The organism is Bordetella muralis (genome assembly GCF_054781015.1).
The window spans coordinates 113252-228594 of sequence record NZ_BAAGVF010000001.1 but is presented as its reverse complement, the minus strand read 5'-3'; the positions used below and the strand labels follow the sequence as shown (position 1 = coordinate 228594).

General features: G+C 60.0%; 106 protein-coding genes and 1 riboswitch (1 of these 107 cut by a window edge). Of the genes, 57 read left to right on the top strand and 49 right to left on the bottom strand.

Translation table 11 applies throughout. The features are described 5' to 3' along the window. Together ACYVIT_RS01110 and ACYVIT_RS01105 are read right to left on the bottom strand one after the other, a co-directional pair. Nucleotides 1-465: the 5' portion of a tRNA (cytidine(34)-2'-O)-methyltransferase gene (locus ACYVIT_RS01110; protein WP_415808126.1), read on the bottom strand. 6 nt of this gene lie to the left of the window's left edge; only the first 465 of its 471 coding nucleotides appear in the window; it begins with the start codon at nt 463-465; its stop codon lies off the left edge, out of view. A 105-nt stretch (nt 466-570) separates the two neighbouring features. Next, nucleotides 571-1164 carry a ComF family protein gene (locus tag ACYVIT_RS01105; RefSeq protein ID WP_415808127.1) on the bottom strand — a complete coding sequence of 198 codons (594 nt, stop codon included), beginning with the start codon at nt 1162-1164 and terminating at the stop codon, nt 571-573. A 312-nt stretch (nt 1165-1476) separates the two neighbouring features. On the opposite strand from ACYVIT_RS01105, the gene ACYVIT_RS01100 reads away from it, so the two are divergent. Then, entirely contained in the window at nt 1477-2409 is a 933-nt protein-coding gene (locus ACYVIT_RS01100) for a methyltransferase domain-containing protein (protein ID WP_415808128.1), read from the top strand. 113 nt (nt 2410-2522) lie between these two features. On the opposite strand, the gene ACYVIT_RS01095 is transcribed toward ACYVIT_RS01100, so the two are convergent. The 7 genes from ACYVIT_RS01095 to rsmB all read right to left on the bottom strand — a co-directional run bounded on the left by ACYVIT_RS01095 (nt 2523) and on the right by rsmB (nt 12063). Continuing rightward, on the bottom strand, nt 2523-3773 hold the full coding sequence (locus ACYVIT_RS01095; RefSeq protein ID WP_415808129.1) for a YbdK family carboxylate-amine ligase: 1251 nt from the start codon (nt 3771-3773) through the stop codon (nt 2523-2525). A 363-nt stretch (nt 3774-4136) separates the two neighbouring features. Beyond that, nucleotides 4137-5606 (bottom strand): TrkH family potassium uptake protein, encoded by a 1470-nt coding sequence (locus ACYVIT_RS01090; protein ID WP_415808130.1) that lies wholly within the window; start codon nt 5604-5606, stop codon nt 4137-4139. Nucleotides 5607-5665: 59 nt separating this feature from the next. After that, a complete protein-coding gene (gene trkA, locus ACYVIT_RS01085; RefSeq protein ID WP_415808131.1) occupies nt 5666-7045 on the bottom strand; it encodes a Trk system potassium transporter TrkA in 1380 nt (459 codons plus the stop codon). Further along, a complete protein-coding gene (locus tag ACYVIT_RS01080; protein ID WP_415808132.1) occupies nt 7042-7749 on the bottom strand; it encodes a response regulator in 708 nt (235 codons plus the stop codon). The genes trkA and ACYVIT_RS01080 overlap by 4 nt, the downstream gene beginning before the upstream one ends. Before the next feature lie 11 nt (nt 7750-7760). After that, a complete protein-coding gene (locus tag ACYVIT_RS01075; protein WP_415808133.1) occupies nt 7761-10082 on the bottom strand; it encodes a sensor histidine kinase in 2322 nt (773 codons plus the stop codon). Continuing rightward, complete coding sequence (locus ACYVIT_RS01070; RefSeq protein ID WP_415808134.1) at nt 10079-10663, bottom strand: DUF4390 domain-containing protein; 585 nt, start codon at nt 10661-10663, stop codon at nt 10079-10081. The genes ACYVIT_RS01075 and ACYVIT_RS01070 overlap by 4 nt, the downstream gene beginning before the upstream one ends. Nucleotides 10664-10701: 38 nt before the next feature. Next, nucleotides 10702-12063 carry a 16S rRNA (cytosine(967)-C(5))-methyltransferase RsmB gene (gene rsmB / locus ACYVIT_RS01065; RefSeq protein WP_415808135.1) on the bottom strand — a complete coding sequence of 454 codons (1362 nt, stop codon included), beginning with the start codon at nt 12061-12063 and terminating at the stop codon, nt 10702-10704. A gap of 359 nt (nt 12064-12422) precedes the next feature. On the opposite strand from rsmB, the gene ACYVIT_RS01060 reads away from it, so the two are divergent. Next, the gene (locus tag ACYVIT_RS01060) at nt 12423-13820 is read left to right on the top strand and encodes an ATP-binding cassette domain-containing protein (protein WP_415808136.1); all 1398 of its coding nucleotides are present in this window, start codon (nt 12423-12425) and stop codon (nt 13818-13820) included. Nucleotides 13821-13866: 46 nt separating this feature from the next. Further along, nucleotides 13867-15192: a 30S ribosomal protein S12 methylthiotransferase RimO gene (rimO, locus tag ACYVIT_RS01055; protein WP_415808137.1), complete on the top strand. Its 1326-nt coding sequence runs from the start codon at nt 13867-13869 to the stop codon at nt 15190-15192. A gap of 89 nt (nt 15193-15281) precedes the next feature. Here rimO and ACYVIT_RS01050 read toward each other — a convergent pair whose 3' ends face one another. Beyond that, complete coding sequence (locus ACYVIT_RS01050) at nt 15282-16643, bottom strand: hypothetical protein (RefSeq protein WP_415808138.1); 1362 nt, start codon at nt 16641-16643, stop codon at nt 15282-15284. A gap of 10 nt (nt 16644-16653) precedes the next feature. Beyond that, nucleotides 16654-17547, bottom strand: a complete 894-nt coding sequence (locus ACYVIT_RS01045; RefSeq protein ID WP_415808139.1) for an aKG-HExxH-type peptide beta-hydroxylase — start codon at nt 17545-17547, stop codon at nt 16654-16656. A gap of 570 nt (nt 17548-18117) precedes the next feature. On the opposite strand from ACYVIT_RS01045, the gene ACYVIT_RS01040 reads away from it, so the two are divergent. Genes ACYVIT_RS01040 through ACYVIT_RS01025 form a run of 4 tightly spaced genes read left to right on the top strand, consistent with a single transcriptional unit; the run spans nt 18118 to nt 20581 of the window. Continuing rightward, nucleotides 18118-18705 (top strand): LOG family protein, encoded by a 588-nt coding sequence (locus ACYVIT_RS01040; RefSeq protein ID WP_415808140.1) that lies wholly within the window; start codon nt 18118-18120, stop codon nt 18703-18705. Nucleotides 18706-18735: 30 nt separating this feature from the next. Next, complete coding sequence (locus ACYVIT_RS01035) at nt 18736-19323, top strand: hypothetical protein (RefSeq protein WP_415808141.1); 588 nt, start codon at nt 18736-18738, stop codon at nt 19321-19323. After that, nucleotides 19320-19952: an HAD-IA family hydrolase gene (locus tag ACYVIT_RS01030; RefSeq protein WP_415808142.1), complete on the top strand. Its 633-nt coding sequence runs from the start codon at nt 19320-19322 to the stop codon at nt 19950-19952. The genes ACYVIT_RS01035 and ACYVIT_RS01030 overlap by 4 nt, the downstream gene beginning before the upstream one ends. 2 nt (nt 19953-19954) lie before the next feature. Next, on the top strand, nt 19955-20581 hold the full coding sequence (locus tag ACYVIT_RS01025; protein ID WP_415808143.1) for a pyridoxamine 5'-phosphate oxidase family protein: 627 nt from the start codon (nt 19955-19957) through the stop codon (nt 20579-20581). A gap of 33 nt (nt 20582-20614) precedes the next feature. Here ACYVIT_RS01025 and fmt read toward each other — a convergent pair whose 3' ends face one another. Beyond that, a complete protein-coding gene (fmt, locus tag ACYVIT_RS01020; protein WP_415808144.1) occupies nt 20615-21559 on the bottom strand; it encodes a methionyl-tRNA formyltransferase in 945 nt (314 codons plus the stop codon). A 149-nt stretch (nt 21560-21708) separates the two neighbouring features. Then, nucleotides 21709-22221, bottom strand: coding sequence for a peptide deformylase (gene def, locus ACYVIT_RS01015; RefSeq protein ID WP_094824211.1), 513 nt, complete (start codon nt 22219-22221; stop codon nt 21709-21711). 211 nt (nt 22222-22432) lie between these two features. On the opposite strand from def, the gene dprA reads away from it, so the two are divergent. The 3 genes from dprA (at nt 22433) to ACYVIT_RS01000 (ending at nt 25250) form a co-directional block, all read left to right on the top strand. Further along, the gene (gene dprA / locus ACYVIT_RS01010; RefSeq protein WP_415808145.1) at nt 22433-23656 is read left to right on the top strand and encodes a DNA-processing protein DprA; all 1224 of its coding nucleotides are present in this window, start codon (nt 22433-22435) and stop codon (nt 23654-23656) included. A 198-nt stretch (nt 23657-23854) separates the two neighbouring features. Continuing rightward, nucleotides 23855-24763: a hydroxymethylglutaryl-CoA lyase gene (locus ACYVIT_RS01005; RefSeq protein ID WP_415808146.1), complete on the top strand. Its 909-nt coding sequence runs from the start codon at nt 23855-23857 to the stop codon at nt 24761-24763. Nucleotides 24764-24773: 10 nt separating this feature from the next. After that, a complete protein-coding gene (locus tag ACYVIT_RS01000; RefSeq protein WP_415808147.1) occupies nt 24774-25250 on the top strand; it encodes a hypothetical protein in 477 nt (158 codons plus the stop codon). An 86-nt stretch (nt 25251-25336) separates the two neighbouring features. Here ACYVIT_RS01000 and ACYVIT_RS00995 read toward each other — a convergent pair whose 3' ends face one another. Beyond that, entirely contained in the window at nt 25337-26578 is a 1242-nt protein-coding gene (locus ACYVIT_RS00995) for an aminotransferase-like domain-containing protein (RefSeq protein ID WP_415808148.1), read from the bottom strand. A 315-nt stretch (nt 26579-26893) separates the two neighbouring features. Here ACYVIT_RS00995 and ACYVIT_RS00990 point away from each other — a divergent pair, with 315 nt between their 5' ends. Continuing rightward, the gene (locus ACYVIT_RS00990; protein ID WP_415808149.1) at nt 26894-27604 is read left to right on the top strand and encodes a YggS family pyridoxal phosphate-dependent enzyme; all 711 of its coding nucleotides are present in this window, start codon (nt 26894-26896) and stop codon (nt 27602-27604) included. Between the two features lie 4 nt (nt 27605-27608). Here the strand turns inward: ACYVIT_RS00990 and ACYVIT_RS00985 are convergent, their stop codons facing one another. Together ACYVIT_RS00985 and ACYVIT_RS00980 are read right to left on the bottom strand one after the other, a co-directional pair. Beyond that, entirely contained in the window at nt 27609-28103 is a 495-nt protein-coding gene (locus tag ACYVIT_RS00985) for a copper chaperone PCu(A)C (RefSeq protein WP_415808150.1), read from the bottom strand. 40 nt (nt 28104-28143) lie between these two features. After that, nucleotides 28144-29049 (bottom strand): LysR family transcriptional regulator ArgP, encoded by a 906-nt coding sequence (locus ACYVIT_RS00980; protein WP_415808151.1) that lies wholly within the window; start codon nt 29047-29049, stop codon nt 28144-28146. 154 nt (nt 29050-29203) lie between these two features. Between ACYVIT_RS00980 and ACYVIT_RS00975 the strand changes: the two genes are divergently transcribed. After that, entirely contained in the window at nt 29204-29839 is a 636-nt protein-coding gene (locus ACYVIT_RS00975; RefSeq protein WP_415808152.1) for a LysE/ArgO family amino acid transporter, read from the top strand. A gap of 128 nt (nt 29840-29967) precedes the next feature. On the opposite strand, the gene ACYVIT_RS00970 is transcribed toward ACYVIT_RS00975, so the two are convergent. After that, nucleotides 29968-30669 (bottom strand): Crp/Fnr family transcriptional regulator, encoded by a 702-nt coding sequence (locus ACYVIT_RS00970; RefSeq protein ID WP_415808153.1) that lies wholly within the window; start codon nt 30667-30669, stop codon nt 29968-29970. Between the two features lie 174 nt (nt 30670-30843). Here ACYVIT_RS00970 and ACYVIT_RS00965 point away from each other — a divergent pair, with 174 nt between their 5' ends. The 7 genes from ACYVIT_RS00965 (at nt 30844) to ACYVIT_RS00935 (ending at nt 39371) form a co-directional block, all read left to right on the top strand. Next, entirely contained in the window at nt 30844-32820 is a 1977-nt protein-coding gene (locus tag ACYVIT_RS00965; protein ID WP_415808177.1) for an AMP-dependent synthetase/ligase, read from the top strand. Between the two features lie 3 nt (nt 32821-32823). Further along, entirely contained in the window at nt 32824-33621 is a 798-nt protein-coding gene (locus ACYVIT_RS00960) for an ABC transporter ATP-binding protein (RefSeq protein ID WP_415808154.1), read from the top strand. A 21-nt stretch (nt 33622-33642) separates the two neighbouring features. Continuing rightward, nucleotides 33643-34572, top strand: coding sequence for a branched-chain amino acid ABC transporter permease (locus ACYVIT_RS00955; RefSeq protein WP_415808155.1), 930 nt, complete (start codon nt 33643-33645; stop codon nt 34570-34572). 10 nt (nt 34573-34582) lie between these two features. Next, nucleotides 34583-35647 (top strand): branched-chain amino acid ABC transporter permease, encoded by a 1065-nt coding sequence (locus ACYVIT_RS00950; protein WP_415808156.1) that lies wholly within the window; start codon nt 34583-34585, stop codon nt 35645-35647. A 111-nt stretch (nt 35648-35758) separates the two neighbouring features. Further along, entirely contained in the window at nt 35759-37093 is a 1335-nt protein-coding gene (locus tag ACYVIT_RS00945) for an ABC transporter substrate-binding protein (RefSeq protein ID WP_415808157.1), read from the top strand. 54 nt (nt 37094-37147) lie between these two features. Beyond that, the gene (locus ACYVIT_RS00940) at nt 37148-38041 is read left to right on the top strand and encodes an ABC transporter ATP-binding protein (RefSeq protein WP_415808158.1); all 894 of its coding nucleotides are present in this window, start codon (nt 37148-37150) and stop codon (nt 38039-38041) included. 64 nt (nt 38042-38105) lie between these two features. Next, nucleotides 38106-39371, top strand: a complete 1266-nt coding sequence (locus tag ACYVIT_RS00935) for a phenylacetate--CoA ligase family protein (protein ID WP_415808159.1) — start codon at nt 38106-38108, stop codon at nt 39369-39371. A gap of 62 nt (nt 39372-39433) precedes the next feature. Here ACYVIT_RS00935 and ACYVIT_RS00930 read toward each other — a convergent pair whose 3' ends face one another. Next, entirely contained in the window at nt 39434-40228 is a 795-nt protein-coding gene (locus ACYVIT_RS00930; RefSeq protein ID WP_415808160.1) for a hypothetical protein, read from the bottom strand. A gap of 235 nt (nt 40229-40463) precedes the next feature. On the opposite strand from ACYVIT_RS00930, the gene pap reads away from it, so the two are divergent. The 4 genes from pap (at nt 40464) to ACYVIT_RS00910 (ending at nt 44045) form a co-directional block, all read left to right on the top strand. Next, on the top strand, nt 40464-41933 hold the full coding sequence (gene pap, locus ACYVIT_RS00925) for a polyphosphate:AMP phosphotransferase (protein ID WP_415808161.1): 1470 nt from the start codon (nt 40464-40466) through the stop codon (nt 41931-41933). A 22-nt stretch (nt 41934-41955) separates the two neighbouring features. Next, nucleotides 41956-42405, top strand: a complete 450-nt coding sequence (locus ACYVIT_RS00920) for a GNAT family N-acetyltransferase (RefSeq protein WP_415808162.1) — start codon at nt 41956-41958, stop codon at nt 42403-42405. Next, the gene (locus ACYVIT_RS00915) at nt 42402-42866 is read left to right on the top strand and encodes an HIT family protein (RefSeq protein ID WP_415808163.1); all 465 of its coding nucleotides are present in this window, start codon (nt 42402-42404) and stop codon (nt 42864-42866) included. The genes ACYVIT_RS00920 and ACYVIT_RS00915 overlap by 4 nt, the downstream gene beginning before the upstream one ends. 162 nt (nt 42867-43028) lie before the next feature. Further along, complete coding sequence (locus ACYVIT_RS00910; RefSeq protein ID WP_415808164.1) at nt 43029-44045, top strand: amino acid ABC transporter substrate-binding protein; 1017 nt, start codon at nt 43029-43031, stop codon at nt 44043-44045. 27 nt (nt 44046-44072) lie between these two features. Here ACYVIT_RS00910 and ACYVIT_RS00905 read toward each other — a convergent pair whose 3' ends face one another. Continuing rightward, nucleotides 44073-44597: a hypothetical protein gene (locus ACYVIT_RS00905; RefSeq protein ID WP_415808165.1), complete on the bottom strand. Its 525-nt coding sequence runs from the start codon at nt 44595-44597 to the stop codon at nt 44073-44075. A 286-nt stretch (nt 44598-44883) separates the two neighbouring features. Between ACYVIT_RS00905 and ACYVIT_RS00900 the strand changes: the two genes are divergently transcribed. From ACYVIT_RS00900 to ACYVIT_RS00890, 3 genes are all read left to right on the top strand, one after another. Further along, on the top strand, nt 44884-45648 hold the full coding sequence (locus tag ACYVIT_RS00900) for a uracil-DNA glycosylase (RefSeq protein WP_415808178.1): 765 nt from the start codon (nt 44884-44886) through the stop codon (nt 45646-45648). A gap of 275 nt (nt 45649-45923) precedes the next feature. Further along, entirely contained in the window at nt 45924-47774 is a 1851-nt protein-coding gene (locus tag ACYVIT_RS00895) for a DEAD/DEAH box helicase (RefSeq protein WP_415808166.1), read from the top strand. A 267-nt stretch (nt 47775-48041) separates the two neighbouring features. Next, nucleotides 48042-49238: a class I SAM-dependent methyltransferase gene (locus ACYVIT_RS00890; RefSeq protein WP_415808167.1), complete on the top strand. Its 1197-nt coding sequence runs from the start codon at nt 48042-48044 to the stop codon at nt 49236-49238. A gap of 110 nt (nt 49239-49348) precedes the next feature. Here ACYVIT_RS00890 and ACYVIT_RS00885 read toward each other — a convergent pair whose 3' ends face one another. Together ACYVIT_RS00885 and ACYVIT_RS00880 are read right to left on the bottom strand one after the other, a co-directional pair. Continuing rightward, nucleotides 49349-50491 carry a CCA tRNA nucleotidyltransferase gene (locus tag ACYVIT_RS00885; RefSeq protein WP_415808168.1) on the bottom strand — a complete coding sequence of 381 codons (1143 nt, stop codon included), beginning with the start codon at nt 50489-50491 and terminating at the stop codon, nt 49349-49351. Next, nucleotides 50491-52617 (bottom strand): lytic transglycosylase domain-containing protein, encoded by a 2127-nt coding sequence (locus ACYVIT_RS00880; RefSeq protein ID WP_415808169.1) that lies wholly within the window; start codon nt 52615-52617, stop codon nt 50491-50493. Before ACYVIT_RS00880 ends, ACYVIT_RS00885 begins: the two co-directional genes overlap by 1 nt. An 11-nt stretch (nt 52618-52628) precedes the next feature. On the opposite strand from ACYVIT_RS00880, the gene ACYVIT_RS00875 reads away from it, so the two are divergent. From ACYVIT_RS00875 to ACYVIT_RS00855, 5 genes are all read left to right on the top strand, one after another. Next, nucleotides 52629-53309, top strand: coding sequence for a 5-formyltetrahydrofolate cyclo-ligase (locus ACYVIT_RS00875; protein WP_415808170.1), 681 nt, complete (start codon nt 52629-52631; stop codon nt 53307-53309). Between the two features lie 235 nt (nt 53310-53544). After that, entirely contained in the window at nt 53545-54978 is a 1434-nt protein-coding gene (locus ACYVIT_RS00870) for a circularly permuted type 2 ATP-grasp protein (RefSeq protein ID WP_415808171.1), read from the top strand. A gap of 2 nt (nt 54979-54980) precedes the next feature. Further along, on the top strand, nt 54981-55922 hold the full coding sequence (locus ACYVIT_RS00865) for an alpha-E domain-containing protein (RefSeq protein ID WP_415808172.1): 942 nt from the start codon (nt 54981-54983) through the stop codon (nt 55920-55922). A gap of 14 nt (nt 55923-55936) precedes the next feature. Next, complete coding sequence (locus ACYVIT_RS00860) at nt 55937-56746, top strand: transglutaminase family protein (RefSeq protein ID WP_415808173.1); 810 nt, start codon at nt 55937-55939, stop codon at nt 56744-56746. 141 nt (nt 56747-56887) lie between these two features. Beyond that, entirely contained in the window at nt 56888-57751 is an 864-nt protein-coding gene (locus ACYVIT_RS00855; protein WP_415808174.1) for a peptidase, read from the top strand. A 370-nt stretch (nt 57752-58121) separates the two neighbouring features. Here the strand turns inward: ACYVIT_RS00855 and metF are convergent, their stop codons facing one another. From metF to ACYVIT_RS00830, 5 genes are all read right to left on the bottom strand, one after another. Next, nucleotides 58122-58976, bottom strand: a complete 855-nt coding sequence (gene metF / locus ACYVIT_RS00850) for a methylenetetrahydrofolate reductase [NAD(P)H] (protein WP_415808927.1) — start codon at nt 58974-58976, stop codon at nt 58122-58124. A gap of 27 nt (nt 58977-59003) precedes the next feature. Beyond that, complete coding sequence (locus tag ACYVIT_RS00845) at nt 59004-59339, bottom strand: phage holin family protein (protein ID WP_094824185.1); 336 nt, start codon at nt 59337-59339, stop codon at nt 59004-59006. A 165-nt stretch (nt 59340-59504) separates the two neighbouring features. Continuing rightward, the gene (gene ahcY / locus ACYVIT_RS00840) at nt 59505-60908 is read right to left on the bottom strand and encodes an adenosylhomocysteinase (RefSeq protein ID WP_415808929.1); all 1404 of its coding nucleotides are present in this window, start codon (nt 60906-60908) and stop codon (nt 59505-59507) included. Nucleotides 60909-61005: 97 nt separating this feature from the next. Beyond that, a riboswitch (S-adenosyl-L-homocysteine riboswitch) is annotated at nt 61006-61128 on the bottom strand. A 64-nt stretch (nt 61129-61192) separates the two neighbouring features. Beyond that, entirely contained in the window at nt 61193-62263 is a 1071-nt protein-coding gene (locus ACYVIT_RS00835) for a glycosyltransferase family 4 protein (protein WP_094824183.1), read from the bottom strand. A gap of 94 nt (nt 62264-62357) precedes the next feature. Further along, the gene (locus ACYVIT_RS00830; protein WP_415808930.1) at nt 62358-63281 is read right to left on the bottom strand and encodes a LysR family transcriptional regulator; all 924 of its coding nucleotides are present in this window, start codon (nt 63279-63281) and stop codon (nt 62358-62360) included. Nucleotides 63282-63424: 143 nt separating this feature from the next. On the opposite strand from ACYVIT_RS00830, the gene ACYVIT_RS00825 reads away from it, so the two are divergent. The 5 genes from ACYVIT_RS00825 to ACYVIT_RS00805 all read left to right on the top strand — a co-directional run bounded on the left by ACYVIT_RS00825 (nt 63425) and on the right by ACYVIT_RS00805 (nt 67032). After that, complete coding sequence (locus ACYVIT_RS00825) at nt 63425-64408, top strand: Bug family tripartite tricarboxylate transporter substrate binding protein (RefSeq protein WP_415808931.1); 984 nt, start codon at nt 63425-63427, stop codon at nt 64406-64408. Nucleotides 64409-64474: 66 nt separating this feature from the next. Then, nucleotides 64475-65359: an alpha/beta fold hydrolase gene (locus tag ACYVIT_RS00820; RefSeq protein ID WP_415808932.1), complete on the top strand. Its 885-nt coding sequence runs from the start codon at nt 64475-64477 to the stop codon at nt 65357-65359. Nucleotides 65360-65470: 111 nt separating this feature from the next. Next, a complete protein-coding gene (locus ACYVIT_RS00815; RefSeq protein ID WP_415808933.1) occupies nt 65471-65719 on the top strand; it encodes a DUF1289 domain-containing protein in 249 nt (82 codons plus the stop codon). A gap of 20 nt (nt 65720-65739) precedes the next feature. Next, nucleotides 65740-66555: an AraC family transcriptional regulator gene (locus ACYVIT_RS00810; protein ID WP_415808934.1), complete on the top strand. Its 816-nt coding sequence runs from the start codon at nt 65740-65742 to the stop codon at nt 66553-66555. 90 nt (nt 66556-66645) lie between these two features. After that, nucleotides 66646-67032, top strand: a complete 387-nt coding sequence (locus ACYVIT_RS00805; RefSeq protein ID WP_415808935.1) for a cupin domain-containing protein — start codon at nt 66646-66648, stop codon at nt 67030-67032. Between the two features lie 117 nt (nt 67033-67149). Here ACYVIT_RS00805 and metK read toward each other — a convergent pair whose 3' ends face one another. Next, nucleotides 67150-68313, bottom strand: coding sequence for a methionine adenosyltransferase (gene metK / locus ACYVIT_RS00800; RefSeq protein ID WP_415808936.1), 1164 nt, complete (start codon nt 68311-68313; stop codon nt 67150-67152). 284 nt (nt 68314-68597) lie between these two features. Here metK and ACYVIT_RS00795 point away from each other — a divergent pair, with 284 nt between their 5' ends. The 5 genes from ACYVIT_RS00795 to xerC all read left to right on the top strand — a co-directional run bounded on the left by ACYVIT_RS00795 (nt 68598) and on the right by xerC (nt 73243). Then, complete coding sequence (locus ACYVIT_RS00795; RefSeq protein WP_415808937.1) at nt 68598-69512, top strand: lysophospholipid acyltransferase family protein; 915 nt, start codon at nt 68598-68600, stop codon at nt 69510-69512. Beyond that, on the top strand, nt 69505-70395 hold the full coding sequence (locus ACYVIT_RS00790; protein ID WP_415808938.1) for a lysophospholipid acyltransferase family protein: 891 nt from the start codon (nt 69505-69507) through the stop codon (nt 70393-70395). Before ACYVIT_RS00795 ends, ACYVIT_RS00790 begins: the two co-directional genes overlap by 8 nt. Before the next feature lie 112 nt (nt 70396-70507). After that, a complete protein-coding gene (gene dapF / locus ACYVIT_RS00785; RefSeq protein ID WP_415808939.1) occupies nt 70508-71422 on the top strand; it encodes a diaminopimelate epimerase in 915 nt (304 codons plus the stop codon). A gap of 14 nt (nt 71423-71436) precedes the next feature. Continuing rightward, the gene (locus tag ACYVIT_RS00780) at nt 71437-72120 is read left to right on the top strand and encodes a DUF484 family protein (protein ID WP_415808941.1); all 684 of its coding nucleotides are present in this window, start codon (nt 71437-71439) and stop codon (nt 72118-72120) included. Nucleotides 72121-72259: 139 nt separating this feature from the next. Next, on the top strand, nt 72260-73243 hold the full coding sequence (gene xerC / locus ACYVIT_RS00775; protein WP_415808942.1) for a tyrosine recombinase XerC: 984 nt from the start codon (nt 72260-72262) through the stop codon (nt 73241-73243). Nucleotides 73244-73256: 13 nt separating this feature from the next. Here xerC and ACYVIT_RS00770 read toward each other — a convergent pair whose 3' ends face one another. From ACYVIT_RS00770 to ACYVIT_RS00745, 6 genes are all read right to left on the bottom strand, one after another. Further along, entirely contained in the window at nt 73257-75332 is a 2076-nt protein-coding gene (locus ACYVIT_RS00770) for a TonB-dependent receptor domain-containing protein (RefSeq protein WP_415808943.1), read from the bottom strand. A 673-nt stretch (nt 75333-76005) separates the two neighbouring features. After that, on the bottom strand, nt 76006-77130 hold the full coding sequence (locus tag ACYVIT_RS00765; RefSeq protein ID WP_460478139.1) for a nickel/cobalt transporter: 1125 nt from the start codon (nt 77128-77130) through the stop codon (nt 76006-76008). Next, a complete protein-coding gene (locus ACYVIT_RS00760) occupies nt 77127-77756 on the bottom strand; it encodes a DUF1007 family protein (RefSeq protein WP_415807035.1) in 630 nt (209 codons plus the stop codon). Before ACYVIT_RS00760 ends, ACYVIT_RS00765 begins: the two co-directional genes overlap by 4 nt. A gap of 5 nt (nt 77757-77761) precedes the next feature. Beyond that, on the bottom strand, nt 77762-78871 hold the full coding sequence (locus ACYVIT_RS00755; RefSeq protein ID WP_415807029.1) for a metal ABC transporter solute-binding protein, Zn/Mn family: 1110 nt from the start codon (nt 78869-78871) through the stop codon (nt 77762-77764). Nucleotides 78872-78881: 10 nt separating this feature from the next. Continuing rightward, complete coding sequence (locus tag ACYVIT_RS00750; RefSeq protein WP_415807028.1) at nt 78882-79757, bottom strand: metal ABC transporter permease; 876 nt, start codon at nt 79755-79757, stop codon at nt 78882-78884. A 25-nt stretch (nt 79758-79782) separates the two neighbouring features. Next, nucleotides 79783-80541 (bottom strand): metal ABC transporter ATP-binding protein, encoded by a 759-nt coding sequence (locus ACYVIT_RS00745; RefSeq protein WP_415807027.1) that lies wholly within the window; start codon nt 80539-80541, stop codon nt 79783-79785. Nucleotides 80542-80863: 322 nt separating this feature from the next. Between ACYVIT_RS00745 and ACYVIT_RS00740 the strand changes: the two genes are divergently transcribed. The 3 genes from ACYVIT_RS00740 (at nt 80864) to dksA (ending at nt 83415) form a co-directional block, all read left to right on the top strand. Further along, the gene (locus ACYVIT_RS00740; RefSeq protein WP_094824167.1) at nt 80864-81376 is read left to right on the top strand and encodes a Fur family transcriptional regulator; all 513 of its coding nucleotides are present in this window, start codon (nt 80864-80866) and stop codon (nt 81374-81376) included. A 407-nt stretch (nt 81377-81783) separates the two neighbouring features. Continuing rightward, nucleotides 81784-82893 carry a CobW family GTP-binding protein gene (locus ACYVIT_RS00735; protein WP_415807024.1) on the top strand — a complete coding sequence of 370 codons (1110 nt, stop codon included), beginning with the start codon at nt 81784-81786 and terminating at the stop codon, nt 82891-82893. A gap of 57 nt (nt 82894-82950) precedes the next feature. Continuing rightward, a complete protein-coding gene (gene dksA / locus ACYVIT_RS00730; RefSeq protein ID WP_415807023.1) occupies nt 82951-83415 on the top strand; it encodes an RNA polymerase-binding protein DksA in 465 nt (154 codons plus the stop codon). Nucleotides 83416-83585: 170 nt separating this feature from the next. Here the strand turns inward: dksA and ACYVIT_RS00725 are convergent, their stop codons facing one another. Further along, nucleotides 83586-84032, bottom strand: a complete 447-nt coding sequence (locus tag ACYVIT_RS00725; protein WP_415807022.1) for a winged helix-turn-helix transcriptional regulator — start codon at nt 84030-84032, stop codon at nt 83586-83588. A gap of 177 nt (nt 84033-84209) precedes the next feature. Between ACYVIT_RS00725 and ACYVIT_RS00720 the strand changes: the two genes are divergently transcribed. The 4 genes from ACYVIT_RS00720 to ACYVIT_RS00705 all read left to right on the top strand — a co-directional run bounded on the left by ACYVIT_RS00720 (nt 84210) and on the right by ACYVIT_RS00705 (nt 88633). Beyond that, entirely contained in the window at nt 84210-85370 is a 1161-nt protein-coding gene (locus ACYVIT_RS00720) for an MFS transporter (RefSeq protein ID WP_415807021.1), read from the top strand. Nucleotides 85371-85491: 121 nt separating this feature from the next. Next, on the top strand, nt 85492-86031 hold the full coding sequence (gene hslV, locus ACYVIT_RS00715; protein ID WP_415807020.1) for an ATP-dependent protease subunit HslV: 540 nt from the start codon (nt 85492-85494) through the stop codon (nt 86029-86031). 37 nt (nt 86032-86068) lie between these two features. Then, a complete protein-coding gene (gene hslU, locus ACYVIT_RS00710) occupies nt 86069-87403 on the top strand; it encodes an ATP-dependent protease ATPase subunit HslU (RefSeq protein WP_415807019.1) in 1335 nt (444 codons plus the stop codon). Nucleotides 87404-87628: 225 nt separating this feature from the next. Then, nucleotides 87629-88633 carry an alpha/beta fold hydrolase gene (locus ACYVIT_RS00705; protein ID WP_415807018.1) on the top strand — a complete coding sequence of 335 codons (1005 nt, stop codon included), beginning with the start codon at nt 87629-87631 and terminating at the stop codon, nt 88631-88633. Nucleotides 88634-88657: 24 nt separating this feature from the next. Here ACYVIT_RS00705 and ACYVIT_RS00700 read toward each other — a convergent pair whose 3' ends face one another. Continuing rightward, complete coding sequence (locus tag ACYVIT_RS00700; protein WP_415807034.1) at nt 88658-88990, bottom strand: copper-binding protein; 333 nt, start codon at nt 88988-88990, stop codon at nt 88658-88660. A gap of 160 nt (nt 88991-89150) precedes the next feature. Here ACYVIT_RS00700 and ACYVIT_RS00695 point away from each other — a divergent pair, with 160 nt between their 5' ends. Next, nucleotides 89151-89714 (top strand): cob(I)yrinic acid a,c-diamide adenosyltransferase, encoded by a 564-nt coding sequence (locus ACYVIT_RS00695; RefSeq protein ID WP_415807017.1) that lies wholly within the window; start codon nt 89151-89153, stop codon nt 89712-89714. A gap of 5 nt (nt 89715-89719) precedes the next feature. Here ACYVIT_RS00695 and lipA read toward each other — a convergent pair whose 3' ends face one another. From lipA to ACYVIT_RS00665, 6 genes are all read right to left on the bottom strand, one after another. Continuing rightward, on the bottom strand, nt 89720-90724 hold the full coding sequence (gene lipA, locus ACYVIT_RS00690) for a lipoyl synthase (RefSeq protein WP_415807016.1): 1005 nt from the start codon (nt 90722-90724) through the stop codon (nt 89720-89722). Nucleotides 90725-90800: 76 nt separating this feature from the next. Further along, nucleotides 90801-91448, bottom strand: a complete 648-nt coding sequence (gene lipB / locus ACYVIT_RS00685) for a lipoyl(octanoyl) transferase LipB (protein WP_415807015.1) — start codon at nt 91446-91448, stop codon at nt 90801-90803. Nucleotides 91449-91469: 21 nt separating this feature from the next. Then, a complete protein-coding gene (locus tag ACYVIT_RS00680) occupies nt 91470-91745 on the bottom strand; it encodes a YbeD family protein (RefSeq protein WP_094824157.1) in 276 nt (91 codons plus the stop codon). Between the two features lie 36 nt (nt 91746-91781). Continuing rightward, nucleotides 91782-92648, bottom strand: coding sequence for a D-amino acid aminotransferase (locus ACYVIT_RS00675; protein WP_415807014.1), 867 nt, complete (start codon nt 92646-92648; stop codon nt 91782-91784). Nucleotides 92649-92872: 224 nt separating this feature from the next. Continuing rightward, the gene (locus tag ACYVIT_RS00670; protein ID WP_415807013.1) at nt 92873-94126 is read right to left on the bottom strand and encodes a D-alanyl-D-alanine carboxypeptidase family protein; all 1254 of its coding nucleotides are present in this window, start codon (nt 94124-94126) and stop codon (nt 92873-92875) included. 240 nt (nt 94127-94366) lie between these two features. Continuing rightward, the gene (locus ACYVIT_RS00665) at nt 94367-95020 is read right to left on the bottom strand and encodes an alpha/beta hydrolase (RefSeq protein WP_415807012.1); all 654 of its coding nucleotides are present in this window, start codon (nt 95018-95020) and stop codon (nt 94367-94369) included. Nucleotides 95021-95213: 193 nt separating this feature from the next. Here ACYVIT_RS00665 and ACYVIT_RS00660 point away from each other — a divergent pair, with 193 nt between their 5' ends. The 8 genes from ACYVIT_RS00660 (at nt 95214) to ACYVIT_RS00625 (ending at nt 103095) form a co-directional block, all read left to right on the top strand. Next, entirely contained in the window at nt 95214-96071 is an 858-nt protein-coding gene (locus ACYVIT_RS00660; protein WP_415807011.1) for a biotin--[acetyl-CoA-carboxylase] ligase, read from the top strand. After that, on the top strand, nt 96068-96967 hold the full coding sequence (locus ACYVIT_RS00655; protein WP_415807010.1) for a type III pantothenate kinase: 900 nt from the start codon (nt 96068-96070) through the stop codon (nt 96965-96967). Before ACYVIT_RS00660 ends, ACYVIT_RS00655 begins: the two co-directional genes overlap by 4 nt. Before the next feature lie 10 nt (nt 96968-96977). Continuing rightward, nucleotides 96978-97130, top strand: a complete 153-nt coding sequence (locus tag ACYVIT_RS00650; RefSeq protein WP_415807009.1) for a hypothetical protein — start codon at nt 96978-96980, stop codon at nt 97128-97130. A gap of 258 nt (nt 97131-97388) precedes the next feature. Next, nucleotides 97389-98375, top strand: a complete 987-nt coding sequence (locus ACYVIT_RS00645; protein ID WP_415807008.1) for a tripartite tricarboxylate transporter substrate binding protein — start codon at nt 97389-97391, stop codon at nt 98373-98375. Nucleotides 98376-98402: 27 nt separating this feature from the next. Then, on the top strand, nt 98403-98852 hold the full coding sequence (locus ACYVIT_RS00640) for a carboxymuconolactone decarboxylase family protein (RefSeq protein WP_415807007.1): 450 nt from the start codon (nt 98403-98405) through the stop codon (nt 98850-98852). Between the two features lie 305 nt (nt 98853-99157). Further along, nucleotides 99158-100648: a UbiA family prenyltransferase gene (locus ACYVIT_RS00635; RefSeq protein WP_415807006.1), complete on the top strand. Its 1491-nt coding sequence runs from the start codon at nt 99158-99160 to the stop codon at nt 100646-100648. Nucleotides 100649-100734: 86 nt separating this feature from the next. Next, the gene (locus ACYVIT_RS00630) at nt 100735-101082 is read left to right on the top strand and encodes a DMT family transporter (protein ID WP_415807005.1); all 348 of its coding nucleotides are present in this window, start codon (nt 100735-100737) and stop codon (nt 101080-101082) included. A gap of 165 nt (nt 101083-101247) precedes the next feature. Further along, a complete protein-coding gene (locus tag ACYVIT_RS00625) occupies nt 101248-103095 on the top strand; it encodes a hypothetical protein (RefSeq protein ID WP_415807004.1) in 1848 nt (615 codons plus the stop codon). Here ACYVIT_RS00625 and ACYVIT_RS00620 read toward each other — a convergent pair. The 8 genes from ACYVIT_RS00620 to ACYVIT_RS00585 all read right to left on the bottom strand — a co-directional run bounded on the left by ACYVIT_RS00620 (nt 103088) and on the right by ACYVIT_RS00585 (nt 115050). After that, nucleotides 103088-104218 carry a glycosyltransferase gene (locus tag ACYVIT_RS00620; protein ID WP_415807003.1) on the bottom strand — a complete coding sequence of 377 codons (1131 nt, stop codon included), beginning with the start codon at nt 104216-104218 and terminating at the stop codon, nt 103088-103090. The two genes, ACYVIT_RS00625 and ACYVIT_RS00620, sit on opposite strands and share 8 nt — an antisense overlap. Nucleotides 104219-104220: 2 nt before the next feature. Further along, entirely contained in the window at nt 104221-105351 is a 1131-nt protein-coding gene (locus tag ACYVIT_RS00615) for a glycosyltransferase family 4 protein (RefSeq protein ID WP_415807002.1), read from the bottom strand. A 106-nt stretch (nt 105352-105457) separates the two neighbouring features. After that, nucleotides 105458-109129 (bottom strand): glycosyltransferase family 4 protein, encoded by a 3672-nt coding sequence (locus ACYVIT_RS00610; RefSeq protein WP_415807001.1) that lies wholly within the window; start codon nt 109127-109129, stop codon nt 105458-105460. Then, nucleotides 109129-110355, bottom strand: coding sequence for an FkbM family methyltransferase (locus ACYVIT_RS00605; protein ID WP_415807000.1), 1227 nt, complete (start codon nt 110353-110355; stop codon nt 109129-109131). The genes ACYVIT_RS00610 and ACYVIT_RS00605 overlap by 1 nt, the downstream gene beginning before the upstream one ends. Beyond that, nucleotides 110352-111575: an ABC transporter ATP-binding protein gene (locus ACYVIT_RS00600; protein ID WP_415806999.1), complete on the bottom strand. Its 1224-nt coding sequence runs from the start codon at nt 111573-111575 to the stop codon at nt 110352-110354. Before ACYVIT_RS00600 ends, ACYVIT_RS00605 begins: the two co-directional genes overlap by 4 nt. Next, nucleotides 111575-112369, bottom strand: a complete 795-nt coding sequence (locus ACYVIT_RS00595; RefSeq protein WP_415806998.1) for an ABC transporter permease — start codon at nt 112367-112369, stop codon at nt 111575-111577. The genes ACYVIT_RS00600 and ACYVIT_RS00595 overlap by 1 nt, the downstream gene beginning before the upstream one ends. Beyond that, nucleotides 112369-113790 (bottom strand): mannose-1-phosphate guanylyltransferase/mannose-6-phosphate isomerase, encoded by a 1422-nt coding sequence (locus ACYVIT_RS00590; RefSeq protein ID WP_415806997.1) that lies wholly within the window; start codon nt 113788-113790, stop codon nt 112369-112371. The genes ACYVIT_RS00595 and ACYVIT_RS00590 overlap by 1 nt, the downstream gene beginning before the upstream one ends. A 153-nt stretch (nt 113791-113943) precedes the next feature. Further along, a complete protein-coding gene (locus ACYVIT_RS00585) occupies nt 113944-115050 on the bottom strand; it encodes an MraY family glycosyltransferase (RefSeq protein ID WP_415806996.1) in 1107 nt (368 codons plus the stop codon). Nucleotides 115051-115343 lie beyond the last annotated feature (293 nt).

Here is a 115343-nt window from a genome sequence, read left to right as displayed (position 1 = left end):
TCCGCCTGCGTAGCCGTTCTGCCGCCATGCCTCGTACACCGTAATCGCCACCGCGTTGGACAGGTTCAGACTACGCTGCCCCTCGCGCATAGGCAAACGGATCTGTTGCGACGACGCAAACATGGCCATGTGCTCGGCAGACAGCCCAGCCGTCTCGCGGCCAAACACAAAGACATCGCCCGGCACGAATGCCACCTCTGACACGTTATGCGTTGCGCGCGTGGTCATGGCATAGCAGTGATCGGGCTGCGCACCCGTGGCGGCCAGCGCCTGCGCCAGCGTGTCATGGACCTGCACAGGCTGCCACTCGTGATAATCCAGCCCCGCGCGCCGCAGGCGCGTGTCGTCCAGCTCAAATCCCAGCGGCCGCACCAAGTGCAGTTGCGCCCCGGTATTGGCGCACAACCGAATGACGTTACCGGTATTGGGGGGAATCTCAGGGCAAACGAGTACGACGTGAAACATGAATATCATCCTGGCGCACCAGCACACGCGGCACGCGAAGACGCTATTTTGCCAGGGAGCTCGTCTACGCTGCGAAAATTGCGGAAAACCAGCCGCCACAACGCACTAGGCATGGCGATCCCGCACCGGCGTGCGTGCCGCCACCAGCACCGCGACGTCCGCGGCCCCGGCGTGGAGCAGCGCATGTGCCGCAGCATTGACCGTACTGCCCGTCGTCATCACGTCATCGACCAGCCCGATAGACAAGCCCTGAACAGGCGCGATGCAGGCGAATAACCCTTGAGCCCCTCGCTGGCGCGCCAGACGGCCGCTGAATGCCTGACGCGGGCCCTCGCGCAGACGGCGCAAGACCCCGCGCCGAACAGGTAATTGCAGACAAGCCCCCAAGCTCGCGGCCAACTCGGCGGCGGGATTGAAGCCTCGCCGACGCAGTGAGGCGCCGCTGGAGGGAATCGGGATCAAGACCGTATTCGCCTTTAATGCGTACGACCCGCTTCCCTGCCCCTGCTCTGCAAGGCAAAGCGCCGATCCCGGCCCAGTCCGGGCTATCCCGCCGGCGCGTGCCACAGCCTGGGCCAGCAGTTGCGCCAGGGCCGTACTCAGCCCGAACCGATGCTCCGCCTTGTAACGGCCGATCAAGCTGTCGAACGGCGGCTCATAATCGAACGCAGCGATGGCTTGCGTAAAAACCGGGCGCATATCGGTGCAGCCCTGGCAGGCCTGCCCGCCGAACATCATGCGCTGCGCACAGCGCGTGCATCGGTATCCCCCCATTCGCATCGTGTGCGTAATATCATCGCGACAACCGGCACATAGCCCGCCCCCAGCCGCCCGACCCTCACATAGAGGACAATTCGTCGCCACCTGCGACAACATCTGCCGGGTAACACCCCTCAGGCGGAAGAGAAAATGCGAATCGGCCATAATGGATAGCATTCGGGCTCATGCAAGTCGCAAGGGCTGCTATCACACCATGCTTTTCCTGCGCTGCCACGCAGCAGCGCGACATTCATGTCACACCCCACACCTGCCACCCCTCCGACCTTGCCGCTGGACCCCGTGCACGTCGCACGACAGTTTTCACGCCGCGGCGACTTGGCCGACGCACAATTTCTCTATGGCGAAGTCGCCCGCCGCATGCTGGGCCGCCTGCAATACATTCGCCTGCAACCCGAGGCCCTGCTCGATGCCGGCTGCGGGGCCGGGGACAATGTGCCTCTGCTGCGGGAACGTTATCCCGATGCCGCCTACCAGGGCCTGGACATCAGCGAAACGCTGCTCGCCCATGCGCGTGAGCGCTATGCCGCAGCAGGCGTGGGCCATTGGCTCGGGAAACTGATCGGCCGTGGCCAGAACGGCCCGCGTTTCCTGTGCGCCGATCTCGCCGACACAGGCCTGCCACCGGAATCACTGGATTTAGTCTGGTCCAATCTGGCCATGCATTGGCACCCGGCGCCGCATGCCGTGCTCGCCGAGTGGCGCCGCATACTGAAGGTGGGCGGACTGGCGATGTTTTCCTGTCTCGGCCCTGCGACCCTGCGCGAGCTGCGTCAAGCGCTGGACGATGCCGGCCTGCGCACCGCAACGCCCTCGTTTGTGGACATGCATGACTTCGGAGACCTATTGGTCGAGAACGGTTTTTCCGACCCCGTGATGGATCAGGAAACCCTGACGCTCACTTATCGCACCCCCGAACGCCTGCTGCAAGACGTGCGCGCGCTGGGCGGCAACCCTGCGAACGGCCGCCGCAAAGGGCTGGTGGGACGCGATTGGCTGGCTCGCCTGCGCGCGGCATTGGAAACCCAGCGCAACGCCGAAGGCGTCATCCCTTTGACGATTGAAGTGTCCTATGGCCACGCCTGGCGCGCAGCCGCGCGCCGCAGTGCGCCGGGCGAAACCCACCTGTCGATCAGCGCCATCGGCGGCCGCCGCGCGGGCAGCTGACGCACACCCGGGGGCATCTCGGATGGCCCCTCATCGTCGGACTTTCGCCGCAGCAGGGCTTACACAGCCCCGCTGCTGAATGGCTCAGTTCCGGAACAGCTCTGCCGGCTCACTCAATGCAGGCGATCCGAACCCCAGCCGGAGGTCCGCCCGGCCTCAGGAGTCGCCAGCGCCTGAACGCCGCCGTGCATGGGCTCTGACGTGGCACGGATGCGGCGTCGAGGGGTCGCCTCGGCCACCACAGCCGTATCACGCTCGCCGCGCCACACCCGAGTCATCGACTCGACCACGGCCGGCAAATCGCGCACGCGGTGGAACTGCCCGCGCAGCCAGCGCGCGTCATTGCCGTTGCGGACCGCTTCCTCTTGCAGCATGGCCAGCATGTCGCGCGTCCCCAACTCGTCCGCAATAGGCATCAGACGGTGGAATAACGCGCGCAAGTGGTCAATCAAGCGCAGCCGCTGTCCGTCCGGCGTCACATAACTGCCCTGCAGGCCAAAACGGCAGGCTTGGAAATGGTTGCTGCGATAGGCCAGCCAGGCCGTAGAGGCCGGCTGCGGTTCGCGCGAGACCAATACCGCCAGCGCTTGAGCAAAAGCCGCCAGCTGGCAAGCGCGTTCGACCGTCAGCGGCGTATCGCACACGCGGATTTCGACGGTACCGAACTCCGGCTTGGGCCGGATATCCCAGTACAGATCCTTGATGCTCTCGGCCAGGCCGCTCTGACGCAGCTGCGCCATGTGCGCCTCGAATTGATACCAGTCCATGACTTCCGCCGGTAAATGACCGGCCAGCGGGAAGCTGTTGACCGCATTGAGGCGGCAGCACGAAAACAGCGTATCCACCCCTTCGTAATAGGGCGAGGAGGCCGACAGCGCGATGAAATGCGGAATATAGGGCGACAGACTGTGCACCATCCGCACCGCCGCATCGCCAGAGGGCACGCCCAGATGAATATGCTGGCCAAAGACCGTGAATTGGCGGGCCAGGTACCCATACATTTCCGCCAGATACTGAAACCGTGGCGAATCAGAGATAGCGCGCTCTTGCCAGCGCATAAAGGGATGAGCTCCCCCACCTGCTACCGAAACACCCACGGCATCGGCTGCCTCGCAAAGGACGTCGCGCATTTCGCGCATCTCGGCCAACAGGCCCATGGGGTGTTCATGCACCGAAGAATTCAACTCAATCATCGAGCGGGTGATTTCGGGTTTGACCCGGTCCGCAATAGGATGATTGGCCATCTGAACCAACAACTCGTCAGCCGCTGCAGCCAGATCAAAACTACGTGGATTGATCAGTTGCAACTCCAACTCAATGCCGAGCGTGTTTGGGGCGGACGAGACGAACGGGATCTGTTCCATCTCCGACTCCTTTATGTATGTTGGTAGGGACGCACCATTCGGCCTTGAAGCCCGGCGACCTCCCGGGGGGCACTAGACGGTGTCTTATGGCTTCATGATAGCCGCAACTTTGTGCCAAGAAGAATCAAAATCGTGACATTTACGCGCAACTTCAAGAATCAATGCGTTTTTGTCTGTGACAGTAAAGTGAGTAAATGCTCACAGACTAGGAATGGCGCGGCTGTCAGCGTGATGCATCCCGAAAGGTCGCTAAAAATGGGGCTGTCGAACAGGCTCGGGATAACCCTAATTCGGGTTAGTCCTGATATTGTGCGGGTGATACCTGACCAGATTGTGACAAGCCAGGCGAGATAGACGCAACGATTATTTGCGCCAGAACATTGGGGTAAACAGCACCACCACGGTCAACAGCTCCAGGCGGCCGATCAACATCGCAAACGTGCAGACCCAGGTCTGAAAGTCGGTCAGGATTGCGAAATTGCCCATGGGTCCCACCGGGCCCAAACCCGGGCCAGTGTTGTTGATCGTGGCAAGCACCGCGGAAAAGGCCGTGATGGGCTCCAGGCCCGACACCAGCAGCAGACTGGTAAACACCCCGATCGACAAGCCATAGACCATCATGAAAGCCAGCACCGACGCCATCACGCGCTGACTCACCAAGCGTCCGCCCATACGAATCGGACTGACCGCATGAGGATGCAGCATGACCACCAATTCATTGCGTGCCTGCTTGGTCAGCAATACAGCACGAATCATCTTGATCCCCCCGCCCGTCGAGCCGGCACAAGTCACAAACCCCGACAACAGCAGCATCGTCAGCGGCGCAACCAGGGGCCACACGGCATAGTCGACCGTGGCATAACCTGTGGTGGTAGCCACCGAAATGGTGTGGAACATGCCATAGCGCAAGGCCTGCAATGGATCATGGTAGACCCCGCGGAAATACAAATACGCGGAAATCACCAGTCCGGCGCCCAGCATGATGACCAGATACGGCACCGTTTGCGGACAGGTACGATAGGCGCGCAAACTGCCCTGTCGCAAGGCGTTGAAATGAGTCGCGAAATTGATCCCGGCCAAGGTCATGAAAATCATCGACACGATCTCCAGCGGCACCGAGTCGAAATAAGCAAAGCCCGCGTCTTTGGTCGAAAATCCCCCCAGCCCCATCGTGGTGGCCGTGTGGCACCAGGCTTCGAACCACGACAACCCGACGCCGCGATAGGCCACCAGGCACAAAATGGACAACCCGAAATAGACCGCGTAGAGCGCTTTTGCCGTACTGGCGATACGGGGCGTCAAGCGCTCGTCTTTCATGGGCCCTGGTGTTTCGGCCCGCACCACCTGATGCCCGCCGACCCCGAGCAGCGGCAAGATCGCCACGGCCAGCACCAGGATGCCCAATCCGCCAATCCAGACCAGGGTAGCGCGCCAGAGATTGATCGAGGCCGGCAGATGGTCCAGCCCCGTCAGCACCGTCGCCCCGGTGGTGGTCAAGCCCGACATGGCCTCGAAATACGCGTCGGTAAACGATAGCGGTATCCCTGCCCGGTCGAAATAGATCAAGAACGGGATCGACGCCAGCAGCGGCAGGCTGACCCACACCACCGATACCAGCAAAAACCCATCGCGAGCATTCAACTCGCTACGCCCGCGCCGTGTGACAAGCCAAACGGCGGCTCCGCCCCCGAACGCCAGCAAAAACCCATCCAGAAACGCCGTGAACCCGGCGTCGTCGCCCACATATGCCACGAGCAACGGCAGCAACATGGTCAGCGCAAAGACGCCCATGGTCAGGCCAGCGACATAAAAGGTAGCCAGCAAGCGCTTCATAGGCAATCGCAAACGCTAATGTGAACGGCCGTATGGCGCATGGGTGACGATATCCGAAATCAGAAGAAAGACGCCGAAACCTGGAACAGTTTTTCAACACGCGGCATCATCTGGCGCGACGGCACAAAGACAATGACATGGTCGTCCGTCTCGATGACCGTATCGTCGTCCGGCATCAAAATCTCGTCCCCACGTGCCAGGGCGCCTATGCTGGCTCCCTTGGGCAAACGGATACTTCCCACGGCGCGCCCGACGACCTTGGAACTGCTGCGGTCACCATGGGCGACAACCTCAATCGCCTCGGCCACCCCCTGACGCAGCCGGTGCGCGACCACGATATCGCCGCGGCGGACGTGTCGCAGCAGCTCGCTCATGGTGGCTTGCGCAGGAGATACCGCAATATCGATATGGCTGCCTTGCATCAGTTCGCCGTAGGCCGGACGGTTGATCAGCGCGATCACCTTGCGCGCGCCCAGGCGCTTGGCGAGCAGCGACGACATGATGTTGTCTTCGTCGTCACTGGTCAGCGCCAGCCAGGTATCCATATCACCGATGTTCTCCTGCTCGAGCAGTTCCTCGTCGGTACCGCTGCCATGCAGCACCAGGACACTGCTGGGCAACTCGGCAACCAGGTATTCACAGCGTTTTTCATTGCGCTCGATGATGCGCACGCTGTAATTTTCCTCGGCCAACTGGCGCGCCAGCCGCAGACCGATATTGCCTCCGCCTGCGATCATGACGCGGCGCACCGACTTTTCCGCCTCGCGCAATTGCCGCACAGCACGGCGGGCATGCCGGGAATCCACTACCAGCACCACCTCGTCGCCCGGCGCGATGACGGTCCCGCGGTCGGCCTGCAGGGGCCGGCCATCACGCACCACATCCACCACACGCGCCGCAACATCCGGCCATACATCGCGTAGCTGCGCAATCGGATGATGCGCCATCGGGCTGCCGTGCCCGACACGCACCGTCACGACGCTGATGCGCCCGTCCGCGAACTCGACGACCTGCAGAGCCTCGGGAAACTCGATCAAGCTATGCAAATACGCAGTGACACTGCGCTCGGGGCTGATCAGCGCGTCGATACAGAAGCCCTCATCACCCATGAGCTCGGGCTGATCTTCGAAATCCGGCATGCGGATACGGGCAATGCGGCGCGGCACATTGAACAACTGCCGTGTGATCTTGCAGCCCACCATATTTGCTGCGTCGGAAGCGGAACAGGCCACAAACAGATCGGCATCCGCAGCACCCGCGGCCTCCAGCACGGCCACCTGTGTCCCATCGCCATGCACCACGCGCAGGTCGAAGCGATCCTGCAGATAGCGCAGTTGATCGACATTGGTGTCGATCACCGTGATGTCGTTCTGCTCGGACACCAGATTTTCGGCCACGCTGGTCCCGACGCGGCCTGCCCCCATGATGAGGATCTTCATGTGCCGCGTTTACGTGCCGACTCGATGCCCAATTGCTTGAGCTTGCGATACAAGTGTGTGCGCTCGAGCCCGGTACGTTCGGACACACGCGTCATGCTGTGATTTTCACGAACCAGATGATATTCAAAATAAATGCGCTCGAACTCATCGCGCGCTTCGCGCAATGGCTGATCCAGTGCAATGCTGCCCAGTTTGCCACTGGAGGCGGGGGGCGCCTCGGCCAAGGGAGGCAGACTGGCCACCGACGTCAGCGCCGCGGGCGGGTCCAGCTCGTCCTCGAGCGGCACTGCCGGCGCCACCGCGCCCAACGGCGTCGTCACGGCGGACGGGTGCGACGTGCGCCCGCGCGCCAAGCCCGCTGCGATCGTTTTGAGCAAACGTTGCAGCGTGATGGGCTTTTCGAGAAAATCCATCGCGCCGATACGCGTTGCCTCGACGGCGGTGTCGATCGTGGCATGGCCGCTCATCATGATGACGGGCATATCCAACAGCCCTTGCGAGCCCCACTCTTTGAGCAGGCTCACGCCATCAGTATCCGGCATCCAGATGTCCAACAGCACCAAATCCGGGCGCATACGCAGCCGTGCAGCACGCGCTTGCGCCGCGTTTTCGGCTAATTCGACCGTGTGCCCTTCGTCGTAAAGAATCTCGGACAAAAGTTCACGAATGCCAACTTCGTCGTCAACCACCAGAATTCTGGCCATAAACCTTCCACCTATTGCGTAGCCGCATTATCCTGTTCTTGCGCAGCCGCGTCCATAGCCGCGGCCTTGGAGGCTAGTCGGGTCAATAATATCGAAATCCGCGCGCCCCCTTCCTTGCGGTTGCCCAGATCGATCTTCCCACCATGCTCTTCCACGATCTTGCGCACAATTGCCAATCCTAACCCAGTCCCGTGGGCCTTGGTGGTGACATACGGTTCAAAAGCCCGCTGCATGACTTTATGCGAAAACCCCTGGCCGGTATCAGCGACCGTAAAGCGCACCGCAGACGGCGTGGCGCCATTAGGTTCTCCCATCAGTTGCGTCGTCACTTGCACACGTCCTTCAGCCCCCTGTTCTGCAATCGCATCCCGCGCATTGGACAACAAATTATGAATGACTTGGCGCAGTTGAGTCGGATCCCCCTCGATATGCGGCAGGCCAGGCTCCAGAGAGACATCCAGATTCAACGCCGGCGCCAATGCGCGCCCAGGGGTCAGGTGTTTCTCTCCCGGTTCCCAACCATACAACGCCAGCACATCTGCCACCAAGGCATTGAAGTCGATAGTTTGCATCACGGCGGGAGGTGTGCGGGCATATTCGCGGAAATCATCCACCATCTGCTTGAGCGAGCCCACCTGATTCACAATGGTATTTGTCGATCGCTCGAGCATCTGGCGATCCGCCGGTTCCAGGCGATCGGCGAGTTTCATGGCCAGGCGCTCGGCCGACAGCTGGATCGGGGTCAGCGGATTTTTGATTTCGTGTGCCAAACGGCGGGCGACTTCGCCCCACGCCACCGTACGGTTGGCCGAGATCACTTCGGTAATGTCGTCAAACACCACCAGATAGCCATTGCCGCGCCCATCCACTCGCAGATGCGTGCCTCGCGCCAACAAGGTCAACATTTGCGCGGACTCGGTGGAATCGGGCGACGGCGCCAGGGAAATCTCGAACTGTTGCTGCCAATGCAGACGCTCGGACCCCACGGCAGCGTGCTGGGCAAAGGCCTGGCGTACGATCTGGATGAACTCCAGCATACCGTCGACCGTTTCCAGGGGCCGCCCAATGACCGAACGTAAATCGGCCTGCAAAATGGATTGCGCCCCCTGATTCACGGTCGTCACGCGAAAACCCTCGTCAAATACCAGCACACCCGACGACAGGTTCGACAACACGCTTTCCAGATAGACGTTTGAACGCTCCAGTTGACGGCGATTGCTCTCGACCATATGGCGCGCCTCGTCCAGCTGACGAGTCATCGCATTGAAAGAACGCGTCAATTGCCCTACCTCGTCGCGCTCTGGAGGCTCTGGCAAAGGACGATAATCGCCCACCCCCACCGCCTGAGTCCCGGCAGCCAGGCGCAGCAGCGGCCGCACGAGCCGCTTGGACAGCGACAAGGCCACGGCGATCGCGGCGAACACGGCCAGCAACAACGCCAAGGTCAACGTAATGCCATAGAGCTTGCGCAGCCCCAGCCGCGATAGCGCGAGCTCCTGATAATCGCGAAATCCTTGCTGCACCCGGTTGGCGTTATCCGCAATCTGTTCGGGCACGGGTTGCAGCAGTTGCAACCAGCGCGGCTCGGAAGGCGGCGACATCAAGGTGTCGAAACGCTGAGGCGTCGTCAGCGGGATGACCACGCGCAATGTCAGGCTGTCTTTGCCGCCCGCCAAGCTGGCATCATCGGCCTCTGCGGCGGAATACCCTCGCCCCAGCCGCAACTGGTTCAACACAGAGGCAGGCGGTATTTCCGGCAGCAATTGACCGTACTGATCGGTGGAAAACGCCACCAGCCGGCCGCCCCCGGTAAATACCATCACATCCTGCACCCCGCTGGACTCGCGCAAGCGCGTCAGCGCCAGCGGAATATCGCGATCAGGCGTGTTGTTCAACTCGGACGCCATGGAACGCGCCTTCGCATCCAGGTCGGCCAGGGACGAATCCAGCGCAGCGCGCCCCAGATTCAGGCCGGACTCCAGTGCGCTATCGACACGGACATTGAACCAGGACTCAATAGACCTGGACATGAACTGCACCGATACGATATAGATCAACGCGCCTGGCACAACCCCGATCAGCGCAAAGGCCAAGGCAAAGCGCGCCGTCAGCCGCGCACCGAACTGGCGGCGGCGGATCTGGCGCACCAGCCGCGTCGTCAGCGCCACCACCCAGACAAACAAGGCCAGGGCGAAGACGCCGTTCAGCACCAGCAAGATATCGTAGTAGCGGGCAAACCGCGACGCGTTACCGGTCGACCAGGCGAGCAAACCCAACAATGCCAGCCCGCTGATAGCCCCAATGATCAGCGCGATGCGCAGCAGCATTCTCATGACGGATCCCGAGGCTTGGCTAATTCAAACGAAAAACCAGTCCAAGGCGTTCCCAGGCTCCAGGAACTGCTATTGAGCGCATTGACCTGGAACGGACGCGTCAACTGCGAGGTGTCCAGCCGCAGCCGCAACTGCCCTTGATACGACACCTCGTAATCGAGCTCCGAGACATCGATCAAGACCCAGTGGCGAATGTGGCGCACCATATCCATGGCCTCGTCCAGCGAAGACACCGGCCAGCTCAGCGAATCCGTTCCGACACGCCATTGACGCGTCAGGGCGTTATAGATCACGCGCCAAGTCCTGCTGGTATCGACCACCGTATCGTCAAACCACCACCAGCGATCCCGGCTGATCACAATATCGGCCGTGAAATATAGCGGCAGTCCGCGCTCGGCAGCGTCGCGCAATTGATCATTCAACTGGACATCGATTTCGGCATCGATTTCCAGCTTTCCGTCACGGACAGCAGGCTCGATGCGAGCCACCTTGGGCTCACTGGCGTGCGTCTGCCCGACACCCAACGGTGCCATCAGAAATAACAGCAAGAACGCATAACATAAGCGAGAAATCATCGACATTCGTAACCTGATCGCATCCTACGGCTATTCTTGGCGATTCAAGACTGCTTGGCAAACAGTGCATAGAAAAAACCGTCGTGTTGAGCCTGAGGTGTTGCGCCGACCGCAACAGGCAGCAATTGCCCTGGCGCATCCTGGCGCTGCGCGTCGGCGTGACGCTGGGCAAAAGCCTGCGCCTGACGCTCGCCTTCCTCAGGAAAAATCGAACAGGTGACATAGAGCAGCCGCCCGCCGGGGGCCACCGTGCGCCACAGTGCATCCACGATGCGCGCCTGTAATGCCGCCGTGCGCGCCACGTCCGGGGCGCGACGCAGCCAGCGGATATCGGGATGGCGGCGTACGATCCCCGAGGCCGTGCAAGGCACATCGGCCAGCACGGCATCAAACGGCCGACCGTCCCACCAGGCATCCAGATCTGCCGCATCGCCTGCGGCCAGGGCCACCCGGTCCGAACGCAAACCCAGTCGATCCAGGTTCTGCTCCACGCGCGCCAGGCGTGCCGCATCGGAATCCAACGCCAGCAGCTCGACGTCGGCGTTTTCCAATAAATGTGCCGTCTTGCCGCCAGGCGCCGCGCAGGCATCCAGCACGCGTTCGCCGGCGCGCACGGCCAGCAGCACAGCGGCTTGCTGCGCGGCGGCATCCTGCACCGACCACCAACCCTCGGCAAACCCGGGCAATTGGGTCACAGGCCGGGCTTCGGCCAGCACCAGGCCGGCCGGCCCGACCGGCTCGGACGAGACGCCAGCTGCCAGGAACGCGTCCCGCACCTGATCGCGGCTGGCACGCCGCGTATTGACGCGCACCGTCAAAGGCGCCGGAACATTCGCCGCAGCCAGAATGGTTTGCCACTGGTCTGGATACGACTGCCGCAGCCGCTCCACCCACCAACGCGGGTGATTCCAGCGCGCCTCGGGCAAATCGCCCACTGCCGCCTCGATGGCGTCGCGCTCACGCAGAAAACGCCGCAAGCACGCGTTGAGCAACCCCTTATAGGCCGCCAGACTGCGCTGGCCGGCCGCCGCGGTCACGGCCTGATTCACCACGGTATGTGCGGCGTACACAGGCATGCCGGGTAGCGCCTGGACCTCTCCCGCATCTGAAGACGCCACCTTCAACAAGGACAACGACACATTCAACAACGCATCAAACTGCGTGCCAGGAGACCGTTGCACCAGACCGCTGCTGATCGCGCTGGCCCAGCCCAATTGGCGCATGGCATGGAAAGACACCGCCTGCGCTGCCGGGCGCAACGGCGATGGCACAGCAGCCAGTGCCTCGGTCAGCGAGCGCCCCTCCATGACGGCGCACACCGCGCCTGCCGCGGCCAACAACACGACCGACAACGGCGACCGGGCGGGTTGCGATTCGAGAACATCCAGGGAAGCAGGGGAAACCATGTGAACCATCAATGATTGTGCAATCCCGCTATGGTAGCCGCTGACAGGCAAGCGCATCAGGGATAGGGCTATTCGGGGACAGATTAAACCACGCAAATTGTCGGACGAGACAGGAGAGATACCAGCCATCCGGCGCCAACCGACGTCCTTTAGTCCGAAAGGCCGCTCATATCGAGCCGGTTAAAAGTTCGCCGTGCTTTCTCACTTTCAATACGGATTCACTGCAGTGACGATACGGCGAACTTTGTTATACGGAAGACTCTCAATGCAATACCTGAGCCCGGGTGGCGCGGCCAATGACGAGATCGTGGCATTCGCCGGCGACGACAAGCACCGGCACACGGCATGAGGGCCGACCCATGACACGCTTGTCAGCACGGCCCTTGACCTGGATTGTTGCCGACCCTGCGGCCATGCTCACTATCGTACTGGTGGTGTTACATCAATCTCTCATCGCCTCGTCTGCGTATTTTCTGACGCAAACCATCATCCACTATCAAGAAGACCAAGCGCTCAGAGAATATCTCGCGCTGTATTTGCTCTCGATCATCGTGCCATTCATTCCCGGGTATCTGTCGTTCATGGCGATGCAGCGCTGGATCAACGCCATACACCGGAAATTCACACTGGCCATGACCTCAGCGGTCTATGGCAGACTGAACGAATACCGATCGATTGAACGTCAGTCGGCATTCGAGTCCACGATCTCCAAGGACGCCTTCGACTTGATCTCGTCGTATGCCATGTTGTCGCACGATCTTCTCAGCCTGATACTGAATAGTGTCCTGAGCATCGCGGTGATTGGCATGATCCTGCCGTCCGAAATCGCACTGGGCTACGGTATCAGTCTGGCGCTCAGCACGGCAATCGTTTGCTTCCTTGCCAAAGGAACGCGAAATTTATCCATGGATACCGGACGGCGATACGCAAGTTACGGCGATACCTTGCATAAGGCCTGGGACAACGCAGTGCTCGGCAACGCGTACAACTATGATCTGTGGAAGGCCGAGTTCCACGCCCAGGGGGCTTGCTACTACACATCCTCCCAGCGGCTCACCACGTACAAACAGCTCGGCAATATCGCCATCGCGTCAGCTTCTCTTATTCCAACCGCCTATCTCGTGTATCACCTGCTCGTGATCGAACAGATAGAGGCCGCCATCATCGCGACGATCATCGTCAACCTGACGCGGATATTCCTGATCCTCAATTCCTTGGGCACGTTGATACGCGAGCTGTTCGAATGGGCCAGCGCATCTGCCCGGCTGCGCTATCTCTGGGCCTTTCTATTACCCGCCACCACCGCGCCATTGCCTCGGGCCCCTGCGGGCACGATCACACTCAACGGCGAGCCGGTCAGCGACTATCAGACAGTGCGAGAGACGCTGCGTCGCCATCGTTTCGGCAGAATGACCCTGCGCGGCGAAAATGGCGCCGGCAAATCCGCCCTGCTCCTGTCGATCAAACAAGCTTTTGCGCAACAGGCCCATTTGCTGCCCGCTGGCGACAATCAACTCTGCTGGCGATTCAAGCACCGCAACCTATCAGCAGGACAACGGGCCCGTGCCATCATCGACGAGATCCTGCACCAGGGTCCGGACATCCGCTATCTATTGCTCGACGAATGGGACGCGAACCTGGACGACGACAATCGGAAACTCATCGATCAACTGTTGGACACGCTCAGCACAGAACGCGTGATTATCGAAGCCAGGCATCAGAAATCTGCTTGTCCGACCCCAGCCGAAAAGCCTTAAGCCGTTGTAAACTATAGGGTTTATATTCACAAATCGGAATTCCAACATGGAAACCAAGCGGGCACCCAGCATAGCGATGGTCTCTTTAGGGTGTCCAAAAGCCCTGGTCGACTCTGAGCGCATCCTGACGCAGTTGCGCACAGAGGGTTATCAGGTCTCACCCGAATACAACAACGCCGACGTCGTCGTGGTCAACACCTGTGGTTTCATCGACAGCGCCAAGGCCGAGTCGCTGGAGGCCATCGGCGAAGCCATTGCCGAAAACGGCAAAGTCATCGTCACGGGCTGTATGGGCGTCGAGGAATCCGTCATTCGCGACGTACACCCCAGCGTGCTGGCCGTGACTGGACCGCAACAATACGAAGAAGTCGTGCGCGCCGTGCATCAGGCTGCGCCACCCAAGACCGATCACGATCCCTACGTCGACCTGGTGCCGCCGCAGGGCATCAAACTCACCCCGCGCCATTACGCCTATCTGAAGATCTCCGAGGGCTGTAATCACCGGTGCAGCTTCTGCATCATTCCGTCCATGCGTGGCGATCTGGTCAGCCGGCCCGTGGGCGACGTGTTGAACGAGGCAGAGCGCCTGGTCAAAGCCGGCGTAAAAGAGCTGCTGGTCATCTCGCAAGACACCAGCGCCTACGGCGTGGATATCAAATATCGCAGCGGCTTCTGGAATGGCCGGCCCGTGAAAACACGCATGACCGAGCTCTGTACGGCCTTGTCCGAACTCGGCGTCTGGACGCGCCTGCACTATGTGTACCCCTATCCACACGTAGACGAAGTCATCCCGCTGATGGCGCAGGGCAAAATCCTGCCCTATCTGGATATCCCGTTCCAACACGCCAGCCCGCGTGTACTCAAGGCCATGAAACGCCCGGCGTTCGAGGACAAAACCTTGGCGCGTATCAAACGCTGGCGCGAAGAATGCCCCGATCTGACGTTACGCTCGACCTTCATCGTGGGATTCCCGGGCGAAACCGAAGAAGACTTCCAGTACCTGCTGGACTGGATGAGCGAGGCCCAGTTGGATCGCGTCGGCTGTTTCCAGTATTCGCCGGTCAACGGCGCTCCCGCCAACGACCTGGCCAACCCCGTCCCCGACGAGGTCAAGCAAGAGCGCTGGGATCGTTTCATGGCGCATCAACAGGCGATTTCGGCCGCCCGTCTGCAAACCCGCGTCGGACGCGAGATCGACGTGTTGATCGACGAAATTGCAGCCGATGGCGCCATCGGCCGTTCCAGCGCCGATGCTCCGGAGATTGATGGCAACGTCTACGTCAACGCCGAGCGCAAGCTGCGCCCGGGCGATCTAGTGCGCGTACGCGTGACCGAGGCGGACGAATACGATCTGCATGGCGATCTTGTCTGAGCCCACGCGACCCGGGACCGGCGTTACGGGTTAACACCTTCGTTATTGGGCGGGCGCCAGGCCCGCCCACGGCGACGCCAATTCTGAACCTAATGCCTCACCTCGATCACGACCTTGTCGTGACTGAGGCGCTCTAATAATTCGTCGATACAACTGCGGTTGTCCTGATCCAGGTTCGCATCCCATTCATCCAGCAAGAGGTACTGAATGTCCGAACCTTGCTTCAGCAGTTCGTCGATGATCGCGCGAGCCCGTTGCCCCGTCGACATCGCGCCGTGCCCGAGACGCCAACAGAGTTGATTGTTTCCCGCGGGCAGCAAATGGGCTTTATGTGGGAAAGCCTGCTTGATCGACAGCAAGAGCGTGGACTTGCCGGAGCCATTTTCACCCCGTATCGTCACTCTGCCGCACGTACGATGACGCAATGTCTCCTGCACTGCCAGATAGTCAGTGATCAGTTCGCCATTGACGCTCACATTCCCCGAAGGCGATTGCGGGATATCGACGACGGACGCCTGCGTCAGAAAAGCAAAAAGATACCGCAGGCGGGCGGACGCAGACGCCCACTCGACAATCTCGTAAATCAGCGCACTCAGTGCATTGAGAATGTGAAAGATCCGCGTCAAATTCACGATGATCGCCGCCACGACTGCGGCCTCGATCTGTTCCAGCACCAGCAGGTGATACACCAGATAGGCCGTCGGAATCAGAGACGCGAAGGCAATCCCGACATTGCCAGCTTGTTTGCAGGCTGTGAGCCGCAACGCGCTTGAATAATAGCTGGCCCCGTCGGCCTTGAACTCGTCCAGCCATAGACGATAGTTGTAGGCGTTTCCGACCACCGCATTGTCCCAGGCTCTGCCCAAGGTATTGCCGTAATCCGCATGCCGCCGCTCTGTGTCGACAGACAGCTTTTGCACGGCCTTGGACAACACATAGACCATTCCCACACTGAGCGTCAGACTGACGAAATAACCCAGCACGATCTCGGATGGCAGGATAAAACCGATGACAGCTAGACTCAGGATGCTGTTGAGTGCGAGGCTGAGAAAATCATGCGACAGCAAGATATACGATGAGATCACGTCGAATGAGTTTCTCGAGATGGCCGACTCGAATGCCGCCTTGTTTTCCGTCGACCGGTACTCATTGAGCTTGCCGTAGACGGCCGACGCCATGGCCAGAGTGAATCTCCGATGCACAGCATTTGTCCAGCGCTCTGCCATGACAAACGAAAGCGCACCGGGAATGAACGGAAGAATCATCGAAAGAAAATACAAGACCAGATATACACCGATCTCCGTGCCCTGTTGGTAGCCAGTGATCGTTTGCGTCAAAAAATACGCAGACGACGCGATGAGAGACTGATGCACCACAACCAGCACAAGCGTGAGGAAGGCTGCCCGATCATGAAAAATCCATGTGGAAGCTCGCGTAGACGAGAGGCTCATCGTTAAATCTTTATCGTGTTCGATACTTGCAAAGGGCGTCGGACTCCACAATGTCTCGAACACCGGACAAGAGCGCTTTCGTGCGAGAGGACACTGACGCAATGCCTGCATGCTCATGCCGGCCGATGACCTCCTCCACAGAATCGACTGAAGCCACCAGTTGCGCCAGGATTTTCGGCGTCGGAGGATGCATGAGCGGCGCTGCGGGGTGGCCGATGAATTTTTCGCGAAACATCACGATCTCGGTAGCGACCACAATGCTATGAATCACTTTGTCCAGAGGGCGCGGGACTTTCAAGATAGCCGACTGCGCCCAGCTATCGGGGTTCATCAGTGCGCGGTGATCGTAGTGTCCATACCGATGTTCGTCGATGAACATCGCATGATGCGTCAGTTCGTGCACGATAAACTCCACCACGTCAGGCACCCGATGGGTAATCTTGGGATTTGCCCATATCACGCCGATGGCAGAGGACGTGCTTCCGCCGCTGGCGTCCTTGGAGGGCATCAAAAATATATCGGTGATCAGGAAATCGAACAGGCATTTGTGCTCAGAGGACAGAACGCCCAGACACTCGATAGCAGAACGCAGCAGCATCGCTTTCTTTTCCACAAGCGGATCTGGTTCCTGGCTGATGACCTGGGCTTGGTTCTTGTCGTCCAGGATCGTCAAATCGTCGTCGGACAGCAGTCGGCAGAATTCGCTCGCCTGGTCATAGTCGAGCACGATGTTTGCCGCCCGGTATCTGCCCTTGGTTTTTCTGCCTTGCAGCCCCTCTAATGCCTCGATATAGCAAGTCGAAAGTGTCTGCTCATCCTCCACTGTGCCTATATCCAATCCAGCCTTTTCAATGAAGGCCAGCAGACTTTCCAAGTGGGTATCGAGCGGGGTCTGAGAAATCATTTCTGTACTTTTCTCTGAAACATCAAAAAAGCGCACGCAAACGCGTGCGCTGATAATGCATCGTCAATCAGTCGGCCAGCATCATGTCGTCGTACGAGATCATGCGATAGCGCGGATGAGGGCCTGGACCCATACGGACAGGCAGCACGGTGTCAACGGAACATTCTTGTGCCGTGGAATCGTCGCTCTGATATTTATTGGCCCCGCTATTTCCCCTTTCGACGATCTGAGACACCTTAGCCCTGATCGTTTCGCTTAGACTTGCAACCAACATAACGGCCCTCCAGATAAGGAATTAGCTGCATCCTCGTGCAGCACACCCTGTATTGGATACCTGAGCCCCAAATATGCCGGCCGAAAACGCAGAAGTGAGGTGAATTTCAGACAAAGAGACAGGCCTTGCGCGCTATGTTTCGCAGTGAAACCTCAGCAGAATGGCGTCCCCCACCTGGTGTTCGCCGCCATCCTTTCCCTACGCTTTTCTTTCCAGCCCCCCCTTCGCCCGAGCCTGATCGCCCAATTTGCGTAAACTAGGGGCATACCGTTGTTATTCAGATCTGTTTCGAATCCATGACCATCAAGAATCTCTGCGTTTACTGTGGTTCCAATGCGGGTAGCCGCCCTGATTATGTCGAGGGCGCACGCGCCCTGGCACACGAATTGGTCAGCCGCGATATCGGGCTGGTCTACGGTGGCGCAAGCGTGGGCATCATGGGCGCCGTGGCCGACGCCGTACTCGCCGAAGGCGGCCGCGTCATCGGCATCATCCCCGAGGGCCTGCTGCGTAAAGAAATCGGCCATAACAACTTGACCGAGCTCCATGTCGTCGCGTCGATGCACGAGCGCAAGACCATGATGGCCGAGCGCTCGGACGGGTTTATCGCCTTGCCCGGCGGCGCGGGCACTCTGGAAGAGATCTTCGAAACCTGGACGTGGGCCCAACTGGGCATGCATCAAAAGCCCTGCGGCCTGCTGAACATTGCCGGCTACTACAATCAACTCGCCGGCTTTCTGGATCACGCGGCGCAAGAGTCCTTCATTCGAGCCGAACACCGCGCCATGCTGATCGTCGAAAGCCAGCCTGCTGACCTGCTGGATCGCTATGCCGCCTACACGCCGCCTACGGTCTCCAAATGGATAGACCCGGGCGAGCATTGATCGGACTGCTTTGCTCACTACGCACTCGCCATGTCTCCTGCCCATGCACCTGCACTCAATACCGCATCTGTGATGCGGTATTACCTGCAAGCCAAAGACGAAAATCGCCCCGTCTACATGGCTCGGGCCTTTGCCGCCGATGCCGTATTGAAAATGACGCTGCGTACCCAGGCGATCGCCTTTCCGCCTGAGTCGCACGGTCTGGACGCCATCACCGAGACACTCGTACGCACATTTGGCCAGACCTACGAAAACGTATTCACTTTTTACCTGGCGCATCCTGGCGAAGGTGCCATCCTGAATACGTATGCGTGCGACTGGTTCGTCGGCATGGCCGAAAAGGCAACCGGCCAGGTTCGCGTGGGCTGTGGCCGTTATGACTGGGAGTTCCAGGCCGAGCCTCATGTGGCCCGCCGCCTGACGATCACGATTGAAACGATGTTGAACTTGCCCTCTGACACAGCCCCGGCGATTTTCAACTGGCTCACCGCGCTACCCTATCCCTGGACAGATCCGGAACGCGTGGTGCAAGCTGCGCCGCCCATCGAGGCTCTGGCGCCGGTCATGCACTGGATCCGCCGCGACCATATCGTAGATCCCACCGGTGGCACCGCTTGAAGTACGATCTCGCCGCCTTTGATTTCGACGGCACGCTGGCCAACACCTGGCCCTGGTTCGAATCGATCCTGGACGAGGTCGCTGACAAATATGGCTTTCGGAAGACCAATGCCGCCGAACGGGCCGAGTTGCGATATCGCAATGCCCACGACATCCTGAAATTCCTCGGTGTACCGCTCTGGAAACTGCCTGCCATCATGGCACACGTACGCCAGATGATGCGCGACGTGGCGCCCACTGTGCAGCTATTCGACGGCATGGCCGACGCCCTGACCCGCCTGCGCGCAAGCGGCTTGCGCATGACGGTGCTGAGCTCCAATTCCAAAGCCAACGTCCAACGTGTGCTGGGTCCGCAGGCGGACCGGTGGTTCGACGATTTCGAATGCGGCACGGACATGTTCGGCAAAGCGGCCAAACTCAAAAGACTGGTAGCGCGCCACAAGGTGGCACCGCAACGCTGCGTCCTGATAGGGGACGAGATGCGCGACATCGATGCCGCCCGCAAAGCAGGCGTGCGAGTCGCAAGCGTTGCCTGGGGCTATAACCATGTCGATGCGCTGCGCGACCATCACCCCGACGAGCTCATTCTGACCGTCGCCGATCTACCCGCCAAACTGACTCAAGTGTGATCATGGACCTCAACGACGATTACTGCATCACCGATCTGGACGCTCTGCAGACGCTGTACGGCCAACCGGCCGGCGCCTCGCTCATCAAGGAAGTGGATCACGTGCACCCGCACTACCGCGCCTTTATCGAGGCAGCGCCGTTCGCGATCCTGGCGACATCCGGTCCCGCGGGGCTGGACGCTTCGCCGCGCGGCGATCCCGCGGGCTTTGTGACGGTGGCCGACGACAAGACGCTGTTGATTCCAGATCGACGCGGCAACAATCGCATCGACAGCCTGCGCAATATCCTGGCCGATCCGCGCGTCGCCTTGCTGTTTCTCGTTCCAGGAGTGGGCGAGACATTGAGAGTCAACGGCCGCGCCAGCATCAGCACAGACCCCGGGCTGCTGGCCCGTTTCTCGATGAACGACAAGCCCCCTCGATCGGTCTTGGTCATACACGTCGAGACCGTGTTTTTTCAGTGTTCGCGCGCGATTTTGCGATCCCAGCTCTGGGACCCTGCCAAGCAGGTGGATCGCAGCAGCCTGCCCAGCGTGGGGCGAATGCTGGCCGATATCAGTGCAGGCACATTTGACGGCGTGACGTATGACCGGGAATTACCAGAGCGGGTGCGCAACACGCTGTATTAGGCTTCAGGGAAACCTCACGAGGCTCGCAGCGGCTCAGGCTGCGGGCTGCCATCCCCGCACAAACACATCCACGGGCTGACGTTTTCCGCCGGCTTTCTGCAACTCCAGCAACCGCAGAACACCATCGCCCGTCGCAATGTCTATTCCTGCCTCCGTGGCCTGCAATAGCGTGCCTGGCGCATGGGTGACGACCGTATCCAATGCCTCTGCCCGCCATACCTTGACCGGCGCCTCCAGGCCCGGCAGCCGTACCGTCGCACCTGGTACAGGATTGAACGCGCGAACCCGCCGCGCCAACAACGCTGCAGCTTGCGTGCAATCCAGCGCGGCCTCGGCCTTGTCGAGCTTCGCAGCGTAGGTCACGCCATCGGCCGGCTGCGCTTGCGCCTGCAAGCTTCCGGCTTGCAGCAATTGCAGCGCTTGCACGATGGCCTCGCCACCGGCGGCAGCCAAGGCGTCATGCAATTGTGCAGCGCTGTCGGTATCACCGATCGGCACGCGGCGTTCGAGCAGCATGTCGCCCGTGTCCAGGCCCTCGTCCATCTGCATGATGGTGATGCCCGTTTCCGCATCGCCAGCCTCGATGGCGCGTTGAATCGGCGCCGCGCCGCGCCACCGCGGCAGCAAGCTGGCATGGATGTTCAGGCACCCGCGCGCGGGCAGCTGCAGCGTCCAAGCCGGCAAAATCAAGCCATAGGCCGCCACCACCATGACCTCGGGCGCGGCGTGCTCCAGTTGCGCGCGGGCTTGCGCCGCCTCGTCAGGATAGCGGCCGTCCAGACGCAAGCTGCGCGGCTGCGCGACAGGGATCCCCGCAGTCAACGCGGCCTGCTTGACCGGACTGGGTGTGAGCTTCAGCCCACGGCCGGCGGGCCGGTCCGGCTGCGTCAGCACCAGCGGGATTTCGTGCCCGGCGGCCAACAAAGCGTCGAGCGCGACGCGGGCAAATTCGGGAGTTCCAGCAAAAACCAGGCGCATAAGAGATCAGGAGAACGCGCCATTGCGCGTCGGACAAGAGTCAGCAAATGCTGCGATGATCGCATATTCATCACGCAGCCCGAGACAATCCCAGCAAGCAACCGGAATGCCCGCCATCGCGCCAGTGTGAGAACCGTCTCGAACGAGCTTCAGGCGCGCAGCGCTTCGCGCTCGGCTTTTTTCAGCTTGGTCTTGATGCGGGTCTGTTTCAGGTTGGACAGGTATTCCACAAACACCTTGCCGTCCAGATGGTCCAGCTCGTGCTGGACACACACCGCCAACAGCCCATCGGCCTCGGCCTCGTAGGCATTGCCATCGATATCCAGCGCCCGATAGCGGATACGCGCAGCGCGTTCGACCTCGTCATATATGCCGGGCACGGACAGACAGCCTTCTTCGTAGGTCTGGCGTTCGTCGCTTTTCCAGGTGATCTCGGGATTGATCAACACGCGCAGGTGATTACCTTCTTCGGAGACGTCGATGACAACGACCCGTTCGTGCACGTCCACCTGCGTCGCCGCCAGCCCCACACCAGGCGCGTCGTACATGGTGTCGGCCATATCACGTACTAACTTCCGGATGCGGTCGTCCACCACCGCAACCGGCTTGGCCTTTTTGTGCAGGCGCGGGTCGGGGTAATGAAGAATAGGAAGTAAAGCCATGGCAAACAGGGGTAATTGGGCTGATTAGTCAGCGATTCGTTAATAATAATTCATTAGACATATGATTTCTAATAGTTTTCGACTAATAGCACTATGAAAAAACTCGACGCCCAGGTTTTGCCGAGTCTTTTTCGTCCCTTGGGCCGCCAGGGACTGGCTCGGCCCATGCGACACTAGGGCCCCGCCATCCACTGACGGCCTTTCACGAACCATGCCGCTCGCCCATTCCGCCACCGAACTCTCTGCCTGGCTACGCCTGTCACTGGAACCCGGCTTGACGCCGTCGATGCGCTATCCCCTGCTTTCGGCACTGGGATTGCCCGAACAAATCTATGCGCTGAGCGCACCGGCCCTGGCCCGTTACGTGCCACAACAACTGGCGATCCAGTTGGCGGCCGACACGCCAGCCGAGATTCAAGCCCAGATTGACCGGACGCTGGAATGGGCGGCGCAGCCGAACCATCACATCCTGACACTGGCGGATCCCGTCTATCCGCAAAGCCTGCTCACCATCGCCGACCCGCCGGTCGTGCTGTATGTCAATGGCGATCCGGCACGCCTGACTCAACCGGCGCTGGCAGTGGTAGGTGCGCGCAGCGCCACGCCCGGCGGATGCGAAAACGCCAGGGCCTTTGCCCGGCACCTGGCCAGCCACGGCTGGTGCGTCGTCAGCGGCCTGGCGCAGGGGATCGATGCGGCAGCGCACGAAGGCGCGCTGCTGGCAGGGCCTGATGGCGCAGGCACCGTGGCCATCATGGGAACCGGCATCGATCGTGTCTATCCCGCCGGGCACCGCGAACTGGCGCATCGCATTGCCGAGCATGGCGCCCTGGTATCGGAATTGCCGCTGGGCATGGGCGCGCTGCCTCACCATTTCCCCCTGCGCAACCGCCTGGTGGCAGGCTTGGCGCGCGGCGTGCTGGTCGTCGAGGCCGCACGCCAGAGCGGCTCGCTCATCACGGCACGCCTGGCGGGGGAAAGCGGCCGCGAAGTGTTCGCCATTCCCGGCTCGATCCATTCCCCCTTGTCACGCGGCTGCCATGCTCTGATCCGGCAAGGGGCGAAGCTCGTGGAAACGGCTCAGGACATCACCGATGAGCTCGGCGGCGAACAGCCAGCCGCATCCCGCGCAACGTCCCGCACACGGACTCCCACACGCACCAGAACCAGCGGAAAATCATCCGATACATCGCCGTCGCCAGCCCGCCCCGCAGCGTCGCCGGCAACCGCTGCCGACGCTCAGGAGGCCGTGGCCGACGTCGATATACCCACATCCCCGCTGTTACAAGCGCTCGGCTACGATCCCCTGCATCTGGACGCCTTGCAGGCTCGCACCGGCCTCGACATCCCCACACTGACCACGCAATTGCTCGAACTGGAATTGGCCGGCCATATCGCGCGGCTGGACGGCGGACAGTTTCAGCGCCTCAAATAAAGGGCACAGTGCCCGGCGAGCACCTCCGGCGCCAGGCGACAGTTCGATAGACGTTGCAGCGCCTCAGGCAGCCGGCCCGGATGGTCAGCCCCGCTCTTCGTGCATCCGGTTCGGCAGCATAGGATTACTATACGTTTAGTCATCAGCATCAATCGCAGGTATGCGTCCCACGGTACGCAGCCCTTCCCAGGAAAAGAAATGAGCTTGCCTTCACGCGTCAAAATCGTCGAGGTTTCTCCTCGCGATGGTCTGCAAAACGAAAAAGAACTGATCAGCACGGATATCAAGGTAGAGCTGGTTGATCGTTTGACCGCTGCCGGGTTTCCCAATGTCGAGGCCACGTCATTCGTTTCGCCCAAATGGGTGCCTCAGATGGCCGACGCTGCCGAGGTCATGGCGCGAATCCAGCGCAAGCCGGGCGTCATCTATTCCGTCCTGACGCCGAACATGAAAGGCCTGGAAGGCGCATTGGCCGCCAAGGCCGACGAAGTCGTCATTTTCGGCGCAGCCAGTGAGGCGTTTTCGCAAAAGAACATCAACTGCTCCATCGCCGAATCGATCGCACGCTTTGAGCCCGTTGCCGAAGCCGCACGTGCCGCGGGCCTGCGGCTGCGCGGCAGCATCAGTTGCGCGCTGGGCTGCCCCTATCAAGGCGAAGTGCCGATCGAGTCCGTCGTCGATGTCGCTCGGCGCTATCTGGCACTGGGCTGCGATGAAATCGATGTGGCCGACACGATAGGCGTGGGCACCCCACAGCGCGTGCGCGAGGTGATGGCTGCCGTCACCCAGGTTGTCGATCCCGCCCGGATTTCGGGGCATTTCCACGACACGTATGGGCAAGCGCTGGCCAATATTCTGGCTGCACTGGAGACGGGTATCAGCATTTACCACACGTCGGTCGCCGGACTGGGCGGCTGCCCTTATGCCAAAGGCGCCACGGGCAACGTCGCCACTGAGGACGTGTTGTACATGTTGCGCGGCCTGGATATTGAGACCGGCGTGGATTTCGATGCGGTCGTCGATATCGGCCAGTGGATGTCGGCCAATCTGAACCGCAAAAGTGGCAGCCGTGCCGGCAATGCCATTGCAGCCAAACGAGCCGCGTAATTACAGCGCCATGAATCTTCTCGATGTCTCTCCGTCCGCCAGCGAGCACGAAGCGCTGCTACGCGATATCGGTCCCCTACCGCTGTCAGGTCAGGCTTGGCCAGATTGGGTACGCATTCTGGCCTGGGTGATTCTGGCGATCATTGGCGTACAGATCGCCATGTCGGCGATACGCATGCCACCCGAACAGGTCAATTCGGTTGTCGCCGGGATCGTCATACTGTGTTTTTTGGGGCTGGTGCTGGTGTCATGGCACATGCAGAAATCCGTCACGACGATCAACGAGGCGGGTCTGCATCAAACGTGGATAACTCGGCGCGAGGTGGCCTGGCAGGATATCCACTTTGCCAAATTCGTTCCGTTGCTGTTCTCCAAGCGCTTGGTCGTTTTTACTCAACGCGGGCGGCCGGTGGTGTTTCAGGGCGGAACGAAGGAACTGCAAATCGCATTTGCCAAGATATCGTTGTTATATCGGCGCAAGCGGTGAGCCGGGTTTGCAGAATCCGGCGTCGCAGCTGATTGGGCGATGCATGGCGGCGATCGATACGGAAAGATAATCGACCGCCAGTGGCGTTACGCCGCCAAGGAAATCGACACAGGCGCATTTGCCTCGCAGGCATCCAGCGCACGGCCCAGACGTGTCATGCCTTCGGCGATCTGGCTTTCGTTCATGGTGGCAAACGACATGCGCATGGCGTAAAGGTCGGCCTGCGCGGGATCTGCATAGAAGACCTTGCCCGGGACGTAGACCACGCCCTGTTCAATGGCATAGGGCAACAGGCGCGTCGCGTCTATGTCGCCGTTGAGCCTGGCCCAGAAAAACATGCCGCCCTCGGGCTTGTTGAATACGATACGGCCGGCGAGCGACTGGTTCAGGGACTGCGCCATGGCGTCGCAACGGGCGCCGTAGGCGGCCTGGATGCGAGGGACATGCTGTGCGTAGCGGCCGTCAGCCAAGTATTGAGCGACGACTTCCTGAATCCAGGCCGATGATGCCATGTCGTCGGCAGCTTTGGCGCCGACGCAGCGACGGCGGACTTCAGCCGGGGCGACGATCCAGCCTATGCGCAAAGCAGGTGCCATGGTCTTGGACATGGTCGAGATATAGACCGCCCAATGACGGGCCTCGCCCTCGGCCAGCGCAGCAATCGGCGGGACCATTTCGCCAGCAAAGCGCAGCTCGCCATAGGGATCGTCCTCGACGATCAGAAACTGATGCTTGACCGCTAGCTCGAGCAGACGCAGACGCCGTTGCCGGCTGATCGTAGCGCCGCAGGGGTTCGAGAACGACGCGACGACACAGACTATTTTGGGCTTGATACGGCCCGCCATCTCGTCCAGCGCATCAACGTCGACACCATCTGGCCCAGAGGGCACCGTGTGGACAGTGGCGCCGGTATAACGCAAAGCCTGGACGGAGTTCGGAAACGCGGGACTCTCGATAATGGCATGATCGCCGGGCTGCAGCATGACACGGCTGACCAGCGCCAATGCCTGCTGCGACCCGCCGGTGACGGCCAGCTCGGTGTCTGGATCACAAACCAAGCCCCGCTCGGCCGTCAGGCGCGCCAGCTCCGTGCGCAAGCTGGCCTGCCCATCGATATTGGAATACTGCAGGCACGCCCCTAAACGCGCCACGACCTGATTCGAGGCCGCAGTCAGACCATCCACGTCGAACAATTCCTGCGCGGGATAGCCGCCCGCAACGGAAATATTGCCCGGTTTCATGGCATACGGCATCAAGGAACGAATGGGCGAAGCGGGAGGTGTTTCGAACGGCGCGGCGAAAGCGTAGCGGGGTGCTGCGAGCGACATGAGGAGGGCGAAGCCGGTAAAAAGTAAGCGCTGAATCGAGCGTCAGCGTGGCGCCGGGCCGCACCAGACTGCTCAGCGCCCAACGAAATAAGTAAATGACGAAGAATTCTATGCCTGCCCCCGGGGGCGGTCAACGGCTGCAGTAGACAGCCAGCAGAGAATGCGTTGCCGATGCGCACGCTGTCTTCACGCACGCGCCTCTACGCAAGCAGACCGCAATCTGCCCTGGACACGCGTGTGTCCTCGCCCATTGGACATGGCCAATAAAAACACCGGCGCGATTATCATGATGCTTTTACCCAGCATTCATCCATTATGAGTACCGATGACTCGATGTCGACCCGCGTGGCCCAACTGCGCGCCCGCATCGACGCCGCTTGCGTCCGCGTGGGCCGGCCAGCCGGCAGCGTCGCCCTCTTGCCAGTCAGCAAGACTTTCGGCCCTGACGCCGTCCGCGAGGCAGCAGCCCTGGGTTTTACGCGTTTCGGCGAAAACAAAACGCAGGAAATCCGCCAGAAGATTGACGCACTGGCAGATCTGCCCATGCAATGGGTCATGATCGGCCACTTGCAGACCAACAAAGCCAAAGACGCAGCGCGCGACGCCTCGGAAGTCCAATCCCTGGACCGCCTGGAACTGGCTCACGCGCTACAGCGCCGACTACAGACCGAAGGCCGCGAAATCGACGTGCTGGTTCAGATCAAAACGTCGACTGAGCCCAGCAAACATGGCCTTCCCCCCGAGGACGCGGCAGATTTCCTGCGGACCGTCGTGCGGGAATGCCCGGCATTACATGTAAAAGGACTGATGACCCTGGCAGTGCAGTCTGACGACACGCAGGCCGTACGCAGCTGTTTTCGTGCGCTGCGCGAGCTGCGCGACCGCCTGAAAGACGCGGCCATCGAGGGCGTCGAACTCGACAGGCTGTCCATGGGGATGAGCGGCGATTTCGAAATCGCCATCGAAGAAGGCGCCACCGAAGTCCGAATCGGCAGCGCAATTTTTGGCGCTCGGCACTACCCCTGAGAGATCAATGCTTCATGTGTTCCGTATGCGCATGGCCCGCATCCGGCTGATGCCCGATGTGCTTGATCTCGAACTTCACCGCCACCTCGCCCGCTTTCTCGAACTTCAGCGTAGCCGGGACCTCGCCACCTGCCACAAACGGCTGTTTTAAATTCATGAACATCACGTGATAGCCGCCAGGTGCCAGTTTGACTTCACCTTCGGCAGGCACCTCGATGCCCTCGGGCAGATGACGCATGCGAGCCACACCCTTTTCGGCTTGCACGGTATGCAATTCAACTCGCTCGGCTGCATCCGAACTCACTGACACCAGACGATCCGCCGTCTTGGCGTCGTTATCAATGTCCAGATAACCCGCGCCATTGGTTTGGCCAGGCGCCGAAGCGCGCACCCACGGATCATCGATCTCAATCTGTCCGACCTTGTAATCGTGCGCCCAGGCCGACGTGGCAGCAGACAGCCCCAAGAGGGCGACCAGCGCCCATTGACGGAATTTCATGCAAAACATCTCCGTGACAGTCAGCCTAAGCGCTGACGAGTTAACGCCGCCGGACCAGACCTCCGCCTGCGGCAGCGGCCAGGACCGCATCGGTCAAGGCCTCCATGGCTTGTGAGTTTACCCGCCAGTGCTGCCAATACAAGGGGACATCCTCGGTAGCACGGGCACGTAATGGGACTAAAGCACCTGTGTCGAGCTCTTCCTGAATCAACGGCAACGGGTTCATCGTCCAACCCAGACCGTCGCGCGTCGCCTGTACGAAAGCGCGGGATGAAGGCAGCCACCACACAGGCGGCTGCCACGGCTCATCGCCCATGACTTTGCGCGCAAAGCGCGCCTGCAATGCATCTTTGCGGTTGAACACCAATACCGGCGCAAGCGCCAGGGTCCGCGCGTTCACGCCTGCGGAAAAATACTGCGCATGAAATGCGGGCGTACACGTCGCGACATAACGCATGCTGCCCAACGCGTGGAGACGGCACCCTTGCACCGGATCCGCCAACGCGGTCACGGCGCCCAACACCGAACCATTGCGCAATAACGCCGCCGTGTGATCCTGGTCTTCAGATTGCAGATCCAGGGTGGCGCGGCTGCGGGCCGCAAAGCGCCGCGCCGCATCCATAAACCAGGTTTCCAGGCTGTCATGGTTCACAGCCACCGTCAGACTGGCCTGTGTCACGGCGTCGTCCTCCAGGCCCAGACGATCCAGTGCATCATGCTCCAGCAAGGCCGTCTGATCGGCCAATTGCACCAGCACCTGCCCGTCGGGCGTAGCCACGACAGGCACCGTACGCTGCACCAGCAAACGCCCCATGCGCGCCTCCAGCGACTTGATGCGCTGTGACACCGCCGAGGGCGTCACATTCAGTGCGGCGGCCGCCCGCTCGAAACTCCCTTCACGCACCACAGCAGCCAGGGCGCGCAGATTGCCGTGATCAATTTTCATCCGTCCTTGCTCCGGCAAGTGCTGCCATTCTTATTGGTTTAGAAAAACTTAATCAACTTAAACAAAATTAGCTTTATTTCATATCTTGTGCAAGCCAAAATACGCTCCTGGCCGCGGCAATTGCTGCGGCGCTGTTTTGTAGAAGCTCGCAAAGATGTTTACGTTCGCCTCCTCCCCCGCCCTGTTTACCGCCTGGGCCAGTGGCACCGCCACCGGACTGGGACTATTTGCCGTCGTCGGCGCGCAAAGCGCCTTTATTCTGCGGCAGGGATTGATGCGCGCGCATTTGCTCAGCATCCTGGCAATTTGCGCCCTACTGGACGGCATCTGCATATTTGCCAGCGTGTGGGGATTGCAGACCGCGGTGAATTGGTTCCCCTGGTTGACGCACGCCATCCTGTGGTTTGGCGTTGCCTTTCTGGCTTGGTATGCCTTTCAATCCGCCCAACGCGCCATTCGGGCGCAAGGCGGCCTGACTGCCGCGCAGCATGCCGTCCCCTCGCGTTCCGCAGCCCTGCTGGCGGCTGCGGGCTTCACCTTGCTGAATCCGCATTTCTGGCTGGACATCATGGTGATCGGCTCATTGGCACACGGATTTAACGATGCACGGCTGGCCTTTGCCGCAGGCGCCGTCACGGCCAGCGTCCTGTGGTTGATCGTGCTGGGCGTCGGATCGCGCCTGTTTGCGCCCTATTTCGCCAACCCTAAAGCGTGGCGCATATTGGATGGCGTGATCGCCGTCATCATGGCTGGTTTGGCAATGCGCCTGGCGTGGAATGGCCTGGCCTGAGCAATCATCCTGCCAACTGACGGACGGCGCGGTGCTTCATCCCCCGCGATTACGCGACTGTCGTTGCTGACGTGACGCTGACGCCACCGGCCGCCTCGCCATCGGTCTGTAGCGTTGCCCCGCCGCACTCACTCGTCGCGCTGCCCGCTCACCGCGTCGGCGCCATAGCGTTTCAATCCGTTCAGGTCCAACACGCGCACCGCGCCATACTCCACGCGCAGCAGACCAGCTTCCTCGAGTTTGCCCAGGGCCTGATTGGCGCGTTGACGCGAGACACGGGCCAGATAGCCGACTTCCTCTTGAGTGATGGTCAATCGCATCCCCATCCCGGGATATAGCAAGGGGTTGAACAATTCCGCCAGGCAGCGCGCGACCCGAGCGTCGGGATCGAGCAACCGGTCATATTCCGCCTTGCCGATGAACTGCGCCACGCGTTCGTTCAATTGGTGCAGCAAATAGCGATTGAACGGGATACTGGTATCCAGCAACCACTCAAACGTCGCCGCCGGCATACGTGCCACCACCGAATCGCGTAACGCCACCACGTCGTACTTGCGCACTTCGCGCTTGAGCAGCGAGCCCTCGCCGATCCAGCCGCCGGCAGGCACCCCGGTCAACGAGGCGACTTTGCCCTCGGCGTTGCCCACCGAGACTTTGATCAATCCCGCCAACACCCCGATCCACGCCTGGGCAAGCTCTCCTTTGCGCTCTATGATCGTTCCTGCTTGCACAGGCTGCACCACGATATCCCGCTCGACGCGCGATTTTTGCTCGTCGGTCAAGACTCGGAACCAGGCTGCTGCGAGATGCAGAGAATCGGTTAATTGCATCGGGAATACCCTAAATATTCTTGGAATGTCGTGATCATGACAGTTGGCGACTAAGCAAGCTTATACCTTACTGTTGCCGTACATCGAAAATGAACTGGTCAAGTGCCACCCCGATGTTCATACCGCCAGTGTGAGCATCGGACCAGTGGCCCCCAAACCGGAGGAGACAACGTGGTGCATGCACAGCCTGCCGTCGACGGCAACACGTCGGCCGCACCCAGCACCTTTCCCGGCCTGCTCTTGCAGCATGCCAGCGTACGCGGGTCGCGGCCCGCCATACGCGAAAAAGACCTGGGCATTTGGCAGACCCTGACCTGGAGCGACGTCGCGCGCGACGTGCGCCAGACAGCGCACGGTTTGGCAGCATTAGGGATAACACCCGGGATGCACGTCGCCGTCATTGGCGAGAACCGGCCACGCCTGTATATCGCCATGATGGCCACGCAGGCTTTAGGCGCCATTCCCGTGCCGCTCTATCAAGACGCCGTCGCACAGGAAATGGTCTATGTCCTGCAAGACGCCAGCATCACCGTTGCCGTGGTCGAGGATCAAGAACAAGTCGACAAGATGCTCGAGGTGCGCGATCAGTGTCCCGACCTGGCACATGTCATCTATGACGATCCGCGAGGACTGCGCCATTACGCCGATCCTATGTTGCGTTCATATGACCAACTGATCGCGACCGGCCAAAAACACGCAGAACAGCATCCAGGGTTTTTCGAAGCATCCGTGGCCACCGTGCGGCCGCATGATGCCGCAGCCATGTTTTACACCTCGGGCACGACAGGCAAGCCCAAAGGCGTTGTGTTGACGCACCATGCGTTGATCGATCGCGCCCGCGCCGTTGCCGAAATGGAAAAGCTCACCGATAAAGAAGACGTGCTGGCTTATCTGCCTCCCGCCTGGATCGGGCAGAACATGTTCTCGTATACGCAGCTGCTCGTCAGCGGCTTTACGGTAAACCATCCCGAGTCTCCAGAAACGGTATCGATCGACATGCGCGATATCGGGCCGACCTATTATTTCGCGCCGCCTCGCGTGCTGGAGGGCCTGCTCACGCACGTGATGATCCGCATGGAAGACGCGGGCCGCATTAAACGCAGCGTGTTTCAGGCTTGCATGAAATTGGCCCGGCGGGTGGGTGTGCGTATTCTGGATGGCGAGCAGGTTGGCCTGTGGGATCGGCTGCGCTATACCTTGGGCAACATCTTGATCTACGGTCCGTTGCGCAATGCGCTGGGGATGAGCCGCGTGCGTGTGGCGTATACCGCCGGCGAAGCCATCGGTCCTGATCTGTTTGTGTTCTATCGGTCCATCGGCATCAACCTCAAACAGCTTTATGGCTCGACCGAAACGTCGGTGTTTGTCTGCGTGCAACCCGACGGCCAGGTCCGTGACGATACCGTTGGCCCGCCCGTCAGCGGCGTGGAGATCCGTGTTGCCGATAACGGCGAGATTCTCGTCAAGAGCCCGGGCCTGTTCAAAGAGTATTACCGCAACCCTCAAGCCACCGAAGAGGCACGCGATGCCGACGGGTGGTTCCACACCGGGGACGCGGGCTATCTGGATACCGACGGCCAATTGAAGATCATCGATCGCGCCAAAGATGTAGGCAAACTCGCTGACGGCAGCCTGTTTGCGCCCAAGTACCTGGAAAACAAGCTCAAGTTCTTTCCTCACATCAAAGAAGCCGTGGCCTTTGGCGCCGACCGGGATCACGTCTGCGCTTTTGTGAATATCGACCTCGAGGCCGTAGGCAACTGGGCCGAGCGACGCGGTCTGCCTTATGCGGGTTACACCGACCTGGCGGGCAAAGACGAGGTGTACCGGCTGGTGGAAGAATGCATCGAACAAATCAATGCCGATCTCGCGCTGGACCCCAAGCTCGCCGCCTCGCAGATTTCGCGTTTTCTCATTCTGCATAAAGAACTCGATCCCGATGACGACGAGCTGACACGCACCCGCAAAGTACGACGCGCCTTCATTGCGCAGAAATACGGTGTGCTGGTCGATGCCTTGTTCGCAGGCTCAGACACGCAATACATCGAGACCGAAGTCAAATTCGAAGACGGCCGTATCGGCAAGATTGCGGCGGATATCAAGATCCGTCCGGTCAAGACCTTTCCCGCCATTACTGCCCGGGCCGCCTAAATCATGAGCCATACAGACCGCGACCAGCGTATCGGCAAGGTCATGCTCGACCTGCAGAATATTTCCCTGTCATTCGGCGGGGTGAAAGCGCTGACCGATATTTCATTCAATGTGCGCGAGCATGAAATCCGCGCCATCATCGGCCCCAACGGCGCAGGCAAGAGCTCGATGCTCAACGTCATCAACGGCGTCTACACGCCCCAGCAAGGCGGCATCGAATTCGAGGGCACGCGCTACACCCGTATGAACCCACGCCGTGCCGCCGAAATGGGCATCGCGCGTACCTTCCAGAATCTGGCCTTGTTCAAAGGCATGAGTGTGCTGGACAACATCATGACGGGGCGCAATCTGCGGATGACCTGCGGGCTGCTGGCGCAGGCATTGCGCTGGGGTCCCGCCGAACGCGAGGAAATCCGGCACCGCGAGTTTGTCGAAAACATCATCGATTTCCTGGAAATCCAGGCCTATCGCAAAACCCCCGTGGGTCGTCTGCCCTACGGCTTGCAGAAACGCGTGGACCTGGGACGCGCGCTGGCCATGGAGCCGCGTCTGTTATTGCTGGACGAGCCCATGGCGGGTATGAATATCGAAGAAAAGCAGGACATGAGCCGCTTTATCTTGGACGTCAATGATGAGTTTGGCACCACCATCGTGCTGATTGAACACGATATGGGCGTGGTCATGGACATTTCCGATCGCGTTGTGGTTCTGGATTACGGCAAGAAAATCGGCGATGGCAAACCCGATGAGGTCCGCTCCAACGAAGCCGTCATTCAAGCCTATCTGGGCGTATCGCACTAGCACCAAGGCGGAAACAGAACCATGGGATTTTTTCTAGAAACCTTGTTCGGCGGCCTGATGAGCGGCATGTTGTATGCGCTGATCGGCTTGGGCTTTGTGCTGATATTCAAAGCATCGGGCGTATTCAACTTTGCACAGGGCGCGATGGTATTGGTCGCGGCGCTGTCGATGGCTCGTTTCTCGGAATGGATTCCGCGATGGCTGGGATTCGAGAATCTGCTGTTGGCCAACGTTCTGGCGTTCATCGTCAGTGCCTTGCTGATGTTTGTGCTGGCGGTAGTCGTCGAACGCTATGTGCTGCGCCATCTCGTCAACCAGGAGGCCACTACGCTCCTCATGGCGACGCTGGGTATCAGTTATTTCCTCGACGGCCTGGGGCAGATCGCCTTTGGCAGTTCGGTCTACAGCATCGACGTGGGTATGCCGAAAGATCCTGCCTTTATTTTGGAATCGGTCTTTGAAGGCGGTGTCCTGATCAACCTGGAGGACCTGACCGCCGCGGTAGTCGCCGCCCTGCTTGTTGCCGCGCTGGCCATTTTCTTTCAATACACCAGCACGGGGCGCGCGTTGCGTGCTGTCGCGGATGATCACCAGGCCGCTCAATCCATCGGTATCCCGCTCAACCGCATCTGGGTCATTGTCTGGAGCGTGGCAGGTTTGGTCGCGCTCGTCGCCGGCATTATCTGGGGCTCGAAATTCGGCGTGCAGTTCACCTTATCCACGGCGGCACTGCGGGCCTTGCCTGTGGTGATCCTGGGCGGACTGACCTCCGTGCCTGGCGCCATTCTCGGCGGGCTCATCATCGGTGTAGGAGAAAAACTGTCAGAGGTGTATCTGGGCTCTCTGGTAGGCGGCGGCATCGAAATCTGGTTCGCCTACGTGTTGGCGCTTGTCTTCCTGCTGTTCCGCCCGCAAGGGCTGTTCGGCGAGAAAATCATCGATCGGGTCTGAGGGAGACATCATGTTCTATCGCGAAAACGGCCAATTCAAGACAGGCTATCGCGCCGACCAGCAGATCTTTCCGATCCGCCAGGACCGCATTTTCATGGTACTGCTGCTCGCAGTAGCCTTTATTGCAGTCCCCATGTTGGCCAGCGATTATTTTCTGCGCGCCATCCTGATCCCATTTTTGATCTTGTCGCTAGCGGCGGTGGGCCTGAACATTCTGGTGGGTTATTGCGGCCAGATTTCACTGGGCACGGGCGCGTTCATGGCGGTAGGCGCCTATGCGGCATGGAATTTCGGTGTGCGCTTTCCCGGCATGCCACTGGTGATACAGATATTGCTGGGGGGGTGCTTTGCCACCATCGTCGGCGTGTTGTTCGGCATCCCCAGTTTGCGTATCCGCGGACTGTATCTGGCAGTCGCCACCTTGGCAGCACAGTTTTTTGTCGACTGGGCATTTTTGCGCATTCCGTTTTTCACGAATTACTCCTCGTCGGGCAGCGTCTCGGTGCCGCCTCTCAGCGTCTTTGGCATGCCGGTGCAAACTGCGCTGCAACGCTACCTGCTCGTCCTGTGCTTTGTCGTGGTATTCGCGTTACTGGCCAAGAATCTGGTGCGCGGCGCGATCGGCCGTCAGTGGATGGCGATCCGGGACATGGACGTTGCCGCAGCGGTGATCGGCATCCGACCCATGTACGCGAAACTCACCGCGTTCGCCGTCAGCTCGTTCATCGTCGGCGTCGCGGGTGCGTTGTGGGGCTATATCCATCTCGGGTCGTGGGAACCCTTGGCCTTTGACCTGGCGCGCTCGTTCCAACTGTTGTTCATGGTGATCATCGGCGGACTCGGCTCTATCGTCGGCAGCTTCTTTGGCGCGGCCTTTATCGTGTTGGTGCCGGTCGCGCTGACCAATGTGCCGCACATGCTGGGGCTCTCGCTGTCGGTGGACACAGCGGCGCACGTCGAACACATGGTTTTTGGTGCACTGATTGTGTTTTTCCTGATTGCCGAGCCGCATGGGCTGGCTCGACTCTGGGGTATCGCAAAAGAAAAGCTGCGAATCTGGCCTTTCCCGCATTGATGTTCCGTACTGTTCCCGGCTGCCGCCCGCCGTCCGCGAAGCAGCAGCCTCTTTGACTACCCGGCTTCAGACCGGGCCAATCCTGGTGTCAATCACACCAAGCAGGAGGTAATGGAGATGAAGCGTCTTAACTTGAAATGGGCAGCGGCCTGCCTGATCGCCACAGGCGCCCTCAGCACCGCCGCGCCGGTGTTGGCGGCTGAAGAGCAGTTCGTCCCGCTCTTGGTGTATCGCACCGGCTCGTTTGCACCGCTGGGCATACCATGGGCCGACGGGAAACTGGACTATCTGAAGTTGGTCAACGCCCGCGATGGCGGCGTCAACGGCGTCAAGATCACCTACGAAGAGTGCGAAACGGCGTATGCCACCGATCGTGGCGTGGAATGCTACGAGCGTCTAAAGGGCAAAAGCGGTGGGGCGTCGGGCTTTGACACCCAATCCACGGGCATCACCTTTGCCGTGACGGACAAAGCCATCGTCGACAAAGTCCCTGTAGAAACGATGGGCTACGGCCTCTCGCAATCGGTCGACGGCAGTGTCTTTGAATGGAACTTCCCGTTGCTCGGCACCTATTGGACGGCGGCCGATGTCATGATCCAGGACATCGCCAAGAAAGAAGGCGGCATGGACAAACTCAAGGGTAAAAAGATCGCCTTGGTCTACCATGACTCGCCCTACGGCAAAGAGCCCATTGCATTGCTGCAGAAACGCGCGGCCAAGGAAGGCTTCGAACTGCTGCTCTATCCGGTCACCGCGCCAGGGGTAGAGCAAAAGTCCACCTGGCTGCAGATCCGTCAATCGCGCCCCGCCTACGTGCTGCTGTGGAGCGCCGGCATCATGACGCCGACGGCGATACGCGAAGCCCAGGCCACCGGCTATCCGCGCGACAAAATGTATGCCATCTGGTGGGCAGGCTCCGAAGGCGACGTCAAAGACCTGGGCGCGGTTGCCAAAGGCTATAACGCGATCACCATTCACAACAGCGCTGCCCAGGGCAAGGTCTACGAGGACTTGAAAAAATTCGTCTACGACAAAGGCCAGGGCAGCGATGCGTCGGGCACCTCCACGCTCGGTACGATCGCGCACACCCGCGGCATGATGATCTCGATGCTGCAAGTCGAAGCCATCCGCACTGCGCAGGAGAAATTCGGCAAAGGCAAACACATGACGCCCGAACAAGTCCGTTGGGGCTTTGAAAACCTGAACCTGTCTCAGGAACGCCTGAACGAGTTGGGCTTTGGCGACATCATGCGTCCGGTGAAAACCTCGTGCAGCAACCACATGGGCGACGACTGGGCGCGCATCGTGCAATGGGATGGCAAGGACTTCAAGGTCGTCTCCGACTGGTACCAATCCGACAAGGCAATTACCGGGCCGCTGGTGAAAGAGGCTGCAGAGAAATACGCCAAAGAGAAGAACATCACGCCTCGCAAGTGCGAAGGTTGATGTGAACCAGCCGCCGGCGCTTCGCGCGCTGGCGGCTACCACGCAGGAACTGCTATGACTGCTGCACACACTGCCCCACCTGCCACCGCGGCCAACGCCCCGACGACAAACTCGGGGGCAGCCAAGGCAACGGCACCCGACATCGCCGCACCGTTGCTGGACGTCAACGGTATCGAGGTCATCTACAACCATGTGATCCTGGTGCTGAAAGGTGTCTCGCTGCAAGTCCCCGAAGGCCGCATCGTCGCCTTGCTGGGCGCCAATGGCGCGGGCAAGACCACCACACTGCGCGCCGTGTCGAATCTCCTGAAGGGCGAACGTGGCGACGTCACAAAAGGCTCCATTCAATACCGAGGCCAACGCATTGATCAGCTCTCGCCTGCCGAGCTGGTAAAACGCGGCGTCGTACAGGTCATGGAGGGTCGCCATTGTTTCGCCCATCTGACCATTGAGGACAACCTGTTGACGGGCGCCTACACCCGAGACCTCAGCCGTGGCGACACAACGGCAGCTCTGGACCGCGTCTATCAATATTTCCCGCGCCTGAAGCAGCGACGCACGAGCCAGGCGGGCTATACCTCGGGCGGCGAACAGCAAATGACCGCAATCGGCCGGGCGCTGATGGCCAATCCCAACATGATTTTGCTCGACGAGCCCTCCATGGGGCTGGCTCCGCAAATCGTCGAGGAGATTTTCGAAATTGTGCGAGACCTGAACCAACGGGAACGGGTGAGCTTCCTGCTGGCCGAGCAAAACACCAACATTGCGCTGCGCTATGCGGACTACGGCTACATCCTGGAAAACGGACGCGTCATGATGGACGGCGATGCCGGCGAACTCAGCCGCAATGAAGACGTTAAAGAGTTCTACCTGGGTATTTCCAGCGGTGAACGAAAAAGCTTTCGTGATAACAAGTTCTACCGGCGCCGCAAACGCTGGCTGGCTTGACCCTTAGTGCCTTTGCATTAGTGCCTTTGCTTACGCCTTTTGGCCTTTCATAGAGTGCGATCACATGCCTGCGTTTTTTGATGCACTGGAAACCCGCGCCCCCGAACAGCGCGAACGCGATCTGATGGCAGCGCTACCGGGCGTTGTTGCACACGCCATGGCCCGCGCGCCTGCCATTGCCGAACAATTGCACGGAGTCGATGCACGCAGCGTGGCCTCGCGCCAGGCACTCGCAGCGCTCCCCGTTTTGCGCAAGCACGAGTTGCTGGAAAAGCAGCAACATAGTCGTGCCAGCAACCGTCCTGCGAGCGCTACCAAGGCATTTGGCGGATTTTCGACCATCGGTTGGGGACAAGCGCTGCGCGTCTTTGCCTCACCCGGCCCGATCTACGAGCCGGAAAGCAGCCGCTCCGATTATTGGCGTTTTGCGCGCGCGCTCTATGCAGCCGGTTTCCGGTCTGGCGAGTTGGCGCACAACTGCTTTTCCTACCATTTCACCCCAGCGGGCTCGATGATGGAAACCGCGGCCCATGCCGTAGGCTGCACGGTCTTTCCCGGCGGCACAGGCCAGACTGAACAGCAAGTCCGTGCCATTGCCGATCTGGCGCCCAGCGGCTATCTGGGCACGCCGAGTTTTCTGAAAATCATTCTGGAAAAAGCCGATGAGCTGGGCGTGACATTACCCTCGTTGCGCCGTGCGCTCGTATCGGGCGAGGCTTTTCCCCCGTCGCTGCGCGATTGGCTCACAGCGCGTGGTATTGACGGTTATCAAGCCTACGGCAGCGCCGATCTCGGCATGATTGCGTTTGAAACGCCGGCCCGCGAAGGCCTGGTCGTCGGTGAAGAAATCATTCTGGAGATCGTACGCCCCGGCACCGGCATACCGGTGTCCGACGGCGAGGTCGGAGAAGTCGTCGTCACCACACTGAATCCCGATTATCCCTTGGTGCGTTTCGGCACCGGCGACCTGTCTGCGGTATTGCCCGGCACATCGCCGTGCGGCCGTACGAATCTGCGCATCAAAGGCTGGATGGGCCGCGCCGATCAGACCACCAAAGTCCGCGGCCTGTTTGTGCATCCCTCGCAGGTGGCTGAAATCCTCGCGCGCCACCCAGAAATCCGCCGAGCACGGCTGGTCGTCAGCGGACAAATGGGCAGCGACCGCATGGTGCTTCAGGTCGAGGCAGACGATCACTCCGCAGCCCTGGCCGAACGTATCGCCACCTCGGCCCGCGACGTCACCAAACTGCGTGCCGACGTGCAATGGGCTGACGCGGGCAGCCTGCCCAATGACGGCAAAGTCATCGACGATATACGTTCTTACGACTGACAGCGCCTTGACTCAGACTGAGGTGCAATCGGCCCGTCGCGATGGGCCGATTGCGCATTGCCTCAGATATAGGCAACGAGGTTGCGGCGTGGGGTATGCGTCATCATCGAAGCGATCAGGTCGTCTTTCGACAGGATGTCAGCACTCGCCGGGCGCGCCGCCATGATCGTGGTGATATCGACCTTGTCCGACGACTGAACGTCGACGGCCTTGCCGGCTTGCACTTCGCTATTCACCACAACCGCCGTACGGGCAGCCAGAATCGCGGCCACATCGGCCTGACCACGGGGTTGCGCCTTGAAGGCGGTAACCATCGCAGGCGTGATGTCCTCGGGATACAAATCGCTGTCGGCCTTGATGGCATTCCAGGTATCCAGAATATCGCCGAAACCATTGCCGGTCAGCCCCAGGTCGCGCCCATTGGTTTTAAACGCCGAGTAGGCGATTTCCTCGGGGTTTTTCTTCTTGCTCAGCCCCTCGTAGGTGGCATTATCCGAGCCGTACGTCAGGAGGTTACGAATCCAGATGCCAGCCTGCCCCAGCCAGGAGGTTTCGGCTTGGTGCGCCTTTTTGATCTCGTCTCGCGTGTTGAACGCCTTGCGCGCCAATTCGTCGCCAAAGCATTGCTGGTCGTCATGGAAGACAGCAGCTTCCTTGGCAAAGGCCTCATAGGCCTGGCTGACTGCCGCGTTGTAGCTTGCGCGCACGTCGCTATCGCTGCGCGGCTGGATTCGCGCCACCGGCGCGACGACCTGCGGGCTATAGGCGTTGCGCAACAGGGGCGCGCCAACCGTCATCGGACCAGGGACGTTGCGCAGCAGGGAGGCGACGCTGGTCATTGAACTCATCATGTTCATTTGGTTAATTCCTGTTATTTCAAGTGAAAATTGCCACAGAACCACACCATATGGCCGTTATGAGTAACTCACCCAATGATCCTGTTCCATGAAATTTCTCGTTGCCGGTTTTGGTTTATCGGCATGACAGAGCACTGGCGTTCTCCGGCAACGTTGCGCGGCCACGAGTTGCTTGTGCCGCATTCCGATATCCTGCACCATCGGACATCTCCTCATTCACCCCGAGATGTCATCCATGTTTGCAGACGCCCAGTCCGATCCCTCGCTGTCCGAAGACGAGTTTGACGCGCAAGAGCCGCGGTTGCGAACAGCCTTGCTCAAAGCACAGTATCGGCAGCTCGAACGGGCCGATCGCAGCCTGCTGATCGTCGTAGCGGGGATAGACGGGGCAGGCAAAGGCGCAGCCATCAATTTGCTCAACGAATGGATGGATCCTCGCCATATTCAGACCCTGGCGTTTGGTACGCCCACATTCGATGAGCAGGAACACCCGCCGTTCTGGCGCTACTGGAACGAACTGCCGGCCAAGGGCAAAATCGGCATCGTGTTCGGCTCCTGGTACGTCCCGCTGTTACTCGAAGCCTCGCGCAAGAAGCCACGGCCGCGTCGAATGACCGCCTACGCCAACGCGATCGGTCGCTTCGAGGCCGGGCTCGCTGCCGAGGGTGTACAGATCATCAAGCTCTGGTATCACCTGTCGGCCCGGGCCCAAGCCAAGCGCACCGCAACACTGCTTGGCAGCGCAGAAACTGCCTGGCAGGTCACGCCAGCCGATCGCAAAGTCCAAAAAAAGTACAACAGAATCTGCCATGCGGGCCAACATATCATTGAGCACCTGAATCCTCCTTACGCTCCCTGGACGATCATCCCTAGCGCGGACGAACACATGCGGGCGGTGTGCACAGCCCAAACGGTGCTGCAGGCCATGACACATCGCGCGCCCACGCCCAAGGCGCAGGTATTCATCGCGCCGGGTATCGCCAGGCGCCGCAGCCCTGATCGTCTGGGGCAGCTCGATTACAGCGTCAAACTGGACAAGGACGATTATGAGTCGGAACTCGGCTTGCTGCAGGGCCGGCTCGCCCGTGCGGTGCGTTCAGACGCGTTCAAAAAACGGTCCTTGATCCTGGCTTTCGAGGGCCAGGATGCCGCAGGCAAAGGCGGTGCGATCCGCCGCATCACGCACGCCCTCGACCTGCGGCAAGTCGATATTCACCCCATCGGTGCACCCATGCATGACGAGTTGATGCACCCCTATTTATGGCGGTTCTGGCGCCGGCTGCCGCGGCAGGGTCGCATCGCGATTTTCGACCGTTCCTGGTATGGCCGCGTACTTGTTGAGCGTGTCGAAGGCTTTGCCTCGAGCGCCGACTGGCGGCGCGCCTACGCAGAGATCAATGACTTTGAACGCCAACAGACCGATCATGGCGCCATTGTGCTGAAGTTCTGGCTGGCCATCACCCCCGAAGAACAACTGCAACGCTTTCACGAACGCGAACGCTCGCCTTTCAAGAATTTCAAGATCACGCCCGACGATTGGCGCAATCGCGAGAAATGGAATCAATATGCCAGTGCCGCCAACGACATGTTGGCACGTACCGATACGGATCATGCGCCGTGGCACGTTATCGGGACCAACGACAAACGCTATGCTCGCGTACACGTGCTAAAAAGCATTGTCGCAGCCCTAGAAAAAACCCTGTAACTTTTCCCTGGTGATCACCGTCATGGCTCAATCTCCTGATATCCGCCCTGTTTCCGATGCTGATTTCGATGCTTGGCTGCCGTTGTGGAAAGGCTATCAAGCGTTCTATCAGGTCGATATCCCCGAAGACGCCACGCGCACGGCCTGGGCCCGGATGATCGATCCCGACGAGCCTGTTCACGCCGCCCTGGCCTATCACGCAGGACGGGCTGTGGGGATGGTGCATTGGATATTTCATCGTTCGACCTGGACGCCTGGCGATTATTGCTATCTGCAGGATCTATTTGTCGCTCCGGACGTACGCGGAGGCGGCCACGGCCGGCACCTGATCGAGCACGTCTATGCCCAGGCGCGCGCTGCCAACGCTGCTCGCGTCTATTGGCTGACCCACGAAACCAACACCACCGCGCGCCAGCTTTATGACCGCGTGGCGGATCAACCCGGCTTCATTCAATATCGGAAAGTCCTGTGAGCGCACGCGATCCCAATTGCCCTCTCTGCCGCGAAGACGGCGGCGCCGTACTTTGGCGCGGCCCCCATCTGCGAGTCATCGAGGTCGACGATGCCGATTACCCGGGTTTCACGCGCGTCATCTGGCATGGTCATCTTTCAGAAATGACCAGCCTGTCCACGCACGGGCGCGACTTGATGATGCGCGCGGTCTATACCGTGGAACAAGTGCAGCGCGACATCCTTGCCCCAGACAAGATCAATCTGGCATCGCTGGGCAACATGGTGCCACATCTGCATTGGCACGTGATACCGCGTTGGCAAGGCGACCGGCATTATCCGGACGCGATCTGGGCGGCGCCCCGTGTGGCGCCGGGCACAGAATCTGCAGACTGGCACACGAGACAGGCGCAAACCCGGCAGTTGCTGTCTCGCTATCGCGACCGTTTGGTCGAAGCAATGAACGCCCTGCTCTGGCACTGACGGACAGGTGAACGCTACGGTTTGAACTGACACCAATCCGCCACCGCGTAGAATCCTTATTCCATCCCGTTATTTGGCAAGCCCGAACAAGCTCGTTACGCTGTCGGGTTCGCACATACGGGCCGCTTTGATCGTCGGCTTGGGTAGAGGGAGAAGCACACCATGAAGATCACGAAAGGCCTAATCGCTGCCGCTTTGTTGCTCGGCACGTTCGCTGGCGCACAAGCCGCCACACTGGATGTCGTCAAAAAACGCGGGGAAGTCCGCTGCGGCACCACCACAGGTTTTGCGGGTTTTTCTGCGCCCGATGCCAAAGGCGTCTGGCGCGGTCTGGACGTGGACCTGTGCCGCGCCGTCGCTGCCGCCGTCTTTGGGGATGCCAACAAATTCAAAGTTGTGCCGCTGAATTCGCAGCAACGCTTCACCGCGCTGCAATCGGGCGAAATCGATGTGTTGACACGCAACACGACCGTCACGCAACAGCGTGACACAGCACTTGGCCTGATTCATGCGGGCATCAATTTCTATGACGGCCAGGGCTTTCTTGTGCCCAAATCGCTGGGCGTGAAAAGCGCGACCGAGCTCAACGGCGCAACGATCTGCCTGCAGACGGGCACATCCAACGAAAACACCTTGGCCGACTGGGCACGTGCTCACAAGGTGGAATACAAACCGGTCGTCATCGAAACCTTCGACGAAGTCGTCAACGCCTTTGCCTCGGGCCGTTGCGATGTCTTCAGTACAGACGCCTCAGGCTTGGCTTCGATCCGGATTTCCAAACTGCAAAACCCGGATGATTATCTCGTCTTGCCGGAAATCATCTCGAAAGAGCCGCTCGGCCCCTTTGTGCGCCAGGGCGACGATCGCTGGCTGAACATTGTGCATTGGTCCTTGTCGGCGATGATCGAGGCAGAGGAATACGGCATTACCTCGGCAAATGTGGACGAGCAAACCAAAAGCACGAATCCCAATGTGCAACGCATTCTCGGTGTGACGCCGGGTGCAGGCGCCAACATGGGCCTGGATGACAAGTGGGCGTATCACATCATCAAACAGGTCGGCAATTACGGCGAAAGCTTCGATCGCAATGTTGGTGCGGGCAGCCCACTGAAAATTGCGCGCGGCTTGAACGCCCAATGGAATCAGGGCGGGTTGATGTACGCGCTGCCTATACGCTGACCGGCATAGGCGAATCGCAACGCGACGTCAGTTGATGCTGTAGCCCTTGCCCTTGAAACACGCGCCCATGGCGCGCGTGTAAGACTCAGCCGAGGCACTCGTGGTGTATTCGGTGATGTAGTCAGGATCGAGCCCGCTCTGGTTCATCGCCCAGTTTTGGCAGTCCAGGCGATCCTGCTGCTGCTGGGATTCGCTTTGCCCGTTAGCCGGATAAGCAACGACGTTCAGACTGGACGACGCCACGGTCACCCTGGGTGTCGAATAGGTCACCACAGGTGCTGGCGTCACATAGGCGACAGGCGGGGCGACATAGGCTCCGGGGGAGTAATACACGGGAGGCGAGGTATAGCTGACGCCGCTGTAGGCATAGCGAGGACCGCTGGTCAGCGCCAATGCCACGCCGGCCCCCAAAAGCGCGCCGCCAATCCACCAGCCCGAGCCGCCGTAATAACCACCGTGATAATGGCGGTACCCGCCGTGGGCAGAAACCTGCCCGCTGCATGCGGCCAGCGCAACGGCCAATGCCGCCGCACGCCAAAATCGGGACTTCATAGTTGTCTTTCCTGAAAAACAGCTCAGTCGCGACACGCATTCATGTCACCAAGCACCGAGCCGATACTGCGGTATAGCGGGTTTTACTTTACTCCCGTGCGAGAGGCCTGTCTCGCATCTGGGTGCGAGGAAACGCGGAAATGACTACAAGCTGTTTCCGTTGCGGCAAATACGGCCTGGCCGGATGCTGTCTCGGGCCTCATTTCGACCTACAGTCCGGGCACCCCAAGGGTCGCCCGGCTGGAAACCGCGGATGACTGACTCGGGCATGTGCCAAAATTCCACGATGGCACATGACAATCGCTTGCACAAAAACACGCTGGCTGCGCAGGCCAGCCACCTACCTGCTGCCTGGCAGACCGCTCTACAGGCTCCTGGGGTCGCTCAGGCGCTTTCCGGGATCATCGACCACGTCGAAGCACGCCTGGCTGCCGGCGCGGTGGTGTATCCGGCTACCCCTTTTCGCGCCCTGGACCATCTGGCGCCGGCCGACGTGCGAGTCGTGATTCTGGGTCAGGATCCCTATCACGGCCCGGGACAGGCTCAAGGGCTGGCGTTTTCTGTGCCCGACGACTGTAAACGCCCTCCCAGCCTGCGCAATATCTTTAACGAGATCGCCAAGGATTTCCCCGGCACCTCGTTGCCCCGCGGCAATGACCTGTCCCCCTGGGTGGACCAAGGGGTTCTGTTGTTGAACACCTCGCTGACCGTCGAAGACGGGCAACCCGCCTCGCACGCCAGGCGAGGATGGGAAACCGTGACAGACGCCCTGATCAGCCTGGTCGCACGGGACGTCGCTCCCAAGGCCTTTCTGCTCTGGGGCGCCCATGCGCAAGCCAAGCAATCGTTGCTGCCAAGCAACAGCAATCACCTGGTGTTGACGGCCAATCATCCCTCGCCGCTTTCCGCGCGCCGCCCTCCTGTTCCCTTTCTAGGATGCGGACATTTCGCCAAAGTGAACACGTGGCTCATTGATCAGGGAAAATCCCCTATTGACTGGGCAATAGAAAAAAACCAAGGGGGTGTACTCCAAGGGGAATTCAGGTTATAGTCGCGGCACTGCACAAAATTGTTCTGGCATTTCATACGCGTGTAATTGCGCGATTGGTATTCGCAGTCATAGTTTGTCGGGGAATGTTGCCCGACCTTATGCCGAACACCATCGATTCCTGACCTCCTTTCCTTCCGCCTCGCGTTTCAGAAAACGCGCCGTGCGCACGGTTGATCCGGTCGGCCCGATGCTCCATCAACCGTCGCCCGGATCTCGCCGCTATTTAATCTCGGCTATCCCGGCACATGCGCCGCTTTACGCGGCAAGGACAAGTAATGTCTTTTGAAACGCTGGGTCTCGCTCCTACTCTGTTGTCGGCCCTCCAAGAAGCCGGTTTCTCCGCCCCCACCCCTGTTCAAGCCGCCGCGATTCCTCAAGCGCTCGCCGGCCATGACCTGATGGTGTCCTCGCAAACGGGTAGCGGCAAGACCGCTGCCTTTATGCTGCCTGCGTTGAACCGCATTGCTGGCCAGCCCGGCAACAAGGGCGTAGGCGTGCAGGTATTGGTTCTGACACCTACCCGCGAACTGGCTCTGCAAGTCGCCGAAGCCACGGGCTCCTATGGCCGCAATCTGCCTGGCCTGCGTACCGCCACTGTAGTAGGCGGCATGCCCTATGGCGCCCAACTGAAAGCCCTGTCGCGTCGTGTCGACGTGCTGGTTGCCACGCCGGGCCGCTTGCTCGATCACCTGAAGGCCGGCCGCGTCAAGCTGAACACGGTCCACACGCTGGTGCTGGACGAAGCCGATCGCATGCTGGACATGGGCTTTATCGAGGACATCGAAACCATCGTCGCCCGCTTGCCCCAAGAACGCCAAACGTTGTTGTTCTCGGCGACGCTGGATGGCACCGTGGCCAAGCTGGCCGCAGCCATGATGCGTGAGCCTCAACGCATCGAAATCGCTGGCCAGAAAGACAAGCACACCAACATTACGCAAAGCCTGCTGTACGCCGACGACGCCAGCCACAAAATGCAATTGCTGGATCACGTCCTGCGCGATGCCAAACTGGATCAAGCCATCGTCTTTACCGCCACCAAGCGCGGCGCCGACGATCTGGCCGACCGCCTGGCCGACCAGGGCTTTGCCGCTGCAGCGCTGCACGGTGACATGAACCAGCGCCAACGCACACGCACGTTGACCCAGTTGCAACGCGGCCAATTGCGTATTCTGGTTGCAACCGACGTGGCAGCGCGCGGTATTGACGTGCAAGGCATCAGCCACGCCGTCAACTTCGATCTGCCGATGCAGGCCGAAGACTACGTGCACCGTATCGGCCGTACCGGCCGTGCCGGCCGCGATGGTCAGGCATTCACGCTGGCGACGCACTCCGAGCGCCACAAGGTCCGCCGCATCGAGCATTACATCGGCCAATCCATCACGCCGGAAACCATCGCCGGTCTGGAACCCAAGCGCACGCCGCGCCCCTTTACTGGCGGCGGCGCTGGCCGTGGCGGCAAACCCTTTGGCAAGCGCCCCGGCGGCTTCGGTGGTGGCGATCGCCCCTTCCGCGAAGGCCGTGGCAGCCACGGTGGCGCCCGTGCTGACGGTCCCCGTGAAGGCGGCTGGCGCGGTGGCGAGCATAAATCCCGCGAAGGCGGCGCCCGTGGCGAATTCCAACCGCGTGGCGAGTTCAAGCCCCGTGGCGATTTCCAGGCCCGCGGTGAATTCCAGCCCCGTGGTGAATTCAAACCCCGCGGCGAATTCCAGCCGCGCGGTGAGTTCAAGCCCCGTGGCGACTTCCAACCGCGTTCGAGCGGTCCGCGCGGTGAGTTCCAACCGCGTGAAGGCGGCTGGCGCGGCCGTGACGAGCGTCCCGCAGGCGCCCGTCCTGCCCGCTCGTTCGGTGATCGTCCGCAACGTAGTGACTGGCGTGCTGAACGCGATGCCCAACCGACCGCCGGTTTTGGCGACCGTCCGCAACGCGACGGCCAACGCGGTGAGTTCAAACCTCGTGGCGAGTTTCAAGCCCGTGGTGAATTCCGCCCCCGTGCCCACGCCGAAGGCGAATTCCGCGGCGCAGAGCGCCGTCCCAGCGGTTTTCGTCCCTCGTCCAAACCGTTCGCCCAACGCGACGGCGGCCCCGGCAAGCGCTTTGGCAAGCCCGCCGGCGCACGTCGCGACTAAGTTCACGACGACGTCCGCGACGGCATCCGTGACGTCGCTGGCGCGCATCAAGAAACGGCTCCTGTATTAGCTGCCGTTTCGTGATCGGCCTCCACACTGCCCGCCTCGCCGTTTCTGACGGCACGGTGGGCAGTGTCACATTCCGGCCCCGTACGCCGTGCGGATGCCCCCGACATGGGACAATCCGATAATCCCGCAGTCTTGCCACTGCGCCCCTTTCGTCCTTGGCATGGATGCCAAGGGTCCTCGGAGTAACGGATCACGTTCATGCATCGCCCGGCCTCTTCTTCCCTACCTGCACTGGACCCTGACAGCGCGCAGCACAGCGCACGCGCTGCTGCGCATTTGAGACGCGCCGTCGAGGCATCGGGCGGCTGGTTGCCGTTCGATCAATGGATGGCGCAAGCACTGTATGCGCCGGGCCTCGGGTATTACACAGCGGGGACGATCAAGCTCGCCTCTACCGCCGCCACGGATGCGCGCGGCATTCCCATCGCCCAAGGCGATTTTGTGACGGCCCCGGAACTCACGCCGCTGTTTGGCAACACGCTGGCCCGGCAAGTCGCTCAAATACTGAACGACACGGAGACCAGCACGGTGCTGGAGTTCGGTGCAGGAACTGGCGCGCTTGCCGACAGTGTCTTGAGCGAGCTCGATCGCATCGGCCTGCCCGCTCAATATCGCATCATCGAGGTATCTGCCGATCTGCGTGCACGCCAACAGACGCGCTTGGCACCATACGGTGACCGGGTCCAATGGCTGGACGCCTTGCCAGACAGTTTTTCGGGCTGTGTGTTGGCCAACGAAGTGCTCGACGCCATGCCGGTATCGCTCTTTTGCTGGAGCTCGGACGCCGCTGTACTGGAACGTGGCGTGGCCCTGGACGCCAATGGTGATTTCATCTGGCAAGACCGCCCCGCCAGCCTCGAACTTGCCCAAGCGGTCGCGGCTCGTATGCCGAGTCTGCCTGGGTATACCTCCGAGATCAACCTGCAAGCCGAGGCATGGATGCGCGCGATGGGCCGCTGGCTGGCGCATGGCGCTGCATTGCTGGTGGACTATGGCTTTCCACGCAATGAGTACTATCACCCGCAGCGGGCGGGCGGCACGCTGATGTGCCACTTGCACCATCACGCTCACGCGGATCCGTTGATTGCCCCTGGCGTGCAAGACATCACGGCACACGTTGACTTCACCGCCATGGCGGATGCAGCGCATGAGGCCGGTTTGCAAGTACTGGGCTATACCTCGCAGGCACGATTTCTGATGAACGGCGGACTGACGGAACTGCTGGCGCAATACGACCCTGCCGACGCGCGCAGTTATGCGCAGGCCATCGCCCCCGTACAAAAGCTGCTGAGCGAATCGGAGATGGGAGAATTGTTCAAAGTGCTGGCAGTGGGACGCGGCATCACAACACCGCTGCAAGGATTCAAGCGCGCGGATCGATTGGCTGCGCTTTGATATCGGCGCAATACACTGCGCGGCATCGCAGGCTCGGCGACGCCGCATCAATTCCTACGTCGATCGTGTGATCGACTCCAATCAAACTGAACGTGACGCCGGGCGTTCTGTTAATGGGACAAATCGATCAGCGCCTGCAAACGTGCAGCGCGAACCGCGCTCTTGATACGCTGCGGGTCTGCGGCACATTGCCGCGCAATGGCGCCTGCATCGACGGCACGGGCAGCGTCAAGCCGCAATCGCCACACCGCATCATCTCCGTCATGCACGATCGCAGCCGTCTGCAGCAATGCGATGAATCGCTCGGGCTTGCGCAGCGCATCGGTTTGCTCGATCAAACGCAATTGCGCATCCTCGTCTGCCGCGTCGAAACTGTCGAGCAATACCGGCAGCAATCGCGCCTGATCTGCGCACTCGGTGGGCACGCGCAGTCGCCGGCTCAGCGCATCACGTTCCGGGGTGAGACGGCACAACAAGGCATAACGCCCTGCCACCGCCAAGGGGGTTTGCGACGCGCGATCCAGATCGCTGCCCACGATGTCGATCTGCTGCAGTTCCGGCATGACGCGCGCCAGTGCATCCGACTGGGCCAAGACCTGCAACATGCGCGAAGGCGTCTTCGCCTGCAGGCCGCGCGAGAGCTCTTTCCAGACACGCTCGGCGACCAACGCGTCGGCCTCGCCGGCGGCGACCATGCGGCGGCATAAAGCCAGGGTCTCATCTGCGACCGCGAAATCGCCAAAGCGCGCGGCAAAACGCCCCAAGCGCAAGATCCGCACCGGATCCTCGGCAAACGCGTCACCGACATGCCGCAGCACACGGGCCTGAATATCATGCACCCCATTCAAAGGGTCATGCAGATGTCCATCCGGCGTGCAGGCAATCGCATTGACGGTCAGGTCGCGGCGTTGCAGGTCTTGTTCCAAGGTCACGTCGGCGCCGGTATAAAAGGTGAAACCCTTATAACCGCGCCCCGACTTGCGCTCGGTGCGCGCCAATGCGTATTCCTCTTTGGTGCGCGGGTGCAGGAAGACGGGGAAATCGCCACCCACCGGAGTGAACCCGCGGCGCGCCATGTCCTCCGGTGTTGCCCCGACGACCACCCAATCGCGGTCCCCGGCAGGCAGGCCCAGCAACGCATCACGCACGGCCCCGCCCACGATATACACCTGCAAGCCTGTCACAACAGGATCCGCAGCCAACCCTTGAACGGCGGCGGCCACGGACATGGCCGTCGAGCTCGCCGACGCCATCACTGCACCTCGGCGGTACGTACGGCGCTGGTTGGCTCGATGCGCCCTAAACGCGCTTTGAGCGACTGCGGTTGACCAGAAAACAGCGCGGCATAGTAGGTCGCGTTGGACAGCACGTGCTTGACATAGAGGCGCGTCTCCGTGAACGGAATCGTCTCTGCAAAAATGGCGCCCTCTACCGGGTGCGACAGGGTCGCGCGCCACGTTTTCGGTCGCCCCGGCCCGGCGTTATAGCCCGCGCTGGCGAGCACCTGTGAACCGTCCAGGCCATTAAGCACGATGCTCAGGTAGTTGGTGCCCAGCTTGGTGTTGGTATCGAAATCATTGACGCTGGACGGCGTGAAGTCCGCCATGCCGATCTGTCGGGCCACCCATTTGGCAGTGGCGGGCATCAATTGCATCAAGCCCGATGCACCGACATGCGAGCGCGCATTCATGACAAAACGCGATTCCTGGCGAATCAGGCCATATACCCAGGCAGGATCCAAGGCAATCGCATTCGCCTGGGCTGTCACTCGGCCCTCGAACGGTGCGATATAGCGTTGCGTAAAGTCGACTTCGTCCTGCGTCCGCTCGGAAGTGTTCACCACGCGATCGTAGATATCCTCGGCTCGCGCCAATTCTGCGGCAGCCAATAACTGCCGATCCGACATCCCGCGCAGGGCGAAATTCCACTCCCCAACTGCCTCCGAGCGCCATCCCAGGCGGAACAGATGTACTGCACGGCGCAAGCTGGCATTAGCGCGGGCCTCGTTCATTTCCGCATCGGTCACGGGAGCCGGCCGCGCTGGCACCGTAATGCTGCGGCCTAGCTCTTCCGAGGCCAATTGCCCATAAAAATGGTATTGGTCGGCGATGCTGGCGTAGGCGCGCTTGGCCTGCTCATGACGGCCGCGCGCCGCGTCGGCACGCGCTTTCCAGTACACCCATACGGGCTCTTCTTGTTGTGACTTGGGCAGGTGCTCGATCGAGTCCTCTACCCAGCGCCAATCGATTTTGGGCTGACGCAGCGCCGAACGCACGCGCCACGCGCCGTTGTATTCGGTCAGCGCAACGGTATTGCCGGCCTCGCGATACCAGCTATCGGCGCGGCTATCGAGATTCAGCGCCAGGATCAAGGCATATTGGCTACGGACCCAGGCCAAATCCGATTTGGCCAGATTGTTCGCCCACTCGCGGCGCAAATAGCTGTCGGCGACGTCTATGTCCTGCCGTGCAAGGCGCGCCAACGCAATGGCGGTCAACTCTTTTTCATTACGCCCTATTCGTTGATGATCTTGGCGGGTCAGCCACTTCATCGGGCTTTTGATCAGCGCATCGTAGGCTTTCTGATCTTTGGGCTCGAAGATGTAGGCGGCGAACTTGCGGGCATCGCCTGTCCGATTGGTCTCGATGGCCTCTCGAAGTTGCGGTTGGATTTCATCCCACCCCAGGACGCCGTCGGCGACCAACTGATCGTATAGGTTCCAGCAGTCCCTCCCCGGCTGGAACACGGCCAAGGCCTGTTTCGCCGTCGCACGCTGCCCGGTCATGTGACGGGCCTCCAACATGGCGCATTGTGTTTGCGAACCCGCATTCGGGATATCGCCCAAGTCACGGGCGGTTTCGAAATCGCCCCGGCGCGTCGCGGCCAAGATCCAGTTGCCGCGCAGACGTTCGCCTAGATAGGTATTGCTGTTTTCCTGCAAAAACCGCATCACATCGGTTTTGGGAAAAGCGCTGCTGGGCGCATTCCACACCTGATAGTTCAACAGCCAGAACTGGGGATAGTCGCCCAATACGTCGCCGCGCGCCTGTGGAACGGTCATGCCGAGCACCGACCACTGCTTGCGGTCGTTGGCGTCGCGCGCAGCAAGGACTGCCTGAAAGGCCGACGTCTGCGGCGTGGGAGGCAGCCCGGCCAGCTTTACTGCAGGGATGTGAATACTCGCCTGAGCCGGTTGGGCGCGACCCGCAGGCGTGCCATGCCCTTGTTGGGCATCCACGGACGAACACGCAACGGTGATCAAAGCCAGCGCCGGCAGCCAGCGGCTGGCGCGTCGATCGACGCGGCCCGGCATCCCGGCCCGACGGGACTCGGGAACCGCAGATTTCTGATAACGTCTTGATTCAAGCCACTGCCGCATCGCCGATCCGAATGAACACTCAAAATACTGCACAGAATAACGCAGTCGCGCTACGCGCGCGATTACGGCAAGCCCGTACCGACATTCCTGAGTCGCAACGCAGCCGCGGCGGCCTCCTCATGCGGGGGCGGTTGTTCACTTGGCTCAATGCGGTACGGGAACAATCGGCCAGACAGGGAACAAAGGCGCCCTCGACCGTTGCGGCCTTCTGGCCTCTGGCAGGTGAGCCGGATCTACGTCCATTGCTGCAACAATGGGCAGACGCCGGTATTGCCATCGCCTTGCCGGCGATCCGTGACAAAGACGCCCCGCTGGAGTTTCGTGCGTGGACACCTGGCGATACGCTGGAGTGCGGCCCCTTTAATGTCCAGGAGCCCTCAGCCGATCGGCCGGCGCTGCGTCCCGACGTCATCCTGGTCCCCACGCTCGGCTATACCGATCAAGCCGACCGCCTGGGCTATGGCGGCGGTTATTACGACCGGACGCTGGCCGACTTGCGGCAAACCGGCCATGAGTTCACCGCTATCGGCATTGCCTGGAACGAGGGGCTGCTGGACGAGGACTACCAGCCGGCCTCCCACGACGAACGTCTGGACGCCATTCTGACGCCCGATGGATGGCTGCCCGAGCCGCCACTGCTGGGACCGAGTGCGCCCTCCGGCGGCGTCGTGGGATCGTTTGTGCTGCGTTGAATTGGTGCACGCACCACCATGGTGCGTGAATTTACCTTAGGGGCAACCCTCTCACTCCTCCCATACCTCCTCTGCTACAAGGGAAAAGCACAGGCGCGGGCCGTATCAGGCCCGGTCAGATCTGGCACAAGGGTTGCTTATCAGTTTGATATGGCGCACGCACCCAGCGCCCCCTGTCGGGCCGCAGGCTCCATCCGGATCACGCGGCAGGCCCGCACAGGATACGGAGGAGCCCATGCTGCATGCACAACCCGCCCCGTCGGCGGCCTATGACGAAATGGTCGACGCCCAGGGCCTGGTACGCCCCCACTACGCGGGGTTTTCACAATGGCTGACTCAGGAATCCACCGACGCCATGGCGGCGCGGCAGATCGAGGCCGATCTCAGTTTCCGCCGCGTCGGCATCACGTTTTCCGTAGCCGGTGACGAGGCAGGCACCGAACGGCTGATCCCTTTCGATCTCATTCCCCGCATCATTCCCGCCGACGAATGGACCCATCTGTCGGCCGGCCTGACGCAACGCGTACGCGCCTTGAATATGTTCATCCGCGATATCTATCACGGTCATGACATCGTACGCGCGGGGATCGTGCCGGCCGAGCAGGTCTTTTTGAATGCGCAGTACCGCCCGGAAATGCAGGACGTGGACGTCGCCGAAGACATCTATTGCCACATTGCCGGCGTCGATATCGTGCGCGCTGGCGCTGGAGAGTTCTACGTCCTCGAAGACAACCTGCGTGTTCCCTCCGGCGTGTCGTACATGCTGGAAAACCGCAAAATGTCGATGCGGCTGATGCCCGAGGCCTTCAGCAGCCTCAAGGTCAAGCCCGTCGCGCATTATCCCGATCTGCTCCTGGACAACCTGCGCGAGGTCGCGCCACGCAGCAACGACGCCCCCACTGTCGTCGTGTTGACGCCGGGGATGTACAACTCGGCTTACTTTGAACACGCGTTCCTCGCACAACAAATGGGCGTGGAACTGGTCGAGGGTCAGGATCTCTTCGTAGACCAGAACACGGTGTACATGCGCACCACGCGAGGCCCGCGCCGTGTCGATGTCATCTACCGTCGAGTGGACGATGATTTTCTGGATCCCCTGTCGTTTCGCGCCGACTCGGCATTGGGCGTGCCGGGACTGCTCTCGGTCTACCGCGCCGGGCGCGTCACGTTGGCCAATGCCATCGGCACAGGTATTGCCGATGACAAATCCACGTACCAGTACGTGCCCGACATGATCCGGTTTTATCTGCAGGAAGAACCCATTCTGTCCAATGTCCCGACGTGGCGTTGTTCGCGGCCCGACGAACTGTCGCATGTCTTGACGCACATGCACGAGCTGGTCGTAAAGGAAGTGCATGGTGCAGGCGGCTACGGCATGCTGGTCGGCCCCACCTCGACACGCGCCCAGGTAGAGGCCTTTAAAGAACGCGTTCGCAGCCGCCCCAGCAACTACATCGCCCAGCCCACTCTGGCGCTATCGACGATTCCGACGTACGTGCAGTCTGGCGTCGCACCCCGACATGTTGACCTGCGTCCCTATGTACTGTGCGGCAAGGATATTCGCACTGTGCCCGGAGGCCTGTGCCGCGTCGCATTGACCGAAGGCTCGCTGGTCGTCAACAGCAGCCAAGGCGGCGGCACTAAAGACACTTGGGTACTGGGAGAATGACTATGCTGAGCCGTACCGCCGACAACTTGTTCTGGATGTGCCGCTATATCGAACGGGCCGAGAACACGGCCCGCATGTTGGACGTCAATTTGCAGATGTCGCTCATGCCCCAGGACGCTCACGCCCGCGACAGTCTATGGCGCGCCGTCTTGCGTATTTCCGAACTGCAGCACGACTACGACGCGCGTTATCCAGCGGTCACGCCGCTGGACGTGCTGCATTACCTCGTGCGCGAGCCGACGAATCAATCCTCTATCTATTCCTGCCTGCGTGCAGCTCGCGAAAATGCGCGTGCGGTGCGTGGCAGCCTGACGACCGAGGTCTGGGAAACGTACAACACGACGTGGCTGGAACTGCAGAAACACTTGCAGGCCCACTTGCCCGAACGCAATCCGGGCGAATTTTTTGAATGGGTGAAATTTCGTGCTCACTTGGTGCGTGGTGTCACCATCGGCACGATGCTGGATGACGAAGCGCTGCATTTCCTGCGATTGGGTATGCACCTGGAAAGAGCCGACAACACGGCGCGACTGTTGGATGTGAAGTTTCACGAAGAGCAAGAGGATCTCGCTGCGCGCAGCAGTGAGTTCTATCGCTGGGCATCGCTGCTGAGCTCGGTATCGGGCCTGGAGATCTATCGCAAGGTCTACCGCGACGTCATCACCCCTGATCGCGTTGCGGAATTGCTGATCCTGCGTCCCGATATGCCACGTTCGCTATTGGCCTCGGTTCAAGCATTGACGGAAGACCTGGCGCGCGTGACCAACCAACGCTCCGCCGAAACCGAGCGCCGTGCGGGCCTGTTGTATGCGGAACTGCGCTACGGGCGTATCGAGGACATTTTGCATAGCAGCCTGCACCGCTATCTGGAACGCTTTTTGGAGCGCATCAACGACTTGGGCAACCGTATCAGCCAAGACTTTCTCGTGCCGCTGGCGGCATAGCACCCGGAGCCCCCATGAAACATCTCATTCGACATGTCACTCAATATCGCTACACGGCACCGGTCAGCTACAGCATCCAGGCGTTGCGCCTGACACCGCGCCTGGACGATCATCAGCGTGCCGTGCGCTGGCGCATCGACGCCCCTGGCCCACTCGAACAGCAAGTCGACGCCTACGGCAACATCACACACATGCTGACCTTGTCCAACGCCCACGACAGCATTGATCTATGCGTCACCGGCCAGGTCGAAATCGACCCATTGCGTGATGGACGGCTGCATCCCGAAGAAAACCGTCTGCCCGTCCACGCCTTCTGCGTACCCACCTCATTGACGCAAAGCGATGACACCATTCAGGATTTCGTCCACGCAACGTTGCCTCAGGGTCTGCGTACCGCCGATGATGCGCTGAGGCTGGCCAGCGCCATTTGCGACCGCGTGGCGTACGAACCCGGCACGACGGACGTGACCACGGCCGCCAATCAGGTGCTGGCCCTGGGCCACGGTGTCTGCCAAGACCACGCTCATCTGTTCCTGGCCTGCGTACGCGGCATAGGCGTGCCCGCCCGCTATGTCAGCGGCTACCTGTACACCGAAGCCGAGCATGCAGCCAGCCATGCATGGGCCGATGTCTGGCTGGACGATATAGGTTGGACCAGTGTGGACATCACCAATCGCCAATTCGCCTCAGATTGCCATTGCCGGCTGGCCGTGGCACGGGACTACGATTCTGCCTCGCCCGTGCGCGGTGTCCGGCACGGTGGCGGCGAGGAGTCGATGACGGTGTCGGTACAGGTCCAGGCGGCTCGCCAACAGGCCCAGTAGCAAGGACTACGCGGCTGACCTGTTGCCGGTTAACGACTAAAGCATCAACAAAATAAAGGGGGACAAAACGAGCCTGACGCCGCGCCGCCAGACTCGTTCTTCTCCCCCTACAATACGCTAGCTGTTATTCACCGACTCACCATGACTTACTGTGTTGCCGCCCGCCTGGATTCGGGCCTGGTTTTTCTCTCCGATTCACGCACCAATGCGGGCGTGGACCAAGTCAGCATCGCCCGCAAGCTCAACGTATTCGAGCAGCCGGGCGATCGCGTCATGGTGTTGCTCACGTCGGGCAATCTGGCTATCAGCCAAGCCGTGGTGAATCTGTTGGCTCAGCTCGATAGCGACAGCCCGGATTCGCTCTGGTCGGCACCGGATATGTACGAGGCAGCCCGCCGCGTCGGCGAGGCTGTACGTCGTGTTCACGAACGTGATGCCGAGGCCTTGAGTGAGCATGGCGTCGATTTCAATATCAATCTGATTTTTGGCGGCCAGATCGGCGCTGAGCGCGGCCGGCTATTCCAGGTGTATTCCGCCGGCAATTTCATCGAAGCCAGCGCGGACTGTCCGTATGTGCAGATCGGCGAAGCCAAATACGGCAAGCCGATCCTCGACCGCGTCCTGCGCCCTGATACGCCGCTGGATGAGGCAGCGAAATGCGCGCTGATCTCTATGGATTCGACGTTGAGATCAAACATCTCTGTCGGCTTGCCGCTGGATCTGCTGGTCTACGAGACAGATACGCTGCGTGTGACGCATTTCACGCATATTGACGAAGACAACGAATACTTTCGGATGATACGCAAGACCTGGGGTGAACGGCTGCGTCAAGTGTTCACCGAGATCGACGATCCGACCTGGACGGATGCGGGGGCTTCAGGGTCATTGGCTGCGGCGGGTCGGCTGCATCAGCCGCATCGGTTGACGCCGAACGGAGTGGAGCCGAATAGTCCGGCGCCATTGCAGGTTGTCGCGCAGGATCCGGGGAAGTCGCAAGCGTCTTGAATGCGGGATTTGTGGACGTGATGTGGTGCGTCTACGTCGTGTGGTCGATGTCGATGCAGTATCTCTATTAAACCGTCCCGGCTGGCGGCCCAGGCTGCGCTGGCCCTATCGCCCGGTCTGGCCGCCTGCGCGGCCAGACTTCCCTTCACCTGCCTCGCCAGGCGGGGCGGCTGGGCAAACTCGCTCCGCTACGCTGCGCTCAAACATGCCCAGCCGACTGCCCCCCGCCTGACAAGGCAGGTTCGGCGGGCTCTACGGGCCAGCACAGCCTGGGCCGCCAGCCGGGACTCACAATGGTGGCATGCATAAATGGTGTGGATCACGAGCTGTGTGAAACATAGCCACAAGATAATGCGAGCAAACGCATGATCTAGCGCGCCGCAGTCAGGTCCAGCTCCCGCCAAATCCCCAACGCCGCCTCAGCTTGATTCAACGTATAGAAATGCAGGCCAGGCGCGCCGTTATCCAGCAAGGTCTGGCACAACTCACCCACTACATCTACGCCAAACGCCCGAATCGACGCCTTGTCGTCCCCGAACTCCGCCAACCGCAACCGTATCCAGCGCGGAATCTCGGCACCGCACATTTCGGAGAAACGTACCAGTTGCGTATGGTTGGTAATCGGCATGATCCCCGGCACGATGGGAATCGTGACGCCTTTGGCCTGAGCTCGATCGACAAAGTCAAAATACGCGTCGGAATTGAAGAAATACTGCGTGATCGCCGCGTCCGCCCCGGCGTTGACCTTGGCCACGAAGTGATTCAAGTCTGCCTGCGGACTCGCCGCCTGCGGATGCATTTCCGGATACGCAGCGACTTCGATGTGAAACGCATCGCCCGTTTCTGCACGGATAAAGGCGACCAGGTCGGCTGCATAACGCAATTCGCCAGCGTCGCCCCCCATGCCGGAAGGCAGATCCCCACGCAATGCCACCAGCCGCCGCACGCCTTGCTCGCGATAGGCCGAGAGAATCCCTCTCAGGTCATCACGCGTAGCTCCAATGCAGGACAAATGCGGCGCCGCATCGCATCCCAGGTTCTGCAGCATGCGTACGGTGTCGGCCGTGCCGGCGCGCGTTGATCCGCCCGCCCCGAACGTCACGCTGACGTAGCGAGGCTGAATCGCCAACAATTGCTTGGCCGCGCGTACCAACCGCTCTTGGGCGGCGATATCGCGCGGGGGGAAAAACTCCAGGCTCAGGGCCGCAGTGGAAGATCCGGTCATTAGAGAATCAAAGAGGGGAAATCGGAATCAGGGAATCAGCCGCGAAAGCAGGCCGGAAATGATGCTGTACAAAATGGCGCCCCCCACGGCCCACCAGAACCCATTGACCTGAAAGCCTCGCAAAATCGAGCCAGCCAGCCAGAACAACAGGGCATTGAGCACCAGCAGAAACAGGCCCAACGTGACGATCGTGATCGGCAACGTCAATAGCACCAACACCGGTTTGACCAGCATGTTCAGCAAACCCAACACCAGCGCGGCAACGAGCGCCGAGCCGAAACTGGCCACTGTGATGCCTGGCAACAGATACGCCACTATCAACAGGGCCACCGCGTTCAATAGCCAAACTAAGATCAAAGTCATCGTCCTCTCTCCGATAAGGCGCCCACAGGTAGGCGAAATCCGCCGCGCCCGGGGGCGCAGCGATACAGCAAGCCTGGCATAACCCGTTGCAGCGACGCTGCCCATCAGGGTAGCGCCGTGCGGTCTATGCACAGGCCTTAAGCATCCACCTATTGTGCTACAGGATCAATAGCGATAGTGCTCGGGCTTGAAGGGGCCCTCGACCGGCACATTGATGTAATCGGCCTGATCCTGACGCAACGTCGTCAGCTTCACGCCCAGTTTCTTCAGGTGCAGGCGAGCGACCTTCTCGTCCAGTTGCTTGGGCAGCACATACACTTGGCCGCGCTCATACGCGTCGTTACGCGTGAACAATTCGATCTGTGCGATGGTCTGGTTCGCAAACGAGGACGACATCACGAACGAAGGATGGCCCGTGGCGCAGCCCAGGTTCACCAGACGCCCCTTGGCCAACAGAATGATGCGCTTGCCGTCAGGGAACACGATGTGATCGACCTGCGGCTTGATTTCTTCCCATTGCAGGCCTTCCACCGAAGCGACGTCGATTTCGTTGTCGAAGTGGCCGATGTTGCACAAGATGGCCTGGTCTTTCATGGCATCCATGTGTGCGCGCGTGATGACGTGATAGTTGCCCGTGGCCGTCACGAAGATATCTGCCAGCGGAGCGGCTTCTTCCATGGTGACGACTTTGAAGCCCTCCATCGCAGCCTGCAGGGCGCAGATGGGGTCGACCTCGGTCACCCAGACTTGGGCGCGCAAGGCGGCCAGCGCCTGCGCGCAACCCTTGCCCACATCGCCATAGCCGGCGACCACGGCGATCTTGCCGGCGACCATCACATCGGTCGCGCGCTTGATCCCGTCGACCAGCGATTCACGGCAGCCATACAGGTTGTCGAATTTGGACTTGGTGACCGAGTCATTGACGTTGATGGCGGCAAATGCCAACTCGCCTTTTTGCGACATCTGGTACAGACGATGCACACCAGTGGTGGTTTCTTCGGTCACGCCCTTGATTTCGGCCAAGCGGGTGGAATACCACTTGGGATCGCGTTCCAGCGTCGCCTTGATGGACGCGAACAACACGCGCTCTTCTTCGCTGCCCGGCTTGGCCAGGACCGAGATATCTTTCTCGGCACGTGCGCCCAGGTGCAACAACAGCGTGGCATCGCCGCCGTCATCCAGGATCATGTTGGCATGACGGCCTTCGGGCCATTCGAAAATGCGGTGCGTGTATTGCCAGTATTCTTCCAGGGTCTCGCCCTTGACGGCGAACACCGGCGTACCGGTCGCGGCGATCGCGGCGGCAGCGTGGTCCTGGGTCGAGAAAATGTTGCACGATGCCCAGCGGACTTCGGCGCCCAGCGCCACCAGCGTTTCGATCAGCACGCCGGTCTGGATGGTCATGTGCAGGCTGCCGGCAATGCGTGCGCCCTTGAGCGGCTGGCTGGCGGCGAATTCTTCGCGGATGGCCATCAGGCCTGGCATTTCAGTTTCGGCGATCGCCAGTTCGCGGCGGCCCCAGCCGGCCAGCGCAATATCGGCAACGAGGAAATCGGGGGTGGTAGTCATGTGGTGAGTGCTCCTAGATATCAACGGCAGTGCTTGTCGCAGGCAACCGTACGGAACACCCAATCATGAAAAAGGCGCCCGCCTTTGCCTGCTGCGACAAAGGTGAGCGCCGTTGCTGGACGCCGCCTGGGCGACGTCTGGTGAGATTCCTGAGCCTGGCAACCCGCCTGGCCGCCCCGACAGGGACAAACCGGGGATCGTCGCAGCGCTCCTCAGGACTGAGACGAATTGTACCGGGTGCAACGAGGGATGCAACCAAGCGGCGAAAAAGCGGCAGAGCCGCCCTACACCTGCGGGGTCAGTGAGTTGGTTGCCGCCGAATTTGCCGAGATGGGCCACGCAGCCTCGCCCGCCGGCGTCAAAGGCACCAATGCCTGCAGCAGATCCTGCGCGATCTTTTCCCAGGTACGCTTCAATGCCCCCTCGCGTACACCCGTACGGTCCAGTTCCAGCGCCTGGCGGCACGCCATTGCCAGGTCGTCATTCACGAACCCCGTGGCGCCGGCATCGATCACCGCCAGCGGCGCTTCGGTATGGAATGCGGCAACAGGGGTACCGCAGGCCATGGATTCCAGCATTACCAGGCCAAACGTGTCTGTCAGGCTGGGGAATACGAAGACGTCGGCCGACGAGTAGTAAGCCGGGAGTTTCGCATCGGGCTGCATGCCCAGGAAGCGGACGTTGGGATAGGCTTTGCGCAGCCGAGCCTCATCGGGTCCCGTGCCGACCACCACCTTGCTGCCTGGCAGATCCAGCGACAGGAACGCATCCAGATTCTTTTCACGAGCCACGCGGCCCACGTTCAGGAAAATCGGCCGCGGCAGATCCTCGAACGCATCTCGCTTGCCCGGACGAAAATGCGCGGCGTCCACGCCGCGCGACCATACCCGCAGGTTTGCCAACCCACGAGCCGCCACAATATCGCGTACGGTGGGCGTCGGCACCAGCACGCAAGCCGATGGGCGATGAAACCAGCGCATGAATCGCCAAGGCAGCGATGCGGGAATGCCCATCCGTGCCTGCAGATAATCCGGAAACAGCGTGTGAAACGACGTAGTGAACCGCCACCCTTTGCGCAAGGCCATGCGCCTTGCCGCCAGGCCCAGCGGCCCCTCAGTAGCGATGTGCAAAGCATCAGGCACGGTATCACCAAGGATGCGCCGCAATTGCCGGCCCGGCGTCAGACAAAGGCGCAACTCGGGCTCGGACGGCGCGGGCACCGAGGGGGCGCCATTGGGATTGACCACGATCAATTCGTGTCCCCATTGCGTCAGCAGGCGCTGCATGGTGGTCCAGGTGCGGACTACGCCATTGACCTGCGGAGGCCAGGCGTCAGTAACCAAAACGATACGCATAGGTATCCCCAGCGCGAAAGTCATCGATCCCGCGATTTAGCCTGCTGAATGTGACACGTCAAAGACAGAAATATGACGACTGCAAGACGAGGACTTACCACACGTCCCGGTCGCTGCCAGGCGGCCGGACATGGCCGGCGAAACGCTGCACCAGAAAATCCACGAACGCCACGGTCTTGGCGGGCAGATTCAGCTGTTCCGGATATAAGGCATGGATGTCGGCCGGCGGCGTATGCCAGTCGGACAAGACCTGCCGCAATCGTCCTGAACGCAGATACGCCGCGGTCTCCCATTCGGATCGCATGACGATACCGTGGCCATCCAAAGCCCATTGCAGCGCGCTCTCGCCGTCGTTCGAACTCAGCGGACCGCGCACTTTGACGGTTTCCACACGCTGTCCGCTGCGCAGGTGCCACGTACCATAGGCCACGTCATTTTCGCGTACCACGATGCAACGGTGACGCGACAGATCGCCTGGCGCACGCGGCTCGCCCGCTGTCTGTAAATAACGGGGCGACGCACAGAGCAGCCGCCGGTTCGACGCAATCTTGCGCGCGGTGAGCCGGGCATCGGGGATGTCGCCAAAACGCACAGCGACATCAAAACCCTCGTCCAACAGGTTGACGGGACGATCCGTCAAACGCATCTGGACCTCGACCTCGGGAAACGCGCGCGAAAAATCAGACACCGCCGGCACGATGTGGGCGCGGCCGAACCCAAAGGTGGCATTCAATCTGAGCAGCCCCCGGGGCTGGGCCTGGCCGCTGGCGATGTTGCGCTCCAGTGCCTCCAGGTCAGCCAGGATGCGGTTGCCTTCGGCCAGATAGCGCTCGCCCTCGTGCGTGACGGTAACCCGTCTGGTGGTGCGGTTGAGCAGCCGCACGCCCAGCCGGCGTTCCAGATTGGCCAGCCGAGTGCTCACGGCTGGCGGCGTCAAGCCGAGCTCGCGTGCCGCTGCCGATAAATTGCCGTGTTTCACCAACAGTGAAAAAAACGCCAAGTCAGAGATGGCATTCATAGGCGTCTGAGCCAGTCCATTATTAAATTATTTTAAATAACGGTTTATTTATTTATTAATTATAAGAACAAACTTGGCCTATACACTGGCTGCACAACATCAAACCACAGCCGTGCCATGTTCGCGGCCCCAAGGAGACATCCATGACGTCATTGCTTTCCCGACAGATCTTCTGCGCCGTCGTATCAGCCGCGGGCTGTATCGTTGCGACATCCGCCTCGGCACAGACGTTCCCTGAACGCGCCATTACGCTGGTTGCGCCATTCGCACCCGGAGGCAGCGTCGACATCACTGCACGTTTGATCGCGGATGCCTGGGCCAAGCAGTTGGGGCAAAGCGTGGTGGTGGAAAACCGCGCAGGCGCGTCCGGCAATATCGGCATGGCGGCCGTGGCACGCGCACAACCCGATGGCTACACGCTCGCCATCAACACGATGTCGTTGGCGATCAATCCGTCGCTATTCAAGAACATGCCTTTCGATACGCTGAAGGATCTGCGGTCGGTAGGCACGATCGCGACGTCGCAGCATGTGCTGACGGTGACCAATAGTCTGCCGGTCAACAACGTCGCCGAGCTGCTGGCGTACGTTCGCGCGCGGCCCGACAATGCCTTGAGCTTTGGCTCGGCCGGAACCGGCAGCACTTTCCACATGGCGGCAGAGCTATTCAAGTCCGTCTCCAAAACGCAAATCCTGCACGTGCCCTATAAAGGCGGCGGCCCCGCCATGCTGGACACGATCAGCGGCCAAGTGCAGATGAGCTTTCCCGTGCTGTCGGCCGCAAAACCGCAGGTTGATGGCGGCAAGCTCAAGCCTCTGGGCGTGACGGGAAAGACCCGATCTCCGCTCTTGCCCAATGTGCCGACCATCGCCGAATCGGGGCTGCCTGATTACGAATTCAACACGTGGTTTGTGATCAGTGCGCCAGCGGGCACACCCCAGGCGGTGGTGGACACGCTGAATGCCAAGCTGGGCGATGCGTTGCGTTCACCAGAGGTGATCGAACGCATGAAAAAAGAAGGCTTTGAGCCATTGATCTCCACCCCGAGCCAAACCGACGACATGGTTGCTGCCGAGATGAAGCGTTGGGCCGGTGTCATCCAGGCCGCCGGCATCGAACCCAACTAAGGAACCTTTGGTGCTTTGACACGCGATTGGCCGTGTATTGTTGTATGCCTTGAAATTGGAACGCACGTGACTGACTCCCTATTCGATCTGCCTTTGCAAACCTTTGTGGTCAATGGCGTGCGCATAGCCGCCCGCATCCAGGGCGACGGACCACCGCTGCTGCTATTGCACGGCCACCCGCAGACGCACGTCATCTGGCATCGCGTCTGGCCCGATCTGGTTCGAACCAACACCTGCATCGCCGCGGATTTGCGCGGCTACGGCGACAGCGAAAAACCCGAGGCCACATCCGCTCACGCCGCGCATTCAAAGCGCGAGATGGCGCGCGACATGGCCGAGCTGATGAGTGCGTTGGGCCACGAGCAATTCGATGTATTGGCTCACGACCGCGGCGCGCGTGTCGCACATCGTCTGGCGCTGGATCATGCCGCGCGCGTGCAGCGCATGATGTTGCTGGATATCGCGCCCACTCTGGATATGTACGAAGGCACCACGCGTGCCTTTGCACAAGCGTATTTCCATTGGTTCTGGCTCATTCAACGCGCGCCGATTCCCGAAACCATGATCGAACATGACCCGGTGTTTTATATCCGCTCCGTCATGGGCAGCCGGCCTGGGGGCCTGGCGCTATTCGCACCCGAGGCATTGGCCGAATACGAACGCTGCGCCCAGCTGCCGAACTGGGCCACCGGCATCTGCGAGGATTACCGCGCCTCAGCCACCATCGACCTGCAACACGACCGTGACGGCCGTGCACGAGCCGAACGCCTGCGCATGCCCGTGCGCGTATTCTGGGGCGAGCGCGGCGCCGTCGGACAGAATTTCGACGTGCTGGGACTATGGCGCGCCGTCGCCGACGATATCGCGGGCCGTGCCTTGCCCGGTGCGCATTATCTGGCCGAGGAAATACCAGAGTTGATTGTGGAAGAAGCGCGACAGTTGTTTAACTGAGCGGCTCCAGCGTAACCGGGCCGGATAATCCCGCCATTGCGTACGTGCTTATCCGACCCTGCGTCAGGGCCTTGCAAAAAGGGACGCACCGCGGATGCTAAGCTGCGCCTGATGAGTCACACCCTATCCACCTCTGACGGCGACACTGTTGCCCCTGGCGACGCAGAACCGTCGCAAAACGCTTTTGTTGCGACCGACTCCCCCTGCGTGGCAGTCTGCTCCACGCTGTTCGACGAGATCTGCCGCGGCTGCGGCCGCACGGCCATGGAGGTCTCCAACTGGGTCTTCATGACCGAAGAAGAAAAACAGATTGTGTGGCACCGGATTCGTGCCCAGGGATATCCGCGTCGCAAGGGATAGTGAGACGTGGAACGTGCAAAATGGCCAAGACGACGACGCCTCGCGATTGGGTAAAGCACGCTAGCCAGCCAGGACGCCTCGAACGTATCGAAGCCTATTTCGGAGGGCATGGTTACACGCCGCATCGGCACGATACCTACGCCATCGGCTTGACCTTGGGCGGCGTGCAGAGTTTTCAATATCGCCACGCGCAGCGCCATAGCCTGCCGAACACCATTCTGGTGTTGCATCCCGATGAACTGCACGACGGCGAAGCGGGGACCGAGGCGGGTTTTCATTACCGGATGGTGTACATCGAGCCTTCCTTGATCCAGCAGATTCTCGGTGGCAAACCGCTGCCGTTCGTCGAAGGCGGCCTGTCTGGCGACCCTCGGCTTCGCAGTGCGCTTGCGCCATTGCTTCGAGACATGGACGCCGGCGTCGATCCCATGGAAGAAGACGACGCGCTGCATGATCTGGCACAGGCCCTGATCGACGTAGCCGGGCAGCGCCGTATGCGGCGCCATCCTGACTTCATTGCAGTGGAACGCGCCCGAGCCTATATCCATGATTCCCTGGAGCAAACCATCACATTGGATGCGCTGGCGCAAGTCAGTGGCATGGACCGCTGGCAGTTGTGCCGGGATTTCCGGTCGCTCTACGGCACCAGCCCGTATCGTTATCTGACCATGCGCCGCCTCGATCGCGTACGGCAGTTGATGCGGTCGGGCCAAACCATCGCCGAATCGGCGCTGACGGCCGGCTTTTTTGATCAAAGCCACATGGCGCGCCAGTTCACTGCCGCGTACGGCGTCCCTCCAGCTCGATGGATGACACGAATAAAACAGTCACGGTAAATCCATGACGCCGACTTGCACGATCGTGCAAGATTCGCCGCAGACACGCTCCTAACATGCTGATTCCCGTCTATTCATCAGGATTCCAACATGACCACGGCGCCCGCTGCCCGTCATCACCACCCGATCAATTTCGCCCAGAAATTCACGCTTTTCAACGAACAGTGGTCACCCAAGGTCGTGGCCGAGATGAACGACTACCAATTCAAGATCGTTCGCCTGGAAGGCGACTTCATCTGGCATACGCATGCCGACACGGACGAGGCTTTCCTCGTCCTCGAAGGCGAGTTGCGTATTGATTTCCGCGACGGCAACATTTTGCTGCGGCAGGGAGAGCTGTACATTGTTCCCAAAGGAACCGAGCACAAGCCGTACGCCGAACACGAAGTCAAGCTGATGTTGATCGAGCCTCGCGGCGTGTTCAACACAGGGGAACAAACTGGAGAACGAACCGCACAGAACGATGTGTGGATCTAGTATCAAAGACGCCAGGACATCCCGCCGCTATTCGACCCAAAGCGGCCTCTGACACTCTCCGGCCATAAACGAAACGGCCACCTCGCAGGGTGGCCGTCAGATCAGCGCATAAAGGGCTTACGCGCTTTTCTTCAGATCCTGAGCCTTGTCGATGGCTTCCCAAGAGAACTCGGGCTCGGCACGGCCAAAGTGACCGTAAGCCGCCGTCTTGGTGTAGATCGGGCGCAGCAGGTCGAGCATGTTGACGATGCCTTTGGGACGCAGATCAAAGTGCTCGCGCACCAGCTTGGCGATCTGATCATCGGAGATCACGCCGGTGCCCTCGGTATAGACCGTGATGTTGATCGGCTCGGCTACGCCGATGGCGTAGCTGACCTGTACCTGGCATTGACGGGCCAGGCCAGCGGCCACGATGTTCTTGGCCACATAGCGCGCAGCATACGCAGCCGAACGGTCAACCTTGGAAGGATCCTTGCCGGAGAAAGCACCACCGCCGTGCGGGCAAGCGCCGCCGTACGTGTCCACAATGATCTTGCGGCCGGTCAGGCCGCAATCGCCTTGCGGACCGCCGATCACGAAACGGCCGGTCGGGTTGACCAGGAATTTCGTCTTGGGCGTGATCAGGCCATCAGGAAAGCTGGGCTTGATGATGTCTTCGATGACGGCTTCGTGAATCGACGATTGCGAGATCTCGGGCGCATGCTGCGTGGACAGCACCACGGTATCGACCTCGACCGGGCGGCCATCGACGTAGCGGAACGTAACCTGGGATTTGGCGTCGGGGCGCAGCCACGGCAGGCGGCCGTCCTTGCGCAGTTCGCTCTGGCGCTGCACCAGACGGTGCGCGTACCAGATCGGGGCCGGCATCAGGTCGGGGGTTTCGTCGCAGGCGTAACCGAACATCAGGCCTTGGTCACCCGCGCCCTGGTTCAAGTAGTCTTCGGAGGTACGGTCCACGCCCTGAGCAATGTCAGGCGACTGCTTGTCATAGGCCACGAGCACCGCGCAGCCTTTGTAATCAATACCGTAATCGGTATTGTCGTAACCGATGCGGCGGATGGTGTCGCGCGCGACCTGGATATAGTCGACGTTGGCGGTCGTGGTGATTTCACCAGCCAACACGACAAGCCCGGTATTGCACAGCGTCTCAGCAGCGACGCGCGCATTCGGGTCTTGGGTAAAAATGGCGTCAAGAATGGAATCGGAAATCTGGTCGGCGACCTTGTCCGGATGCCCTTCGGAGACGGATTCAGAGGTAAAGAGAAAATCGTTACTGGCCACGGGTACGTCCTTACGAGACCGGCAAAGCCGGCACACAGGTTTAACGAGGCGCGTTGCGCGCGGATCTGAACCTGAATGGATAAGGATCTGGGCGCGACGCTTTAGCGGATTTTGCCGAAACGCTCGCGCGCAACAGGCGTCGCCCCGCAAGTTGTCGGTTAACTCGGCGACAGAACGCATTTTAGGCGAAAATGCCGGGTCCATGCTTATGGCATGAATTCATACGCTTATCTGTAGAGACTTCGCACCGTGGGTTTCACGCTGCGACACATGATCCGACCCGCATGCTGCTTGCCTTGTTTCGCGCCGTTGCCTTGCTTCCCCTGCCTGTCTTGCACGTGGCAGGACGAGTGCTGGGCCGCCTGATCTACGCGTTCCCGGGGCGCTACCGGCAACGCCTGCAGGCCAACGCCGCCCAGGCGGGCTATCCGGATCCCGCATTTGCCCGTCGGGCAGCCGCCGAAACCGGCGCCATGATGATGGAAATGCCCAAGGTCTGGTTCCGCGGTGAAGAAAGCCTCGCCAAGACGGTTTCGGACGACGTTCACGTCGTCGAGGCTGCCTTGGCCGAAAATCGGGGCATCTTGTTCCTGACACCGCATCTCGGCTGTTTCGAGATCACGGCCCGCTACGTGGCAGTGGCGTGCCACATCCCGATGACCGTCATGTTCCGACCGCCTCGCATGGCGGCCTTTGCGCCATTGCTCGATACCGCACGTAACACGTCCGGCCTGAAGGCAGTACCCGCAAATATGCAGGGCGTACGCGAGTTCGTGCGCGCCTTGCGCCGAGGCACAGCCGTCGGCCTTCTGCCCGACCAAGCGCCTGGCGAAGGCGACGGCGTCTGGGCGCCGTTTTTCGGACGCATGGCGTACACCATGACATTGCCGGGCAAGCTCGCTGCTCAAACCCAGGTCGCCGTGATCGTCGTGACGGGCGAACGCCTGCCGAAAGGCCGAGGCTGGCGCGTCCATTTCTCGCGCGTGCCCGACCCGTTGCCACAGGATCCACAAGCCCAGGCCGCCTTATTCAATGCCGCCATGGAAAAGGTGATTCGCCACATGCCGCATCAATACCTGTGGAGTTACAACCGCTACAAGACCCCGCGCGGTGCGCCGCCCGTTCCGCCCATGCCTGGACCCCAGGCGTCCGACAAGCCGTCCTCGTCCGCATCCCCCGGGGCTGACTCTCATGAATGATTTCAAACTGCGAGCCCTGAACGCGTTATTCGCCTGGTTCGGCCGCATCCGACCATCCACCCGCCAACACATAGGTGCTGGACTCGGCTGGCTGACCCGCAAACTGGCCCGCTCGCGCGTGCGCATCGTGCGCCTGAACCTGCAACTATGCTTTCCCGAGCTCTCCGAGGCAGAACGGGAGAGCTTGATGCGGGCGCATTTCCGCGCGCTGGCACAGACCATCGTAGACCGAGGCGTCCTGTGGTACGGCACGCCCGAGGCCATACGCGAAATGGTGACCACCGAGGGCGCCGAGAGGATCAACGCCTTGATCGCCGAGGGCCGGCGGGTCCTGCTGCTGGCGCCGCATTTTGTGGCGCTGGACGCGGCCGCGACACGCTTGACGATGGATGTGCCCAGCAGCGCCACCATGTACACGCCTCAGAGCGATCCGGCGGTGGACACCCTGGTACGTAACGGCCGCGGCCGATTCAACGAGGTTTTCCTCGTGAGCCGCAAAGATGGCGTGCGCGATCTGATCCGCCATCTGCGCGCGCCGCGGCCGGTGTATTACCTGCCCGATATGGACTTTGGCCGCCAGGGCGCGGTGTTTGTGCCTTTTTTTGGCATACCGGCAGCCACGCTCGAGGCTACCGCCCAACTGGCTCGCAAATGGGACGCGGCGGTCGTGCCCGTGATCGATTTCTGGGATCCCGATACGGGCCGATATCACGTCGAAGTCATGCCGCCGTTGGCAGACTTCCCTGGCGAAGGCACACTGGAGGAAGCCACGGCACGTTTGAACCAGCACATCGAAGGCTGGGTCCGGCGTTGCCCCAGCCAGTACTATTGGGTTCATCGGCGCTTTAAGACACGCCCCTTGGGCCAAGCCAAATATTATTGAATATTCTGCGGGAGCTGGCTTTGGTTTGCTCGCCACCAGCACCACACAAAAGCATACGGATTGACCGGGGCTGTCTCCGGCCATTCCATCCCCCCTGCCACGCCCTGACGTAATGCGCGATAATCCTCCCATGATCTGGAACTTCACCAAAATGCATGGCGCGGGCAACGACTTTGTCGTGCTCGACGGCGTACGCCAAGCCATCCACATGACGCCCGAGCGCGCGCGCGCCCTGGCCGATCGTCATTTCGGCATCGGTGCCGACCAAATTCTCCTGGTCGAACCGGCCACGCGTTCGGATGCGGATTTTCGCTATCGCATTTTCAATGCCGATGGTTCGGAGGTCGAGCACTGCGGCAACGGCGCACGCTGCTTTGTGCGATTCGTGCACGAACAACATTTGTCCGACCGGAATCCGCTGCGCGCAGAGATTGCGACCGGCATTCTGGTATTGGACGAAGGCGACGACGAACAAGTCACCGTGGATATGGGCGTGACCCGTTTTGATCCGGCCGCCTTGCCATTCGATACTGATGGCCTGGCCTCGCACACGCAGGGCGAGGACACATTGTGGCAATTGGACTTGCCCGAAGCCCCCCCCGGCGCGCCGCGCAGCGTGCAGGTCTCGGCTGTGGCCATTTCCAATCCCCACGCCGTCCAGCAAGTCGATGACGTGGACACTGCCCCCGTAGGCATTGTCGGCCCCATGATCGAACGCCACCCTCGTTTTGCCCGTCGCGTCAACGCGGGCTTTATGCAGGTCGTCGACCGCAACACCATCCGGCTGCGCGTGTACGAACGCGGAGCGGGCGAGACCCTGGCCTGCGGGACAGGCGCCTGCGCTGCCGTCGCTGCCGGTATTCGCCGCGGCCTGCTGGATTCGCCTGTGCGGGTCCATACCCGCGGCGGCATCCTCACCGTGGACTGGAACGGCGAACGCCTCCGCATGACGGGCCCTGCCGCCTCTGTCTACAACGGCCAGGTCGATATCGACAAGCTGGTTTTCTCCATGGCCCTAGGCCGATAAACGCTACGCATTCAATGACCGATACCGCTCTCACTGCCCAGGACATCGCGGATTTCCTGCAAAACAACCCGGAATTCTTCGATCAGCACGCCGAGGTCTTTGCCACGCTGCAAGTCCCGCACCCACACGGTACGCGCGCCATTTCGCTGGGAGAGCGGCAGATTCTGGCCCTGCGCGAACGCAATCGCGAACTCGAATGGCGCCTGAACGAGCTGATCAACAACGCTGATTCGAATGAGGCTATCGGTGACCATGTTTCGCAATGGTGTGCGCGCCTGCTGGGCGAAAGCGAGCCGCAACACCTGCCGGGCGAAATCGCACTGGGTCTGGCCGAGCAGTTCGACCTGAATCATGTCGGCCTGCGGTTGTGGAATCTGGCCGGACTGGCTCCCACGGGTTACGGTGCGCCTGTCTCGCAGGACGTACGCGACTTTACCGATAGCCTGAAAACGCCGTACTGTGGCCCGGACACCGAATTCGAGGCTGTGAACTGGCTGGATGCCAAGCCCCAATCGCTGGCCTTGATTCCGCTACGTTTCGACGTGGATCAACCCAGCATCGGCCTGCTCGTACTGGGGTCCGATGATCCTGCCCGCTTCAACCCGGAAATGGGCACGGTGTTCCTCGAAGCAATCGGCCGCCTGGCTTCGGCAACACTGCGCCGGCTGAATACACCTGCGCCGCAGAATCCGGCCTGACATATCGAGAGGACAGGGATCAGGAGCACACCCCATCAATCCCCTGCTTACCTTTAACCCATGCGGATCGCAGGCCGGTCAACCCGTGCCTGCCCCTCGCCGTAAAAGCGGCGATGCCTGGACCTGAGGCTTATCCATCATGACCGAGCCAGTTCCCGATCCCGTTTCAGAATCCCTGCCTCAGCCCCTGGATGCGTGGCTGCAACACTTGCAGGCCCATCGGCGCTATTCCCCTCACACGCTGGACGCCTATCGACGCGACCTGCGCCAGTTGGCCACCTTGGCCCACGCAGTCAAGCTGCCGCTCGAACAGCTCACCAACAGCCACATCCGGCAGTTTGCCGCCCGCCTGCATGCGCAGGGCCTGGGACCACGCAGCCTGGCCCGCACATTGGCGGCCTGGCGAGGTTTTTATCAATGGTGGGCACCCACGATAGATCTGGCCGGCAACCCCGTAGTCGGCGTGCGTGCTCCCAAAGCGCCACGCGGTCTGCCCAAGGCACTATCCGTGGAGCAGGCACAGGCACTGCTGGACCATGCCTCGGCAAAATTGGCTACCGAGCCTGCGGGCTTGCGCGATCGCGCCATGTTCGAACTCCTGTATTCCAGCGGTCTGCGGCTCTCTGAGCTCGTGGGGCTCGATTTGCATTACACCCGTACCGCCGACTACGAATCGTCGAGTTGGCTCAACCTCGCCGAGGCCGAAGTCCTGGTATTGGGCAAAGGCGGCAAACGCCGCAGCGTCCCCGTCGGGCAGGCCGCATTAACGGCCCTACAACGCTGGATCGAAGTCAGGTCCCAATTGGCAGCGGCGAGCGCTACTGATACGGACGCCAATGCCCTGTTCGTGGGAACACGAGGCCGGCGCATCTCGCCTCGTGTTGTCCAGACACAGCTTGCAAAATTCGCGCAGGCAGCTGGCCTGCCTGCGCATGTACATCCGCACGTGTTGCGCCATAGCTTCGCCAGCCACGTTTTGCAATCCGCGCAAGACCTGCGTGCAGTGCAAGAGATGCTGGGCCATGCCAACATCTCTACGACGCAGATCTACACCAGGCTAGACTTTCAGCATCTGGCCAAAGCCTATGATCAGGCCCATCCACGAGCGGGACGTAAATCCTAGATTTACGTCGCGATCAGTACGTCACCCGTACGCCTAACAGCACGCTTCGACCGGCCAACGGTGCCGCGGTCGAGATGAACGAGGCGTGGTTATACGCCAGCTTGTCCAGCAAGTTCGTCCCGCGCAGATAGATCTCATAGGCAGTGTCGGAGCCAAATGAGTTGCGATAGCTCACCACGGCATTCACCATGTCATAGCCAGCGGTGCTCGACTCATACGATGCGATATCGTTCTGACGGAATACATGCGCATATTCCACACCGCCTGACCATTGCTGCCACTTGACGTTGGCCCGCACGCCCGCGCGCGCGGCGGGAATACGCGGCAGATTGCCGTCGCCGCCGGTCAATTTGCCGCGCACGTAATCACCGAACACCCCAGCAGAAAACACCTTGTTGAACTGGTGGCGCACCTCACCCTCGATCCCTGTGAACTCTGCGTCATGCTGCGCGTACTCGATCAAGCGGAAATCTTCATACTGATCAAGCGTGTTCGCATAGATGTAGTTCTTGACCCGATTATGAAAAGCGCTCACGCTGAACGTCGTGTCGCCTTCGTGCTTGCGCAAGGTCAAATCGATATTGTGCGAAGTTTCCTTGCTCAAATCGGCATTGCCGATTTCGTAGGTATTCGTCGCCAAGTGCACACCGTCTGCATATAGCTCCTGTGCGTTGGGCAGACGCTGCGAGCGCGACAGCGACAAGGCTACCGAATACTGCGGCGCAAAGTCCCAGATCGCGGCAGCCGACAGCGACGTGCCCGATTGGCTGGAACGCGGGTTATCGCCCTCGGGAGAAATACGCTGCCAGTCCTGGCGCGCACCAACCTCAAAGCGCCAATCGGCCAGACGATATTCCTCTAGCAAAAAGAGACCCGTCGACTGCGTATCGCTGCGCGGCAAGAACGCCTCTTCGCCTTCGGCGCTGAAATCGCTGAACGAATTCTGCAGACCGATTACGCCGCGCCAGCCGTACAGCGGCTTGTGCTCCAACTCCAGACGCGCGTCATAGCCGCGGTTTTTAAAGGTGGTGCCGACTTCTCCGCCTTCGATTTCCTGATGCTGATAATCCGTCAGGCCGCCACGGAACCGGACTTTCTCGAACCCGGCAAAAGGCTCGGTATATTCTGCACGAACGTCCACACGTTTGCTGCGCAGTTTGACGTAGGGAGGATCCTCACCCTCACCATGTTCGTGGTCATGATCGTGGCCGTCTTCACCCTCATGATCGTGATCGTCGTGGCCACCGCAATGCAGATGCGTGCCATGGGGATGGCAACCTTCATACTCGTGATTGTGCCCGGGCAGACCGTACTTGCTGTCCAGATAGGTGAATGCCACCCCGACATAGCCGCGCGGCGTGATCCACGACAGGCCCAGGCTGCCTTGCGAGGACTCGCTATACGAGCCTGCCAGCTCTTTGCTGGTCCAATCCGGCACGTCGTAATCATCGGTGCGACGTTTCATGCCTTCGACGTGGACGGCAAACTGGCCTGTGCCGGCGGTGATGCTCACTGCGCCTGCACGCTCGTTGGTGCCGGTCGCACCGCGAACCTCTGCTTCGGCCTCGACGCCTTTCTCCGGGATTGCCGTGGGGATACGGTTATCCAGCACGTTGACAACGCCGCCGATGGCGCCGCCCCCGTACAACAGCGTGGCCGGACCGCGCAGGACTTCAATGCGTTGCGCCAGGAGGGGCTCTGTCGTCACCGCGTGGTCGGGGGAAATGCTGGAAGCATCCATCAATTCCGATCCATCTGACAGCACCTTGACCCGTGGCGCGGTCTGGCCACGGATCACGGGCCGGCTGGCGCCGCCGCCGAACGTATCCGAGTTGATACCCGGCAAACCGTTCAACGTATCGCCCAGGGTACCTTGACGACGTTCGATCAGCGCATTGCCGTCCAGCACGAGTGCGGGCAAGGCCATGCTGTCCGGGTCCAGGCCTAGAGGATTGGCTGAAACGGTGATGGGAGCCAAGGTGGCGGCAGCGTCAGCGTTGGTATCTGCTGACTGGATAGGTTGCGCCTGCACGGCGGGGGCTAGCGCTAGAGAGAGTGCCAGCGCTAGCGGATGAGGGTTTAACGTCATTTCCCGTCTCGATTATGTTATATCATTTCAAAAACTACGAGATGATATAACATATCAATTATTGACGCATGAAGAAATTACGGCTGTTGCTCGGTCAGAGGTGGCAGAGTGTGTCTCTGTGAAGACGTCCCTGCCGGGTGCCTGGAAGCCGCACCGGCCCTATCGCACGGACTCGGCCCATGACCAGGGGCCTCGGCCCGCTTCGCGGGCTAAATCCGCGCTCTACGGGCCGGCACGGCTTCCAGGCACCCGGCAGGGACTCACAGTAGTGGCATGCCACGGTTGCTGGCTGGCGCGGGTCGCGGCTGAATCGCGGCGTAAGTTGTGACGTATACGGCCGCCCCATCGACGACGATGTGGCCATTGTCTGTACCAACAACTGTGGAGACATCCGTCATATGCAGACAACGTGAGCCGACGTGCGCCGTGTAAAAGCGGTGCCGGCCCGTAGAGCCCGCCGAACCAGCCTTGTCAGGCGGGGGGAAGTCGGCTGGGCATGTTTGAGTGGAGCGCAGCGGAGCGAGTTTGCCCAGCCGCCCCGCCTGGCGAGGCTGGTGAAGGGGAGTCTGGCCGCGCAGGCGGCCAGACCGGGCGATAGGGCCGGCACCGCTTTTACACGGCGCACGTCGGCGCCAATAGAACGCAAACCGCAACTCAAAAACGCCCCCGTGAATCACCCCCCGCCACGAATCTGCCCCCCCAACAACAACACCCCCAGCAACAACACAAACACCGCCGCCGCCACCTCAATCCCCACACGCACCCGAGTCATCCACACAGCAGAAGCATAAGCCCCCACCCGCGTAGCAGCCCCCGCCGCCACAACGGCAAAAACCGCCAATGCAGCAACAGTAAGCCCCGTCCCCAGCCCCATAGCCAACGCAGCAGCTATCCCCGCCGCGAAGAAGTCTTGCGACAACGCAAAGACCAAGACAATGAGCGCGCCGCTGCATGGCCGTAAACCCATCGCGAGAATGGCCGACATGGCTTTGCGCCAGTCCAGCGCACCAGCGACTTGATCGGGAGACGGGACATGCACATGCCCGCAACCACAGTCATCATGATGGTGATGACCGTTGTGGATCGGAATGACATGAGACGGAGGCTCAACGTCTGTGCTCAGCGGAACATGATTGGGTTGATGCCTCGCCGCCTCGAGATGATCATGCGCTGCGTGATGACCGCGCTCATCATGCGTAGATTGGTGTGCATGCCCCTGCCCCACATCATGGACATGTTGATGGCCCGGTCGGCGCAGCCAGGGCCGCAAGGCTTTGCTCCAGACCAGCCATGCTCCCAACAGCGTGATCAATGCGTATGACGCGGTTTCCAGCCAACGCGTGGCGCGATTCATTTCCGGTGCCGTCGCGTGCAACAGCCAGGCCATGACAGCGACCAGCACGATGGCTACCAACGCCTGCAACAGAGCCGCCAACAAGGCCAGCAAAGCACCGTTGCGAGCAGTCTGGCGATTGGCCAGGACATACGAGGCAATCACGGCCTTGCCGTGGCCTGGACCCAGCGCATGGAATATGCCATACGCAAACGAGAGGCCTAACAACCCCCAGGCGGCCGTTCCGTCGGCCTGCCAGGCGCGTACCGCACCGGTGAGCTGTCTGTAGAAATGCGATTGCCATGCAGAGATCTGCGCAAACAGGCCGCTCAGCCAGTCAGGCCCCGCCACGGCGCCCCCGCTTTCCGGCACTCCAAATGGATGCGCACTCTGAGCCCATCCCGCCAAAGGCGGCAGCCAGAGCAGCAATGCCCATGTCAGTGCCACCACATACGGCTTCCTCATCCGCAACTCACTTCTATCCGATGTGTCAGACCCTTCGTGATGGCCAGCAACTCATCGGGTACGGTTTCCGCCTCGGCAGGAATCGCCGCCAATTTCTGCATGGTCTGCCAATCGAGTTCGCCGGGCGGCCGATAAGATTGCTGACACGATTTCGGCGCGTCGATCAACGACACCGCACCCGGCGCACTAAAGTCATACGCGACGAAATACGTCGGATCGTAGATATCGAACTGCACGCCCTGTTTATCCGGCACCATGGGCTGAGCGAGGGGCAGCGTGAACGACAGCGTCAATCGCTGCGATTTGGTGTCCCAGCTCACCACGGCATCACGTGGCTCGGCGAATTTCATCGGTTTTCCATTCACGCTTGCCTGCGTGAAATAGTGTGAAATCGGCTCGCCCAAAGCCTGCATCCAATCTTTCGCCATGCCCTTCAGGGTCTCGGCAGGCAGGCTGCCATCGGGGCCTTTTTCCAGGCCTTGAGTGGTGTAGGCGCCGAACATTTCGTCGAACAGCCAATCTTGCTGGATCGCCGTCATTCGGCCCTGCCCGTCAAAGGCGATACGCGCGCGAGCATCTATCCACATATGTGGATGAGCCTGCGCCGCCGGTGCGGCACAGGCCATCATTATTACGGCTGCAATGCCTCGGAAAGCTGACGCGCATTCCATTCAAACATCCCCAGATAAGTCGCCGCCGGCTGTCCGGATGGAGCCAGCGCATCGGAGTAGAGCGTACCACCGGTACGTGCCCCTGTTTCGCGCGCGATCTGCTGTACCAGAGCGGGGCTGCTGATGTTCTCGACAAACACGGCGGGCACGTGTTCGCGCTTGACCAGTTCGATGATGCGCGCAATGTCGGCTGCCGCAGGCTCGGCGTCGGTGGACAAGCCGGCCACGGGAATGAATCGCACGCCGTAGGCGTCACCGAAATAACCAAAGGCGTCGTGCGAGCTGACCACCTGGCGACGCGCGGTCGGGATGGCGGCAAAGGTCTTGCGAATCTGTGCGTCCAATGCCTCGATGCGCGCGATATAGGCTTGCGCGCGTTGACGATAGGCCGCGGCGTGCGCCGGGTCGGCGGCGGCCAGGCCCTCTGCGATGTTGCGGGCGTAGATGACGCCGTTCTTCAGGCTTTGCCAGGCGTGCGGATCTTGATCGCCGTGGTGATGATGGTGGCCACCGTCCGCGTGAGCGTGGGAGTCATCATGATCGTGGTCATGGCCATGATCGTGTTCATCGTGATGTTGACCGTCATCATGATCATGGTCGTGACCATGCGTATCGTTGTTTCCCTGAGCCGGCTTCTTGTCGGCGCTGTGATCATGCGCGCCGCCAGTGTGGTCATGACCGCGTTCCTGCTGCTCAGTCATTTTTCGCGGCGTGATGCCAGCCGTTGCGACAATGGTGGCCCCTGAAAAATCCGCGGCCTTCGCCAGGCGCGGCAGCCACGTTTCGAAATCCAGACCGTTTTCTACCAGGACGCTGGCCGCTTTCAACTGACGGGCCGCCGCCGGCGTAGGCTCATACGTGTGGGCATCGCCATCGGGGCCGACCAATGTCGTCACCGCCACATCGTCGCCACCGATTTCGCGCACCATATCGCCCAGCACTGAAAAGCTGGCGACGACTCGCAGAGGTTCGGCGCTCTGCGCCATGACGGGCGCGTACACGCTGGCAGCGCCCAACGTCAGCATCATCAATATACGGCGCCGTGCTTGCGCGGCAGAATAATTGTGCATCGTTCTTCCTTTAGCGAAAACGGGTACGGCCATGAGCCATCAGGCCGTGCAATAGCCCACCCTGCGGCCCGCAAGCCACAGAAACCAGATACGCCAGCCCCGCCGCCAGAATGATGGCGGGTGATGCCGGCAAGTTGTAGTGATAGGAAAACAAGAGGCCACATAGCCCGGACACGATTCCAACGATCGCCGACAAGACGATTTGCCCGGCCACGGTCGGCTGCCAGAAACGCGCGGCAGCAGCGGGCAACATCATCATGCCCACCACCATCAAGGTCCCCATCACCTGAAACCCGGCCACCAGATTCACGACGACCAGGACGAGAAAGGCCATGTGCGCCAACGTGCCCCGTCCCCCGCAGGCTCGTAGAAAGCCTGCGTCCAGACACTCGGCCACCAACAGCCGATACAGCAGCGCCATCGCCGCCAACGTCACGCTCGCAACGCTGGTCACCAGCAGCAGGGACGCGTCATCCAGGCCGAGCACGGTGCCAAACAACACATGCAGCAGATCCATATTCGAGCCCCGCATTGACACCAGCAATACACCCAACCCCAGTGAAATCAGATAGAACGCCGCAAAACTCGCGTCTTCGCGCAAAGGCGTCAGCCGGGCAACGACGCCCGCCAGTACAGCGACAAGCAACCCGGTGATCAAGCCGCCCAGCAGCATGGCCCACAACGACAAACCCGATAGCAGGAAGCCCGCCGCCACACCCGGCAAGATCGCGTGCGACATGGCGTCCCCCATCAGACTCATCCGCCGCAACACCAAAAAGACGCCAAGCGGCGCGGCGCCCAACGCTGCCGCCGACGTACCCGCCAGTGCGCGCCGCATAAAGCCATAGTCGACGAACGGCGCCACGGCCCAGTCCAGCAACGTCATCGCGATCCTCCTTCCACGCTGCGTCTCACAGCCATTCCTGAAGCACGCCGCGCGCTGCCGCCAAATTGCGGGCCGTCAGTACCTCGGCTGTCGGACCCCAAGCGATCTGCCGTCCTGCGAGCAACAAGGTCTGCGAAAAATGCGCGCGCACCATGGCCAGATCGTGCAAGACGGCCACCACGGTGCGCCCTTGGCGATTCCACTCGCATAGCAATTGCATCAGCACCTCGGCGGTGTGGCTGTCAACGGCGGCAAAGGGCTCGTCCAATAACAGCACTTGAGCGTCCTGCAACATCAGACGGGCGAACAAAGCCCGTTGCATCTGCCCCCCTGACAACGCGCCCACCATGCGGCCCGCCTCATCAGCCAGGCCGACGGTCTCCAGCGCCTGCCAAGTCCGTTGCGTTTCCGTGTGGCCAAAGCCCCGCCAGGCGCCGACACGGCGCCATGCACCCATGGCGACCATGTCCAGCACCGTGATAGGAAAGGAACGGTCTATTTCCGCGGCCTGTGGCAGCCATGCCAAACGGAGACGATCCTGGGGATCGATATCCAGGTCGCCGGCCAACGGACGCATCAGTCCCACGATGCCCTTGATCAAAGTGGACTTCCCCGCGCCATTGGGTCCCGCAATGGCCGTCATGGAGCCGCGATCAAAATGCCCGGATACGGCTTGCACCGCCGCCCGACCGCGCCAACCGAAGGTCGCCTCGCGCAACGCGATCACGGGTTCGCCGGACAGGTGCACATCCTCCACCGCCGCCTCGGGAATAAGCATCGCCATCCCGCTCACGCGCCGGCCCACCAGCCCATGGCCCATCCGGTCAACGCCCACAAGCCGATCGCAGCAACTGCCGCGACACTCAACCGGAAAAAAACAGAGGCTCGCAGCGCTGACCCACGAGGACGAGACGCCACAGCCGAAACAATATGAGACATATCCACACATACAGCCCGCTCTCGGGAAATCAGGCTGTTTATTCGCTTAATTAGATATGTTATATCATAACAAATATCAGCAAGACCGGCTGGGCGCTCCCCGTATGGTCCGTTTTCTGATACCTTCGCGGAATTGCCTGCCCGGCGCTATCCGGCTGCCACGATCAATGCCCACCCCGCCCCGCTCCACTCGCCCCGACTCTATTGGCGAGCAACTCAATATCGCCGAATCGCTCTGCGCAGAGCGCGGCCGCCGGCTGACGCCCATTCGCCGCAAAGTGCTGGAATTGCTCCTGCGTCACGGCCGCAGCCTCAAGGCCTACGAACTCCTGGACGCCATGCGCGCCGAGCACCCCGGCGCAGCGCCTCCCACGGTCTACCGGGCGCTGGACTTTCTGATGGACGAGGGTCTGATCCACCGTCTGGACGCCGTCAATGCCTGGACCGCTTGTCACGACGCGGCGGGCGCGCCGCATGATTTGCTGGTGGTCTGTACTGGCTGCGGAGCCGTGGCCGAGGTCAGCGACCCCGCCATGAGCCAACAATTGGCCGATCGAGTGGCCTTGACGGGCTTTGCCCTGGCCACACACGAAACCGAAATCCGGGCGCTCTGCCCTCAATGCCAGAAAAAACAGCCGGCAGATGCCGGCCATCGTCATCATCACGGTCATACGCATTGAAATGACTAGCCGGCCGGAGGAGTCCGGTGGCATTTGCCGGCAACACCTCCCGTCTCGCATGGTCTGAAAAGCCAGCGTCATGCCCGCATGAGGGCCCCACAGCCGTCAGTCTGCCTGCTAGTGCAGTGCAACATAGGGCAAATTTGACGGACAATCCGTCCTCCCTGCACAGCAGATAGACGCTACCCCCTTGAAATCCAGCCATACATCCCCATATAACTGCATCGAATAGATTACAGCGCCGCTTTATGCCTGTAACCGCAGTGCGGTGCCGGGGGTTGTCCCGGGGTTTGCCCACCTGCCCTTACTGTGCTGTAATCCTGCGTCCGGTCGCAACCGCGGCCGCCTGTTGTTTTATGCCTTGGACGCGCTCGTGCGCCCTGGGGCTCTCAGCTTACCGCCTTGCCATGAATACCCAGCGCAGTTTGGACAAAATGGTTCCCGTCACCATCCTCACCGGCTTCCTCGGTGCAGGCAAGACCACCCTGCTCAAGCGCATCCTGACCGAATTCCACGGCCGCCGCGTTGCCGTCATCGAAAACGAATTCGGGCCGGAGAGCATCGACAACGACTTGCTCGTGCAGGATAGCGAGGAAGAAATCATCGAGCTCAGCAATGGCTGCGTCTGCTGCACGGTACGTGGTGACCTGATGCGCACGCTGGCCGAACTGCGCGCCAAGCGCGTGGCGGGCGAGCTCACTTTCGAACGCGTCATCCTCGAGACCACTGGCATGGCCAACCCCGGCCCCGTGTGCCAGACGTTCTTCATGGACGACGAGATCGCCGAATACTACCGTCTGGACGCCGTCGTCACGGTGGTCGACGCCAAGCATGGCATGGCAACGCTGGACGCCCAGTCCGAGGCCCAGAAACAAGTCGGTTTTGCCGACCGTATCCTGGTCTCCAAAAAGGACCTGGTCAACGAGGCCGACTACGAGGCGCTACGAGCCCGTCTGGTGCGCATCAATCCGCGTGCACCCATTACGCCGGTCAATTTTGGCGAAGTCGACCTGAAGTCCATCATCGACATCAGCGGCTTCAATCTGAATTCCATTCTCGACATCGACCCGGATTTCCTGGCCGATGAGCACCCCGACGCGGCGCACAGCCACGCCCACGGTCATGACCACGACCATGATCATGATCACGATCATGACCACGAGGGCGAATGCGGGGCGCATTGCCATCACGAACATCACCATCATCACCACCACGACGACGAGATCGGTGCATTCGTCTTCCGCTCAAACAAGCCGTTCGATCCCGCACGGCTGGAAGAATTCCTCGGCGGTGTGGTGCAGGTCTATGGTCCCGACCTCATGCGCTATAAAGGCATCCTGTACATGAAAGGCATCAACCGCCGCATGTTGTTCCAGGGTGTGCATATGATGATGGGAGCCGAACCCGGCAAGCCGTGGACCGCAGCCGAAAAGCCGTCTACCAAGATGGTCTTTATCGGCCGCAAGCTGCCCCAGGAAATTTTCACCCGGGGCTTGGAGCAGTGCCTGGCGGGCTAACGCCGCAATCCCGACGCGCGCAATCGCGCCAGGATCGATTCATAGTGGAGTGTTTTCATGGCTACCAAGGCAGCAACCAAAAAATCAAACAAGTCGACTAGCGATACGGCGATTGATCTGCCCAGCGAAGAAGAATTGCTGGCCATGCCCGAGTCGGAATATATGAACGAGCGCCAACTGGCGTTCTTCAAAGAACGACTCAAGCAACTCGAACAAGACATCCTGGCTAACGCCGGCGAGACCACCGAGCACCTGCGTGAAACGCAATTCGTGCCTGACCCCGCCGACCGCGCCACCATCGAAGAAGAACACGCTCTCGAGCTGCGTACTCGCGATCGCGAGCGCAAACTTCTGAAGAAAGTGCAACAGTCCATTGCTCGCATCGATAGTGGCGAATATGGCTGGTGCGAAGAGACCGGCGAACCCATCGGGATCCCGCGCCTGCTGGCCCGCCCGACCGCTACGCTCTCTCTCGAAGCGCAGGAACGGCGCGAAATGCGTCAAAAGCTCTACGGAGATTAACCTCTCTTTGGCGCGTTTTCGCTTTCGTCTTTCGGGGCCGCATTCTTCAACGAAATGCGGCCCTTTTCATTGCCGGGATTGTCCAGGCATCAGTGCGAAAGCTGCTCGAGCACGTGTCTGACGCACAACAAGGCGGTCGCCAACTGATCTGCGGGATTGTGAACGGCCGCTTAGCTGACTTTTCGCACATGCGTGGCCTCGGGAGGCAGCGCGTTGCCCTCTTTGTCGGTCGGGACCATCCGCGCGACAGGCTTGCCCGTATGTTTATCAATCAGCACGGAATGGCGTTCGCCCCGCTCGAACATGTGCCGTTCACCCCACTGCCGTAACGCGACCACGACGGGAAACAGGCTTTTTCCTTTGTTGGTCAGCACGTACTCCTGATAAGCCGTACCGTCGGACGCCGCTTGGGTTTGCAAGATCCCTGCATCGACCAGCTTGCGCAGCCGATCAGAAAGAATATTCCGTGCCACCCCCAGGCTGCGCTGCAGATCACCGAAGCGACGCACGCCATCGAAGGCGTCGCGCACGATGAGCAGCGACCAACGATCTCCAACAACATCGACGCAGCGCCCTACCGGGCACGGCTCGTCGTCCATGGTTTTGCGGTCAGGCATGCAGTCTCCAGGCAATTCGATGTGAACACACCAACAAGTTGCATTTTAAAACTGCATCGCCTAGCATTCAAACCAGTTTCATTTTAAAACCAGTTTGAGTGCAACAGAATCATGAAAACCTCCCTTGCCTGTCCCTCGTCAAGTGTTCATGGCCACGCACCGAGCAGACGCACTGATATGCCACGCAGCCTGATATGGCTGTTCGCCATCGCCAGCGGACTGAGCGTGGCCAACGTCTATTACGCCCAGCCCTTGCTGGACGCATTGGCTCAATCGTTTGGCATCAGCGAGGCAGCAATTGGCGGGGTGGTCACTGCAACCCAGCTGGGCTGCGCGCTGGCGTTGCTGTTGCTCGTGCCATTGGGGGACAGGGTGGATCGGCGGCGCCTGATGACAATTCAATTGCTGGCACTGGTGGCAGCGTTGGCCGTCGTGGGCACAGCGCAGTCCGCGGCGGCGCTGCTCGCGGGGATGCTTGGCGTCGGCTTGCTGGGCACGGCCATGACGCAGGGACTGATCGCCTATGCCGCCAGTGTCGCTGCCCCTCATGAGCGAGGCAGCGTCGTGGGCACGGCCCAAAGCGGCGTATTCATCGGCCTGCTGCTCGCGCGTGTATTTGCGGGAGGCGTGAGCGATCTGACCGGCTGGCGTGGCGTCTATCTCAGCGCGGCGGCCCTGATGCTGATGCTTGCGCTACCGCTATGGCGACGTCTGCCGGTCTTGGGCACCGTATCGAACGCGATGAGCTATCCGCGCCTGATTGCGTCCATGCTGACGCTGCTGCGCCAGGAGAAGGTCCTCCAGATACGGGGCATGCTGGCACTCCTGATGTTCGCCGCGTTCAACATTTTCTGGAGCGCGCTCGTACTGCCATTAAGCGCACCGCCCTATGGCTTTTCCCATACCCTTATTGGCGCTTTCGGCTTGGTGGGCGCAGTGGGCGCACTCGCGGCCGCCCGGGCTGGCCTATGGGCCGACCGAGGGCACGGCCAACGCACCAGTGCCCTGGCGCTGACTGCGCTGCTGTTGGCATGGTGGCCCCTGTCCCTGATGGACACCTCACTCTGGGCGCTGATCATAGGCATCGTATTGCTGGACCTCGGAGGACAAGCATTGCATGTCACCAACCAAAGCATGATCTTTCGCACCCGGCCCGAGGCGCACAGTCGGCTGGTGGGCCTGTACATGCTGTTTTACGCAGCCGGCAGCGGGCTGGGAGCGATCAGCACGACGGCGACCTACGCCTATGCCGGCTGGCAGGGCGTGTGCGTCCTGGGGGCGGCAGTCAGCCTGTCGGCCCTGCTGTTCTGGATGGTCACACGACGCGCCCACGATTAGCACAGAAACATACTGAAATACTGACGCCTTCACACCAACAGGCGGCATACACTTAAAGCTCGGGCAGCGCCTTGAAATCGGTCGCTTCGCCCCCAGATCAAACCTTCATAGGAAGGAAAGCATGGAACAATTTCACGCCACCACCATCGTCTGCGTGCGCCGCGGCAACCGTGTCGCGCTGGGCGGCGATGGCCAAGTCACCCTGGGCAATATCGTCATCAAGGGTACAGCCCGCAAAATCCGCCGCCTGTACCATGACAAGATCCTGGCGGGCTTTGCCGGCGCTACGGCAGACGCCTTTACCCTGCAAGAGCGTTTCGAAGCCAAACTCGAAAAACACCAGGGACACCTGATGCGCGCCGCCGTCGAGTTGACCCGCGACTGGCGCACCGACCGCGTGCTGCGCCGCCTGGAAGCCATGCTCATTGTGGCCGACGCCGAGCACACCCTGGTGCTGACCGGTAACGGCGACGTGCTCGAACCCGAGCATGGCCTGGCCGCCATCGGGTCCGGTGGCGCCTACGCCCAATCGGCCGCGCTGGCCCTATTGCGCAACACCGAATTGGCCCCCCAAGACATCGTCAAACAGTCACTGGAAATCGCCGGCGACCTGTGCATTTACACCAACCAGAATCACGTCATCGAAACGCTGGGCGAATAAGCGCCCGCTTCGGCCGGCTGTAGCAAGGATTCCGTTTATGTCCGCATCCACCATGACCCCCGGGGAAATCGTCTCCGAGCTCGACAAATTCATCATCGGCCAGAACCGTGCCAAGCGCGCGGTGGCTGTGGCGCTGCGCAACCGCTGGCGCCGTCAGCAGGTCGACGAGCCTTTGCGCCATGAGATCCACCCCAAGAACATCCTGATGATCGGCCCCACCGGCGTGGGCAAGACCGAAATCGCCCGTCGCCTGGCCAAGCTGGCCAATGCGCCCTTTATCAAGATCGAGGCCACCAAGTTCACCGAAGTCGGCTATGTCGGCCGTGATGTCGACACCATCATCCGCGACCTGACCGAATACTCGATCAAGCAAACGCGCGAACTCGAAATGCGCCGTGTGCGCACGCAGGCCGAAGACGCAGCCGAAGACCGCATTCTGGACGCCCTGGTGCCGCCCGCGCGCAACGCCTCTGGCGAACCCGAGCGCAACGACGACAGCAGCGCCCGCCAGACGTTCCGCAAACGTCTGCGCGAGGGCAAAATCGACGACCTCGAAGTCGAAATCGACGTCGCTCAAGCCGTCCCCCAAATGGACGTCATGACACCGCCGGGCATGGAAGACATGGCCGAGCAATTGCGCGGCATGTTCGCAGGCCTCGCCCGCGACAAGAAAAAACCCAAGAAAATGAAGGTCAAAGAGGCCTTCAAGCTCATCGTCGAAGAAGAAGCCGCCAAGCGCGTCAACGAGGATGATCTGCGTACGGTCGCGATCGCCAATGTCGAGCAAAACGGCATCGTCTTTCTGGACGAAATCGACAAGATCGCCGCCCGCCAGGAAAGCGGTGGCGCTGACGTCTCGCGTCAGGGCGTGCAGCGTGACTTGCTGCCGCTGGTAGAAGGCACCACGGTCAACACCCGCTACGGCATGGTGCGCACCGACCACATCCTGTTCATTGCCTCGGGTGCGTTTCACCTGTCGCGACCGTCCGACCTGATTCCCGAGTTGCAAGGGCGGTTCCCGATTCGGGTCGAACTGGAATCGCTGTCGGCACAGGACTTCGTGCGCATCCTGTCCGATACCGACGCCTCGCTGACCAAGCAATACTCGGCATTGCTGGCCACCGAAGACGTGCATCTGGATTTCACCCCAGACGGCATCGAGCGCTTGGCCGAACTGGCGTTTTCAGTCAACGAGCGTACCGAAAACATTGGTGCCCGCCGTCTGTACACCGTCATGGAAAAACTGCTCGAGGAATTGTCGTTCGACGCGACGGCCAGCGGCGGCAAGACCGTCAAGATCGATGCAGCCTACGTAGAGGAACAGTTGTCCGAAGCGGCTGCCAGCCAGGATCTGGCGCGCTACGTGTTGTAAAGCGTCAAGGACTGCCGCGCGCCCGTCAAGGCTGGCGCGCGGTGGTGGTCTCTTGTCATGACCGCATAGTGCCGCAACGCGCTGCGAGTGATGCAGCCAAGGCCGGCACATTGCACGAGTTACATACCAGAACCGAGCAACGGAACGGGCACTCACTGACAAGCAGCTGAACTATCGCAGCGCATGGATGTCGCATGAGTTCGTTCACCCTCAATGAAGGCTCGCATGTTCAAACCCGCCATTGCCGCTACAGCGCTTTTCGTTGCCGCCAGTGCTCACGCCCAGCCCGCCGTACCCGACTATGGGCCTCGGCTCGAACGTTTCAATTATCCCTACCAGGTCAGTGAATTCAAGCTGAGCTCACAAGGCCAGTCATTGTCCATGACCTACATGGACATCCGGCCCGAACGCCCCAATGGCCGCACCGCCGTCCTATTGCACGGCAAGAATTTCTGCGGCGCCACCTGGGAAGGCACCATCGACGCCCTGACAAACGCCGGCTACCGGGTAGTGGCGCCCGACCAGATCGGCTTCTGCAAATCGAGCAAACCGGCCGCCTATCAATATAGCTTTCATCAACTGGCCGCCAATACCCATGCCTTGCTGCAGAGCCTGGATATCGAGCGCGCAGTGATCATGGGCCATTCCATGGGCGGCATGGTGGCTACGCGCTATGCCCTGATGTACCCGGACCAGGTCGATGCACTGGTGATGGTCAACCCCATCGGCCTGGAAGACTGGAAGGCCAAGGGCGTGCCCTATCGCACCGTGGACGAGTGGTATGCACGCGAATTGAAAACGAACTTCGCAGGTATCAAGAAGTACCAGCAGAACACGTATTACGCCGGCACCTGGAAGCCCGAATACGACCGCTGGGTCGCGATGGCAGCCGGCATGTATCAGGGCGAAGGGCGCGAGCAGGTCGCCTGGAGCCAAGCCTTGACTTACGACATGGTGTATACCCAGCCGGTGATACATGAGTTCGGCCAAGTGCGCGTACCGACTCTCTTGCTGATCGGCGAGAAGGACAACACGGCACCGGGCAAGGATGCGGCTGCGCCAGACGTTGCTGCCAAGCTGGGTAATTACGCAGCCTTGGGGCCCGCCACTGCGCAGGCGATCCCAGGCGCCCGGCTGGTGGCTTTTCCTGAATTAGGACATTCGCCGCAAATCCAGGATCCCCAGCGATTCCATGAGCGTCTGGTAAAGGAATTGGATCAGATGCTGTAGCGCGCCCCGCAAACTGACCGCGATCTAATTACTGATCGCTGTCACGACATATTTGCCATTTTGGCGGGCGGCCGTGAACCTCACGCGGTCGCCAGGCTTGATATTGGCCAGCAGGGCCGGGCTGGCCTGATACACGAGCGTCATTGCAGGCAATTCCAAGTCCGATATCGCGTCATGCTTGATCGCGACTTTGCCCGCCGCGGCGTCGACCCGTCGCACTTCGCCACTCGCCGTCGCGGTGGCGTCCTTGGCTGATGGCTGCTGCTCGGCAGCCAGGGCTGGCACGGGCTGCCAGAGGGCCACACCGGCCAGGGTTACCGCCGACAACATGGACACTCGTCCCAATACGCGACGCATCTTGTTCATCACCTCTCCTTCGGCCGACCCTGCGGCCCAGAACGCCAGCTATTGCCGACGCTGCACAGGAATACAGGATAACGCGTCCGCAGGCATTAGCCTCGGCACTACACTACCCATCTGTTTCCACACATAACCACCACGCAAAGAGACTTTCTACATGGGCAACCGACTTTCCGCCATCGCCACACGAACCGGAGACGATGGCACGACCGGCCTGGGTGATGGTAGCCGCCTGCGCAAAGACGAACCGCGTGTAGCGGCGTTGGGCGATGTGGACGAGCTCAACAGCGTCATCGGCCTGCTGCGCACCGAATCCCTGCCCGATCCCGTGCAGGCGGACCTGAGCACGATCCAGCATGATTTGTTCGACCTGGGCGCAGAGCTCTGCATCCCGGGCCACACCACACTGACCGATGCCCAGGTGGCGTTTTTAGATCAGCGCCTGGCCCACTATAACGGCACCCTGCCGCCACTGCGCGAATTCATCCTGCCCGGCGGTTCCCGGCCAGCAGCCCTGGCTCATCTGACTCGCACCGTAGCGCGCCGGGCAGAGCGTTCGGTGATCACCCTCGAACGGCACGACACCCTGAATGCTTCGGTACGCCAATATCTGAACCGGTTGTCAGACCTGATGTTTGTACTCGCCCGCCACCTGAATGGGGTCCACGGAACGGGCGATGTGTTCTGGACCAGCGCGCATTCGCGGGTCCAGCCGGAATAAATACCTTAGTTCACGCCGGCGGCATGCGCCTGCTCGTCGGCGTGATACGACGAGCGGACCATCGCACCCACGGCGGCATGGGTAAAGCCCATCTCGTAAGCCTCGCGCTCGAACATCGCAAACGTATCGGGATGCACGTAGCGCAACACCGGCAGATGGTGTTCCGAAGGCTGCAGATACTGGCCTATGGTCAGCATGTCGACCCCATGGGCGCGCATGTCGCGCATGACCTGCAGGATTTCCTCGTCAGTCTCGCCCAGACCCAGCATCAGCCCGGATTTGGTCGGGACCTCGGGATGCAGCTGCTTGAACTCGGCCAGCAGTTTCAGTGAATGCGCATAGTCGGAACCCGGACGCGCCTGCTTGTACAAACGGGGCACGGTTTCCAGATTGTGGTTCATCACATCAGGTGGGCCAGCATTCAGGATCGCCAGCGCACGTTCCAGACGGCCACGGAAATCGGGCACCAGGATCTCGATGCGCGTCGTGGGCGACAGGGCGCGGATGCGTGAGATGCAATCCACAAAGTGCGCCGCGCCGCCATCACGCAGATCATCGCGATCGACCGAGGTGATCACCACGTACGAGAGCTTCATGGCGGCGATGGTGCGCGCCAGATTCTCGGGCTCGTTCGTATCCAGCGGATCGGGACGGCCGTGTCCCACATCACAGAACGGGCAACGCCGCGTGCATTTGTCGCCCATGATCATGAAGGTCGCCGTGCCTTTGCCGAAACATTCGCCGATGTTCGGGCAGGAGGCTTCCTCGCACACGGTGTGCAGATTGTGCTCGCGCAGAATGCGCTTGATGTCGTAAAAGCGCGATCCCGGCGCAGCGGCCTTGACGCGGATCCACTCGGGCTTTTTCAGGCGCTCGGCCGGCACGATCTTGATCGGAATCCGTGCGGTCTTGGCCTGCGACTTTTGCTTTTGCGTCGCGTCGTAGGCGGCCGGCGTTGTGGCGGTCGCTTTCACTTCGGTCGCAGCAGCAGTGGGCTCAAGAGTAGACATACATCACCTTCGTCATGACCGGCGCACGTGGATAACGCAGCGCTGGACGGGGGGAAGAAAAGGGCATTTTAGCGCGTCAACCTGCAGCATCCCTGCGCACCGGCGGCGGCAAGGCGGTCAACAAGCGTTCCGCGAGGCGTTCTCCGACAGTCTTCACATCCTGCCGCGCCCCGCAAGTCGCCATATCGACGGTCACCAATCCCTCATAGCCACAGGGATTGATGCCTAAAAACGGCGACAAATCCATGTTCACGTTCAACGCAACGCCATGATAGGCATAGCCGTTACGTATTTTGATACCTAATGCAGCGATTTTGGCCACATGGCCGCCATCGCCATACGGCACATACACGCCCGGCGCACCGGGCTGGCGACAGGCGTCGGCAATGCCAAAATCGCTCAATGTGCCGATGGCCGCGTCCTCTAGCAGACGGACGTAGTCGCGCACAAACAGGCCCGCACGGCGCAAATCAAACAGAGAATAGGCTACCACCTGGCCGGGCCCGTGATAGGTCACCTGGCCGCCGCGATCGGACATCACGATGGGAATTGCTCCGGGATTCAACAGGTGCTCGGGCTTGCCGGCCTGCCCCAGGGTGTACACCGGAGCATGCTCGCATAGCCAGACCTCGTCCGGCGTACAGGCGTCGCGCGCAGCCGTAAAAGCCCGCATGTCCTGCCATACCGGCTCATAGTCGGTCGGTCGGGTCAACCACTTGATCATGACAGTGCCAAATGGCCGACCTTACAGGACGATGGACACCATGGGATGTCCATGCAGGGCGCGGTACAGATTATCGAGCTGCTCGCGCGAGGTCGCGCGCACGGTAAAGGTCAGGCCCATGTAGTTGCCGCCCTTGCTCGGCCGCATTTCGACCTTGGCGGGATCAAATCCCGGGTCGAACTGCAGCACCACCTCGGTCAGCGTCTGGGCAAACTCGGGATGCTGCTTGCCCATGACCTTGATGGGAAAGTCCGAGGGATACTCGATCAGCGATTCTTCGGGGGGGATGGTAGTCATAACACTTACCGCAATGCGCGTAGGGGCAATGTCGGTTTACAAAGCAGCAATACGGGCATCATACGCTGCCCGCAGCTTCGCATAAACCGGGCCGGGTCGGCCATTGCCAACGGGCTTGCCGTCGAATTGCAACACCGGCAGCACTTCCTTGGTCGCCGACGTCACCAGGATTTCGTCTGCCGAGGCGACTTCGTCCTGGGTGATACGACGGGCTTCGAACGGAACACCGGTTTCCTCTGCCAACTCGGCCATGAACCCGTAACGTATCCCTTCGAGAATCAAATTGTCCTTCGGCGGCGCCAATAGCTTGCCCGCCGACACCACCCAGAAATTGCTGGATGAGCCTTCGGTCATGAAGCCATCACGGAACTGGATCACCTCGTCCATGTCCGCCTCGGCTGCCTGCTGACGCGCCAATACGTTGCCCAGCAATGACACGGACTTGATTTCGCAATGCAACCAGCGCTCGTCAGGGATACTGATCACGCGTATGCCTCGTTCGCGCTGCTCGGCCGTGGGCGGCGTGAATTCCGTGGTCATGCCGAACACCGTGGGCGTGATTTCCGCTGTGGGAAAGGCATGTTCGCGCTTGTAGACGCCACGCGTGACTTGCAGATAGACCACGCAACTCGGTGTCGCCGAGCGGCGGATCAGCTCATTCACCAGCTCCAGCCATTGCTCGCGCGACTTCGGTGACGGAATGCGCAAGGCCTGCAAACTGCGGTCCAGGCGATTCATATGCTCGGTCATGCGGAACGGCTTGCCGTGATAGACCGGCACGACCTCGTAAATACCATCGCCGAAAATGAACCCCCGGTCCAGCACCGAGATTTTGGCCTCGTCGACGCGCGTGAACTCACCGTTGAGATACACCTGGCTATCGCCTGGCATGCCCGGAATCATGAATGGCCCCTAAAAATCTAAGATAGCTAAAAAATGACAAGCACAGGTCCGGATCGCCGTTATACGCCGAACCTTCGCTGTGCCTGTTCATGGATATGAATCGCAAGAAAGTAAAAGTGCCGCACTGTCCCAGCGATTTCTCGCCCCGATGATTTTCATCTGACGGACCAGCGGATAGCCCCGCTTGCCCCAATTCGACAGTGCGTATTAGTTCGCTAAAAAGTCTATTCGAACTGACGTTTGACCAAGTCGACCATACGGCCGAAAAAGCCGGCGCGTTCGACCGCATCCTGGACCACCAAGGGCTCAGTACGCAAGACCTTGCCATCCAGCGTCAATTGCAGCGTACCGACTTGCTGACCCTTGGTCAGCGGGGCTACCAGCGGATCGGTGCGTTGCGCCACGGGTTTGATATCGCCGGACTTGCCGCGCGGAACGGTCACCCAAATCGGGGGCGCGGGCGGGCCGAGTTTGACGGTCTCGACCGTGCCTTCCCAGACGCGAGCGTCCAGGCCAGGTTGGTTCTGGTCGTACAGTTTGACCGAGTCGAAATTCTGGAAGCCCCAGTTCAGGAGCTTCAGGCTTTCTTCGGCGCGCGTGGCTTCGCTGTCTGCGCCGGCCAGCACGGTCAACACGCGGCGGTCGCCACGCAACGCAGTCGACACCAGGCAATAACCAGCCGCATCGGTGTGACCGGTTTTCATGCCGTCGACCGAAGGGTCCGCCCATAACAGGCGATTACGGTTGGGCTGCGTAATCTTGTTATAGGTGAACTCTTTTTGCTTGTAGTAGTGGAATTCTTCGGGGTGGTCTTTGATCAAGGCCACGGCCAGTTTGGCCAGGTCCGACACCGTCGTGATGTGCTGTGGATCAGGCAAGCCCGTGGCATTCATGAAATGCGTGTGAGCCATGCCCAGGCGCTCGGCTTCTTGGTTCATCAGCGTCGCAAACGACGCTTCGGTGCCGCCCACCGCCTCAGCCAAGGCCACAGAGGCGTCATTACCCGACTGCACGATCACGCCTTGAATCAGCTCGTTGACCGTGACAGGCTTGCGCGGTTCGACAAACATACGCGAGCCGCCAGTGCGCCAGGCATGCTCGGAAATCGGTACCTGCTGCTCCAGCGTGATCCGCTTTTCGTCCAACGCATTGAACACCACGTAAGCCGTCATGATCTTGGTCAGCGAAGCCGGCTCGATTTGCATGTCCGGATTCGACGACGCCAATACCTGGCCGCTGGTGACGTCAATGGTGATCCACGCACGCGCTGCGATGGTGGGCGCTGGTACAGCCGATAGCTCCGCCAACTGCGCGACGCCGGCAGGGGCCGCAGCCGCTACGGCTGGCGTGGGCGCCGCCGGCTGCTGTTGTTGCGCCCAGGCGGCAGAGGTTGACGCCATCAGCGCCGACAACACCGCACCAGCCAGGACACGGCGGGAAAACGCAACAGAAGACGGAAAGGAACGAGTGAGTTTCATCGGCAAAAAGGGTCCACGATCAAAAGCAGCCCGGGCGAGTGACAACACATTGGGTTAACAAGCCTGCAGGCGGTCAAAGGCCGCATCATCAACAACCGGCCTCGTGAAAAGCAGCATCATTATAGGCAGGCCCGTCTGACCACGCGGCAGCGATAACGTTCAACAACAGTAAAGGCGCACTGGGGCGCAGGTCGGGCAGGTTCGTTGCGTGACGCCATGCGGCCCGCGAACGGGCGAAAATCAGTCCAGGGCGACCTTGAGGCGGGCCTGCACCAACGCTCTCAACACGAGCAGCTTGCCATGGAAAAAATGCGAAGCACCCGGCACGACCACAATCGGCACATCCCGCGGACGCGCCCAGTTCAGCGTTTCAGATAAGGGCACCACATCGTCCTGTTCGCCATGCACCATCAGCGTGTCGGCCGGTACGGTGACCTCTGTCTCTTGAAAACGCTGGACCGCCGCTCCCATCAGCATCAGTGCCACAGGCAGCGCCGTATCGCCGGCGTCGGCCAGGCCCGCGTATGTCTGTGCCGCGACTGCCGTTCCAAAGGAAAACCCCGCCAACACCCAGGGCGCCAAGGCCCATTCGGGGTAGCGTTCCCGGACTTGCGCCACCAGCGCCAGCATATCCTGCGTCTCACCGCGGGCCTTGTCGAACTGTCCTTCGGATTGGCCTACTCCGCGAAAATCCGGACGCACGGCAACCAGGCCGTGCTGCACGCATGCGCGGGAGATCGTGGTCACCACCTTGTTGTCCCGCGCCCCGCCTTGCAGAGAATGCGGATGCAGGACCAACGCCCAGCCCCGTGGCGTACCAGCGGGCCAATCAATGGCGCAATCAATACAGCCGGCCTCGCCGGTAAAAGCCTGGATTTCGGTACGAGCAGACATGACTTGAGCGCAAATTAAGAAAGCAGCCTGCATGTTACCAACCTCGCCTGCGCTCTGTCCGGCGGGATCGGCCGCTTTTGCGTGAGACAACCGCCAACCATTTTCGGCTGCCCGCACCCTGGCATCCTGTCCGTGGACCGTTTTGTCACAGCCGCCGTGACCCGTCCCGCCCTCGTGCCCTACAATCGCCGCCATGCTTACTGATGCCCGCCCTATTGATCTGCCAGCGCCCGAGGCGCTGGTACGCGAGCTGTCTGCGCGATTGGACGGCTTTCAGGACATTGCCTGGCCTGCCAGCACGGGTTCGACCAATGCCGACTTGCTGGCGCGCGCGCGTCACTGTTCGGGCCCCTGGCTGCTGGGCACTCACCAGCAGGCAGCCGGCCGTGGACGCGCCGGACGCCCCTGGCAGAACCGTATCGGGGCCACGCTGATGTTTTCGTGCGCCTTTCCTGTGCGCATGCCGCCCCACCGGCTGCCGGCCCTGTCGCCTCTGGCCGGGCTGGCCGCAGGCGAGGCGCTGCGCAGCCTGCTGGTACGCGATGCCGATCCGCTGCGCGTCAAATGGCCCAACGATGTGCAATGGCACGATGCCAAATTAGCAGGCGTCTTGGTCGAATCAACCCGCAATCTGGCCCTGCCGGACACCTACACCATTGTCATTGGCATGGGCGTAAACCTGACTGATGCTGATCGGTTATCACAGAGCCTGGGCCGTTCTGTAGCGGACTGGACGACCATCATGCAGCAAACGGACAGCCCCGCCGTCAGCGTGGCCGACATCGTATGCGCCTCGGCAAACGCCTGGCGCCAGGCGGTTCAGGACCTGGAAACCAACGGATTCGACGCCTTTCGCCAACGATTCAGCGCCATTGACGCCCTGGCAGGCCGCGACATCAATGTCATAGATCAGGGCGCGGTCCTGTTCAGCGGCACGGCGCAGGGCCTGGACGAACATGGCCGGCTCCTGGTACAGACGCCTCAGGGGCTCGTCCCCGTATCCGTTGGCGAAGTCTCGATTCGCCCGCGTACCGCGGAGCAAACACCATGATCCTGCTGATCGACTCAGGCAACAGCCGTCTGAAGGTCGGCTGGCTGCATCCATCCGCAGCGACTGGAACGTCGAGCAATACGGAATGCGCCCCCGCAAATGGCAACACAGCGCCGCTGGACAGTGAATCGAACAACAACGGCCCGACTGGCGCCCCGGGCTCTCGCGAACCCGCCGCCATCGCCTTTGATAATCTCGATCCGCACGCCCTGGGAGACTGGCTCGGCACGCTGACGCACAAGCCAATCTCGGCCTTGGGCGTCAATGTCGCAGGCGACGAACGAGGAGCCGGCATTCGCGATGCACTGGCACGCCACAACTGCCCTGTGCACTGGATCACCTCGCGCGCGCAGTTGCTGGATTTGAAAAATAGCTACACCCAGCCTGCGCAGCTCGGTGCCGACCGCCTCGTATCGCTGCTCGGTGTTCGTAGCCGATTGGCGCCCGGACACCCGCCATTCGTGCTGGCCTCATTCGGTACGGCCACCACCATCGACACAGTGGGCCCCGATGACACCTTTATTGGCGGCTTGATTCTTCCTGGCCCGGCGTTGATGCGCAGCTCGCTCGCGCGCGGCACCGCCAACCTGCCCTTGGCCGACGGACCCGTCACCGATTTTCCGACCGATACGCACCAGGCCATTGCCTCGGGCATCGCCGCCGCCCAGGCCGGCGCCGTCGTGCGGCAGTGGCTGGCCGCTTGCCAACGCTACGGACAGCCTGCAGCACTCTATGTCGCAGGCGGCGGCTGGCCCGAGGTCGAACACGAAACGCAACGCCTGCTGGCGCAGGCAGGTAGTACCATGAGTCCAGTCGCTACCCCCTGCTATCTGGACCGCCCCGTCCTCGACGGGCTGGCGCTGATCGCGTCCCAACCCGACCCTCAATCCCTGTGAGCGAACCCTCATGCGCGTGCTTTTTCTGCTGATCGTCGCCGCCAACATCTGGGCCTATGCGCTGGGACAGGGCTGGATCGGCGCGCGGCCCGACGATGCTGGCCGAGATCGGTCCAGATTCGCCCAGGAACTGAACGTAGAACGCATTCGCGTCGGCCCGTAGCACCCCGCGCAGCCTTGCCCGGTTGCGCCGAGTCAAGGCGGCCCGCGTCCAGCCGGCTGCCTCGTCCTCCGCCTAAACGGCCACACGGCGAACACCTGTTTCAAAACGTCCATCGACCGGACACTCGTTCTGGTGCCAGACAGGCCGCGCCCTCTCTCACGCTACGATGGCGGCCACGCGGAACGAGCCCCTTCTTCTTTTGGCGTTGACGATTCCCGACCCAACAGGGCCTCGTTCAGAAACAGGAGTGTAGACACAATGAAAAGCGCCCATACGCAGCGCTGGCTGGCTTTGACCGCCATCGCCAGCACCTTTACTGTAGCCGCCACAGCCGCCCAGGCCACAGGCTACCCCGACCAGCCCATCACCCTCGTCGTGCCGTATTCGGCTGGCGGTGGCGCCGATAACGCCGCACGTATCATCGCCGAAGGCATGGGCGCGGTTTCCGGACAAAGCATCGTCATCGAAAACAAGGGCGGCGCCAGCGGCTCGATCGGCGCCTCTTACGTCGCACGTGCCAAACCCGATGGCTACACCGTGCTGTACGATTCCTCGGCATTCACCATCAACCCGGGATTGCGCAAGCTGCCCTACGACGCCAAGAAAGACTTCATCCCGGTATCGCAGGCCGTCTCCGTCCCCAACATCCTGGTCGCCGCGGAAAAGTCGAGCTTTAATAACCTGTCCGACTTCATCGCCGCTGCCAAAGCGAAACCGGGCCACTACACCTATGCCTCCTACGGGCCTGGCAGCCTGGCGCAGATGGCCGCTGAGCTATTGAAAAAAGACACCGGCATCGATGCCGTACACATTCCCTACAAGGGCGGCGCGCCGGCCATCGTCGACGTCATGGGCGGTCAGGTCGACGTGTACTTCGCCAACGCCGCCTCCAGCCTGAACTATGTCACCAGCGGCAAACTCAAAGCGCTGGCTGTGTCCTCCGACAAACGCATGCCTGAATTGCCCAATGTCGCCACTGTGGCAGAGTCCGATCCCAGTCTCAAGGACTTCAACGTTTACGAGTGGAACGGCTTTTTCCTGCCCGCAGGCACGGCACCCGATGTCGTAGCAAAACTGCAGGATCTCGTGCAAAAAGCCCTCGCCCGGCCCGAAACACGCGACAAACTGGCCAAACTGGGCCTGACCCCCGTCGGCTCCAATGCCGAAGAGTTCGCGCGTTTCATCGACACAGAACAAGCGCGTTGGGCCGAGGTGATCAAGGCCAATAACATCACGGTCAATTAAATCTGCGATACGCAAAGGAGGATGCCCATGAGCCGCCAAGACGATTTCGAACAGGGCCTGAAAAACCGACGCGCCGTCCTGGGCGACGCATGGGTCGAGCGCTCGCTGTCTCGCGCCACCTCCTTTACCGCCGACTACCAGAACCTCATCACCCGCTACGCCTGGCATGACATCTGGAGCCGCCCCGGCCTGCCGCACAAATCGCGCCGCATGATGGTCCTGGCCGTCACGTTGGCGCTCGGGCGTTGGGAAGAGTTCGAACTCCATGTGCGCGCGGCACTGACCGCCGCCGACGACTCGCGCCTCAGCCCGGACGAGCTCAAGGAAGTGTTGCTGCAAAACGCGATCTATGCAGGCGTGCCGGCTGCGAATACGGCGTTTAATTTGGCGCAGAATATCTTGCGTGATGTTGCGGGCGACATCGGCTATGAGTTGCAGCCGGCGGATCCGAGGCAGGCGGATCTGTTCGCGGAGTAACTGGCCGCATCCCTCCGCCTGATGGCACTGGGCACGAAAACTCATAGATTCAAGCACGAGCTCGACCCCGTGCCTCTCAAACATCATTCCGCGACGACCTAACAATTTCGTCGCAGCGCTGGCCAACCGACATTACTCGAACAACGACCGGCCGGCCCAGAGCACTCAGACCTCAGCCACTCGTCCACGGACATTGGCCTGCCCTTTCTCCCAGTCCCAGCTCCCCGGCCTCACGCCGAGTTGGGATGGAACCATTCAGCTACGGACGTTACCTATGCTCAGACCGAAAGGGCTCAGCGTAATCCTTGCTGTTCGCCTCACAGGTACATAACAACCTTTTTTCAACAAATTTGTCAGGAGCCATTTTGGCACTCCCCCCGATTGTTGTAGACCTGGACGGGACCTTGATTTACACGGATATGCTGCACGAAACCGCGCTACGGGCCGTGCGCGAGGATCTGGCCAATGTATTCCGCATTCCGTTCTGGCTACTGCAAGGTAAAGCCGTACTAAAGACAAAGCTGGCGAGATGTGCCCGTGTCGATCTGCAACTACTGCCGTACAACACTGAGCTGATCGAATGGTTAAAGGACAAGCGTCTCGCGGGCCACCGGCTGGTTCTGTGCACCGCTTCCGATCACTCGATAGCACAGGCAATCGCCCGGCGCTTGAATATCTTTGACGAGGTCATAGCGAGTGACGGACGTCACAATCTGTCCGGCATTTCGAAAGCGGCCAGACTGGAACAGCAATTCGGACAAGGAAACTTTGACTATGCGGGTAATTCGGCTGCCGACTTACCTGTCTGGGAACGAGCTCGTCACGCGATCGTGGTCAATGCCTCGCCTCTTTTGACCATCGAAGCCAACAACAACGTCAACGTCCACAAGACATTCCCTCGGCCCCGGGCCGGATGCCGCATATGGAGCAAAGTCGTACGTATCCATCAATGGTTGAAAAACCTGTTGCTCTTTGCCCCATTAGTCGCAGCACATGATCTGACCAACGGACATGCATGGGCATCGCTGGTTCTCGCATTTCTTTCTTTCAGTCTGTGTGCGTCCTCGGTCTACATAACAAATGACCTGCTGGATATAGAACATGATCGGCTGCATCCGCTCAAACGCAAGCGGCCACTTGCATCAGGGCGCGTACCCATCTGGCAGGGAGTATGTGCGGCCCCCCTGCTCTTCATACTCAGCCTCGTATTCGGATACTGGGCAGGCTGGCCTTTTCTTCAATGGCTGGTCGTGTATTTCCTTCTGACATGCTTGTATTCCCTTTGGCTCAAGCGCCTGATGCTGGTGGACTGTTTCACCCTGGCGTTGCTATATACCTTGCGCATTATCGCGGGTGCTGCCGCCATAGGCGTAACGCTGACCTTCTGGTTGTTGGCCTTTTCAATCTTTCTTTTTTTATCTCTCGCCTTCGTAAAGCGTTACGCGGAAATGGAGGTCCAACTGCTAAGCGGCAAGAAAAAAATACATGGCCGTGGCTACCTCTCATCTGATGCGCAGTTGATTCAGACCTTGGGAATAATGGTGGGCTGCCTTTCAGTGCTGGTCTTGGCGCTGTATCTGAACAGCGACGATATCGCGCACCTGTACCGATCACCGGAAATAGTATGGATCGGCGTTCCTACGATGCTTTTCTGGATCAGTTGGATTTGGATGCAAGCGCACCGGGGAAACATGCACGAGGATCCGGTGATCTTTGCCGTCAAAGACAGGGTGAGTCTTGTCTCTGGCCTGATATTTGCCGCTCTCCTCGTCCTCGGCTCAATAGGATTGCCCTGATTTGCACACCGCAACTTGAATCAAAGCGCCTCACGCATGCAGATATATGCGACAGCCATAGACCCGATAAACAAGATTACTGTCCCATGGATTACGGCTATTTAATGCTCTTTTTGAGCAGTATCGCCAGCGCTGCTGCCAGTGTTCTTCTGAAGCTGGCAGCCGACATGTCTGGCGAAGACGCCAGGATACTTCTGCTTAATGGCAAAACAGGGCTGAAAGCGGTGGCACTCGGCTGCTACGGGGCTGGCTTTGTTTTCTATTCAATTTCACTGAAATCGATCCCGTTACAGACAGCTTATCCCATTATGGTTGGCGCAACCATATTGTTGCTGTTCATTTATGGGCTTGTGCTGTCTCAGCCGCTGTCCAGCACGTCCATTATGGGTGCTGTCTTCGTTTGTTTTGGCATATTTCTTCTTTCAGCCAAATGAGTACCAGCTCATTTGACGTTACTCGCCTTTTTGAGGAATTGTTGGTTGATGCTCTCCTCCCGAACATTTTTCTGGGCCTCCCTGACTCTCGTTGTACTGTTCATGATTCTCAGCTTATTTCGTGTCAGACCCGAAATAACGGGAGATGGCCTGGAATATACGCTCATGAGTCAGGCGTTTATAAATCATGGAACGCCGGACATAACATCCAATGATTTCGATGTCGTGCAAACGTATGCCGGCGACGCTCAAACCAACGTTCCCGATGTGGCACATAGGACGCCATTATCCAGCTCGCCGCCGTTCTACGCCGACAAAGACGGAAACTATTATTCGTATCATTTTTGGCTGTACTCACTGCTTGTCGCGCCTTTTCTGTTCATCGTCAAACTTCTGGGTCGCGCGACACCATGGGCCTTTATTGTGGCCAACGTGATTTCTGCTATCGCTGCGTCTTGGGCGATCTGTATGTGGAAAAAGATAGGCAGAGAACAACGGCTGCTTCTGCTGACGCTGTTCTGGAGCTGCGGAACAATACCATATATCCGATGGACTCATCCGGAGGTTTTTTGTGCATCGCTTCTTGTTGTGTCATTGATCTGGGCATGTAATCACAAATACGTCCTTTCAGCCATCTTCGCCGCGATAGCAGCGCAGCAAAATCCACCCATCTTATTATGGGTGGCGGCGCTCATGGCGATTGACCTTTGCAGCCAATATCAACGAACCAAATCCATCTGGCCATCGACCAGAAAGTTGGCGGAATGGGGCGTATGCCTCGTCCTGGCATCCCTTTCGATGGCATTCTTCTTTATTCATTTTGACACCTCAAATCTGATTACCCGCTCCGGAGGTGCAAAGACTGAGTTGATCTCGATCGACAGGCTCTGGTCTTTTTATTTTGATCTGAATCAGGGTGTAGTGTTATTGCTCTGGCCGTTGCTGGCGCTCGTGCCTGTCGTGATGACGTATGGCATCGCCGCGAGCAAGCTGGACAAGAACAGCCTTATTGTCGTCGGCGGCTTGGCACTCATGTCCCTGATGCTGGCGTTCCCATCGATTTCCACCCCCAACTTCAATCCCGGAACGTCGTTCATTCTGCGGTATGCCTATTGGGCAAGCATACCGCTCATTTTCATTGTCACTACTATAGACCTCAAACATGGCAAAGCGAAAGCGATCACATGGGCAGGGATCTTGTCGTATGTTGTCCTTAATCTTTCCTACTACACAGGAAACTGGCCCAGCTATCTTCATTACACTCCGACAGCCCGATATGTAATGGAAAAATTTCCCGGTATGTACAACCCGATTCCGGAGATCTTTATAGAAAGGGCAACGCATTCTGAAGGAAGAAACGACAAAGATATTTATTTTTACGCGGCAAACGGAAAAGTTCGAAAAATCCTATTGAATGCCAGCCACAGAAATATTGGCGAGTTTCAGTGCCTGAATGGCAAACCTGCGCGAGAATACGTGACGTCAAAGGTCAGCGCCGAAGCAGGCTGGACCTATTTCAATCTCAGAGATGGATGTACCTCATTAGTTAACGAGAATGCCGTTTACAAGCCTGTCTCTCCTATCGCCAAGCACGGCACTTTATTCTTTAACGAGAGCGGCACCGGAAAATCCTACCTCGGCGCGGGATGGTCTCACCCGGAAACATGGGGCGTCTGGTCCGCAGCAAACGAAGCCGAGATCGCTCTGCGATTGGCCGACACTAATGTCCAGACGCTTTCGATCAGCGCAAATGCTTTCGTGAACGGCATACACAAAGAGCAACTGATTGACTTCTTTGTGAACGATATTCCTGCCGGATCTATTGTCTTGACACGCTATGACGGCAATAGATTTTCAATCCACATACCGGATGAGGCGTTACCCGATATAAAGCACTCCAATACATTGCGATTGAATCTGAAATTTCGTACCCCTGCACGCCCGAAAGATCTGGGCATCAGCGAGGACGACCGCATGTTGGCACTAGGATTGGTCGCGCTGACAATCAACTAGGGTTGGCCAGTTCATTAAACAACGCCGCATATTGGCTGCCCAACGGAGCGCCGGAGAACAATTGTTCGTAACGAGCCCGCGCACCTTGCCCCAGTTGTGCGGCCCGAGCCGGATCATTGAGCATTGCATTCATCGCCTCAGCCAACGCTTGCTCATTCTCCGGCGGCACCAACAGACCGCTCTCATCCTGTGCATTGATGAAGGACATGCCGGACCCGATGTCACAGCAAATCAGCGGCCGCCCGGCCATAGCGGCCTCGATCAACACCATGCCATAGGCCTCGGAGCGCAGGTGCGACGGCAAGACGAATGCTCGGCAACGCCGCATCAATGCCGCTTTCTCCGCGTCGGAAACCTGCCCGGCGAACAGAACATTGTTGGCGCCTTGACGCGTACTTTGCTCTTTCAATGCAGAGCCTTCGGTCCCGGAGCCGGCAATCACGATGGGCGCATTGACCCGTTTGGCCGAGGCCACGAGCGTATGCAAGCCCTTGTAATAGCGCAACGCCCCCAGAAAAAGGAAAAAGGGCTGTCCCTCGGCCAAGCCCAGGCGAGCGAGCACGCGCGGATCCTCCTGCTGCTGGGATTCAACAATACCCAAAGGAATAGTGCGCACCTTGGCCTTCCAGCGTTGGTCTGACAGGACCGGGCTGGACGCCGCATAAGTCGGCGACGTCGCAACAATCGCCGATACAGAGGAAAGCATGCGCCGCATCAAGGGCGCATAAATCTGACCAAGCGAACGCTGTCGTACGATATCGGAGTGATACACCAATACGGTCGGTTTCTTGGGACGTGTCACCAAGTCCAGCAAATCGGCAAACGGCCATGGGAAGTGATAACAAATCACGTCAGCCTGCCGAGCTCGCGCGGCGAAACGCAGAAAAGCGGCCGGGCCGCCCAGATCGCACGACGCGGGCGCTGCCCACGAGCGGGCTCGCACGACCTGTCCCTCCGGCTGCTCCAGCACCGAGGGAACTGGCGAGGGTGACAAGGTGAAAATCGTACTTTGCACACCATGCCCGGATGTTGCCAAGCATATTTGCCGTATCGCTTCAGCCACCCCGCCAGGCGGATCGGGATAGTAGCAACGGTAAACGTGCAAAACACGCAATGCTGTCATGATCAAGTTCTCCCGAGCATCGCTCGGCGGGCGTCGACGGCCTCGGCGAACACCTGCAGCGCGCTTTGCGCAGCGGCACGCCACGTGAAACGAGCGGCATTGGCGCGCGCCTTGCCAGCAAGCTCGGCATGCAGCGCATCATCGGTCAATAGACGCAACAGGCCGTTGGCGATGGCTGCTTCGTCCCGAGGATTAACCAGCACTCCGGCCTCGCCAGCGACCTCGGGCAATGATGAGATATCGGCAGTGACAACAGGTACGCCAAACGACATGGCTTCGATCAGAGGAAAACCGAATCCTTCATACAGCGACGGCATGGCTAAAAAACGCGCATTCGCATACAGCGTGGACAGCTGGCCATCGGTTACATAGCCGGTCACCAGCACTTGTCCCATCAGCCCCATCTGCGTCAATAGATCGGGCACGTCCACCCCTCCCCAACCTTTGCCTCCGGCAATGACGAACTGATGCGCTGAGCGCACCGCTTGCGGTAAGCGTGCATAGGCGCCCAAAAGGCGCCTGAGGTTCTTGCGTGGCTCCAGCGTACCGACAAACAAGAAATACGGCTGCCGCACACCCAATTCGCGCAAGACGCCCGGATCTGCCGGAGCGCTCAACGCCGTCACCCCTGGATACACCACGCGGACCTTTCCTCGCGCCTCGGGAAACTCTGCTTCTACGTCATCCGCTGTGCTGCGAGACACAGCCATGATGCGATCGGCGAGCCGTACGGCGTCAGGCATCAACGTGCTATCCAGCAGTCTGCTCAACGGCCGCATTGTCTCACCCGCATGCTTCCACACCAGGTCATGGATAGTCACTACGCGCGCAACCGAGGGGGACAGATAACGAGGCAAGCGATGTCCCGGCCCCCAAAACACGTCCAGGCAATCTCGACCCGCTTGCCAGGGCAGAACGGTCTGCGACCATAGCATCCGGCCAATGCGGCCCCGGATCCTGCCTGCTCTCACTCGCGCATTCGGCGCAGACCAATCGCCCACCACTGGCGACTGCGGCATATAGAGCGACAAGTCATGGCCCTGAGCCAGCAGCTCGCTCGAAAGCTCGGCCGTATATCGACCGATACCGGTCACAGGCATCGTCAACAGACGAGCATCGATGCCGATGTTCACGCTGCCCTGTCCCGCAAAGCATTCAGTGCAGTGCGCTGGACAGATAAGGCCGCCTCCAGCAGAAGAGGGTCGTGGCCCATTAGGCCGCGCATAACGGGGATTCTTGTCATGTCGTCGATGGCTTCGCTATCCACTGCGCCAGTTGAGCCGCGCTCTGTTTCCACGTCTGGTAAGGCATACCCTCAGAGGCAGGCGCCTGCTGCTTGGCGTCCAATACCAACCACTGCTTGATCGCATCAGCCAAATCCCGTCCCTGCTTGGCATTGAAATAAGAAGCGTGCTTTCCGGCGACTTCGTGAAAAACCGGAATGTCGCGCGCCAATATCGGCAGCTTGTGCTTCGCCGCTTCGATGAGAGGCAGTCCGAACCCTTCGGCATACGAAGCCGCTAACAGGCATCGGCACGCCGAGTAGATTTCCTGCAGAAACTCATCACTGGCGCCTTCGATCCAGAATAACCGCCGTCCAGATTGAGGATGCGATCTGAGCTTTTCGGCAAACTCGGCGACTTTCCATCCCTGTTTACCAACAATCACCAAATTGGCGTCACACTCCTCACGCCACAGCACCTCGAACGCCTCCAAAGCCTGTGCATGCCCCTTGCGAGGTTCCAGCGTACCCACCATCAAGAAACTGGGGTCAGCTCGAAATGCACTGAGCAGTTCTCGCGCATTGCCAGGCATACCCGACGTTGGGATGGAGCTTTCCAGGTCAGCTCCGTTATGGAACCATCCGGTTGAAAAAGATCTCAGCCGGTTCGGGCGTGGGGCGCTCGCCAGCCACGCGGCGAGTTCTTTTTCGATCACCTGTGAAACGCAGATAGCGCCGTCGCTTTCCGCGACCACTTCCGTCAGCCATCGGCGATAGTTTTCGATAACAGGCGGCTCGGAATATTCGGGATTCAACGCCAGCAAATCGTGCACGACAAATTTGACCTGCACACCCTGGCGGCGCAGCCGTTGATAGAAATCAGCGTGGGCCAGCATGATCGGAGGAGACAAGTCGAGACCCAGAAAGACGTCTCTCTGCGAAAACTCGATCAAGTCGTCAGTCAACTCTGCTGCCGGGCTGACTCCTCTCATCTGGGCAATATACTGACGCGCATACCGATAAGGCTGATCAACGCGCGCATAAATAGGCGCCAGCTCATAGCCGGCAGGAGGATGCTCAAGCCACTCGTTGAGAATGCTGCGCACCACACGTTGAATACCGGTCTTCGCATCGTGTGCGACCAGCTCGGATATATCGAGAAGAAGCTGTCTGGAGACGACTTTTCTCAGCAACGCGGCTTTCAACGTTTCCGTGCTGTCTGCCCAGTTCGACCACGTCATTGCTTCCGATCTCGGATGTTCGCCTCTTCGATATAAGCCCAGCCACGCATCCAGCGCCCCTTGCAAATCGGCAGAAGTGGTGCCCGAAAAATACCAGGCAGCGTCCCCTGCGACTTCGCGGAATACGGGGATGTCGCGAGCGACGATAGGCAACTGATGACGAGCCGCTTCGATGAGCGGCAGGCCGAACCCTTCGTTCAAACTGGCACTCACCAGGCAGGCGGCCGACCGGTAGATTTCGGTCAGGTAGGCATCGGAGATCCCCTGCAACCAAAATAGGCGCTTTCCTGCTTCCGGATGTTTAGTTAACCGATCCGTGAATGCCTCCATCTTCCAGCCCTGGCGGCCCACAAAGACCAGATTGACGTCTTGCCCCGCTGACCATAGTCCGTCGATGGCATCAAGTATCTGCTCTTGACATTTACGCGGCTCAATCGTCGATACACATAGGAAGCTCGGCCGGCTGCGAATCTGAGATAGCGTTTTCTCTGCGTCCGCCGGCAACTGATCTGCGTTCGGAGCAGGCTCTTCTACGCCGTTGTGAACCCAGGTGCATTCAAAATCAGGCGACGTCACAACGTCGGTATCACGTATCCATGCCTGCAATGCCTCGGCAGTGGCCTGGGATACGCAAATGGCGCCATCGGTCAAAGCGATCATGCGCATCAGCTGCTCGTGCAGTGGTCCCAGGCCTGAATCCCAAAAACATTCGGGCATCTGGATAGGCAACAGATCGTGGACCAGGAACTTGACCGTAACGCCCGCACGCATCAACGCCTGATAGAACGCACCATGGGCAATTTGCACATGATGCTGCATATCCAGGCCAAAGAACATATCGCCGCGCTGCCAGCGAATAGGAGTATCCACGGCATCTACGGCCTCGTCTTGCAGGCCGAGCAACTGCTGCGTGTACCGGCGCGCGTAACGATAGCCTTGATCGACGGTGGCATAAACGGGCTCGACGTCATAGCCAGCAGGCGGAGACTGCAGCAGGCAACGCAAATAGTTTCGAACCACCCGCTGCACGCCAGTACCTGCATCATGCTGCCACAATTCCGAAATATCGAGCAGCAATTGACGTTGACAGCCGGTTTGCTCGTTCTGCGCCAAGCAGGCCGATAACGGCGCCAATTCCTGTTCGCCGCTCTGTGGAGACAGCCGCTTGGCGAGCGCTTTCATCAGTACATTATGATGCGATGAGCGCACCAGCCAGGATTGCGGGGCAGGTTGCTCCAGTTTCGTCCAAGCGTCGATGGCGCGGCGGCCCACGATGTCCCACGAAAACCGTTTGGCCTGCTCCAGACCATATTGTCGCAACTCGTCGCGCCACGCCTGGTCGCGCAAGACCTGGACCATTTTTTCTACGATAGAAGGCGTGCTATTGGGATCGAATTGAACGTCTTCGCGCCCCACAACCTCCGGCAAACTGCTGGTGTTGGAACAAATAACGGGAGCACCGCACATCATCGCCTCGAGGGCGGGCAATCCGAAGCCTTCATGCCATGACGGGAAGACGAAAGCTTCGCACAAGTTGTACATCCACAGCAGCTCTTCATCGCTGATGTAGCCCGTCAATACAAGGCTCCGGCTATCAATGCCGGCCGCGTCCGCATGCGAACGCAGCATGTCCGCTTCATAGTCCGGCATCTTGCCCGCAAACACCAGCTGCACATCCGACCGCAGCTCGAGAGGCAGCCGTGCATAGGCCTCGATCAGCCGCGGCAGGTTTTTTCTCTCGTCTGCGCCGCCCGAATACAGAAGAAATTTCTTGTCTATGCCAAACTTGGTTTGCAACGTTGCCCGTTGACTCGGACTGACCGTCACGAGTTTGAAGCAGTCGTCCGTGGCACTCGACACCGAAACGATGCGTTCGTCCGGCACCCCGAGATTCTCCAGCCCTTCCTGTCGTGTGAAATCCGAATTCGACAGCAACACGGCCGCGCGCTTGAGATACTCGACCTTACGAAAATACCAGCGGGAAACGTCTGGATAGGGGTCCAGGTATTTGGCAGAATTCACCAGAGGAATGAGATCGTGCAGCAGCACGCTGACGCGCGTCGCGTGATCGAACTCGCCGACGCTGGTGACTCCATAGCCAGCCACACCCTCAAACAGACTGCCTATGTGCACCACATCAGGTTGCAGGCTCGCGATGAATGCCTCGCGAGTAATTTCTGCAATCTGCCGCCGGGCTTCATTACCCGGCGTACGTTCTTCTACGGGACCGGGGGCATGCCAGACGAGAATATTGTCCTGAGGCAACAAAGCCTCGAATTCGCTCCGAATCGACTCGATGGCCTCCGGCATCAGGCCGCTCAGCACCAGGAAAACCTCGTGGTCTCCGCGATTGCGTACGACGCCTTTGGCAAACCCCATGACATATCGGCCTATTCCCCGGAACCGGCTTTCTGTCTGAGCCCCTTGCATATCCAACACTATGCGCATCAATGTTTCTCCTGCCCAACGTGCTTATATGCCGCCTGCAATTCTTCGTAGATTCGGTTTGCGTGAGCAGTCAGATCGGACGAATTATATGAATCGTAATTATCTGCCATCGACACTGGTGCTGTCTGTACCAGCCCCATCACTCTGCGCAGCTTGTCTTTCAGGCCGGGCATATGGTTCAGAACGCGCAATGCCGTGCGACGCAACTTTGCGTGGCCGTTGACGTAGCGAACCCCGGATCGGACGGTAGACCATACCTGCGCCTTTAACCCGTGCTTGAACAAACGATTGCTCACCCCTCGAAAAGGGGCCGTTAAGCGCCACGATGTACTGGCCTGAATCAGTCGCAATTGGTGATCGGCGTGATCCTTTTGCCGTTCGAGATCTTGCACCCGGCGCTCGGTTTCCTGCGCCAGTTGCGCGGCCTGCTGAACTTGCTGCTCGGCCCGCTGGACTCGCTGTTCGGCCTGTTGGACCAAATGCTCAAGCCGCTGTTTTTCGTGCTCCAGAAGCTCCAATCGCATTTCCAGTGCCATCAAATCGGCACCCTTGAAATCATCGAAGACATTGGGAGGATAGGCGAAAGCACCGCGCAAGGCAGCCTGTTCCTCAGCAACATAGAAACGATTCAGGCCATCCGCATAGCTGAACAAATAGCCGGCGTCGAGCAATATGGGTTCCCACTGCTCGTACGACGGCGTCTGCGACATCGGCAAAGTGGCCTCGACCAGCACGACCCAGGGGCGAAATTTGCGCCAATCGTTGCCGCGCAAAGCCTGTTCTTCCAGGCCTTCCACATCGACTTTCAAAAAATGGATGTCCTGGCCTGCTGGTACATGTGTCTCCAGAATGTCGACGAGACGCTCCATCTTGACGGTTTGCCGGTCCGGATTCCAACCGGCCTCGATATGGCCCTGAACGATACCGTCATCCACCGACGACAACCCGGTACCGTCGATGATATTCATGACGGCTTCGCCACTATGTTCACCGATTGCGACCCGCAGGTTAATGTCACGCGGCCTGGCCGATACCAAAGCAGCATGAAACTTTGGGTTTGGCTCTACATTGATGCCGGACCAACCCTGATCGTAGAACGCCTTGGTGACGGAATGCTCGTCTGGCCACGCTGCGCCAATGTCAACGTAGAACCCGCGCGAAACTGACTTCAACACCCGACGTAGCATCACGTCTTCGTAATTCTGAGCGTAGGAAATAAAGCTCATAGCATCTCAATTCGAATTTCGGGATCTATCCAGGCAACGCCCGCGAAGTTGGGCTTGTTGGCATTGATAACGGTGAACACCAGCGCCAAATCCCGCCATTCATAATTATTGACGAGATGGGTATCGGTACTGACCAAGGCCGTCTGAATGGAATAATGTCCTGGCCCCAGATTAGCGGGAAACGCAACGTGGAAGGTCACGTTGGCGCCGGCTGGAACGTCTGTCAACACCTGACCTTTCAGCTCGGTATTGGTACCGTAGATGACCTGCCCTAACCGATCTTTGATCCCATATCCCAGTACCAGCCTCGGAATAGAAGTGTTGGTTTTCACCTGGATGCGTAGGGTGACCGGTTGGCCTACATCCACGGTCTCTATCGAGCCGCCGGCCTCGTCCAGCAAAGCAACTTCACTGACTACAGCTTCGCCCGTGCCGGAAATCGTTTGTACTTTTCCGTTTTCCAACACGTCTTGCCGGACTTGCTGTCCCTGATGGTCGGCAAGCATCGCATTGTAGTAGTCCATCACGGCCTCAGGCTCGCCTTCCATCAGCAGCTTTCCTGCGCTGAGCAGTATCGCCCGATCACAAATGGACTGAATCGCCTGCTTATCATGAGATACGATCAAGAGCGTGGTGCCTTGCTTACGAAACTCGCGAATACGATCGAAGCTCTTGTGCTGAAAGTAGGTATCGCCCACGGACAAGGCTTCGTCCACGATCAGAATGTCGGGCCGCACAGCAGTCGCCACGCTAAAAGCCAGTCGCACCTGCATACCGCTCGAATACACGCGCACGGGCTGGTCTATGTACTCGCCAATCTCTGCAAATGCTTCGATCTCAGGCATATGAGCGTTTACTTCCTCCACGCTCATACCCAACAGCTGTCCCGCCATAATAGCGTTCTGTCGCCCGGTAAAGTCTGGATGGAAACCCATACCCAACTCTAGCAATGCAGCCACGCGGCCATTCATCTGAACGCTGCCTGTGGTCGGCAGCGTGGTGCCGACGATCATCTTCAACAGTGTGCTTTTGCCTGCCCCATTGATACCGATGATGCCAACCGCCTCGCCAGCATTGACCGCGAAATTCAAACCTTGCAGCACCCAGTGCAATTTATGGTGGGCCCGGCTACGCGGATCCATCCATTCCAATAAACGCGACCAACGCGTGGGGTACTGTTTGTAGGCTTTACCCAAGCTAGAAACGGTAATACTGCCCATCAGAGTTCATCCACCATTTCACCGACGTGCTTGCGAAACAATCGCATCCCCAGTAGACAAAACAACGCAGCCAGCACCGCCACCCAAGCGAGCCTGGTCCAATCGGGCCACTGCCCTTGCATTAAGATCATCTGGCTCGCATCGACCAGCACGGCCATAGGGTTAAAGCGCATCCAAGATTGCAGGCGTTCCGGCAGGATAGTGATCGGATAGACGATCGGTGTAGCCCAAAACCAAAAGTTTAGGAATATCGTAAAGAACTGACCCACGTCGCGAAAGAAAACATTCAGCACGCCCAACGTGATACCCAGGCCGATCGCGAATGCCACCATGATTACCAGCACAGGGATCATCGCCAAAAATGGCATCCCCGGAAAATTGCCGGTGCCAATCAGGAATATCACAAATAGAGAAAAGATAATCGCGAAATTCACTAAACCATTGGCCACCACCGTCACTGGCAGACACAGGCGCGGAAAACTCAATTTCTTAATTAGGTTGGCGTTGTTGATGAAGGTATTCTGGGCGCCGCTGACAATCTCGACGAACAACCCCCATGTGAGCACACCCGCGCACAAGTGAATGCTATAAGCAAACGTCCCATCCACCCCCGGCAGCTTGGCGCGCATGACCTGGGAAAAAATCACCGTGTAGATGACAATCATCGACAACGGATTCAGCACATTCCAAGCCGCCCCTAAAAGCGAATTGCGATACTTGGACTGAAACTCGCGCTTGACGTTGCCGATAATGAAGCCGCGATAGCTCCAAAGCGCGTTAAACATCCCCACCATTACGCACGCCCATAGATATCAGCAAAGCGCACAATGTCGTCCTCGCCCAGGTATTCCCCGCTCTGCACCTCGATCATCACGAGGTCAAGCACGCCCGGGTTTTCCAACCGATGCTTATGGCCGGCAGGAATGTAGGTCGATTCATTGGCTCCCACCAGCAGTTCTTGCTCGCCGTTGACCACGCGAGCCATTCCGCTGACCACGATCCAGTGTTCGCTGCGATGATGGTGCATCTGCAGGCTCAGGCTGGCGCCGGGCTTGACCTCGATGCGCTTGATCTTGAAACGCGGGCCTTCTTCGAGGACCGTATAGGTGCCCCATGGACGCTTTACCGTCCGATGCAGCTTGTAGGCATCGTGGCCCTGGGTCTTGAGGTGGCTGACAACTTGCTTGACCTCTTGGGCCCGGTCTGGATGGGCGATCAGCAGCGCATCAGGCGTATCGATAATCAACAGATCCTGCACTCCCACGGCAGCAACGAGACGGTCGTCACCCTGGGCATACACGTTATGGCTATTGACGAATACCGCATTGCCCGTGGCACGGTTGTTATTGCCATCGGGCGCGGTCAAATCACGCACGGCCACCCAAGAGCCGATGTCACTCCAACCGAAATCACCGGGCACGACAACCACGTTGGACGAACGCTCCATCACGGCATAGTCAATGGAGATATCGGGAACCTCGGCAAATGCCTCGGCCGGAATCTCGGCCATTTTGGTACGGTCCCCGCCTGCGGCGCACGTGGCAGCCCAGCAAGCACGCGTCGCGGTGTCCACATCACTGGCGTGCGCGGCGAGCTCCTGCAGGATGACACCCGCCTTAAAGCAGAACATGCCGGAATTCCAGACAAACCGCCCCGAATCCACATACTCGCGCGCCTTGTCCAACGACGGTTTCTCGACGAACCGCACGACCTGTTTACCGTCGCCCACATCGGCGCCGGTTTCAATATAGCCAAAACCCGTTTCCGGTCCCGTGGGGATGATGCCGAAAGTGACCAGTTTGTCCTGCAACGCCAAGGACCGCGCCTTCGCCACCGCCTGGGCAAAAGCCGCTTGATCCTGTACCAGATGGTCGGCCGGCAACACGAGCATCAATGCGTCAGGACCATGGAGCTCTGCCACCATCTGCGCGGCCATGGCTACCGCGGGCGCGGTATTGCGACCGGCAGGCTCCAGCAGAAAATGAGCGGACATATCAAGATCTGCCAGTGCGATCTCGTCCTTGCTCATGAAGTAATAGTCGCGGTTCGTGACCGTGAGGATATCCGAGGCACCTACTGCAGCGGCACGCCGATAGGTCTTGAGAAGCAGACTTTCGCCGTCGGCGAGCTTCATGAACGGCTTGGGATAGCCTTCGCGCGAAACGGGCCACAGGCGGGTACCAGCGCCACCGGACAGGACAACAGAGATCAGCATATGGATGCCTTGATAACGTTTATAGGGATCTAGCACTTCGCTTCGAAGCAGTTATTCCCGATGACTGAATCATGAAATATTAATCTGGAGCATTTTGCCCCATTTAGCCGCCTGCGGGTGGCGCAAGGTCTGCCGGCATGCGGCGAGGCACATTCAATGTAGCCGCTTTTTCTTCTTTACAATCATCCACTTAGGGATACGAAAAAGCACCAGTTTTCGATACAGCACGATGTACCCTGTGGCAAACGCCAACACGCACACCATCAATACGATGGGCATTTGCCAGAACAGCACGGCTGGAATCACACCCAGCGACGACAGCAACCACAAATACGGCGACGTCAGCGAATTGCGCCAGGTCAGATGGTGCGCTTCGCGCGACCCCACCACCCAGCGTACGACACGCTTGTAGATCAGCATGTGCAGATGCACGCCGTCAGGTGCCCCCGGTGAGTTGCCGCGCACCCAACGTTTGCGATAAATAGAAAATAGCGTCTCGAATACGGGATAGATACACAGCAGCAGCGGAAACCAGGCCGACACCTCGGGATGACGCGCCAGCAGCAACACCGACAACTCGCCGATCATGAAACCCAGGAAATAGGCGCCACCATCACCCAGAAAGATATGACCCCGCGGATAATTCCAGAAGAGGAATCCGATCACGCCGCCGAGCATCCCCAGGGCCACGATCAGCAGCATGCGATCGCCCAAATAGAAACAGACATAGGCGAAGCCCGCGAAAATCATCGCCGACACTACTGCCGCCAAGCCGTTATATCCATCGATGATATTCAGGGCATTGGCCGCGCCGCCGATCGCCACAATCGTGAAAACGAACGATATGGCGCTGAACTGCAGCAGCCAGTCCAAGCCGATGATGTCCACCCGCGTCACCGCGGCGCCAAGCAGAAAATACGCCACCGCCCCCGACGCCATCGCCAGCGCCAAACGGGTCAAGACCCGTACGCGCTTGGTCAGGTCCTCCGTGAATCCCCCCAAAAAGGCGGGCGCAGCCGACAAGCCCAGCAACAGCATGCCCGACAAAACTTCAGGCTCGCGAAAACCCGCCACCATACAGGTAGCCGCCATAGCGACCACCAACGCGAGGCCTCCCACGCGCGGCACAGGCTTGGCGTGGAATTTTTGTACGCTGCCGAGTTCGGAATCCAAAGTCCAACCGTTGCGCCAGAATCGGCTTCGAACAAGTAGCGCAGTGAATACCAACGAGGTAAGAAACGCCGTCAACAAATATTGCATAGCAAAGCAGTGTTAGAAACCCCAAGCTGCCGGGTTCCGTGCGGATTCTATAGGTAGGTACCCATACATAGTGTTTCTGGATTGATCCGCTGGTATTTGCGCATCTCCCCGCCAGACACCGATGCATGCGTATTTATCGCTTCATTTCAGTCGTCGCAGCTATACTCGCTGGATTAGATATCTCCTCTTGGCCACTGCAAGCCTGGAATTCTGCGCTCTTGGTGATTTGAGCCGCACCATAGAATCCATCGCTCTTCAAACTCTGTGGCAAAAACCACAAAAAAAATTCCATC

Coding starts and splice junctions, on each gene's coding strand:
- ACYVIT_RS01105 (WP_415808127.1), bottom strand. CDS start 1,164: ATGCGCCCGGTTTTTACGCAAGCCATCGCTGCGTTCGATTATGAGCCG.
- ACYVIT_RS01100 (WP_415808128.1), top strand. CDS start 1,477: ATGTCACACCCCACACCTGCCACCCCTCCGACCTTGCCGCTGGACCCC.
- ACYVIT_RS01095 (WP_415808129.1), bottom strand. CDS start 3,773: ATGGAACAGATCCCGTTCGTCTCGTCCGCCCCAAACACGCTCGGCATT.
- ACYVIT_RS01090 (WP_415808130.1), bottom strand. CDS start 5,606: ATGAAGCGCTTGCTGGCTACCTTTTATGTCGCTGGCCTGACCATGGGC.
- trkA (WP_415808131.1), bottom strand. CDS start 7,045: ATGAAGATCCTCATCATGGGGGCAGGCCGCGTCGGGACCAGCGTGGCC.
- ACYVIT_RS01080 (WP_415808132.1), bottom strand. CDS start 7,749: ATGGCCAGAATTCTGGTGGTTGACGACGAAGTTGGCATTCGTGAACTT.
- ACYVIT_RS01075 (WP_415808133.1), bottom strand. CDS start 10,082: ATGAGAATGCTGCTGCGCATCGCGCTGATCATTGGGGCTATCAGCGGG.
- ACYVIT_RS01070 (WP_415808134.1), bottom strand. CDS start 10,663: ATGTCGATGATTTCTCGCTTATGTTATGCGTTCTTGCTGTTATTTCTG.
- rsmB (WP_415808135.1), bottom strand. CDS start 12,063: ATGGTTTCCCCTGCTTCCCTGGATGTTCTCGAATCGCAACCCGCCCGG.
- ACYVIT_RS01060 (WP_415808136.1), top strand. CDS start 12,423: ATGACACGCTTGTCAGCACGGCCCTTGACCTGGATTGTTGCCGACCCT.
- rimO (WP_415808137.1), top strand. CDS start 13,867: ATGGAAACCAAGCGGGCACCCAGCATAGCGATGGTCTCTTTAGGGTGT.
- ACYVIT_RS01050 (WP_415808138.1), bottom strand. CDS start 16,643: ATGAGCCTCTCGTCTACGCGAGCTTCCACATGGATTTTTCATGATCGG.
- ACYVIT_RS01045 (WP_415808139.1), bottom strand. CDS start 17,547: ATGATTTCTCAGACCCCGCTCGATACCCACTTGGAAAGTCTGCTGGCC.
- ACYVIT_RS01040 (WP_415808140.1), top strand. CDS start 18,118: ATGACCATCAAGAATCTCTGCGTTTACTGTGGTTCCAATGCGGGTAGC.
- ACYVIT_RS01035 (WP_415808141.1), top strand. CDS start 18,736: ATGTCTCCTGCCCATGCACCTGCACTCAATACCGCATCTGTGATGCGG.
- ACYVIT_RS01025 (WP_415808143.1), top strand. CDS start 19,955: ATGGACCTCAACGACGATTACTGCATCACCGATCTGGACGCTCTGCAG.
- fmt (WP_415808144.1), bottom strand. CDS start 21,559: ATGCGCCTGGTTTTTGCTGGAACTCCCGAATTTGCCCGCGTCGCGCTC.
- def (WP_094824211.1), bottom strand. CDS start 22,221: ATGGCTTTACTTCCTATTCTTCATTACCCCGACCCGCGCCTGCACAAA.
- dprA (WP_415808145.1), top strand. CDS start 22,433: ATGCCGCTCGCCCATTCCGCCACCGAACTCTCTGCCTGGCTACGCCTG.
- ACYVIT_RS01005 (WP_415808146.1), top strand. CDS start 23,855: ATGAGCTTGCCTTCACGCGTCAAAATCGTCGAGGTTTCTCCTCGCGAT.
- ACYVIT_RS01000 (WP_415808147.1), top strand. CDS start 24,774: ATGAATCTTCTCGATGTCTCTCCGTCCGCCAGCGAGCACGAAGCGCTG.
- ACYVIT_RS00995 (WP_415808148.1), bottom strand. CDS start 26,578: ATGTCGCTCGCAGCACCCCGCTACGCTTTCGCCGCGCCGTTCGAAACA.
- ACYVIT_RS00990 (WP_415808149.1), top strand. CDS start 26,894: ATGAGTACCGATGACTCGATGTCGACCCGCGTGGCCCAACTGCGCGCC.
- ACYVIT_RS00985 (WP_415808150.1), bottom strand. CDS start 28,103: ATGAAATTCCGTCAATGGGCGCTGGTCGCCCTCTTGGGGCTGTCTGCT.
- ACYVIT_RS00980 (WP_415808151.1), bottom strand. CDS start 29,049: ATGAAAATTGATCACGGCAATCTGCGCGCCCTGGCTGCTGTGGTGCGT.
- ACYVIT_RS00975 (WP_415808152.1), top strand. CDS start 29,204: ATGTTTACGTTCGCCTCCTCCCCCGCCCTGTTTACCGCCTGGGCCAGT.
- ACYVIT_RS00970 (WP_415808153.1), bottom strand. CDS start 30,669: ATGCAATTAACCGATTCTCTGCATCTCGCAGCAGCCTGGTTCCGAGTC.
- ACYVIT_RS00960 (WP_415808154.1), top strand. CDS start 32,824: ATGAGCCATACAGACCGCGACCAGCGTATCGGCAAGGTCATGCTCGAC.
- ACYVIT_RS00955 (WP_415808155.1), top strand. CDS start 33,643: ATGGGATTTTTTCTAGAAACCTTGTTCGGCGGCCTGATGAGCGGCATG.
- ACYVIT_RS00950 (WP_415808156.1), top strand. CDS start 34,583: ATGTTCTATCGCGAAAACGGCCAATTCAAGACAGGCTATCGCGCCGAC.
- ACYVIT_RS00945 (WP_415808157.1), top strand. CDS start 35,759: ATGGAGATGAAGCGTCTTAACTTGAAATGGGCAGCGGCCTGCCTGATC.
- ACYVIT_RS00940 (WP_415808158.1), top strand. CDS start 37,148: ATGACTGCTGCACACACTGCCCCACCTGCCACCGCGGCCAACGCCCCG.
- ACYVIT_RS00935 (WP_415808159.1), top strand. CDS start 38,106: ATGCCTGCGTTTTTTGATGCACTGGAAACCCGCGCCCCCGAACAGCGC.
- ACYVIT_RS00930 (WP_415808160.1), bottom strand. CDS start 40,228: ATGAACATGATGAGTTCAATGACCAGCGTCGCCTCCCTGCTGCGCAAC.
- pap (WP_415808161.1), top strand. CDS start 40,464: ATGTTTGCAGACGCCCAGTCCGATCCCTCGCTGTCCGAAGACGAGTTT.
- ACYVIT_RS00920 (WP_415808162.1), top strand. CDS start 41,956: ATGGCTCAATCTCCTGATATCCGCCCTGTTTCCGATGCTGATTTCGAT.
- ACYVIT_RS00910 (WP_415808164.1), top strand. CDS start 43,029: ATGAAGATCACGAAAGGCCTAATCGCTGCCGCTTTGTTGCTCGGCACG.
- ACYVIT_RS00905 (WP_415808165.1), bottom strand. CDS start 44,597: ATGAAGTCCCGATTTTGGCGTGCGGCGGCATTGGCCGTTGCGCTGGCC.
- ACYVIT_RS00900 (WP_415808178.1), top strand. CDS start 44,884: ATGGCACATGACAATCGCTTGCACAAAAACACGCTGGCTGCGCAGGCC.
- ACYVIT_RS00895 (WP_415808166.1), top strand. CDS start 45,924: ATGTCTTTTGAAACGCTGGGTCTCGCTCCTACTCTGTTGTCGGCCCTC.
- ACYVIT_RS00890 (WP_415808167.1), top strand. CDS start 48,042: ATGCATCGCCCGGCCTCTTCTTCCCTACCTGCACTGGACCCTGACAGC.
- ACYVIT_RS00885 (WP_415808168.1), bottom strand. CDS start 50,491: ATGGCGTCGGCGAGCTCGACGGCCATGTCCGTGGCCGCCGCCGTTCAA.
- ACYVIT_RS00880 (WP_415808169.1), bottom strand. CDS start 52,617: ATGCGGCAGTGGCTTGAATCAAGACGTTATCAGAAATCTGCGGTTCCC.
- ACYVIT_RS00875 (WP_415808170.1), top strand. CDS start 52,629: ATGAACACTCAAAATACTGCACAGAATAACGCAGTCGCGCTACGCGCG.
- ACYVIT_RS00870 (WP_415808171.1), top strand. CDS start 53,545: ATGCTGCATGCACAACCCGCCCCGTCGGCGGCCTATGACGAAATGGTC.
- ACYVIT_RS00865 (WP_415808172.1), top strand. CDS start 54,981: ATGCTGAGCCGTACCGCCGACAACTTGTTCTGGATGTGCCGCTATATC.
- ACYVIT_RS00860 (WP_415808173.1), top strand. CDS start 55,937: ATGAAACATCTCATTCGACATGTCACTCAATATCGCTACACGGCACCG.
- ACYVIT_RS00855 (WP_415808174.1), top strand. CDS start 56,888: ATGACTTACTGTGTTGCCGCCCGCCTGGATTCGGGCCTGGTTTTTCTC.
- metF (WP_415808927.1), bottom strand. CDS start 58,976: ATGACCGGATCTTCCACTGCGGCCCTGAGCCTGGAGTTTTTCCCCCCG.
- ACYVIT_RS00845 (WP_094824185.1), bottom strand. CDS start 59,339: ATGACTTTGATCTTAGTTTGGCTATTGAACGCGGTGGCCCTGTTGATA.
- ahcY (WP_415808929.1), bottom strand. CDS start 60,908: ATGACTACCACCCCCGATTTCCTCGTTGCCGATATTGCGCTGGCCGGC.
- ACYVIT_RS00835 (WP_094824183.1), bottom strand. CDS start 62,263: ATGCGTATCGTTTTGGTTACTGACGCCTGGCCTCCGCAGGTCAATGGC.
- ACYVIT_RS00830 (WP_415808930.1), bottom strand. CDS start 63,281: ATGAATGCCATCTCTGACTTGGCGTTTTTTTCACTGTTGGTGAAACAC.
- ACYVIT_RS00825 (WP_415808931.1), top strand. CDS start 63,425: ATGACGTCATTGCTTTCCCGACAGATCTTCTGCGCCGTCGTATCAGCC.
- ACYVIT_RS00815 (WP_415808933.1), top strand. CDS start 65,471: ATGAGTCACACCCTATCCACCTCTGACGGCGACACTGTTGCCCCTGGC.
- ACYVIT_RS00810 (WP_415808934.1), top strand. CDS start 65,740: ATGGCCAAGACGACGACGCCTCGCGATTGGGTAAAGCACGCTAGCCAG.
- ACYVIT_RS00805 (WP_415808935.1), top strand. CDS start 66,646: ATGACCACGGCGCCCGCTGCCCGTCATCACCACCCGATCAATTTCGCC.
- ACYVIT_RS00795 (WP_415808937.1), top strand. CDS start 68,598: ATGCTGCTTGCCTTGTTTCGCGCCGTTGCCTTGCTTCCCCTGCCTGTC.
- ACYVIT_RS00790 (WP_415808938.1), top strand. CDS start 69,505: ATGAATGATTTCAAACTGCGAGCCCTGAACGCGTTATTCGCCTGGTTC.
- dapF (WP_415808939.1), top strand. CDS start 70,508: ATGCGCGATAATCCTCCCATGATCTGGAACTTCACCAAAATGCATGGC.
- ACYVIT_RS00780 (WP_415808941.1), top strand. CDS start 71,437: ATGACCGATACCGCTCTCACTGCCCAGGACATCGCGGATTTCCTGCAA.
- xerC (WP_415808942.1), top strand. CDS start 72,260: ATGACCGAGCCAGTTCCCGATCCCGTTTCAGAATCCCTGCCTCAGCCC.
- ACYVIT_RS00770 (WP_415808943.1), bottom strand. CDS start 75,332: ATGACGTTAAACCCTCATCCGCTAGCGCTGGCACTCTCTCTAGCGCTA.
- ACYVIT_RS00765 (WP_460478139.1), bottom strand. CDS start 77,130: ATGAGGAAGCCGTATGTGGTGGCACTGACATGGGCATTGCTGCTCTGG.
- ACYVIT_RS00760 (WP_415807035.1), bottom strand. CDS start 77,756: ATGGCCTGTGCCGCACCGGCGGCGCAGGCTCATCCACATATGTGGATA.
- ACYVIT_RS00755 (WP_415807029.1), bottom strand. CDS start 78,871: ATGCACAATTATTCTGCCGCGCAAGCACGGCGCCGTATATTGATGATG.
- ACYVIT_RS00750 (WP_415807028.1), bottom strand. CDS start 79,757: ATGACGTTGCTGGACTGGGCCGTGGCGCCGTTCGTCGACTATGGCTTT.
- ACYVIT_RS00745 (WP_415807027.1), bottom strand. CDS start 80,541: ATGGCGATGCTTATTCCCGAGGCGGCGGTGGAGGATGTGCACCTGTCC.
- ACYVIT_RS00740 (WP_094824167.1), top strand. CDS start 80,864: ATGCCCACCCCGCCCCGCTCCACTCGCCCCGACTCTATTGGCGAGCAA.
- ACYVIT_RS00735 (WP_415807024.1), top strand. CDS start 81,784: ATGAATACCCAGCGCAGTTTGGACAAAATGGTTCCCGTCACCATCCTC.
- dksA (WP_415807023.1), top strand. CDS start 82,951: ATGGCTACCAAGGCAGCAACCAAAAAATCAAACAAGTCGACTAGCGAT.
- ACYVIT_RS00725 (WP_415807022.1), bottom strand. CDS start 84,032: ATGCCTGACCGCAAAACCATGGACGACGAGCCGTGCCCGGTAGGGCGC.
- ACYVIT_RS00720 (WP_415807021.1), top strand. CDS start 84,210: ATGCCACGCAGCCTGATATGGCTGTTCGCCATCGCCAGCGGACTGAGC.
- hslV (WP_415807020.1), top strand. CDS start 85,492: ATGGAACAATTTCACGCCACCACCATCGTCTGCGTGCGCCGCGGCAAC.
- hslU (WP_415807019.1), top strand. CDS start 86,069: ATGTCCGCATCCACCATGACCCCCGGGGAAATCGTCTCCGAGCTCGAC.
- ACYVIT_RS00705 (WP_415807018.1), top strand. CDS start 87,629: ATGTTCAAACCCGCCATTGCCGCTACAGCGCTTTTCGTTGCCGCCAGT.
- ACYVIT_RS00700 (WP_415807034.1), bottom strand. CDS start 88,990: ATGCGTCGCGTATTGGGACGAGTGTCCATGTTGTCGGCGGTAACCCTG.
- ACYVIT_RS00695 (WP_415807017.1), top strand. CDS start 89,151: ATGGGCAACCGACTTTCCGCCATCGCCACACGAACCGGAGACGATGGC.
- lipA (WP_415807016.1), bottom strand. CDS start 90,724: ATGTCTACTCTTGAGCCCACTGCTGCTGCGACCGAAGTGAAAGCGACC.
- lipB (WP_415807015.1), bottom strand. CDS start 91,448: ATGATCAAGTGGTTGACCCGACCGACCGACTATGAGCCGGTATGGCAG.
- ACYVIT_RS00680 (WP_094824157.1), bottom strand. CDS start 91,745: ATGACTACCATCCCCCCCGAAGAATCGCTGATCGAGTATCCCTCGGAC.
- ACYVIT_RS00675 (WP_415807014.1), bottom strand. CDS start 92,648: ATGATTCCGGGCATGCCAGGCGATAGCCAGGTGTATCTCAACGGTGAG.
- ACYVIT_RS00670 (WP_415807013.1), bottom strand. CDS start 94,126: ATGAAACTCACTCGTTCCTTTCCGTCTTCTGTTGCGTTTTCCCGCCGT.
- ACYVIT_RS00665 (WP_415807012.1), bottom strand. CDS start 95,020: ATGTCTGCTCGTACCGAAATCCAGGCTTTTACCGGCGAGGCCGGCTGT.
- ACYVIT_RS00660 (WP_415807011.1), top strand. CDS start 95,214: ATGCTTACTGATGCCCGCCCTATTGATCTGCCAGCGCCCGAGGCGCTG.
- ACYVIT_RS00655 (WP_415807010.1), top strand. CDS start 96,068: ATGATCCTGCTGATCGACTCAGGCAACAGCCGTCTGAAGGTCGGCTGG.
- ACYVIT_RS00650 (WP_415807009.1), top strand. CDS start 96,978: ATGCGCGTGCTTTTTCTGCTGATCGTCGCCGCCAACATCTGGGCCTAT.
- ACYVIT_RS00645 (WP_415807008.1), top strand. CDS start 97,389: ATGAAAAGCGCCCATACGCAGCGCTGGCTGGCTTTGACCGCCATCGCC.
- ACYVIT_RS00640 (WP_415807007.1), top strand. CDS start 98,403: ATGAGCCGCCAAGACGATTTCGAACAGGGCCTGAAAAACCGACGCGCC.
- ACYVIT_RS00630 (WP_415807005.1), top strand. CDS start 100,735: ATGGATTACGGCTATTTAATGCTCTTTTTGAGCAGTATCGCCAGCGCT.
- ACYVIT_RS00625 (WP_415807004.1), top strand. CDS start 101,248: ATGAGTCAGGCGTTTATAAATCATGGAACGCCGGACATAACATCCAAT.
- ACYVIT_RS00620 (WP_415807003.1), bottom strand. CDS start 104,218: ATGACAGCATTGCGTGTTTTGCACGTTTACCGTTGCTACTATCCCGAT.
- ACYVIT_RS00610 (WP_415807001.1), bottom strand. CDS start 109,129: ATGCGCATAGTGTTGGATATGCAAGGGGCTCAGACAGAAAGCCGGTTC.
- ACYVIT_RS00605 (WP_415807000.1), bottom strand. CDS start 110,355: ATGAGCTTTATTTCCTACGCTCAGAATTACGAAGACGTGATGCTACGT.
- ACYVIT_RS00600 (WP_415806999.1), bottom strand. CDS start 111,575: ATGGGCAGTATTACCGTTTCTAGCTTGGGTAAAGCCTACAAACAGTAC.
- ACYVIT_RS00595 (WP_415806998.1), bottom strand. CDS start 112,369: ATGGTGGGGATGTTTAACGCGCTTTGGAGCTATCGCGGCTTCATTATC.
- ACYVIT_RS00590 (WP_415806997.1), bottom strand. CDS start 113,790: ATGCTGATCTCTGTTGTCCTGTCCGGTGGCGCTGGTACCCGCCTGTGG.
- ACYVIT_RS00585 (WP_415806996.1), bottom strand. CDS start 115,050: ATGCAATATTTGTTGACGGCGTTTCTTACCTCGTTGGTATTCACTGCG.